Source organism: Micromonospora siamensis, from assembly GCF_900090305.1.
Classification (GTDB): domain Bacteria; phylum Actinomycetota; class Actinomycetes; order Mycobacteriales; family Micromonosporaceae; genus Micromonospora; species Micromonospora siamensis.
Genome location: NZ_LT607751.1, coordinates 6,117,660 through 6,231,446 on the forward strand (window position 1 = coordinate 6,117,660; position 113,787 = coordinate 6,231,446).

General features: G+C 72.9%; 99 protein-coding genes, 4 tRNA genes and 2 pseudogenes (2 of these 105 running past the window's edge). 34 read left to right on the forward strand and 71 right to left on the reverse strand.

The window, feature by feature from the left end:
• The 19 genes from GA0074704_RS28050 to GA0074704_RS28135 all read right to left on the reverse strand — a co-directional run.
• Positions 1-3,643 carry the 5' portion of a DNA-directed RNA polymerase subunit beta' gene (locus GA0074704_RS28050; protein ID WP_088973248.1) on the reverse strand. It extends 245 nt beyond the left edge of the window, so the window shows 3,643 of its 3,888 coding nt (coding positions 1-3,643); its start codon is at positions 3,641-3,643; its stop codon lies off the left edge, out of view.
• A 164-nt stretch (positions 3,644-3,807) separates the two neighbouring features.
• The gene (rpoB, locus tag GA0074704_RS28055; protein ID WP_088973249.1) at positions 3,808-7,239 is read right to left on the reverse strand and encodes a DNA-directed RNA polymerase subunit beta; all 3,432 of its coding nucleotides are present in this window, start codon (positions 7,237-7,239) and stop codon (positions 3,808-3,810) included.
• 575 nt (positions 7,240-7,814) lie between these two features.
• Positions 7,815-8,204, reverse strand: a complete 390-nt coding sequence (gene rplL / locus GA0074704_RS28060) for a 50S ribosomal protein L7/L12 (protein ID WP_088973250.1) — start codon at positions 8,202-8,204, stop codon at positions 7,815-7,817.
• A 54-nt stretch (positions 8,205-8,258) separates the two neighbouring features.
• Complete coding sequence (gene rplJ / locus GA0074704_RS28065) at positions 8,259-8,807, reverse strand: 50S ribosomal protein L10 (protein WP_088973251.1); 549 nt, start codon at positions 8,805-8,807, stop codon at positions 8,259-8,261.
• A 333-nt stretch (positions 8,808-9,140) separates the two neighbouring features.
• Positions 9,141-9,830 carry a hypothetical protein gene (locus GA0074704_RS28070; RefSeq protein ID WP_088973252.1) on the reverse strand — a complete coding sequence of 230 codons (690 nt, stop codon included), beginning with the start codon at positions 9,828-9,830 and terminating at the stop codon, positions 9,141-9,143.
• Positions 9,827-10,606 (reverse strand): ATP-binding cassette domain-containing protein, encoded by a 780-nt coding sequence (locus tag GA0074704_RS28075; RefSeq protein WP_088973253.1) that lies wholly within the window; start codon positions 10,604-10,606, stop codon positions 9,827-9,829. The genes GA0074704_RS28070 and GA0074704_RS28075 overlap by 4 nt, the downstream gene beginning before the upstream one ends.
• Positions 10,607-10,684: 78 nt before the next feature.
• Entirely contained in the window at positions 10,685-11,401 is a 717-nt protein-coding gene (gene rplA, locus GA0074704_RS28080; RefSeq protein WP_088973254.1) for a 50S ribosomal protein L1, read from the reverse strand.
• A gap of 79 nt (positions 11,402-11,480) precedes the next feature.
• A complete protein-coding gene (rplK, locus tag GA0074704_RS28085; protein WP_088973255.1) occupies positions 11,481-11,912 on the reverse strand; it encodes a 50S ribosomal protein L11 in 432 nt (143 codons plus the stop codon).
• Between the two features lie 196 nt (positions 11,913-12,108).
• Entirely contained in the window at positions 12,109-12,828 is a 720-nt protein-coding gene (nusG, locus tag GA0074704_RS28090) for a transcription termination/antitermination protein NusG (RefSeq protein ID WP_088973256.1), read from the reverse strand.
• A gap of 38 nt (positions 12,829-12,866) precedes the next feature.
• The gene (gene secE / locus GA0074704_RS28095; RefSeq protein ID WP_088973257.1) at positions 12,867-13,262 is read right to left on the reverse strand and encodes a preprotein translocase subunit SecE; all 396 of its coding nucleotides are present in this window, start codon (positions 13,260-13,262) and stop codon (positions 12,867-12,869) included.
• Positions 13,263-13,477: 215 nt separating this feature from the next.
• A tRNA-Trp gene (locus GA0074704_RS28100) sits at positions 13,478-13,550 on the reverse strand.
• Positions 13,551-13,678: 128 nt separating this feature from the next.
• Complete coding sequence (locus GA0074704_RS28105) at positions 13,679-14,071, reverse strand: MaoC family dehydratase (RefSeq protein WP_088973258.1); 393 nt, start codon at positions 14,069-14,071, stop codon at positions 13,679-13,681.
• Between the two features lies 1 nt (position 14,072).
• Positions 14,073-14,519 carry a MaoC family dehydratase N-terminal domain-containing protein gene (locus GA0074704_RS28110; protein WP_088973259.1) on the reverse strand — a complete coding sequence of 149 codons (447 nt, stop codon included), beginning with the start codon at positions 14,517-14,519 and terminating at the stop codon, positions 14,073-14,075.
• Positions 14,520-14,645: 126 nt separating this feature from the next.
• On the reverse strand, positions 14,646-14,813 hold the full coding sequence (gene rpmG, locus GA0074704_RS28115) for a 50S ribosomal protein L33 (RefSeq protein ID WP_013288652.1): 168 nt from the start codon (positions 14,811-14,813) through the stop codon (positions 14,646-14,648).
• A 129-nt stretch (positions 14,814-14,942) separates the two neighbouring features.
• Positions 14,943-15,015 (reverse strand) — tRNA-Met (locus tag GA0074704_RS28120).
• Between the two features lie 25 nt (positions 15,016-15,040).
• Positions 15,041-15,113 (reverse strand) — tRNA-Thr (locus GA0074704_RS28125).
• Between the two features lie 96 nt (positions 15,114-15,209).
• Positions 15,210-17,738 (reverse strand): putative bifunctional diguanylate cyclase/phosphodiesterase, encoded by a 2,529-nt coding sequence (locus GA0074704_RS28130; RefSeq protein ID WP_088973260.1) that lies wholly within the window; start codon positions 17,736-17,738, stop codon positions 15,210-15,212.
• A 31-nt stretch (positions 17,739-17,769) separates the two neighbouring features.
• On the reverse strand, positions 17,770-17,946 hold the full coding sequence (locus GA0074704_RS28960; RefSeq protein ID WP_157743807.1) for a hypothetical protein: 177 nt from the start codon (positions 17,944-17,946) through the stop codon (positions 17,770-17,772).
• A 278-nt stretch (positions 17,947-18,224) separates the two neighbouring features.
• The gene (locus GA0074704_RS28135; RefSeq protein WP_088973261.1) at positions 18,225-18,701 is read right to left on the reverse strand and encodes an Rrf2 family transcriptional regulator; all 477 of its coding nucleotides are present in this window, start codon (positions 18,699-18,701) and stop codon (positions 18,225-18,227) included.
• 79 nt (positions 18,702-18,780) lie between these two features.
• Between GA0074704_RS28135 and GA0074704_RS28140 the strand changes: the two genes are divergently transcribed.
• On the forward strand, positions 18,781-19,488 hold the full coding sequence (locus GA0074704_RS28140) for a putative quinol monooxygenase (protein WP_088973262.1): 708 nt from the start codon (positions 18,781-18,783) through the stop codon (positions 19,486-19,488).
• A 64-nt stretch (positions 19,489-19,552) separates the two neighbouring features.
• On the opposite strand, the gene GA0074704_RS28145 is transcribed toward GA0074704_RS28140, so the two are convergent.
• Positions 19,553-19,636: transfer RNA gene (locus GA0074704_RS28145), tRNA-Tyr, on the reverse strand.
• Between the two features lie 148 nt (positions 19,637-19,784).
• On the opposite strand from GA0074704_RS28145, the gene GA0074704_RS28150 reads away from it, so the two are divergent.
• The 3 genes from GA0074704_RS28150 to GA0074704_RS28160 all read left to right on the forward strand — a co-directional run bounded on the left by GA0074704_RS28150 (position 19,785) and on the right by GA0074704_RS28160 (position 21,558).
• The gene (locus tag GA0074704_RS28150) at positions 19,785-20,279 is read left to right on the forward strand and encodes a YajQ family cyclic di-GMP-binding protein (RefSeq protein ID WP_157743808.1); all 495 of its coding nucleotides are present in this window, start codon (positions 19,785-19,787) and stop codon (positions 20,277-20,279) included.
• Positions 20,280-20,510: 231 nt separating this feature from the next.
• A complete protein-coding gene (locus GA0074704_RS28155) occupies positions 20,511-21,020 on the forward strand; it encodes an RNA polymerase sigma factor (protein ID WP_088973264.1) in 510 nt (169 codons plus the stop codon).
• Complete coding sequence (locus GA0074704_RS28160; RefSeq protein ID WP_088973265.1) at positions 21,001-21,558, forward strand: cell division protein FtsX; 558 nt, start codon at positions 21,001-21,003, stop codon at positions 21,556-21,558. The genes GA0074704_RS28155 and GA0074704_RS28160 overlap by 20 nt, the downstream gene beginning before the upstream one ends.
• A gap of 92 nt (positions 21,559-21,650) precedes the next feature.
• Here GA0074704_RS28160 and GA0074704_RS28165 read toward each other — a convergent pair whose 3' ends face one another.
• The 8 genes from GA0074704_RS28165 to GA0074704_RS28200 all read right to left on the reverse strand — a co-directional run bounded on the left by GA0074704_RS28165 (position 21,651) and on the right by GA0074704_RS28200 (position 30,535).
• Positions 21,651-22,907, reverse strand: a complete 1,257-nt coding sequence (locus GA0074704_RS28165) for an MFS transporter (protein WP_088973266.1) — start codon at positions 22,905-22,907, stop codon at positions 21,651-21,653.
• 171 nt (positions 22,908-23,078) lie between these two features.
• Complete coding sequence (gene htpX, locus GA0074704_RS28170; RefSeq protein ID WP_088973267.1) at positions 23,079-23,957, reverse strand: zinc metalloprotease HtpX; 879 nt, start codon at positions 23,955-23,957, stop codon at positions 23,079-23,081.
• Positions 23,958-24,103: 146 nt separating this feature from the next.
• Positions 24,104-25,576, reverse strand: a complete 1,473-nt coding sequence (locus GA0074704_RS28175) for an NADH-quinone oxidoreductase subunit N (RefSeq protein ID WP_088973268.1) — start codon at positions 25,574-25,576, stop codon at positions 24,104-24,106.
• Positions 25,577-25,640: 64 nt separating this feature from the next.
• Positions 25,641-27,146 (reverse strand): complex I subunit 4 family protein, encoded by a 1,506-nt coding sequence (locus GA0074704_RS28180; RefSeq protein ID WP_088973269.1) that lies wholly within the window; start codon positions 27,144-27,146, stop codon positions 25,641-25,643.
• Positions 27,143-29,071 (reverse strand): NADH-quinone oxidoreductase subunit 5 family protein, encoded by a 1,929-nt coding sequence (locus GA0074704_RS28185; protein ID WP_088973270.1) that lies wholly within the window; start codon positions 29,069-29,071, stop codon positions 27,143-27,145. Before GA0074704_RS28185 ends, GA0074704_RS28180 begins: the two co-directional genes overlap by 4 nt.
• Positions 29,068-29,427, reverse strand: a complete 360-nt coding sequence (gene nuoK / locus GA0074704_RS28190; RefSeq protein ID WP_088973271.1) for an NADH-quinone oxidoreductase subunit NuoK — start codon at positions 29,425-29,427, stop codon at positions 29,068-29,070. Before nuoK ends, GA0074704_RS28185 begins: the two co-directional genes overlap by 4 nt.
• Positions 29,424-29,951, reverse strand: coding sequence for an NADH-quinone oxidoreductase subunit J family protein (locus GA0074704_RS28195; protein ID WP_088973272.1), 528 nt, complete (start codon positions 29,949-29,951; stop codon positions 29,424-29,426). Before GA0074704_RS28195 ends, nuoK begins: the two co-directional genes overlap by 4 nt.
• Positions 29,948-30,535, reverse strand: a complete 588-nt coding sequence (locus GA0074704_RS28200) for a NuoI/complex I 23 kDa subunit family protein (RefSeq protein WP_088973273.1) — start codon at positions 30,533-30,535, stop codon at positions 29,948-29,950. The genes GA0074704_RS28195 and GA0074704_RS28200 overlap by 4 nt, the downstream gene beginning before the upstream one ends.
• 184 nt (positions 30,536-30,719) lie before the next feature.
• On the opposite strand from GA0074704_RS28200, the gene GA0074704_RS28205 reads away from it, so the two are divergent.
• Positions 30,720-31,295, forward strand: coding sequence for a Uma2 family endonuclease (locus tag GA0074704_RS28205; RefSeq protein WP_088973274.1), 576 nt, complete (start codon positions 30,720-30,722; stop codon positions 31,293-31,295).
• On the opposite strand, the gene GA0074704_RS28210 is transcribed toward GA0074704_RS28205, so the two are convergent.
• On the reverse strand, positions 31,276-31,698 hold the full coding sequence (locus tag GA0074704_RS28210; RefSeq protein ID WP_088973275.1) for an ester cyclase: 423 nt from the start codon (positions 31,696-31,698) through the stop codon (positions 31,276-31,278). The two genes, GA0074704_RS28205 and GA0074704_RS28210, sit on opposite strands and share 20 nt — an antisense overlap.
• Positions 31,699-31,830: 132 nt before the next feature.
• On the opposite strand from GA0074704_RS28210, the gene GA0074704_RS28215 reads away from it, so the two are divergent.
• Entirely contained in the window at positions 31,831-32,868 is a 1,038-nt protein-coding gene (locus tag GA0074704_RS28215; protein WP_088973276.1) for a glutathione S-transferase family protein, read from the forward strand.
• Between the two features lie 80 nt (positions 32,869-32,948).
• Here the strand turns inward: GA0074704_RS28215 and GA0074704_RS28220 are convergent, their stop codons facing one another.
• On the reverse strand, positions 32,949-33,911 hold the full coding sequence (locus GA0074704_RS28220; RefSeq protein ID WP_088973277.1) for a complex I subunit 1/NuoH family protein: 963 nt from the start codon (positions 33,909-33,911) through the stop codon (positions 32,949-32,951).
• A 461-nt stretch (positions 33,912-34,372) separates the two neighbouring features.
• Positions 34,373-34,969: pseudogene (locus GA0074704_RS29580) on the reverse strand (NADH-quinone oxidoreductase subunit C); the annotation flags it as partial.
• A 107-nt stretch (positions 34,970-35,076) separates the two neighbouring features.
• Here GA0074704_RS29580 and GA0074704_RS28230 point away from each other — a divergent pair.
• Entirely contained in the window at positions 35,077-36,123 is a 1,047-nt protein-coding gene (locus GA0074704_RS28230; protein ID WP_172880828.1) for a glucose 1-dehydrogenase, read from the forward strand.
• A 10-nt stretch (positions 36,124-36,133) separates the two neighbouring features.
• On the opposite strand, the gene GA0074704_RS28235 is transcribed toward GA0074704_RS28230, so the two are convergent.
• Positions 36,134-37,450, reverse strand: a complete 1,317-nt coding sequence (locus GA0074704_RS28235; RefSeq protein ID WP_088973280.1) for a DUF2252 domain-containing protein — start codon at positions 37,448-37,450, stop codon at positions 36,134-36,136.
• A 58-nt stretch (positions 37,451-37,508) separates the two neighbouring features.
• Positions 37,509-38,078, reverse strand: a complete 570-nt coding sequence (locus GA0074704_RS28240) for an NADH-quinone oxidoreductase subunit B (protein WP_088973281.1) — start codon at positions 38,076-38,078, stop codon at positions 37,509-37,511.
• Positions 38,079-38,274: 196 nt separating this feature from the next.
• On the opposite strand from GA0074704_RS28240, the gene GA0074704_RS28245 reads away from it, so the two are divergent.
• Together GA0074704_RS28245 and GA0074704_RS28250 are read left to right on the forward strand one after the other, a co-directional pair.
• Complete coding sequence (locus GA0074704_RS28245) at positions 38,275-38,841, forward strand: RNA polymerase sigma factor (RefSeq protein WP_088973282.1); 567 nt, start codon at positions 38,275-38,277, stop codon at positions 38,839-38,841.
• Entirely contained in the window at positions 38,834-40,090 is a 1,257-nt protein-coding gene (locus GA0074704_RS28250; RefSeq protein ID WP_088973283.1) for a hypothetical protein, read from the forward strand. Before GA0074704_RS28245 ends, GA0074704_RS28250 begins: the two co-directional genes overlap by 8 nt.
• 1 nt (position 40,091) lies before the next feature.
• Here the strand turns inward: GA0074704_RS28250 and GA0074704_RS28255 are convergent, their stop codons facing one another.
• Genes GA0074704_RS28255 through GA0074704_RS28265 form a run of 3 tightly spaced genes read right to left on the reverse strand, consistent with a single transcriptional unit; the run spans position 40,092 to position 43,381 of the window.
• A complete protein-coding gene (locus GA0074704_RS28255) occupies positions 40,092-41,585 on the reverse strand; it encodes a pyridoxal phosphate-dependent decarboxylase family protein (protein WP_088973284.1) in 1,494 nt (497 codons plus the stop codon).
• Entirely contained in the window at positions 41,585-43,009 is a 1,425-nt protein-coding gene (locus GA0074704_RS28260; RefSeq protein ID WP_088973285.1) for an MFS transporter, read from the reverse strand. Before GA0074704_RS28260 ends, GA0074704_RS28255 begins: the two co-directional genes overlap by 1 nt.
• Positions 43,010-43,069: 60 nt before the next feature.
• Positions 43,070-43,381, reverse strand: coding sequence for an MGMT family protein (locus tag GA0074704_RS28265; protein WP_088973286.1), 312 nt, complete (start codon positions 43,379-43,381; stop codon positions 43,070-43,072).
• A 61-nt stretch (positions 43,382-43,442) separates the two neighbouring features.
• Here GA0074704_RS28265 and proB point away from each other — a divergent pair, with 61 nt between their 5' ends.
• Together proB and GA0074704_RS28275 are read left to right on the forward strand one after the other, a co-directional pair.
• Positions 43,443-44,552 (forward strand): glutamate 5-kinase, encoded by a 1,110-nt coding sequence (proB, locus tag GA0074704_RS28270; protein WP_172880832.1) that lies wholly within the window; start codon positions 43,443-43,445, stop codon positions 44,550-44,552.
• Positions 44,553-44,578: 26 nt separating this feature from the next.
• Entirely contained in the window at positions 44,579-45,820 is a 1,242-nt protein-coding gene (locus GA0074704_RS28275) for a glutamate-5-semialdehyde dehydrogenase (protein ID WP_088973288.1), read from the forward strand.
• Positions 45,821-45,863: 43 nt separating this feature from the next.
• On the opposite strand, the gene GA0074704_RS28280 is transcribed toward GA0074704_RS28275, so the two are convergent.
• Genes GA0074704_RS28280 through GA0074704_RS29585 form a run of 6 tightly spaced genes read right to left on the reverse strand, consistent with a single transcriptional unit; the run spans position 45,864 to position 54,180 of the window.
• Positions 45,864-46,760, reverse strand: coding sequence for a prenyltransferase/squalene oxidase repeat-containing protein (locus GA0074704_RS28280; protein ID WP_088973289.1), 897 nt, complete (start codon positions 46,758-46,760; stop codon positions 45,864-45,866).
• Positions 46,761-46,806: 46 nt separating this feature from the next.
• The gene (moeZ, locus tag GA0074704_RS28285) at positions 46,807-48,054 is read right to left on the reverse strand and encodes an adenylyltransferase/sulfurtransferase MoeZ (RefSeq protein ID WP_172881003.1); all 1,248 of its coding nucleotides are present in this window, start codon (positions 48,052-48,054) and stop codon (positions 46,807-46,809) included.
• 41 nt (positions 48,055-48,095) lie between these two features.
• Positions 48,096-48,926 (reverse strand): DUF3152 domain-containing protein, encoded by an 831-nt coding sequence (locus GA0074704_RS28290; RefSeq protein ID WP_088973290.1) that lies wholly within the window; start codon positions 48,924-48,926, stop codon positions 48,096-48,098.
• A 53-nt stretch (positions 48,927-48,979) separates the two neighbouring features.
• Positions 48,980-49,912, reverse strand: a complete 933-nt coding sequence (locus GA0074704_RS28295) for a DUF3152 domain-containing protein (protein WP_088973291.1) — start codon at positions 49,910-49,912, stop codon at positions 48,980-48,982.
• Positions 49,913-49,917: 5 nt separating this feature from the next.
• Positions 49,918-50,892 (reverse strand): alpha/beta fold hydrolase, encoded by a 975-nt coding sequence (locus tag GA0074704_RS28300; RefSeq protein WP_088973292.1) that lies wholly within the window; start codon positions 50,890-50,892, stop codon positions 49,918-49,920.
• A gap of 24 nt (positions 50,893-50,916) precedes the next feature.
• Entirely contained in the window at positions 50,917-54,180 is a 3,264-nt protein-coding gene (locus GA0074704_RS29585) for a hypothetical protein (RefSeq protein ID WP_377472007.1), read from the reverse strand.
• A gap of 147 nt (positions 54,181-54,327) precedes the next feature.
• Between GA0074704_RS29585 and GA0074704_RS28310 the strand changes: the two genes are divergently transcribed.
• Complete coding sequence (locus tag GA0074704_RS28310; RefSeq protein WP_088973293.1) at positions 54,328-54,966, forward strand: TetR/AcrR family transcriptional regulator; 639 nt, start codon at positions 54,328-54,330, stop codon at positions 54,964-54,966.
• 65 nt (positions 54,967-55,031) lie between these two features.
• Positions 55,032-55,259, forward strand: coding sequence for a DUF3107 domain-containing protein (locus tag GA0074704_RS28315; protein ID WP_088973294.1), 228 nt, complete (start codon positions 55,032-55,034; stop codon positions 55,257-55,259).
• Positions 55,260-55,366: 107 nt separating this feature from the next.
• Here the strand turns inward: GA0074704_RS28315 and GA0074704_RS28320 are convergent, their stop codons facing one another.
• Positions 55,367-56,011, reverse strand: a complete 645-nt coding sequence (locus tag GA0074704_RS28320) for a ferritin-like fold-containing protein (RefSeq protein ID WP_231926703.1) — start codon at positions 56,009-56,011, stop codon at positions 55,367-55,369.
• Between the two features lie 303 nt (positions 56,012-56,314).
• On the opposite strand from GA0074704_RS28320, the gene GA0074704_RS28325 reads away from it, so the two are divergent.
• Together GA0074704_RS28325 and GA0074704_RS28330 are read left to right on the forward strand one after the other, a co-directional pair.
• Positions 56,315-58,006 (forward strand): DEAD/DEAH box helicase, encoded by a 1,692-nt coding sequence (locus tag GA0074704_RS28325; RefSeq protein WP_088973296.1) that lies wholly within the window; start codon positions 56,315-56,317, stop codon positions 58,004-58,006.
• 175 nt (positions 58,007-58,181) lie between these two features.
• A complete protein-coding gene (locus GA0074704_RS28330; protein WP_088973297.1) occupies positions 58,182-59,327 on the forward strand; it encodes a class I SAM-dependent methyltransferase in 1,146 nt (381 codons plus the stop codon).
• Positions 59,328-59,353: 26 nt separating this feature from the next.
• Here the strand turns inward: GA0074704_RS28330 and GA0074704_RS28335 are convergent, their stop codons facing one another.
• Entirely contained in the window at positions 59,354-59,785 is a 432-nt protein-coding gene (locus tag GA0074704_RS28335; RefSeq protein ID WP_088973298.1) for a hypothetical protein, read from the reverse strand.
• Between the two features lie 225 nt (positions 59,786-60,010).
• Here GA0074704_RS28335 and GA0074704_RS28340 point away from each other — a divergent pair, with 225 nt between their 5' ends.
• Positions 60,011-60,427, forward strand: coding sequence for a helix-turn-helix domain-containing protein (locus GA0074704_RS28340; protein ID WP_088973299.1), 417 nt, complete (start codon positions 60,011-60,013; stop codon positions 60,425-60,427).
• A 70-nt stretch (positions 60,428-60,497) separates the two neighbouring features.
• Here the strand turns inward: GA0074704_RS28340 and GA0074704_RS28345 are convergent, their stop codons facing one another.
• The 3 genes from GA0074704_RS28345 to GA0074704_RS29720 all read right to left on the reverse strand — a co-directional run bounded on the left by GA0074704_RS28345 (position 60,498) and on the right by GA0074704_RS29720 (position 65,602).
• Positions 60,498-61,565, reverse strand: coding sequence for a hypothetical protein (locus GA0074704_RS28345; protein WP_231926704.1), 1,068 nt, complete (start codon positions 61,563-61,565; stop codon positions 60,498-60,500).
• Between the two features lie 94 nt (positions 61,566-61,659).
• Positions 61,660-63,780, reverse strand: coding sequence for a RecQ family ATP-dependent DNA helicase (locus GA0074704_RS28350; protein WP_088973300.1), 2,121 nt, complete (start codon positions 63,778-63,780; stop codon positions 61,660-61,662).
• A 19-nt stretch (positions 63,781-63,799) separates the two neighbouring features.
• Positions 63,800-65,602, reverse strand: a complete 1,803-nt coding sequence (locus tag GA0074704_RS29720; RefSeq protein ID WP_088973301.1) for a BTAD domain-containing putative transcriptional regulator — start codon at positions 65,600-65,602, stop codon at positions 63,800-63,802.
• Between the two features lie 146 nt (positions 65,603-65,748).
• Between GA0074704_RS29720 and GA0074704_RS28360 the strand changes: the two genes are divergently transcribed.
• Positions 65,749-66,576: a hypothetical protein gene (locus GA0074704_RS28360; RefSeq protein WP_088973302.1), complete on the forward strand. Its 828-nt coding sequence runs from the start codon at positions 65,749-65,751 to the stop codon at positions 66,574-66,576.
• A gap of 129 nt (positions 66,577-66,705) precedes the next feature.
• On the forward strand, positions 66,706-67,554 hold the full coding sequence (locus GA0074704_RS28365; RefSeq protein ID WP_088973303.1) for a hypothetical protein: 849 nt from the start codon (positions 66,706-66,708) through the stop codon (positions 67,552-67,554).
• Positions 67,555-67,611: 57 nt separating this feature from the next.
• Here the strand turns inward: GA0074704_RS28365 and GA0074704_RS28370 are convergent, their stop codons facing one another.
• The 8 genes from GA0074704_RS28370 to GA0074704_RS28405 form a co-directional block, all read right to left on the reverse strand.
• A complete protein-coding gene (locus GA0074704_RS28370) occupies positions 67,612-68,358 on the reverse strand; it encodes an SDR family NAD(P)-dependent oxidoreductase (protein WP_088973304.1) in 747 nt (248 codons plus the stop codon).
• Between the two features lie 73 nt (positions 68,359-68,431).
• Complete coding sequence (locus GA0074704_RS28375) at positions 68,432-69,556, reverse strand: branched-chain amino acid ABC transporter permease (RefSeq protein WP_088973305.1); 1,125 nt, start codon at positions 69,554-69,556, stop codon at positions 68,432-68,434.
• Complete coding sequence (locus tag GA0074704_RS28380; RefSeq protein WP_088973306.1) at positions 69,553-70,443, reverse strand: branched-chain amino acid ABC transporter permease; 891 nt, start codon at positions 70,441-70,443, stop codon at positions 69,553-69,555. The genes GA0074704_RS28375 and GA0074704_RS28380 overlap by 4 nt, the downstream gene beginning before the upstream one ends.
• Complete coding sequence (locus tag GA0074704_RS28385; protein ID WP_088973307.1) at positions 70,443-71,207, reverse strand: ABC transporter ATP-binding protein; 765 nt, start codon at positions 71,205-71,207, stop codon at positions 70,443-70,445. Before GA0074704_RS28385 ends, GA0074704_RS28380 begins: the two co-directional genes overlap by 1 nt.
• Complete coding sequence (locus GA0074704_RS28390) at positions 71,204-71,947, reverse strand: ABC transporter ATP-binding protein (RefSeq protein ID WP_088973308.1); 744 nt, start codon at positions 71,945-71,947, stop codon at positions 71,204-71,206. The genes GA0074704_RS28385 and GA0074704_RS28390 overlap by 4 nt, the downstream gene beginning before the upstream one ends.
• Positions 71,948-71,951: 4 nt before the next feature.
• Positions 71,952-73,154: a substrate-binding domain-containing protein gene (locus tag GA0074704_RS28395; RefSeq protein WP_088973309.1), complete on the reverse strand. Its 1,203-nt coding sequence runs from the start codon at positions 73,152-73,154 to the stop codon at positions 71,952-71,954.
• Between the two features lie 341 nt (positions 73,155-73,495).
• Entirely contained in the window at positions 73,496-76,939 is a 3,444-nt protein-coding gene (locus GA0074704_RS28400) for a VWA domain-containing protein (RefSeq protein ID WP_088973310.1), read from the reverse strand.
• 498 nt (positions 76,940-77,437) lie between these two features.
• Positions 77,438-78,556, reverse strand: coding sequence for a glycerophosphodiester phosphodiesterase (locus tag GA0074704_RS28405; RefSeq protein ID WP_088973311.1), 1,119 nt, complete (start codon positions 78,554-78,556; stop codon positions 77,438-77,440).
• 139 nt (positions 78,557-78,695) lie between these two features.
• Here GA0074704_RS28405 and GA0074704_RS28410 point away from each other — a divergent pair, with 139 nt between their 5' ends.
• Complete coding sequence (locus GA0074704_RS28410; protein WP_088973312.1) at positions 78,696-80,030, forward strand: TrkH family potassium uptake protein; 1,335 nt, start codon at positions 78,696-78,698, stop codon at positions 80,028-80,030.
• On the forward strand, positions 80,020-80,688 hold the full coding sequence (locus GA0074704_RS28415) for a potassium channel family protein (RefSeq protein WP_088973313.1): 669 nt from the start codon (positions 80,020-80,022) through the stop codon (positions 80,686-80,688). Before GA0074704_RS28410 ends, GA0074704_RS28415 begins: the two co-directional genes overlap by 11 nt.
• 5 nt (positions 80,689-80,693) lie before the next feature.
• On the opposite strand, the pseudogene GA0074704_RS28420 reads toward GA0074704_RS28415, so the two are convergent.
• From GA0074704_RS28420 to GA0074704_RS28445, 6 genes and pseudogenes are all read right to left on the reverse strand, one after another.
• Positions 80,694-82,420, reverse strand: a pseudogene (locus GA0074704_RS28420) (protein kinase domain-containing protein).
• Positions 82,421-82,491: 71 nt separating this feature from the next.
• Complete coding sequence (locus tag GA0074704_RS28425; protein WP_088974037.1) at positions 82,492-84,042, reverse strand: fused MFS/spermidine synthase; 1,551 nt, start codon at positions 84,040-84,042, stop codon at positions 82,492-82,494.
• Between the two features lie 136 nt (positions 84,043-84,178).
• Positions 84,179-84,988 carry an inositol monophosphatase family protein gene (locus GA0074704_RS28430; protein ID WP_088973315.1) on the reverse strand — a complete coding sequence of 270 codons (810 nt, stop codon included), beginning with the start codon at positions 84,986-84,988 and terminating at the stop codon, positions 84,179-84,181.
• Positions 84,981-85,433, reverse strand: a complete 453-nt coding sequence (locus tag GA0074704_RS28435; protein WP_088973316.1) for a response regulator — start codon at positions 85,431-85,433, stop codon at positions 84,981-84,983. Before GA0074704_RS28435 ends, GA0074704_RS28430 begins: the two co-directional genes overlap by 8 nt.
• Complete coding sequence (locus GA0074704_RS28440; RefSeq protein WP_231926705.1) at positions 85,430-87,190, reverse strand: sensor histidine kinase; 1,761 nt, start codon at positions 87,188-87,190, stop codon at positions 85,430-85,432. The genes GA0074704_RS28435 and GA0074704_RS28440 overlap by 4 nt, the downstream gene beginning before the upstream one ends.
• 115 nt (positions 87,191-87,305) lie before the next feature.
• Entirely contained in the window at positions 87,306-88,556 is a 1,251-nt protein-coding gene (locus GA0074704_RS28445; RefSeq protein ID WP_377472020.1) for a PP2C family protein-serine/threonine phosphatase, read from the reverse strand.
• A gap of 265 nt (positions 88,557-88,821) precedes the next feature.
• Here GA0074704_RS28445 and GA0074704_RS28450 point away from each other — a divergent pair, with 265 nt between their 5' ends.
• A complete protein-coding gene (locus GA0074704_RS28450; protein WP_088973317.1) occupies positions 88,822-91,200 on the forward strand; it encodes a M28 family peptidase in 2,379 nt (792 codons plus the stop codon).
• 189 nt (positions 91,201-91,389) lie between these two features.
• Here the strand turns inward: GA0074704_RS28450 and GA0074704_RS28455 are convergent, their stop codons facing one another.
• The 4 genes from GA0074704_RS28455 to GA0074704_RS28470 form a co-directional block, all read right to left on the reverse strand.
• Positions 91,390-91,773: a glutaredoxin domain-containing protein gene (locus tag GA0074704_RS28455; protein ID WP_231926707.1), complete on the reverse strand. Its 384-nt coding sequence runs from the start codon at positions 91,771-91,773 to the stop codon at positions 91,390-91,392.
• A gap of 242 nt (positions 91,774-92,015) precedes the next feature.
• Entirely contained in the window at positions 92,016-92,270 is a 255-nt protein-coding gene (locus GA0074704_RS28460) for a Smr/MutS family protein (RefSeq protein WP_088973319.1), read from the reverse strand.
• Positions 92,271-92,363: 93 nt separating this feature from the next.
• Positions 92,364-92,732, reverse strand: coding sequence for a tetratricopeptide repeat protein (locus GA0074704_RS28465; protein WP_088973320.1), 369 nt, complete (start codon positions 92,730-92,732; stop codon positions 92,364-92,366).
• Between the two features lie 80 nt (positions 92,733-92,812).
• Complete coding sequence (locus GA0074704_RS28470; RefSeq protein WP_088973321.1) at positions 92,813-93,583, reverse strand: ROK family protein; 771 nt, start codon at positions 93,581-93,583, stop codon at positions 92,813-92,815.
• Between the two features lie 90 nt (positions 93,584-93,673).
• Between GA0074704_RS28470 and GA0074704_RS28475 the strand changes: the two genes are divergently transcribed.
• The 5 genes from GA0074704_RS28475 (at position 93,674) to GA0074704_RS28495 (ending at position 97,511) form a co-directional block, all read left to right on the forward strand.
• The gene (locus tag GA0074704_RS28475) at positions 93,674-95,311 is read left to right on the forward strand and encodes an ABC-F family ATP-binding cassette domain-containing protein (RefSeq protein WP_088973322.1); all 1,638 of its coding nucleotides are present in this window, start codon (positions 93,674-93,676) and stop codon (positions 95,309-95,311) included.
• A gap of 38 nt (positions 95,312-95,349) precedes the next feature.
• Positions 95,350-95,670 (forward strand): hypothetical protein, encoded by a 321-nt coding sequence (locus GA0074704_RS28480; RefSeq protein WP_088973323.1) that lies wholly within the window; start codon positions 95,350-95,352, stop codon positions 95,668-95,670.
• Positions 95,671-95,673: 3 nt separating this feature from the next.
• Complete coding sequence (locus GA0074704_RS28485; protein WP_197697577.1) at positions 95,674-96,084, forward strand: helix-turn-helix domain-containing protein; 411 nt, start codon at positions 95,674-95,676, stop codon at positions 96,082-96,084.
• Positions 96,085-96,199: 115 nt separating this feature from the next.
• Entirely contained in the window at positions 96,200-96,610 is a 411-nt protein-coding gene (locus tag GA0074704_RS28490; protein ID WP_088973324.1) for a VOC family protein, read from the forward strand.
• 175 nt (positions 96,611-96,785) lie between these two features.
• A complete protein-coding gene (locus GA0074704_RS28495) occupies positions 96,786-97,511 on the forward strand; it encodes a methyltransferase domain-containing protein (RefSeq protein WP_088974041.1) in 726 nt (241 codons plus the stop codon).
• Between the two features lie 67 nt (positions 97,512-97,578).
• On the opposite strand, the gene GA0074704_RS28500 is transcribed toward GA0074704_RS28495, so the two are convergent.
• The 3 genes from GA0074704_RS28500 to GA0074704_RS28510 all read right to left on the reverse strand — a co-directional run bounded on the left by GA0074704_RS28500 (position 97,579) and on the right by GA0074704_RS28510 (position 99,804).
• Positions 97,579-98,238 carry a hypothetical protein gene (locus GA0074704_RS28500; protein WP_088973325.1) on the reverse strand — a complete coding sequence of 220 codons (660 nt, stop codon included), beginning with the start codon at positions 98,236-98,238 and terminating at the stop codon, positions 97,579-97,581.
• Complete coding sequence (locus GA0074704_RS28505; protein ID WP_088973326.1) at positions 98,213-98,611, reverse strand: PadR family transcriptional regulator; 399 nt, start codon at positions 98,609-98,611, stop codon at positions 98,213-98,215. Before GA0074704_RS28505 ends, GA0074704_RS28500 begins: the two co-directional genes overlap by 26 nt.
• 188 nt (positions 98,612-98,799) lie before the next feature.
• Positions 98,800-99,804: a LacI family DNA-binding transcriptional regulator gene (locus GA0074704_RS28510; protein WP_088973327.1), complete on the reverse strand. Its 1,005-nt coding sequence runs from the start codon at positions 99,802-99,804 to the stop codon at positions 98,800-98,802.
• A 141-nt stretch (positions 99,805-99,945) separates the two neighbouring features.
• Between GA0074704_RS28510 and arfA the strand changes: the two genes are divergently transcribed.
• The 5 genes from arfA to GA0074704_RS28535 are packed head-to-tail and all read left to right on the forward strand — an operon-like array spanning position 99,946 to position 105,650.
• A complete protein-coding gene (arfA, locus tag GA0074704_RS28515) occupies positions 99,946-101,457 on the forward strand; it encodes an arabinosylfuranosidase ArfA (RefSeq protein WP_088973328.1) in 1,512 nt (503 codons plus the stop codon).
• A gap of 41 nt (positions 101,458-101,498) precedes the next feature.
• On the forward strand, positions 101,499-102,827 hold the full coding sequence (locus tag GA0074704_RS28520; protein ID WP_088973329.1) for an ABC transporter substrate-binding protein: 1,329 nt from the start codon (positions 101,499-101,501) through the stop codon (positions 102,825-102,827).
• Positions 102,828-102,833: 6 nt separating this feature from the next.
• Positions 102,834-103,796, forward strand: coding sequence for a carbohydrate ABC transporter permease (locus GA0074704_RS28525; protein WP_088973330.1), 963 nt, complete (start codon positions 102,834-102,836; stop codon positions 103,794-103,796).
• Positions 103,797-103,806: 10 nt separating this feature from the next.
• Complete coding sequence (locus GA0074704_RS28530; protein WP_088973331.1) at positions 103,807-104,631, forward strand: carbohydrate ABC transporter permease; 825 nt, start codon at positions 103,807-103,809, stop codon at positions 104,629-104,631.
• The gene (locus GA0074704_RS28535) at positions 104,628-105,650 is read left to right on the forward strand and encodes a glycoside hydrolase family 43 protein (protein WP_088973332.1); all 1,023 of its coding nucleotides are present in this window, start codon (positions 104,628-104,630) and stop codon (positions 105,648-105,650) included. Before GA0074704_RS28530 ends, GA0074704_RS28535 begins: the two co-directional genes overlap by 4 nt.
• 468 nt (positions 105,651-106,118) lie before the next feature.
• On the opposite strand, the gene GA0074704_RS28540 is transcribed toward GA0074704_RS28535, so the two are convergent.
• Complete coding sequence (locus GA0074704_RS28540; RefSeq protein ID WP_088974042.1) at positions 106,119-107,615, reverse strand: amino acid permease; 1,497 nt, start codon at positions 107,613-107,615, stop codon at positions 106,119-106,121.
• A 294-nt stretch (positions 107,616-107,909) separates the two neighbouring features.
• Here GA0074704_RS28540 and GA0074704_RS28545 point away from each other — a divergent pair, with 294 nt between their 5' ends.
• Complete coding sequence (locus tag GA0074704_RS28545; RefSeq protein ID WP_088973333.1) at positions 107,910-109,562, forward strand: glycoside hydrolase family 10 protein; 1,653 nt, start codon at positions 107,910-107,912, stop codon at positions 109,560-109,562.
• Positions 109,563-109,741: 179 nt separating this feature from the next.
• Positions 109,742-110,260, forward strand: coding sequence for a phospholipase (locus GA0074704_RS28550; protein WP_088973334.1), 519 nt, complete (start codon positions 109,742-109,744; stop codon positions 110,258-110,260).
• A gap of 152 nt (positions 110,261-110,412) precedes the next feature.
• Here GA0074704_RS28550 and GA0074704_RS28555 read toward each other — a convergent pair whose 3' ends face one another.
• Together GA0074704_RS28555 and GA0074704_RS28560 are read right to left on the reverse strand one after the other, a co-directional pair.
• Positions 110,413-113,241 carry an ATP-binding protein gene (locus GA0074704_RS28555; protein ID WP_088973335.1) on the reverse strand — a complete coding sequence of 943 codons (2,829 nt, stop codon included), beginning with the start codon at positions 113,239-113,241 and terminating at the stop codon, positions 110,413-110,415.
• Between the two features lie 139 nt (positions 113,242-113,380).
• Complete coding sequence (locus GA0074704_RS28560; RefSeq protein ID WP_088973336.1) at positions 113,381-113,593, reverse strand: FmdB family zinc ribbon protein; 213 nt, start codon at positions 113,591-113,593, stop codon at positions 113,381-113,383.
• A gap of 56 nt (positions 113,594-113,649) precedes the next feature.
• On the opposite strand from GA0074704_RS28560, the gene GA0074704_RS28565 reads away from it, so the two are divergent.
• Positions 113,650-113,787, forward strand: partial view of a lytic transglycosylase domain-containing protein gene (locus tag GA0074704_RS28565; RefSeq protein WP_331716640.1) — the start only. It continues 1,320 nt past the right edge of the window; only the first 138 of its 1,458 coding nucleotides appear in the window; the start codon lies at positions 113,650-113,652; its stop codon lies beyond the right edge, outside the window.

Sequence of the window (113,787 nt, forward strand, 5' to 3'; positions counted from 1 at the left end):
TCAGCACCCGGGTGGTCTCCTGGAAGGAGGCCGCCGAGAGCCAGGAGTCGGTGGCCAGCGAGGCCTTGGTGATACCCATCAGCACCGGGCGACCGGCGGCGGGCTCGCCACCCTCGCCGACGAGCCGGCGGTTCTCCGACTCGAAGAGCGCCCGGTCGACCAGCACGCCCGGCAGGAACTCGGTCGAGCCGGAGTCGATGACCGTCACCCGCTTGAGCATCTGGCGGATGATGATCTCGATGTGCTTGTCGTGGATGAGTACACCCTGCGAGCGGTAGACCTCCTGGACCTCCTGGGTCAGGTGGACCTGGACCGCGCGCGGGCCGAGGATGCGCAGCAGCTCGTGCGGGTCGATGGTGCCCTCGGTGAGCTTCTCGCCGACCTCGACGTGGTCCCCGTCGTGGGTACGCAGCCGCACCCGCTTGGAGATCTTGTCGTAGACGATCTCGTCGCTGCCGTCGTCCGGCACCACGATGATCTTCCGCGACCGCTCGCCGTCCTCGATCCGGATCCGGCCGGGGGTGTCGGCGATGGGCGCCTTGCCCTTCGGGATCCGGGCCTCGAAGATCTCCTGGACACGGGGCAGACCCTGGGTGATGTCCTCACCCGCGACACCACCGGTGTGGAAGGTACGCATCGTCAGCTGCGTACCCGGCTCACCGATCGACTGGGCGGCGATGATGCCGACCGCCTCGCCGACGTCCACGGTCTTGCCTGTCGGCAGCGAGCGGCCGTAGCACGCGCCGCAGACGCCCAGCTTCGACTCGCAGGTGAGCACGCTGCGCACCCGCACCGTCTCCACCCCGGCGGCGACGATCTTGTCGACCCCGATGGAGTTGATGTCCTCGCCCCGGTGGGCGACGACGGTGCCGTCCGGCCCCTTGATGTCGTCGGCCAGGGTCCGGGCGTGCACGCTGGTCTCGGCGTGCTCGTGCACGACCAGCTTGCCGTCGACCCGCTCGCCGATCTGCATCGGGATGGCCCGGTCGGTGCCGCAGTCCTCCTCGCGGATGATGACGTCCTGCGAGACGTCCACCAGACGCCGGGTCAGGTAACCCGAGTCGGCGGTACGCAGGGCGGTGTCCGCGAGACCCTTACGGGCACCGTGCGTGGAGATGAAGTACTCCAGCACGGACAGACCCTCCCGGTACGACGCCTTGATGGGTCGCGGGATGATCTCGCCCTTGGGGTTGGCCACCAGACCACGGATCGCCGCGATCTGCCGGAGCTGGAGCAGGTTACCGCGGGCACCCGAGTTGATCATCTTCCACAGCGGGTTCTCCTGCGGCAGCGCGGTGTCCATCTCCTTGGCGACCTCGTTGGTCGCCTTGGTCCAGATCTCGATGAGCTCGCCGCGACGCTCCTCGGCGGTCATCAGACCACGCTGGTACTGCTTGTCGATCCGGTCGGCTTCCTTCTCGTACCGCTCCAGGATCTCCCGCTTGCGCGGCGGAGCGATGACGTCCTCCATGCCGATGGTGACGCCGGACCAGGTGGCCCAGTGGAAGCCGGCCTCCTTGAGGCCGTCCAGGGTGGCCGCCAGGGCCACCTTCGGGAAGCGCTCGGCGAGGTCGTTGACGATCGCGGAGAGCTGACCCTTGCGGATCTCGTAGTTCACGAAGCGGTAGCCCTGCGGCAGCGTCTCGTTGAACAGCACCCGGCCGAGCGTGGTCTCCACGGTCAGCGGGTCACCCTCGGTCCAGTCCTCCGGCGCGACCCACGGCTCGGCGCCGCGGCCGTTGTCGACCCCGATCACGCCGTGCAGACGGATCTTGACCGGCGTCTGGAGGTGCAGCTCACCGTTGTCGAAGGCCATCCGGGCCTCGGCGTCCGAGCTGAACGCCCGGCCCTCGCCCTTGCCACCCGGGGTCAGGTGGGTCAGGTGGTAGAGACCGATGACCATGTCCTGGGTGGGCATGGTGACCGGCTTGCCGTCGGCCGGCTTGAGGATGTTGTTCGACGACAGCATCAGGATCCGCGCCTCGGCCTGGGCCTCGGCGGACAGCGGCACGTGGACCGCCATCTGGTCACCGTCGAAGTCGGCGTTGAAGGCGGTGCAGACCAGCGGGTGGATCTGGATCGCCTTGCCCTCGACCAGCTGCGGCTCGAAGGCCTGGATGCCGAGGCGGTGCAGGGTCGGCGCGCGGTTGAGCAGCACCGGGTGCTCGCCGATGACCTCTTCCAGCACGTCCCACACGACCGGGCGCTGCCGCTCGACCATCCGCTTGGCGGACTTGATGTTCTGGGCGTGGTTGAGGTCGACCAGCCGCTTCATCACGAACGGCTTGAACAGCTCCAGCGCCATCTGCTTGGGCAGGCCGCACTGGTGCAGCTTCAGCTTCGGGCCGACCACGATGACCGAACGGCCGGAGTAGTCGACGCGCTTGCCGAGCAGGTTCTGCCGGAACCGGCCCTGCTTGCCCTTGAGCATGTCGGAGAGCGACTTCAGCGGGCGGTTACCCGGGCCGGTGACCGGCCGGCCGCGACGGCCGTTGTCGAACAGCGCGTCGACGGCCTCCTGGAGCATCCGCTTCTCGTTGTTGACGATGATCTCGGGCGCGCCGAGGTCGATCAGCCGCTTGAGGCGGTTGTTCCGGTTGATCACGCGGCGGTACAGGTCGTTCAGGTCGGAGGTCGCGAAGCGGCCACCGTCGAGCTGCACCATCGGGCGCAGGTCCGGCGGGATGACCGGGACGCAGTCCAGGACCATGCCGAGCGGCGAGTTGCGGGTGTTCAGGAACGCCGCGACGACCTTCAGCCGCTTGAGCGCGCGAATCTTCCGCTGGCCCTTGCCGGAGCGGATCGTCTCGCGCAGGCTCTCGGCCTCGGCGTCCAGGTCCATGTTCTGGACCAGGGCCTTGATGGCCTCGGCGCCCATGCCGCCGGTGAAGTACTCGCCGAACCGGTCGCGCAGCTCGCGGTAGAGCAGCTCGTCGGTGACCAGCTGCTTCGGCTCCAGCTTGCGGAAGGTGTCGAGCACCTCGTCCAGGCGGTCGATCTCGCGCTGGGCCCGGTCGCGGATCTGGCGCATCTCGCGCTCTCCGCCCTCCTTGACCTTGCGCCGGACGTCCGCCTTGGCACCCTCGGCCTCCAGCTCGGCCAGGTCGGCCTCCAGCTTGGCGGCGCGCTTCTCGATCTCCGAGTCGCGGCTGTTCTCGGACTGCCGCTTCTCGGCGAGGATCTCGTTCTCGATGGTCGAGAGGTCACGGTGACGCGACTCGGCGTCCACGCTCGTCACGACGTACGAGGCGAAGTAGATGATCTTCTCGAGGTCCTTGGGGGCGAGGTCCAGCAGGTAGCCCAGCCGGCTCGGCACGCCCTTGAAGTACCAGATGTGGGTCACCGGAGCGGCCAGCTCGATGTGCCCCATCCGCTCACGACGGACCTTGGAACGGGTCACCTCGACGCCACAGCGCTCGCAGATGATGCCCTTGAAGCGGACCCGCTTGTACTTACCGCAGTAGCACTCCCAGTCCCGCTGCGGACCGAAGATCTTCTCGCAGAAGAGCCCGTCCTTTTCCGGCTTGAGCGTGCGGTAGTTGATCGTCTCGGGCTTCTTGACCTCACCGTGCGACCACTGACGGATGTCGTCGGCGGTGGCGAGGCCGATGCGCAGCTCGTCGAAGAAGTTGACGTCGAGCACTATGTCCCCTATGTCGTCGTCTTTAAAGCTAGTTAACTCGGGGGGTTCGGGGCGGGGTGACCGGCGGAAGGATCAAGCCTGACCTCGCGGGTTCCAGCGCGCTCGCTTCGCATCGCGCCCTGGAACCCGCGCTGGAGCCGGTCACCCCGCCCCGAACCACCACCTCACACCTCTTCGACCGAGCTCGGCTCGCGCCGGGACAGGTCGATGCCCAGCTCCTCCGCGGCCCGGAACACCTCGTCGTCGGTCTCGCGCATCTCCAGGGCCACGCCGTCGCTGGAGAGCACCTCGACGTTGAGGCACAGCGACTGCAGCTCCTTGAGCAGCACCTTGAACGACTCCGGGATGCCCGGCTCGGGAATGTTCTCGCCCTTGACGATGGCCTCGTAGACCTTGACCCGGCCGAGGACGTCGTCGGACTTGATGGTCAGCAGCTCCTGCAGGGCGTAGGCGGCGCCGTACGCCTGCATGGCCCAGCACTCCATCTCACCGAAGCGCTGGCCGCCGAACTGGGCCTTACCGCCCAGCGGCTGCTGCGTGATCATCGAGTACGGACCGGTCGACCGAGCGTGGATCTTGTCGTCGACCAGGTGGTTGAGCTTCAGGATGTAGACGTACCCGACCGCGATCGGGTCCGGCAGCGGCTCACCGGAACGACCGTCGAACAGCTGCGCCTTACCCGTACGCCCGATCAGCTGCTTGCCGTCCCGGTTGGGCAGGGTCGACGCGAGCAGACCGGAGATCTCCTCCTCGCGGGCACCGTCGAAGACCGGGGTGGCCACGTTGGTGTCCGGCTCGGACTCGTGCGCCTCGATCGAGCGGAGCTGACGCTTCCACTCCTCGTCGTCGCCCTCGACCTTCCAACCGGTCTTGGCCACCCAGCCGAGGTGGGTCTCCAGCACCTGCCCGATGTTCATCCGGGAAGGCACACCCAGCGGGTTCAGCACGATGTCGACCGGCGTTCCGTCCTCGAGGAACGGCATGTCCTCGACGGGCAGGATCTTGGAGATGACGCCCTTGTTGCCGTGCCGGCCGGCGAGCTTGTCGCCGTCCTGGATCTTGCGCTTCTGGGCGACGTAGACCCGGACCAGCTCGTTGACGCCCGGCGGCAGCTCGTCGCCGTCCTCGCGGGAGAAGGTACGCACACCGATGACCGTGCCGGTCTCGCCGTGCGGCACCTTCAGCGAGGTGTCCCGGACCTCACGCGCCTTCTCACCGAAGATCGCGCGGAGCAGCCGCTCCTCCGGGGTCAGCTCGGTCTCGCCCTTGGGCGTGACCTTGCCGACCAGGATGTCGCCGGGGACGACCTCGGCGCCGATCCGGATGATGCCCCGCTCGTCCAGGTCCGCCAGCATCTCCTCGGAGACGTTGGGGATGTCGCGGGTGATCTCCTCCGGGCCGAGCTTGGTGTCCCGGGCGTCGACCTCGTGCTCCTCGATGTGGATCGAGGTGAGCACGTCCTGCTGCACGAGGCGCTGCGACAGGATGATCGCGTCCTCGTAGTTGTGGCCCTCCCAGCACATGAACGCCACGAGCAGGTTGCGCCCGAGCGCCATCTCGCCCTCGTCGGTGCACGGACCGTCGGCGATGACCTGACCGGCCTCGACGCGGTCGCCCTCGAAGACGACCGGCTTCTGGTTGACGCAGGAGCCGGCGTTGGAGCGGCGGAACTTGTGCAGCAGGTACGTCCGGCGGTGGCCGTCGTCCTGGTGGATGGTGATGTAGTCCGCGCAGAGGTCCTCGATGAGACCCCCGACCTCGGCCACCACGACGTCACCGGCGTCGACCGCGGCACGGTATTCCATGCCGGTGCCGACCAGCGGCGACTCCGCCTTCACCAGCGGCACGGCCTGCCGCTGCATGTTCGCGCCCATCAGGGCCCGGTTGGCGTCGTCGTGCTCGAGGAACGGGATCATCGCGGTCGCGACCGAGGTCATCTGCCGCGGCGACACGTCCATGTAGTCGACGGCGCTGGGGACGACGTCCTCGGTCTCACCGCCCTTACGACGGCACAGGACCCGGTCCTCGGCGAAGGTGCCGTCCGACTTCAGCGGGGCGTTGGCCTGCGCCTTGACGAACCGGTCCTCCTCGTCCGCGGTCAGGTAGTCGATCTGGTCGGTGACCCGACCGTCGATGACCTTCCGGTACGGCGTCTCGATGAAGCCGAACGGGTTGACCCGGGCGAAGGTGGAGAGCGCGCCGATCAGGCCGATGTTCGGGCCTTCCGGCGTCTCGATCGGGCACATCCGGCCGTAGTGGGACGGGTGCACGTCACGGACCTCGAAGCCGGCCCGCTCCCGGGACAGACCACCCGGGCCGAGCGCGCTCAGCCGGCGCCGGTGGGTCAGGCCCGCCAGCGGGTTGGTCTGGTCCATGAACTGGGACAGCTGCGACGTACCGAAGAACTCCTTGATCGCCGCCACCACCGGGCGGATGTTGATCAGGGTCTGCGGCGTGATCGCCTCGACGTCCTGCGTGGTCATCCGCTCGCGGACGACCCGCTCCATCCGGGAGAGACCGACCCGGACCTGATTCTGGATCAGCTCGCCCACGGTACGCAGGCGCCGGTTGCCGAAGTGGTCGATGTCGTCGGCCTCGTAGCCCTCCTCACCGGCGTGCAGCCGGCAGAGGTATTCCACGGTGGCGACGATGTCGTCCTCGGTCAGCGTGCCGGTGGTGATCGGCACGTCCAGCTCGAGCTTCTTGTTGAACTTGTAACGACCGACCTTGGCGACGTCGTACCGCTTCGGGTTGAAGAAGAGGTTGTCGAGCAGGGTCTGGGCGTTCTCACGGGTCGGCGGCTCGCCAGGGCGGAGCTTCCGGTAGATGTCGAGTAGCGCCTCGTCCTGGCCGGCGATGTGGTCCTTCTCGAGCGTCGTCATCATGAGCTCGGACCAGCCGAACTTCTCACGGATCTGCTCGGCCGACCATCCGATGGCCTTCAGCAGGACCGTGACGGCCTGCCGGCGCTTGCGGTCGATGCGGACGCCGACGGTGTCGCGCTTGTCGATGTCGAACTCCAGCCAGGCACCCCGGCTGGGGATGACCTTGACGCTGGAGAGGTCGCGGTCGGAGGTCTTGTCCGGCTGCTTGTCGAAGTAGACGCCCGGGGACCGGACGAGCTGGCTGACCACGACGCGCTCGGTGCCGTTGATGATGAAGGTGCCCTTGGGCGTCATCATCGGGAAGTCACCCATGAACACCGTCTGGCTCTTGATCTCGCCAGTGGTGTTGTTGGTGAACTCCGCGGTCACGAAGAGCGGCGCGCAGTAGGTCAGGTCCTTCTCCTTGCACTCCTCGATCGAGGCCTTGACCTCGTCGAAGCGCGGAGCGGAGAAGGACAGCGACATGGTGCCGGAGAAGTCCTCAATGGGACTGATCTCGTCGAGGATCTCCGCGAGACCCGATCGTGCGTGCGGGTCGTCCGCCGACCGGCCCTGCCAAGCCTCGTTGCCGACGAGCCAGTCGAAGGACTCGTTCTGGATGGCAAGGAGGTTGGGGACCTCGAGGTGTTCGGTGATCCGACCGAATGAAACTCGGCGGGGAGCGAAAGCACTCGACGTACGACTGGTCTTCGCAGGGCGGGAAGCTGCCAAGATGCGTCCTTCCGAGGACCGGTGCTGCAGAACGGCTGGTACGCGTGCACTCCAATGACCCCACCAGAATTATCCGTAAACGGACATTTCCGAGCAGGGGTCAAGTCGGAAGGCAGCGCAAACTAGCAGTGTAGCCGAGAGGCTAACCGCTGTCCAGCCCACCCCGCAGGACGTTGCGGAACTTGCCTCGGAGCCCCTCAGAACGGGGCCTGCCGGGCCGCTCGGAACGCAACGCTCCTGTCGGGCCGCTCGGGTGTCGAAGCGGCGTGGTGCCGCTGCCATTACCCAAGAGGTAGCCGTTGCAAGCGCGGAAGGTCTTGCTGGTGTCAGCGTGCCTGGCAGCGTGCTCCCGCGTCAAGGGCCGGTTACGGCTCGCCGGGGTCTTTCCCTCCGGCGGGCTACCGCCACGGACGCCCCGGGCCGCTCCAGGTCGACGTCAGCCGCCCTGCTCAGGCCGTTGCTCACCGTGCCGTACCAACCACAGCGGGCGGTGATCCGTTCCCGGATCACCGCCCGCTGCGAACGCGGTGTGCCCCGACTCACGTGAGCCGGACACGCGTCAGGTCAACGCAAGGTCACTTGAGGGTGACCTTGGCACCCTCGCCCTCGAGCTTGGCCTTGGCCTTGTCGGCGGTCTCCTTGTTGGCCTTCTCCAGGACGGCCTTCGGAGCGGCCTCGACCAGGTCCTTGGCCTCCTTGAGGCCCAGGCCGGTCAGCTCACGCACGACCTTGATGACCTGGATCTTCTTGCCACCGTCAGCCTCGAGGATGACGTCGAACTCGTCCTTCTCCTCCTCGGCCGGGGCAGCGGCGGCGCCACCGGCACCACCGGCGGCGGCGACCGCGACCGGAGCGGCGGCGGTGACCTCGAAGGTCTCCTCGAACTGCTTCACGAACTCGGAGAGCTCGATCAGCGTCATCTCCTTGAACGCGTCGAGCAGCTCGTCGGTGCTGAGCTTCGCCATGTCTGGCGTCCTTTCCTGAAACTGTTAGGTAAGAATCTGGTGCGCCGGGCGGCCTCAGGCCGCCTCGGCGCCCTCCTGCTCGCGCTTCTTGTCCGCCAGGGCGGCCGCCGTACGGACGGCCTTGGAGAGCGGAGCCTGGAACAGGGCCGCGGCCTTGCTCAGGTTGCCCTTCATCGCGCCGGCCAGCTTGGCCAGCAGCACCTCGCGGGACTCCAGGTCGGCGAGCTTCGTGACCTCGGCCGCGGAAATGGCCTTGCCCTCGAAGACGCCGCCCTTGATGACGAGCTTCGGGTTGGCCTTCGCGAAGTCGCGAAGGCCCTTCGCCGCCTCGACGACGTCGCCCGAAACGAAAGTCAGCGCGGTAGGACCGGTGAACAGCTCGTCGAGGCCGGAGATACCCGCGTCGCTCGCCGCACGCTTCGCCAGCGTGTTCTTCGCGACGGTGTAGCTGGTCTCCTTGCCGAGCGAGCGCCGCAGCTGGGTGAGCTGGGAAACCGTCAGACCGCGGTACTCGGTCAGCACCGTGGCACCGGAGTTACGGAAGCTCTCGGTCAGCTCAGCGACGGCCGTGGCCTTGTCGGACCGGATCGGCTTGTCCGCCATGTCCCTCCTCTCTCGTTGCTCGAGGCTGGTCCCCGTCGACGAGCGGTGGCTCGCGACGGCGGCGGAGGCGACACGACAACGAGAAAAGCCCCGGCGCAGGGCGCACGGGGCGAGGGCCGGCCGGTCGCGTCGCAGTCGGCGGACCGCGGTTCAACACAGCCGAGTTTCGCTTACCGCCCTGCGCGGGTCGCCCGTCATCGCGGGACCTTCGACCGTGCCGGGGCACGGTGACCAGCGGTCTCTGGGTGGAACTTCGTGCAGAAGGTTACGCGACACGGCGCGTGATCGCCAAATCGCCCCTGGAGTGCGCCCGGTCACTCGACCGGACCGGCGTCAGGGGCGCACCCGGCGCCACCGGAGGTAGCCGGCCAGGACCACCGTCGTCCAGGCCCCCGCCCAGGCCGACAGCAGCCCGCCGGTGGCCGGCGCCACTCCCTGCGCCAGCGCCCGGGCGGTCGCCAGCAGCGGCGGCACCAGCCAGGGCGCCACCGAGCCGGTCAGCCCCAGCGCCAGGGTGCCGACCGCGCCGAGCGCCAGCACCGCGACGCCGTACCCGGCGGAACCGGTCACGGCCCGGCTGGCCAGGGCGCCGAGCGCCACCGCGGGTGGCAGGGCGAGCAGGTGCGCCCAGAGGCCCAGGGCCAGCCCGACCGGCAGCGACTGCTCCCCCGCCCCGGACGGCGCGACCACCCCGCCCACCACCCACGGGAAGACCAGCGCCACGGCCACCGTGCCGGCGCCGGCCAGGGCCGCCGCCAGCAGCCCGGCCGTGCGTTCCCGGGCCGGGCCCACCAGCACCAGGGCCAGCCGGCGCTGCACGTCCGGCTCCACGTCGAGCAGGATCTTGGTTTGCCAGGCCAGCACCGGGAAGAGCACCACGGCCGAGACGCCGTACGCCTCCGCCGGCCGGGCCCGACCGCCGCCGTACAGCACGGCGAGGGCCAACAGGCCGGCCAGGAGCGGGGCGACCGCCCGGCCGGTACGCAGGAAGCCGACCAGCCGCATCCGGACCAGCCCGCTCACGGCGTCGCCTCCGTCGGCGCGGGGGCGTCGGGCGGGGAGGAGTCGGCGCGTACCCGCAGGACGTGGTGGCCGTCGGCGCGCAAGCGGGCGACGGTGCCCGCCGCCCGCGCGGCCGGCACCGAGACCTCGACCACCACGTGCGCCGCCGCTGGCGCGACGGCCGCCGGCCCGGTGGCGACCGTGCCGTCGGCGACCGTCCACCGGGCGGCGCCCGGCAGCCGGACCGTCTCCCCCCGGTGGTCGCTGACCAGCACCGACCCGCCCGCTGCCAGCACCTCGTCGACCAGGCCGGGGACCAGCTCGCGGGCCGCCGCGTCCAGGCCCTCCCACGGCTCGTCGAGCACCAGCAGGCCGGGGCGGCGGAGCATCGCCTGGGCCAGGCCGACCTTCTGCGCCGTCCCCTTGGACAGCTCGGCCAACCGGACGCCCCGGAACCGGGTCAGGCCCAGCCGGTCCGTCCAGCGGTCGACCGCGCCGGCCGTGTCGGTCGCCGGCAGGCCGGCGGCCCGTCCCATGGCGGTCAGGTAGGCGTCCACGGTGAACGGCTGGTCGGCGGGGAAGCGCTCGGGCACCCAGCCCACCCGCCGGGGGCGGTCGAGCACCCTGCCCCGGGTCGGGGTGAGCACGCCGGCGGCGAGTTGCAGCAGGGTGGACTTGCCGGCCCCGTTGCGGCCCAGCACCAGCGCCACCTCGCCCGGGCCGATGGTCACCGTCGCCGCCCGCAGCACCCAGGGGCCGCCGCGCCGGTACCGGAGCCAGACGTCCTCCAGTCGCATGCCGTGAGCGTGCCACAACCGGCAGACGGAAGGGGCCCCGCCACATCCGTGGCGGGGCCCCTTCGCGGGAGGCGACGCTCAGCCCTCGGCGCCGGTCTCCTGGAGGTTCTTGACCACCTTCGGGTCGACCGGGACGCCCGGGCCCATGGTGGTGGTCAGGGTGACCTTCTTCAGGTACGTGCCCTTGGCCGCCGACGGCTTGGCGCGGAGCACCTCGTCGAGGACGGCGGCGTAGTTCTCGATCAGCTGGTTCTCGCCGAACGAGGCCTTGCCGATGATCAGGTGCAGGTTGGAGTGCTTGTCCACCCGGAAGGTGATCTTGCCGCCCTTGATGTCCTGAACGGCCTTGGTGACGTCCATGGTCACCGTGCCCGTCTTCGGGTTCGGCATCAGGCCGCGCGGGCCCAGGATCCGCGCGATCCGGCCGATCTTGGCCATCTGGTCCGGGGTGGCGATCGCCGCGTCGAAGTCCAGCCAACCGCCCTGGATCCGGGCGACCAGCTCGTCGGTGCCCACCTCGTCGGCACCGGCGGCGGCGGCCTCCTCGGCCTTCGCGCCGGCGGCGAACACGATCACGCGGGCGGTCTTACCGGTGCCGTGCGGCAGGTTGACCACGCCGCGGACCATCTGGTCCGCCTTGCGGGGGTCGACGCCGAGGCGCATCGCGACCTCGACCGTGGCGTCGAACTTGACGTTGGTGGTCTCCTTGGCCAGCTTGACGGCCTCGGCGGGGGTGTACAGCTTCGACCGGTCGATGACGTCGGCGGCCTTGCGGTAGCTCTTGCTGCGCTGCATTTCTCGATACTCCTGTGGTTGCTGGCGGGCCGCGGCGACCGCGCGCCCTCCCACGAACTGATCTGGAAGGTGGACGACGTCAGTCGTTGACGACGATGCCCATCGACCGGGCGGTGCCGGCGATGATCTTCGCAGCCTGGTCCACGTCGTTGGCGTTGAGGTCGACCATCTTCTTCTCGGCGATCTCGCGCACCTGGGTCATGGTGACCGAGCCGACCTTGTCCTTCTGCGGGACGCCGGAGCCCTTGTCCACGCCGGCGGCCTTGAGCAGCAGCCGGGCGGCGGGCGGGGTCTTCAGGACGAAGGTGAAGCTCCGGTCCTCGTACACGCTGATCTCGGCGGGGACGATGTCGCCCCGCTGGGACTCGGTCTGCGCGTTGTACGACTTGCAGAACTCCATGATGTTCACGCCGTGCTGACCGAGCGCCGGGCCGACCGGCGGAGCCGGGGTGGCCTGGCCGGCCTTCAGCTGAAGCGTGAACGTCTTGACGAGCTTCTTCTTCGGAGGCATGTCACTTCCTGGGGCTTGGAACTGGGATATGTGCCGGCCGCGGGCGCGCACGGTCAGCGCGATGCGACAGCGGCGACGTTCTAGGGTAGCGCAGCGTCCGGCCACCCCGTCCGTCGAGGCCCGTCGAAGCTCCGGCGGGCCCGGAAAGAGTACGCCGGCGGCAGGCTGGACAGCCCACCGCCGGCGAACCGGAACGTCAGATCTTGGCGACCTGGTTGAAGTTCAGCTCGACCGGCGTCTCCCGGCCGAAGATCGACACCAGCACCTTGAGCTTCTGCTGGTCGGCGTTGATCTCGCTGATCGTCGCCGGCAGCGAGGCGAACGCGCCGTCGGTGACGGTGACCGAGTCGCCGACCTCGAAGTCGAGGACCTTCACCTCGGGCTTGGCCTTCTTCTGCTCGGTCTCGACCGCCGGGGCCAGCCACTTCAGCACCTCGTCGAGGCTCAGCGGCGCCGGACGGTCGGCCCGGTCGGTCGCCCCGACGAAGCCGGTCACGCCCGGGGTGTTCCGGACACAGGAGTAGGACTCCGCGGTCAGCTCCATCCGGACCAGGATGTAGCCCGGGAAGACCTTGGCCTGCACCTGGGAACGCTTGCCGTTCTTGACCTCGACCTCTTCCCGGGTCGGCACCTCGACCTGGTAGATGAAGTCCTCCATGTCGAGGGAGGTGATCCGGGTCTCGAGGTTGGTCTTGACCTTGTTCTCGTAACCGGCGTACGAGTGGACCACGTACCAGTCACCGGGGGCGTAGCGCAGCTTCTGGCGCAGCTCGGCGACCGGGTCGAATTCCTCCTCCACCGGCTCGCTGGTCGGGAACTCAGACTCGCTGGCGGCCTCGACCGACTCGTCACCAGCCGCCGTCGCCACCGCGGACTGCTCGTCCGTGGTCTCGGCGGTCTCGTCGTACTCAGGCACGCTCGCTCACTTCCGTCACTATCGGCACATCAGGCCGGTCAGCTGGGGTTGCCGAAGACCCACAGCACGCCCTTCGCGAACGCGAAGTCGAGCAGTCCGACGATCGTCAGCATCACGGCGACGAAGGTGACCACCACGGCGGTGTAGGTCAGCAGCTCCTTGCGGGTCGGCCAGATGACCTTACGCAGCTCGGCCACGACCTCGCGGAAGAACCGCGCGATGCGGGCGAAGAGCCCGATCCGCTCGGTGTCCTTCCGGGTCTTCCGGCCGTCGGACGACTCGGCCCGGGCACGGGCCCGGGTGGCGGTGCCACCCCGGGAGACCGGCTCGTCGGTGGCGGTGGCCTCGTCGTCGGCCACGTCGTCGACGACCTCGTCGCGCTCGTCGCGCAGCTCGTCGCCGGCGTCCTCGCCGCGCCGCTTGCTCTCGGCCACTTCGCCCTCCGTAGCGGGATCTCGGGTCGCACACCGGTGGGGCGTGCGCGGCGTGTGGTCACGCCGGCCGGACCAACCGTCCCGCGACGGGCCGCGGCCGGCGGATCGACCAGGGCGGACCCGATCGCCTCGGAACCACCCCGCCGATGCCACCACCACGGGCCGGACGCCGCCGGGCGGCGGCGCGACCCACGGGAACGGTCAGGCCTGAGGCGCAGGGGTGACAGGACTTGAACCTGCAGCCTGCGGTTTTGGAGACCGCTGCTCTGCCAATTGAGCTACACCCCTGTGCGGCAACTCTCACCCCACCCGGTCGCGAACGACCGCGCAGGGGTCACTTGCCCCACGGCGGACCAGTGTACGGGTAGTCGTGCGACTTTCCCAACCGGTCCTCCCCCAGCGCGTCGGAACGCCCGTCAGGCCGGGGTGCGGACGGTCGCCCGCGCCTGCGACAGGACCTTCTCGCCCTGGCAGGTCGCGGTGACGTCGAGCCTGGTCAGGCCCTCCTCGGTGACCTCACGGACCACCGCGGAGACCTCGATCTCGGTGCCCTGGTCGTCGTCCGGGACGACCACCGGCCGGGCGAACCGCACGTTGTAGTCGACCACCGCGTCGGGCGCGCCGGCCCAGCCGGTGAGCGCGCGACCCACCAGGGCCATGGTGAACATGCCATGGGCGATGACGCCGGGCAGGCCGACCCCGGTGGCGACCCGGTCGCTCCAGTGGATCGGGTTGAAGTCGCCGGAGGCGCCGGCGTAGCGGACCAGGTCCGCGCGGGTCACCCGGAAGGTCTGGGTGGGCAGCTCCATGTCAGGCCTCCCGGCGTACGACGATCTTGGACCAGACGGTGACCACCGGCTCGCCGGCCACCGTGGCGACCTCCGTGCGGGTGGTCAGGAAGCCGTGCCCGCCGCGGGTGGTGATCTCGTCGATGCTGCTCACGCAGACCAGCTCGTCGCCGGCCACCACCGGACGGGTGTACGCGAAACGCTGGTCGCCGTGCACGACGCGGCTGTAGTCCACGCCCAGCGCGGGATCCTCGACGATCTGGGCGTTCGCGGCCATCGTGAGCACCTGGGGGAAGGTGGGCGGGGCCACCACGTCCGGATGCCCGAGCGCGCGGGCCGCCTCCGGGTCGTGGTACGCCGCGTCGGCCGCGCCGATCGCGGTGGCGAACTCGCGGATCTTTTCTCGGCCCACCTGGTAGGGGGCGGTCGGCGGATAGCTCCGGCCGACGAAGGACGGGTCCAGGGACATGCCGCCGAACCTACACGCAAAAACGATCGCCGATCCGGACGGAGGCCGGCCCATCGGGGCCGTCAGCCGTGCGGATCGGCGATCGGATGCTGCTTCGGGGACCGGGCCGGCGGTGCCGGCCGCAGGTCAGCGGGTCTCGCGGTGGACCGTGTGCTTGCCGTCCCGGGGGCAGAACTTCTTCAGCTCGATGCGGTCCGGGTCGTTACGACGGTTCTTGCGCGTGATGTAGTTGCGCTCCTTGCACTCCACACACGCCAAAGTGATCTTCGGCCGGACATCGGTCGCCTTCGCCACGGCGGAGTGCCTTCCTCGCTAGGAACAACTACGACGCATCAGCCTACGCGGAGGATGCGTGGACATGCAAAGCGGGCGCCTGTGGCGCCCGTCCCACCGACCACCGGGATTGAGCCCGGAGGACGAGAGTAGCGGTGGCCGGACTTGAACCGGCGACACAGCGATTATGAGCCGCTTGCTCTGCCATCTGAGCTACACCGCCGTGGCGGGTCCAGCCGGACCCTTTGAGCCCCCTTACGGAATCGAACCGTAGACCTTCTCCTTACCATGGAGACGCTCTGCCGACTGAGCTAAGGGGGCCTACCCGATCACCCCGGAGGGCGTCGCGCAGGGGATACATTACACGGCCTCATGGCGACCGTGAAATCGGATCCCCCGGTACGGCCTTCGCCCAGCTCAGGGCACGACACGCAGGCGTGGCAGCTCGCCCACCGTGATCGACTCCGGGTCGACCTGGGCGCCGAACCACGCCTCCAACCGCTCGTACGGCAGCGGGCGGCTGAACAGGAAGCCCTGGCCGATCTCGCAGCCGATGTCCTGGAGCAGCTCCAGGGTCAGCTCGCTCTCCACCCCCTCGGCCACCACCGCCAGGCCGAACTGCTGGGACAGGGTCACCACGGCGTTGACGATCGCCAGGTCGCCCGGGTCGGTCGCCATCCCCTGGACGAAGGAACGGTCGACCTTCACCTCGTGCACCGGCAGCCGGCGCAGGTAGGCCAGCGACGAGGAGCCGGTGCCGAAGTCGTCCACCGACAGCCGCACGCCGAGGTCCCGCAGCCGGCGCAGGGTCGGGATCGGCCGGTCGGTGCCGTCCAGGAGCCCGGTCTCGCGGATCTCGAAGGTGAGCCGCTGCGCCGGCACGCCGTACTCGGCCAGCAGGTCCCGGACCCGGTCGGGGAAGTCGCGGTCGGTGAGCGTACGCGCGGAGAGGTTGACCGCGACGGCGAGCGGCTGGGCGGCGTGTGACCAGTCCCGGCTGCGCCGCAGGCCCTCGCGGAGGACCAGCTCGGTGAGCCGGCCCAGCTGCCCGGTGTGCTCGGCCACCGCGACGAAGTCCTCCGGGGCCACCGTGCCGTGCGTCGGGTGCTCCCAGCGGGCCAGGCACTCGACGCCGACCAGCCGGCGCTCCCGGAGCGTCACCTTGGGCTGGAAGTAGACCTCCAGCTCGCCGTCCTCCAGCGCCCGGCGCAGGTCGCCGGCGAGGCCGAGGCGGCGCAGCGACCGCGACTCCAGCGCCGGGTTGAACAGCTGGACGCTGCCCGGCACCGACTTCGCCGCGGTGGCGGCCAGGTCGACCCGTTGCAGCAGGGTCGCCGCGTCGCTGCCGTGCTCCGGGTGTACGGCCACCCCGACGGCGGTGTCCACGTCGAGGGTGAGCGCGTCGAAGGCCATCTCGCCACGGATCCGCTCGCGCAGCTGGCCGGCGAGCTCCAGGGCCGCGTCCGCGCTCTCGCACCGCAACGTCACCAGGAACTCGTCCCCGCCGGCCCGCCCGACCAGGGCCGACGAGGGCGCACAGGTGCGCAGCCGCTCGGCCACCTCGGCGAGGACCCGGTCCCCGGCGGCGTGGCCGAGGGACTCGTTGACCTGCCGCAGCCCGTCGACGTCGAAGAGCAGCAGGGCGACCACCTCGCCGGGCGCCCGGATCTTCACCGCCTCCTCCAGCGCGCCGGTGATCCGGCGCCGGTTGGGCAGCTTGGTGAGCGTGTCGTGGTACGCGTCGTGGCGCAGCCGGTCGACCAGCCGGGAATTCTCCAGGGCGACGGCGGCGTGCGCGGCGACCGTCTCGAAGACGGGAAGGTCGGCCGGGGTGAAGTGACCGACGTCGCTGAGCCGGTTGACCACCTCCAGCGTGCCAATCACCACCGGCCCGGAGCGCAGCGGCACGATGATCAGATCCTTGACGTGCCCCCGGTCCAGGTCCTGGCGGAGCTCCGGCGCGTCACCGAAGGCACGGCCCACCGCGAGCCACCGGCCCCGCTTGCGGACCTGCTCGCGCAACCCGGCCGGGGTGACCGCGACGTCGAGCAGCCCCTTGTCGTCGAGTCGGGCGGTGAGCAGGACCTCCGGGTGCCGGCCCTGGGCGGGCAGCCAGAGCGTCGCGTACTCCGCCTGCATCAGGGCGCGGACCCGGCCGAGCAGGCTGTCGGCCACCAGCCCCTCCTCGCCCCGTTCGGTCATCACCCGCGTCAGGTCGTACATGTCCCCGAGGGTGCGGTGCTGGCGGAGGAACTGGGAGTACGAGCGGTAGATCATCGCCACTGCGGCCGCCAGGACGGCGATGAGCAGTGCCGACCACAGGGTGGACTCGACGGCGATCAGGATCACCAGCCCGACCACCACGTTCACCAGGGAGGCCAGCAGCGGTGCCGGGGCGGTGCGGATGACCTCCAGGGCGGCCTGCCAGCCCTGGATCAGCCCGATGACGCCACAGACCGCGGCCAGCGCCACCAGCGTGTTCGTGCCCACCGCGGCGGCCAGCACCAGCCAGGTGGCCGGTCCGACGCCCTCCGGATCCGGCAACGCCAGGAGCACCAGCCCGGCGAGCGCCGCCGCCGCGGCCGCCTTGACGACGTTGAACCACGCCTTGGGCGCGCTGAGGCGCCGGCGCAACTGGCCCACCATCGCGGCCACCGTGGCGATGACCACCACCGTGAACGGCGTCAGGTAGTGGAAGGCGAGGACCAGCGGGATCTCGGTGAGGATCAGCACGACGCTCTGCCGGCGGATCACGATGTGCAGGACCTGGGTCCCGGTCACCACAGTCGCGACCAGTACGGCCGCCGCCACCAGGAGATTTCCGGGTGGCGGCGGCCGCAGTACGGCGAGCGTGATCGCGGAGAGCGTCGCCAGCAGGGCGAGCGGTGCGGTAATGAGCCAGGCCTGATCCGGAGACCTGCGCGGAGACGGTCTACTGGTGGCCATCCCGCTCCCTCGTGATCGGATGGGGGCGGACCTAGCGGACCGTCAGGGCGCTTTCCGGGGCGAGCAGGTCGACGACGGCGTTGCTGGCGGGGGCGCCCCACTCGAAGTCCATCAAGCTGGCGTCGGCGGTGTTCTCAAGACCCCCGGCGAACGCGGCGAGAGCGATCAGCACGGCGACGCCGAGCCGGGCAAGCGTCCGACCAGACATGGTGTGCTCCTGTCAGAAAAAATGCGGGGGCGGATGTTCCACGATGGTGCCACAACGCGCGAGGCCAACAAAGCCCTCGGCAGCCCGGCTCCACCTCGGCGCCAGCAAGTCCGACCGATCGGCAGGACCGCTTGACTGGCGGGCTGATACCCGCTTTGACACGTCGATCACAGGTGGTTCAGCTGATGATCACTCAGACCTAACGAACTAACGGCCAGATACCACCCAACTACCGCGAAGTAGCCCTGTCCCCTGTGGACGCTACCGGCTGCGGGCGGTCAGGCGTCGCGAGGTGCCGGCACACCGGCCCACGGCATGGGCAACGAGTGTCGTTGGAGCACCGTGTCGAGCACGTCACTGATCGTCTGCCGGGACAGCTCGTCGGAGACGACTCGGGCCACGCGGTCGTATACGCCGTCCAGGACCGGAGCGATCCCGTACCCCACCGGACAGTCCTGTCGCGGCGGGTGCGGGTGCAGCGCGAACACGGGGCCCGGCTCGACGGCGGCGTACACGTCGGCGAGGGTGATGCCGGCGGCCGGCGCCCGTAGCGACCACCCGCCGCCAGGACCGACGCCGGCGCCGACCAGGCCAGCGTCGCGCAGCGGGCCGAGGGCCCGACGGACCGCGGCCGGATTGCTGTCCAGGCTGGCGGCGATCTGGTCGCTGGTCAGCCCGGTGTGGCCGTGCCGTTGCGCCAGAGCGAGCCAGCACAGGGCGTGAACGGCCACGGTGAGGCGACTGTTGCCGGCCATGGCTTCTCCGTCCGGGCGGTTGCGCTTTCGATCACCGTCAGGATAATCCGTAACAATATTTGTTACAGACAGGGTTGATGTGCAGCCTTCCGACTTCGCCAGCTGTCCGGTCGTCGAGATGCGGCGGTACGCGCTGCGCCCCGGACACTTCGACGACCTGCAACGGGTCTTCCAGCCGTGGCTCGTCGCGAGTCAGGAGCAGGCCGGGATGCGGCACGGCGGACAGTTCCGGGACCGGGACGACCCAGACCGCTTCGTGTGGTTCCGCGGCTTCGCCGGCATGGAGCAGCGCCGCGAGGCACTGGAGTCCTTCTACTACGGGCCGGTGTGGCAGGCGCACCGCGACGTGCTCCTGCTCCGCCCGACCGAGCCGGCGCACCGCGCCGGTCCACCGGTGACGCCCGGACAGCCCGGAGCGACCGACTCCCCCACCTGGGTTGTCGCCCACGTGTGCTCGCTGCCGGACGACGTAGACCTGGAGGCGTGGCTGACCACCTCCGGCCAGGCGGTTCTTCAGCGGTCGCTCGGCGTACCGGTGGCCATGTGGCGGAGCGAGCCGGCGGAGAACACCTTCCCGCGCCTGCCGGTACGCGACGGTCGCTTCTTGGTGTCGCTGGCGGTGTTCGAGAACGGAGAGCGGTGGGGCCTCGCCGCAGACCGGCTCGAGAACGACCCGGAGTGGCGTCGGATCACCGATCGGCTCTCCGCTGCCGGGGTGACGAGCGAGGTGAGCCACCTCCAGCCCACCGCCACTTCGAACCACCCGATGCCGGTGAGCGACGCCTGACGAAGGAGGACACGAAAACGGCCCCCGATCAGCATCTCTGCTGGTCGAGGGCCGTTCTCACGCCTGGTGGCGGGTAGAGGATTCGAACCTCTGAAGCTTTCGCGACGGATTTACAGTCCGCTCCCATTGGCCGCTCGGGCAACCCGCCAGGGCATCACCACCACGTTGAACGCGGCAGCGGAAGCAAGGATAGCGGTCGCCCCCGGGCCCGGCGCAACCGGGTACCGTCAGGGGGTCGCACCGCTGGTCAGCGGAGGACAGAAGATGACAGACCGCCGGACAGCAGGAGCATGATCATGGCAGCGAACCCGTCGTTCGACATCGTGAGCAAGGTCGACCGGCAGGAGGTCGACAACGCCCTCCGCCAGGCGGAGAAGGAGCTCGCGCAGCGGTTCGACTTCCGCGGCACGGGCGCCGAGATCTCCTGGTCGGGCGAGGAGGCGATCAGCCTCCAGGCGGAGACCGAGGAGCGGGTCAGCGCGGCGCTGGACGTCTTCAAGGAGAAGCTGGTCAAGCGGAACATCTCGCTGAAGTCGCTGGACGCCGGTGACCCGCGCTCCTCCGGCAAGATCTTCAAGATCGACTGCAAGGTGATCCAGGGCATCGACTCGGACAAGGCCAAGGCGATCAGCAAGAAGATCCGCGACGAGGGCCCGAAGGGCGTACAGGCGCAGATCCAGGGTGACCAGCTGCGGGTGACCGGCAAGAAGAAGGACGACCTCCAGGCGGTCATCGCGCTGCTCAAGGGCGAGGACTTCGGGGTCGCCCTGCAGTTCACCAACTACCGCTGAGTCCCGCCCTCCCGGTCAGCGCGAGAAGATCAACAAAAGCACCACCGTGATGATCGCGCTGACCAGGAGGGAGCCGAGGCACCCTATGCGGTTGGAGAAGAAGAGGAACATGGCAGCCGTCCTACCCCGCTGAAGCGTCCTCAGACCCACCCGTCCCCGCCGCCGGTGTAACCCGCCGGGCGGCTGCGGGGTGTCAGGTGGTGGAGAGAGCGGCGGCAGGAGCGAGGTGGCATGGACCCGGCGGACGACTTCGACGCCTTCTACACGGCGACGGCCCGGCGGGTCGTGCACCACGTGTACGCGTACTGCGGGAACCTGGCCGAGGCGCAGGACGTGGCCCAGGAGGCGTACGCCCGGGCGTGGCAGCGGTGGTCGACCGTCGGTGGCTACGAGGACCCGGAGGGCTGGGTGCGTACGGTCGCCTGGCGGTTGTCGGCGAACCGTCGGCGTGGCCTGCTGCGGTGGTTCGCGGCGCGGGCCCGGCTCGGCCGGGTCACCGACGTGCCCGGGCCGAACCCGGACCGGGTGGCCCTGCTGGACGCGCTGCGCCGGCTGCCCGAGGCGCAGCGCCGGGTCGTCGTCCTGCACCACCTCGAAGACCTGCCGGTGGCGGAGATCGCCCGGCGCACCGGCATGCCGGCCGGGACCGTGAAGGTCTACCTCTCCCGGGCGCGGACCGCGCTCGCCACCCTGTTGGGCGACGACGAGAGGGAGGACGCCGATGTCGTCACGCATCCGTGAGGCGCTGGTGGAGTTGGAGGGGGACGTGTCCGGGCTGCGGCTGGCGCCGCCGTCGGCGGTGCGGGCCCGGGGCCGGGCGCGGACCCGGCGGCGGGTCGGGGCGCTGGCCGGGGCCACCGCCGTGGTGCTCGGTGCGGCGGCGCTGCCGGTGTGGCGGGCGCCGGCGGATCCGCCGACCTTCAGCGTCGGCGACCCCCGCCCCTCCGCTACCTGTGCGCCGGAGCAGCCGCCGCGGCCGGGGGTCCTGATGGTCTTCTTCAAGGAGGAGGTCACCGACGAGCAACGGCGCGCGGTTCTCGTGCGGCTCAAGGAGTTCCACCAGATCGACCGGACGGTGACCGTGAGCCCGGTCGACCGGTGGGAACGCTTCGTCGCCACCTACTGCGGCTCGCCGGAGCTGGCCCGGATCGGCCCGGACCAGTTCCCCGAGTCCGTCGAGGTGCACCTGCGCCGCGACGACCCGGCCGTCCTCGAGCGGATCCGGGAGGCGGTGCGGAGCCTCCCCGGGGTCGACGAGGTACCGCCGCCCGCCCGCTGAGACCGCCGCCCGCCCGCTCAAGCAGACACTCGACCACTCAGCGCCGCCCGACGTTCAAGCCGGCGGGCGACGGCACGGCCTCGTGTCGGTGGTCAGGCCGCAACCGGCCGCTCCGCGCGGACCGCCCCGGCCTCGGCACGGGCGATCGGCCCGGCGGGCAGCGCCGCGACCACCGCACCGACGGCGACCGCGGCGCCGGAGAAGACGAACGCCCACGGCACCCCGCCGGTCTGGTCGACGATCAGGCCGGCGATCGCGCCGCCGGCCGCGCTCGCCCCGACCGACGTGGTGACCACCCAGGTGTACGCCTCGTTCAGCATGCTGCCCGGGGTGATCCGCCCGACCAGGGTGTTCTCCAGGGTGAGCGCGGGCGCGATGGTCGCTCCGCCGACGGTCAGCGCGACGCCCAGCAGCAGCGGGTCGGGGATCAGCGCGAAGACGGCGAGGCTGGTGGCGACCGCCGCGAGCAGCCAGGCGAACTGTCGGGTCATGTTCGGCGCCGGCCGGCGTACGCCGAACCAGAGGCCGCCGATCGCGCTGCCCACGCCCCAGACGGCGAGCAGCACGCCGGCCAGGCTCTCCGGGTCGCCGGTCGGCTGGCCGGCGGCGAAGGCGGGCACGATCACCCCGGCCGCGCCGAAGGCGACGCCCAGCCCGGCGACGCAGACCAGCAGCGCCGGGAAGCCGGCCAGGGCGAGCGGCCCGAGCCCTCGGGTGTGGTGCTCCCGGGGGTGCGGTCGCCAGCCCCGCATGACCCGCCCGAGGGCCACCCCGGCGGTGCCGACCAGGGTGACCACGGCCGCACCGACCAGCGCGGCGGTGGCGTCGGCGACCAGCACGAAACCGGCCACCAGCAGTGGGCCGAGCACGAAGACGATCTCGAACAGGGACGTCTCGGCGGCCAGCGCCGTGTTGCGCAGGTGCCGCCGACCGGTGGCGGGGCCGGTCAGGTCGTTCCAGGCGCCCCGGATGGCGGCGGACATCGGCGGATAGGTGGCGCCGGCGACGGCGGCCGTCAGATAGATCATGGGCAGGCTGCCCGCGGAGCGGCTCGCCCAGAGCAGCCCGGCCAGCGCCAGCGGGTGGGCGACGGCGGTGGCCAGCAGCACCGGCGAGGGACCGATCCGGTCGGCGATCCGCCCGGCGACCGGGCTCAGCGCCGCTCCCGCCAGGGCGTAGAGGCCACCGGCCACGGCGGCCAGCGAGTACCGGCCGGTGACCTGCGCGACGACCAACAGCAGCGCCAGCGGCGTCATGCCGATCCCGAGCCGGCCGACGATGCCGAGGACCAGCAGCATCGGCGCGCCGGGGATCCGCCAGACGGCCGCGTACTGGCGCAGTGCGGCCACCGGTGGACCTCCTGGGGGTAACGGGTCAAAGACCTTTCGACCCTAACGCCGGGGCGGAGCGGCGACGACGGTCGGCTTCCTCACACCGATCACATCCGGGAGTTCTGCCGACCAGCCCGGCACAACGGACAGCCCCGGTCGTGAAGACCGGGGCTGTCCGTTGTGCGAAGGTCAGCGCTGGAACTGCACCGGGCCGCTGTTCGCGGCCAGCTGCTCCAGCCGGGCCACCCGCTGCTCCATCGGCGGGTGGGTGGAGAACATCGCCGCGATGCCGCCGCCCCGCTTGAACGGGTTGTCGATCATCAGGTGGGCGGTGCTGGTCAGCTGGCCCTGGGCGGGCAGCGGACGCGTCTGGGTGCCCACGTGGATCTTCCGCAGGGCACTGGCGAGGGCCAGCGGGTCCCGGGTGAGCTGGGCGCCGGACTGGTCGGCCTGGAACTCCCGGCTGCGGCTGATCGCCAGCTGGATCACCGTGGCGGCGATCGGGCCGAGAATCAGGGTGAGCAGCAGCACCGCCGGGTTCGGGGCGTCCTCGTCGTCGCCCCCGCCCAGCGGGATGAACCAGGCCAGGTTCGCCAGCATGGTGATGATGCCGGCCAGGCCGGCCGCCACACTGGAGATCAGGATGTCCCGGTTGTAGACGTGCGACAGCTCGTGGCCGATCACCCCGCGCAGCTCGCGGTAGTCGAGGATCTCGGTGATCCCCTGTGTCACGCAGACCGCCGCGTTGGCCGGGTTACGACCGGTGGCGAAGGCGTTCGGCTGGGAGGTCGGGCTGACGTAGAGCCGGGGCATCGGCTGCCCCGCCTCGGTGGCCAGCTCCCGCACCATCCGGTACAGCTCGGGGAACTGTGCCTCGCTGACCGGTTGCGCCCGCATCGAGCGCAGCGCGAGCTTGTCGGACCAGAAGTAGGTGACGCCGTTCATCAGCAACGAGAGGACGACGGCGATGACGAGACCGCCACTGCCGCCGAACCAGTAGCCGACCGCGAGGATCAGCGAGGTCAAGAGGCCGAGCAGCGCTGCGGTCTTCAGACGGTTGTGATGCACGATGACTCCTTCGGTGCGCGGGTCGCGCGGGACCCGCTGACCGGTTCAACACACCGGTACCCGTCAACCATCCTGCTCATGGCTGGGAGTTGACTGGATGTCGCTGTGAGCCCGCTGGAGAGACCGGACATCCGGGTCGACTCCGGTCAGCGCGCCGCGAGATCCAGCACGAGCTGCGGGGCGAAGCCGACCAGCACCGCCAGGGCGGTCGCGACGGCCAGCGCCGCGGCCACGGCCCCGGCCGGCCGGGCCGGTGCCGCCGCGCCGTCGGCCGGCGCCGCCCACAGGGTCGCCGCCAGCCGCAGGTAGTAGGCCAGGCCGATCACCGCGTTGACCGCCACCACCAGGGCCAGCCAGCCGGCGCCGCCGTCGAGCAGCGACCGGACCACCGTCACCTTGGCGAAGAGCCCGGCCAGGCCGGGCGGCAGGCCGGCCAGCCCGACCAGGGCCAGCGCGAACGCGGCCCCCACCCACGGGTGACGCCGGGCCGCGCCACGCAGGTCGTCGAGGGTGCCGCCGTCGGCGCCGGCCGGCCGCAACGCCACCACCGCGGCGAAGGCCGCCAGCTCCAGCAGCACGAAGAAGACCGCGTACGCGACGGCGGCGGCGTACGCCGCGGCGCGGGCCTCGCCGGTGCGGCCGGCGGCCAGCGCCAACGCGCCCAGCGGGGCGAGGATGTAACCGGCCTGGGCGACCGAGGACCAGGCCAACAGCCGGACCGTCCGGCGCTGACGCAACGCCACCAGGTTGCCGACGGTCATGGTCAGCACGGCGAGCAGGGCGAGCACCGGGCCGGTGACGGTCGCCGGCAACGCCCGCTGCACCACCGCCAGCAGGGCGACCACCCCACCCAGCTTCGACGCGGTGGAGAGGTACGCGGCCACCGGCAGCGGGGCGCCGTCGTAGGTGGCCGGCGCCCAGGCGTGGAACGGCACCGCGGCCACCTTGAAGGCCAACCCGAGCACCACCAGCGCGACCGCCGCCGTGGTCAGCGGCAGGTCCAGCAGCTCCGGACGCTCGCCGAACAGCGCGCCGAGCCGGCCCAGGTGCACCCCGCCGGTGACCGCGTACAGCAGGGCGGCGCCGAGCAGGGTGAGCGTGGTCGCCACCACGCTCACCACGAAGAAGGTGACCGCCGCCTCGGCGCTGGCCACGCTGCCCCGGCGGAGCCCGACCAGCACGTACAGCGGGAGGGTCAGCGTCTCCAACGCCACGATCAGGGTGATCAGGTCACCGGCGGCGCCCAGCACCACGCCACCGGTCATCGAGCAGGCGAGGAGGAAGCAGTACTCCCCGACCGGCGTCGGCCCGGACCGCAGCAGCGGCCAGGAGATCGCCAACACCCCCAGGGTGAGCAGCGCGAAGACCACCGCGACCAGGGCCGCCCGGTCGTCGGCCACCCAGGAGCAGTCGGCGCCCACGCAGAACGTCCGGCGGGTCTCCCCCGCGCCGGCCAGCGCCGAGCCGGCCGCCGTGGCGACCGCCCCCGCGGCGGCCACCGCCACCGTCGCACCGGCGCGGGCCAGCAGCAGATCCACCAGGAGGACGAGCACGGCGGTGCCGGCGGCGAGGTACGCCGGCAACAGCGCCACGTTGTCCACGCTCTGCACCAGGCTCACGCCGCCACCTCGCTCCGCCGCGCCGCACTCCTCGCGCCCCGGCTGCCCCCCGTTGCCTGCACGCTCACCGGACCACCTCCAGCAGGGCCTCGACCGGGCCGGTGGCGTAGCCGAGCACCAGGGTCGGCACCAGGCCCACCGCCAGCGCCAACAGCACCAGCGGCGCCCACGCGGTCAGCTCGGCGGCGGCCAGGCCCGGACCCACCCGGTCCACGGCCGGGCCGGGCCGGCCGTGGGTGACCCGACGCAGCAGCCGCAGGAAGTACGCGGCGGTCAGCGCCCCGCCGACGGCGGCCAGCACGGCCAGCGTGGTCCAGAGCGGCCCGCCCCGCCGCACGGCGGCGACCACGGCGAACGCCTCGCCCCAGAAGCCGGCCAGCCCGGGCAGCCCCAGCGAGGCCACCGCGGCGAAGCCGAGCAGCCCGGCCAGCCGGGGTGCGGTCTCCCGCAGCCCGGACAGCTCGTCGAGCGCACCGGTGTGGGCGCGGTCCTTGATCGCCCCGGCCAGAAAGAAGAGCAGCCCGGTGATGATCCCGTGGGCGACGTTGCCGATCAGCGCGGCCTGGAGGCCGGTGGCGGTGAGCGTGGCCACCCCGAGCAGCACGAAACCCATGTGCCCGACGCTGGAGTACGCGATCAGCCGCTTCAGCTCGTCCTGCGCCAGGCAGACCAGGGAACCGACGATGATCGCGGCGACCGCGAGCACACCGAGCACCGGCGCCGCCCAGCGCGCCCCCTCCGGCGCCACCCCGACGGCCACCCGGATCAGGCCGTAGGTGCCCATCTTGAGCAGCACCCCGGCGAGGATCACGCTGCCCACCGTCGGCGCCTGGGTGTGCGCGGCCGGCAGCCAGGAGTGCAGCGGCCAGAGCGGGCTCTTCACCGCGAAGGCGACCGCCAGCAGGGTGAACGCGGCGAGCTGGGTGTTGCGGGACAGCCCGGCGCCACCGGTCAGCGCGACGATGTCGGCGGTGCCCGCGGCGGCGACCACGGTGTAGACGCCGACCAGCAGGAGCACCGAGCCGAAGAGCGTGTAGAGGGCGAACTTGCGGGCCGCCCGACGCCGGTCCGCGCCACCCCAGCCGGCGATGATCGCGTACATCGGGAGGAGGACGACCTCGAAGAAGAGGAAGAACAGCACCATGTCGAGGGCGAGGAAGGTGCCCAGGATGCCCACCTCGACCACCAGCAGCAGCGCCACCAGCGCCCGGCCGCTGCCGCCACCGGCAGGCACCCGCCACAGCGTGTAACCGCAGCAGAGCAGCGTGAGCAGCGCGGTCAGCACCACCAGCGGCCAGGAGATCCCGTCCACGCCCAGGTGGAAGCGGAGCTCCAGCCCGGGGACCCAGGACAGGTCGAGCTGGTGCCAGGGCCGCACCCCCGGCGGCGGCCCGTAGCCGAACCAGCTGTGGTCGCCGACCCCCAGCAGCACCGCCGGCACCAGGGCCAGCCCGGCGGCGACGGTGCCGACCAGCCGGGCCGCCCGGTCCCGGGGGACCGCGGCCACCGCCAGCGCGCCCAGCGCCGGCACCGCCAGCACCGCCACCAGCAGGAACTGCCCGTACGTCATGCCCCGACTCCGATCAGCACGGCGGCCAGGCCGATCAGCAGCGCACCGGCGAGCACGGCGACCGCCGCCCGGGGCAGCGCCGCCCGGTGCAGGGCGGCCAGCCCGCCACCGAGCCGGTACGCGCCCCGCCCACTGCCCTCGACCACCCCGTCGACCACCACCTCGTCACCCGTGCGGGTGACCGAGGCGAGCGCCGTCACCGGTCGTACGACAAGGGCGTGCTGGACGTCGTCGAGCCGGAACGCGCGAGCGAACACCGGCCGCAGCGGGCCCAGCGCCCGGGCCGGGTCGGCGGCCGGGTCCCGGCGCCAGCCCGCCCAGGCCAGGCCGGCGCCGAGCAGCAGCAGGACAACCGGCACCAGCATCATCGGCGCGAGGTGCACGAGCAGCGCCTCACCCGGCGGCAGCACCGGCACGGTGGGGAAGAGCAGCCGGTGGGCGAACCCGTGGTCGAAGCCGGCCAGCCCGAGCAGCGCGGCCGGCACCGCCAGCAGCAGCACCGGCCAGCGCATCACCGCCGGCGGGTCGTGCGGATGCGCGAGCGGGATGCGGGTCGAGCCGAAGAAGGTACGCAGCAGCAGGCGGGTGGCGTACCAGGCGGTCACCGCGACGCCGAGCAGCCCGGCCAGCCAGACCAGCCAGCCCACCCAGGCCGCAGCGGGGCCGGTGCCGTCCAGCGCGGCGGACTCGGCGGCGGCGAGCACGCCCTCCTTGCTCCAGAAGCCGGAGAGCGGCGGCACCCCGGCCAGCGCGCCCAGGCCGACCGCCGTGCACCAGAAGGTGACCGGCATGGTGGTGCGCAGGCCGCCCATCCGGGACATCAGCGTGGTGCCCACCCCGTGGATGACCGCGCCGGCGGCGAGGAAGAGCAACGCCTTGAACGCGGCGTGGGTGAGCAGGTGGAACAGGGCGGCGCTCGGCGAGCCGACGGCGAGCGCACCGGTCATGTAGCCGATCTGGGAGACCGTCGACCAGGCCAGCACCCGCTTGATGTCGTCCTGGGCGGTGGCGGCGAACGCGCCGAGCAGCAGGGTGGTCGCGGCCATCACGCCGAGCACCGCCAGGGCCACCGGCGCCTGCACGAAGAGCGGGTAGAGCCGGGTCACCGCGTAGACGCCGGCGGCGACCATGGTCGCGGCGTGGATCAGCGCGGAGATCGGGGTGGGACCGGCCATCGCGTCCGGCAGCCAGGTGTGCAACGGGAACTGGGCGCTCTTGCCGGCCACCCCCGCCAGCAGCAGCAGGCAGGCCGCGGTGAGCACGCCGGCCGAGTGGTCGTGGGCCAGCACGTCGGCGATCCGGAAGCTGCCGGCCGAGACGCCGAGCAGGGCGATGCCGAGCAGGAAGCCGACGTCACCCACCCGGGTGACCAGGAACGCCTTCATCGCCGCGGCCGGCGCCCCGGGCAACCGTCGGTCGTGGGCGATGAGCAGATAGGAACAGAGGCCCATCACCTCCCAGCCGACCAGCAGCAGGATCAGGTCGCCGCTGACCACCACCAGCAGCATGGCCGCGGTGAAGAGGCTGATCTGCGCCGCGTACGGCGGGTAGCGGTGGTCGACGTCCACGTCGTCGTGCGGGCCGCGCCGCAGGTAGCCGATCGAGTAGACCTGCACGGCGAGGGCCACCGCGGTCACCGCCACGGCGACCAGCGCGGCGGCGCCGTCCAGCCGCACCCCCAGGGTGACCGCCAGTCCGCCCAGGTCCACCCAGGTGGTGGACGCCTCGACCGGCCCGTCCAGGGTCACCAGCAGGGCGACCGCGACCAGCAGCGCGACGGCCGCCCCGGCCACGCCCAGGCCGGCCGCCACCCGTCGGGCCGGCTCCCGGCCGGTGCCGCCGTCCGGGGGCAGCAGCAGACCGACCAGCCCGGCGGTCAGCGGTACGACGGGCAGGGCCGCCCCGAGCAGCGTCGTCGTGCTCACCCGATCCCCTTCGCGGCCTCGGTCAGCGGCTCCGCCTCGGTCAGCGGCGCGGCCTCGGTCAGCGGGACCTCGTCCACGGCCACGTCGGCCCGCAGCCGGTAGAGCTGGAGGACGATCGCCAGGCCCACGCCCACCTCGGCGGCGGCCAGCACGATCACGAAGAGCGCGAAGACCTGGCCGGCGTGCGGCAGCTGGGCCCGGACCGTGGTGTCGGCGGTGACCAGGATGAGGGTCACCGCGTTGAGCATCAGCTCGACGGCCATCAGCACCAGCACGGCGTTGCGGCGACGCAGCACGCCGTACGCGCCGAGGCCGAAGAGGAACGCGGCGGTGACGTACGGGATGACCGGCCTCACCGGCGGCCCTCCCGCTCCGTGCCGGCGCGGCGGCCGATCTCCGGCCGGGCCAGCACCACCGCCCCGACCAGGGCGGCCAGCAACAGCACCGAGAGCACCTCGAACGGCAGCACCCAGGAGCGGAAGACCTGCTCGCCGAGGCGCTCCGCGGTGCCCGCCGCCGGCAGTTCCACCCGGGTCCAGCGGAACGCGTCGACCAGCAGCGCGGCCAGCCCGAGACCGGCACCGCCGCCGACCAGCGCGGCGGGCCACCCGGGCCGGTCCAGGTCGTCGGAGGCGCCGATCGGGGCCCGGGTCAGCATCACCGCGAAGAGCAGCAGGACCACCACCGCGCCCACGTAGATCAGCACCTGCACCCAGGCCACCAGCTCGGCGGTGAGGACGAGGTACATGCCGGCCACCGCGCCGAGGCAGACCACCAGGTGCAGGCCGGCCCGGACCAGGTGCCGGGTGGTGACCACCAGCAGCCCCGCACCGACCGCCACCGCGCCCAGGGCGAGCAGCAGCACGTCCGCACCGGTCATCGGGGCGTACCCTCGCCGCCGTCGGCCGGAGCGGCGGGTGACGGGCGTACGGCCGGACGGGCCGCCGGGGCCGCGGCCTTGCGCGCCGCCACGGACTCCTCCTTTGCCGGCTCGCCGTTCGGGTCGTGCGCGGGCGGCGGCGGGACGGTGGCCATCCACTCGCCGAGGTGGTCCTTGTCGTGCAGCAGGTCCTTGATGTCGTACTCGGCGTACTCGAACTCCGGGGACCAGTAGAGCGCGTCGAACGGGCAGACCTCGATGCAGATGCCGCAGTACATGCAGAGCGAGAAGTCGATGTCGAAGCGGTCGAGCACGTTGCGCTGCCGGGGGCGGGCGGCGCCGGGCACCGCCACCTCCTCCTTGTGCGAGTCGATGTAGATGCACCAGTCCGGACACTCCCGGGCGCAGAGCATGCAGACCGTGCAGTTCTCCTCCAACAGCGCGATCACGCCCCGGGACCGGGGCGGCAGCTCGGGAGCCACGTCCGGGTACTGCTGGGTGGTCGAGCGGCGGGTCATCGTCTTCAGCGTGACCGCCAGCCCCTTCACCAGCCCCTCGCCGGGAATGCCGCTGCGCTCGCTCACGCCGTCGCCTCGCTTCGCTCACCGACGCCGTGAGGCTCCACCGCGCAGAGCCGGCTGATTCGCTCGCTGCGCTCGCTCATGCCGCTCATCCTGCCCTGTGGCCCCGGCGCGCGCGACCACCACCCTGCGGATTGGACCGGTATCGTGGGCGCGGGGAGAACGACGCACCGGGAAGGGCCTACCGATGACCGCCGCGTTGGAGAGCGACCACCCGCCGGAGCGCGAGTGGACGACCGACGATCTGGACGCGCTGCCGGAGGACGGTCGCCGCCGTGAACTGCTCGATGGAGTGCTGCTCATGTCCCCCTCCCCCACCCGGATGCACCAGAGCATCGCCATGCTGCTCGGCGCCGCGCTCGATGAGGAGTGCCCCGACGGGTACGACGTGACCCAGGCCGTCGGGGTAAGGATCAACCGCACCCGCTACTTCGTCCCGGACGTGCTGGTCACCACCTCGACCGCCGCCGCCCGCGAGCCGTCCCGGTACGAGCCGCACGAGGTGGTGCTCGCCGTGGAGATCGTCTCGCCCAGCACCCGGTCCATCGACCGCGTCCTCAAGCCGGCGCTCTACGCTCAGGCCGGGATCCCGTTCTACTGGCGGATCGAGATCGAGGACGAGGGCATCGTCGTCCACACCTACAAGATCGATCCGGTGCACGAGATCTACGCGGAGACCGGGCGATGGACCAAGTTCGTCGACACCGGCGAGCCCTTCCCGGTGAACCTGCCGATCAGCCGGATCACGCCCCGCCGGGTGTGAGCGGCGGCAGCATCTCCACGCCCAGCTGCTGAAGGAGCTGGAACAGTTCGTTGACGCTCCACACGTCGGCGATCAGCCCGTCGGCGTCGAACCGCAGGAACGTCGCCCCCGACCAGCTCGCCACCTGACCGGTCGGCGGCACCGGCCCGAACTGCCCGGCCTGGGTGCCGGCGGCCCGCCAGCGCACCGCCACCCGGTCCGCCGAGGCCACCAGGTCCACGATCTTGTAGCGCAGGTCCGGGAAGGCCGCCCGCCGGTCCCGGTGCCAGGCCAGCGTCGCCGCCGGTCCGGTGCCGCCCAGCCCCGGGCAGCCCTCGGCGATCAGCTCGTACGCCGATTCCTCGCGCCCGCCGTTCCACACGTCGGCGACGAACCGCCGGGCCGCCACCTCGAGATCGGTCATCCGCGCAGCCTAGCCACGGACCCGGCGGTCCCGGGGAACGCGGCCGGCGGGAAGCGCCACTCGGCGGGCCGACCGGCGTCGGATCGGCCAAGATGGGTCGAGACGGCGGGGCGCGACGTGGGAGGGGCGGACGTGGACGAGAAGGCAGGCACGACCACCGGCGGCAAGTACGTCGAGCCGGGCGGCGAGTTCACCCGCGACCAGCGCTACATCGCCACCCGGATCACCGCCGACGCCCGGGACGGCTGGCCGGTCGAACCGGGCCGCTACCGGCTCGCGGTCAGCCGGGCCTGCCCCTGGGCAAACCGCCTGATCATCGTCCGGCGCCTGCTCGGACTGGAGGACGCCATCTCGATGGCGGTCGCCGGGCCCACCCACGACGCCCGGAGCTGGACCTTCGACCTGGACCCGGACGGGCGGGACCCGGTGCTCGGCATCGAGCGGCTCCAGGAGGCGTACTTCAGGCGCTTCCCCGGCTACGAGCGCGGCATCACCGTGCCGGCGCTGGTGGACGTGCCGACCGGCCAGGTGGTCACCAACGACTACGCGCGGATGAGCCTGGACCTGTCGACGGAGTGGACGGCGTACCACCGCGAGGGGGCGCCGGACCTCTACCCGGAGCCACTGCGCGACGAGATCGACGAGCTCAACGCGGTGGTCTTCGCCGACGTGAACAACGGCGTCTACCGGTGCGGGTTCGCCGGCAGCCAGGAGGCGTACGACAAGGCGTACCACCGGCTCTTCGACCGGCTGGACTGGCTGACCGAGCGGCTGTCCGGGCAGCGGTACCTGGTCGGCGACACGATCACCGAGGCGGACGTGCGGCTCTTCACCACGCTGGTCCGCTTCGACCCGGTCTACCACGGCCACTTCAAGTGCAACCGGCAGAAGCTGTCCGAGATGCCGGTGCTGTGGGCGTACGCGCGGGACCTGTTCACCACGCCCGGCTTCGGGGACACCATCGACTTCGACCACATCAAGCGGCACTACTACGAGGTGCACCGGGACATCAACCCGACCGGGGTGGTGCCGCTCGGCCCCGACCTGTCGAACTGGCTGACCCCGCACGACCGGGAGGCACTGGGCGGCCGCCCCTTCGGCAACGGCACTCCCCCGCCGCCCCCACCCCCCACGGAGCGGGTGGACCCCGCCCACACCCCCCTGGCCTGAGCCCGACGGGAGGGCGTTACTTCGGGGGAGATGCTGCCTCCGGTGTGCGGGAGGGGACATCTTCCCCGAAGTTTTCGCTGTCAGAGGGCTACGCGGACGGCGGCCGTGAGGACGAGCTGCCCTAGGGAGACGGGGACGAGGATCAGCCAGCAGAGGCGTTGGAGCTGGTCCTCGCGCAGGCGCGGGTAACTCACCCGCAGCCAGATGATCACGAACGACACGGCGAAGACCTTGACCAGGGTCCAGAGCCAGCCGAGCTGCGCGTCGGCGAACGGGCCCTGCCAGCCGCCGAGGAAGAGCACGGTGGTCAGCGCCGCGATCACCACGATGCCGACGTACTCGGCGAGTAGGAAGAACGCGAAGCGCAGACCGGTGTACTCGGTCATGTACCCGAAGACCAGCTCCGAGTCGGCGACCGGCATGTCGAACGGCGGGCGGCGGATCTCGGCCAGCCCGGCCAGGAAGAAGACGATCATCGCGGGCGCCTGCCAGAGCAGCCACCAGGGCCGCCACGCCTCGACGATCCCGGACAGGCTCAGCGTCCCCGCCGCCATCGCCACCGAGGCGGCGGCGAGCACCAGCGGCAACTCGTAGCCGAGCAGCTGGGCCGCCCCACGCAGCCCGCCGAGCAGGCTGTATTTGTTCGCCGACGCCCAGGCCGACATCAGCACCGCCACCACACCCACGCCGACCACGGCGAGCACGAAGAACAGGCCGATGTCGAGCGGCTGGCCGACCAGGTCACCCGGACCGAGCGGGATCACCAGCAGGGCGAGCAGGTAGGGCACCAGCGCCACCACCGGGGCCAACCGGAACACCGCCCGGTCCGCCTCGCGCGGGGTGACGTCCTCCTTCTGCACGAACTTCACCCCGTCGGCGACGAGCTGCGCCCAGCCGTGGAAGCCGCCCGCGTACATCGGGCCGAGCCGGCCCTGCATGTGCGCCATCACCTTGTGCTCGGCCTGGCCGACGATCAGCGGCAGGGTGAGGAAGGCGACCAGCACCCCTCCGACCCGGAGCACCAGCTCCAACCAGAGCGGCATCAGTCCGTCCCTCCGTCGCGGTCGCGGTCCCGGTCGGCCCGCTCGGTGGCCGCCGGTCCCGCCGCGGCCGGTCGGTCGGCCGGCGGGCCGGAGCGCGCCGGACCGTCGCCGGGACCGCCGGTGGCGCCCGGCAACGGCCCGCCTGCCGTTTCGGCCGCGTCCGCAGCCGGGCCGCCCACCGCATCACCCGGGCCGCCGGCCGGGCTGGCCGCCGGACCGCTCGTCGGGGTCACCGCCGCGTCAGCCGGACCGCCGGCCGGGCTGGCCGCCGGACCGCTCGTCGGGGACGCCGACCCGTCAGCCGGACCGTTCGCCGGGGGCGCGGCCGGATCGACCGGCGCCGGGCCGTCGGCCCCGCCGGCGCGCCCGGGCGTACGTCCCGGACGGGCGCCCGGTGCGGGCCGGGCGGGCCGCTCCCGGGCCGGACGGGCGGGGACACCGCCGCGCGGCCCCTCCCCGACGCCGCCGGCACCGGCCGGGGTGGGCGTGGTGCCCCACTCCCCCGGCGCGGGCACCCCCGGCGGGCGGACCGGCCGCCGACCGCCACCGGCCTCCGACTCGCCCGGTTCCTTGGCGCCCGGCCACGGCTTGGCCACCCGGGAGGCGAGCACGAACTCCTTGCGCAGCGGATTTCCCTCGAACTCCGGCGGCAGCAGCAGCGGACGCAGCTCACCGTGCCCGGCGAAGTCGATGCCGAACATCTCGTGCGTCTCGCGCTCGTGCCAGGCCGCCCCGGGGTAGACCGCCACCACCGAGGCGACGGCCGGCGTCGCGCGGGGGATCCGGGTGCGGACCAGGACGCCGTGCCGGTGGGTGGTGGACCAGAGGTGGGCCACCACGTCGAAGCCGTCGGCCAGCTCGTCCACCGCGGAGAGCCAGTCGAAGAAGTCGCAGGCCAGCTCCGCGTCGTCCCGGGCCGCGCGGAGCGCGTCGGCCCAGGCGGCGGCCGGCACGTCGACGGTTGCCCGGGCGTACGCCTGGCCGCCGGAGAGCGACGCGGTGACCTCGACGGGCGCGAGCAGCGTCGCCAGCCGCCGGCCGACCTCTTCCGGAGTCATGCCGCTGATCCTATGGCCACACCCCGACGCCCCACCCGCGTGCCGGCCGCGCCCCTGCTTTCAGCTTTGCCGAGCGGACGGCGCGGTGGCGGGGAAAGATGAGGGCCGTGCGCGCTGTGACTGTGACCCCCGGTGTCCCCAACTCGCTGCGCCTCGCGCACGACCATCCGGAGCCCCCCACCGACGAGGGGGCGATCCTGGTCGAGGCGCTCGCGGTGGGCATCTGCGGCACCGACCACGAGATCATCGCCGGCGACTACGGCGAGGCCCCGCCCGGCACCCGGGAGCTGGTGCTCGGGCACGAGGCGCTGGGGCGGGTGCTGGAGGACCCGACCGGCACCCTCCAGAAGGGCGACCTGGTCGCCGGCATCGTCCGGCACCCCGACCCGGTGCCCTGCCCGAACTGCGCCGTCGGGGAGTGGGACATGTGCCGCAACGGGCGGTACACCGAGCACGGGATCAAGGCGCTGCCCGGTTTCGCCCGGGACCGCTGGCGGGTGCAGCCCAGGTTCGCCATCGGCCTGGACCCGGTCCTCGCCCCGGTCGGCATGCTGCTGGAACCGGCCAGCGTGGTGGCGAAGGCGTGGGACCACATCGAGCGGATCGGCAGCCGGGCCGAGTGGCAGCCGCAGACCGTCCTGGTCACCGGCGCCGGCCCGATCGGCCTACTGGCCGCCCTCCTCGCCGCGCAGCGCGGCCTCTCCGTGCACGTGCTCGACCTGGCCACCAGCGGACCGAAACCGGAGCTGGTCGCCGCGCTGGGCGCCACCTACCACTCGTCCCCGGTGGGGCAGCTGGACTTCGAACCGGACGTGGTGGTCGAGTGCACCGGCGCGCCGTCGGTGGTGCTCGACGCCATGTGCAAGGCCGGCCCGGCCGGCATCGTCTGCCTGACCGGGGTGTCCAGCGGCGGCCGGACCATCGACTTCGACGCCGGGGCGCTCAACCGCGAGCTGGTGCTGGAGAACAATGTCGTCTTCGGCTCGGTGAACGCCAACCGCCGGCACTGGGACCTGGCCGCGGAGGCGCTGGCCCGGGCCGACCAGGACTGGCTCAACTCGCTGATCACCCGGCGGTTGCCGGTGGAGGCGTACGCCGACGCGTACGCCGCCGGGCCGGACGACATCAAGGTGGTGCTGGACTTCCAGCTCTGAGCGGGACCGGTCAGATCCCGGGCAGCCGGCCGTTGCGGAACAGGTCGACGAAGAGCTGGTGGTCGTGCCGGGCCCGCGCCCCGTACGCGTGGGCGAAGTCCACCAGGAAGGTCACGAAGCCCTCCTCGTCGGCGCCGACGGCGGCCACGATCGACTCCTCGGTGGAGTAGTCGACCAGGTCGTGGCTGGACTCGTCGTCGGCCACCGAGTGCATCCGGGCCACCGCCCGGCCCAGGTGCGACAGCACCCCGGCCAGCTCCGCCGGCTCGTCCACGTCCGCCCAGTCCAGGTCGGCCGCGTACGGGGAGACCTCGGCGACGAGCTGCCCCACCCCGTCCAGCTCGGTGAAGCCCAGCCACGGGTCGGCGTACGCCTGGAGGGCCCGCTGCGACTCGGCCGTGCGGTGCCCCTGGTGCCGGAAGTAGCCGCGGACCCGCTCGTCGTCGACGTGCCGCGCGACGGCCGGCACCTGGGCCTGCTTCATGTAGAGGACGACGTCGTTCTCCAGCGCCTGGGTGTGCCCCTCCAGAAGGAGGTTGTACGACGGCAGCCCGGCCGAGCCGATGCCCACTCCCTTGCGCAGCACCACGTCCTTGATCTGGGCCTCCACCGGGCGCAGCTTCCGCGCCGCCTCGGGCCGGGTCTCCAGGTAGTCCTGGTAGGCGGCGCAGACCTTCGCCCGGACGGCGTCGTCGACCTCGAAGACCCCCTCCCGGCGGGAGAACCGGCGGTCGTAGTCGTCGATGGTGGTCTGCGCGGCGAGCAGGTCCACCCGGGTGTTCAGCCGGGCCCGCTGGAGCACCTGGAGCAGCACCCCGTCGGCGGTGTCCAGGGTGATCGAACCGATCGCGTCGTCCCCGCCGGCGGCGATGCCCCGCAGCTCCGCCAGGTACGACCGGGCGAAGGTGCCCACCAGCTCGCTGATCGTGTCGTCGGAGAGCGCCTTGGCGTAGCCGAGCAGGGCCACGCTGGCGGCGAAGCGGCGCAGGTCCCAGGAGAACGGCCCGACGTACGCCTCGTCGAAGTCGTTGACGTTGAACACCAGCTGGCCGGAGGCGTTCATGTAGGTGCCGAAGTTCTCCGCGTGCAGGTCACCGTGGATCCAGACCCGGCTGGTCCGCTCGTCGAGATAGCGGTCGTCGGCGAAGTCGCCGAGCTGGTCGGCGTAGAACAGCGAGGCGCTGCCCCGGTAGAAGGCGAACGGCGACGCCGCCATCTTGCGGAACTTGCGGCGGAACGCCGCCGGGTCGCGCGTCATCGACTCGCCGAACTCGTCGACGAGGACGCGGACGATGTGCTCGGACCGCCGGTCCGCGGAGTCGCTCATGAAGCGCAGGCTAGTTCCCCCCGGCCACCTGCGGGGCTCCTCCGACCGGGCGGCCCGGTCAGGGGGCGGGTGGGCGGACCGGGGGCGCGGTCAGCGACGCCACCGACCGGGCGGCGGGGGCCGGCGGGTCCACCGGCGGGGCCAGCGCGTCCGGGCGGGACACCCCGCCGAGGCCGGACTGCTCGGCGGCGATCTTCTCCTGGAGGCGCAGGATGCCGTGCAGCAGCGCCTCGGGCCGGGGAGGGCAGCCCGGCACGTAGACGTCGACCGGGATGAGCTGGTCGACGCCCTTGGTCACCGAGTACGAGTCCCAGTACGGGCCGCCGCAGTTGGAGCAGGCGCCGAAGGAGATGACGTACTTCGGCTCGGGCATCTGGTCGTAGAGCCGTTTGATCGCCGGGGCCATCTTGTCGGTGACCGTGCCGGAGACCACCATCAGGTCGGCCTGTCGGGGGCCGTGGGCGAACGGGATCACCCCGAGCCGGATGAAGTCGTGCCGGCCCATGCTGGTGGCGATGAACTCGATCGCGCAGCACGCCAGGCCGAAGTTGAACACCCAGAGCGAGTAGCGACGGCCCCAGTTGAGGACGAACTTGATCGGCTCGCCGAGCACTGCCGGCAACTGCACCTCGCGCCCCCTCAGCTCTGCCTGCGACCGACAGTCAACCACAGGGCCACGGCGGCCACCGGCGCAACCGGTGGCCGGAGCCCGGCGACCCGGCACCGTCGGCTTTCCGACCATGATCCGCTGCAACCCCGCGCCACATCGATGCGTGGTACCGGCGTGCCCTGGCGGAGGCCGGGCACGCAACGGGGAGGACGAGGTGACGGTGACCAGGGAACCGGGGCTCGACGAGCCGCCACCAGACACGACGACGGTCGGCTCGGGTGGCGGCGACCGGGACGGGGTGGACTTCGACCAGCTCTACCACGCGCACTTCCGCTCGCTGACCGTCCAGCTCACCGCGTACTGCGGCGACCTCGCGCAGGCGCAGGACCTGGTCCAGGAGGCGTTCTGCCGGGCTTTCGCCCGCTGGTCCAAGGTTTCCCGGTACGACGATCCGGTGGCCTGGGTGCGCCGGGTGGCCTGGAACCTCGCCTCCAGCCGGTGGCGGCGGCTGCGTACCGCCCAGTCCTTCCTGCGCCGGCAGCGCGAGGAGCACGTCCCCGGGCCCGGCCCGGACCGGGTGGCGCTGGACGCGGCCCTGGCCCAACTGCCCCCGAACCACCGCCGCGCGGTGGTGCTGCACTACCTGGCGGATCTCTCGGTCAGCCAGATCGCCGCCCAGGAGGACGTCGCCGAGGGCACGGTCAAGTCCTGGCTGCACCGGGGACGAGCGGCGCTGGCGTCCCAGCTCACCGCGACGAGTGAGGTGAACCACCGTGATTGATCCCGAGGACCTGCTGGTCGGCGCGACGCTCGCCGGCTACCGGGAAGCGGTCGTCCCGGCGGTCCGGCCGGCTGGGCCGGGCGCCGTGCGTACCACCGTCCGCCGGCGTCGCCGCCGCACGGCCGTGGTCACCGCCGCGGCGGTGGTGCTCGCGGTGGCCCTACCCGTCGCCGGGCGGGCGGCGTTGGACCGAGATCCCGCCCCACCGGTGCCCGGCCCGGCCCGGACGGTGGAACCGTCACCGTCGGCCTCCCCGGCGGGTCTTCCGTCGCCGACCGCGTCACCGACTGCGTCGGTCACCGCGACGGGTACGCCCACGCCCACCGCATCGGCGGAGCCGGCCAGCAGCGCGAGCACATCACCGGCCGCGCCGGACGGCCGGTTCAGCAAGGCCCAGCTGCTCGCCACGAAGGTGGACCTGCCGCCCTGGGGGGAACAGTGTGCCGCGAAGGGTCCGGTGCGGCTGTTCGCCTCGGCGCCGGACGATCTCGGCCAGCCGTTCCTCATCTCGCTGAGCCACGGGGACGTGGACGGCGACGGCGCCGAGGAGACGGTGGTCCGGGTCGGCTGCCAGTACGGTGAGGCCGCCGGAAAGCAGGTGGTGGCCCTCGACCGGGACGCCGCCGGCCGGATCGTCACTCTCGGCCAGGTGGTCCGCACGGAGGAGGGGCAGCGCGACCTGCTGGAGCACGAGGTCACCTCCGCCGGCTCGGTCCGGGTCCGGGTGGCCGACATCCAGCCCTGCTGCGACACCCCGACCTACCTGGCGCGGGACCAGTGGCGGACGTACCGGTGGTCGGGCGGGAAGTTCACGCAGACCGGCGGGCCGACCGGGTTCGGGCCGGACGAACGGCTCACCGACCTCACCCTGACCGGCGGGGAGCTAGTGCTGGGCACCCCGGGGCCGGACGGGAAACGGACCGGTTCACTCAGCCTCACGGTCACCAACAAGGGCCCGGTCGACGTGGCGCAGCTAGGCTTCATCAATCTGGAGCTGGTGGGCGAGCGGGCCGGCGGGGACTTCGACCAGTGCCGCTCCCTGCCGGAGGTCGGGCCGTACTGGGCGTCCTGCGTGGTGGCCGGGCTGCGGGCCGGTGAGCGGCGCGACTTCACGTTCACCTTCGTGGTCGACGGTTCGGCTCCGGCGGTGGTGCAGGGGGTCCGGGTCGATCACTACGACGGGCAGAACCGGGGCTGGCCGGACCTCACCCCGGCGGGCAACGCGACCGAGGTCCGGGCCGTCAGTTGAGCTACCAGGTCGGACGTTGGAGCAGTCCGACGAACTCCACCAGCAGCCGCTCGCGCAGCGCGACCGGCGCGGCGTCGAGCAGGGTGTTCACCACCGCCATCCGCGTCGGCACCGGACCGGCCGCCGGGTCGCCGCCGGCCAGGCCGAGCCCGGCGGCCAGCCCGGCGACCAGTTCCGGGGTGAGCGCCGCCGGGGTCAGCGTCCCGACCAGCGCCAGCAGGTCGTCGGGGAGCCGGACCGGGCCGGCCGCCCGGGCCGCGGCCACCGCGTCGGCCAGGTCGGGGCCGAACTCGGCCACCCGGGGGGCCACCGCCGCGGTCACCGTCAGGTGCACGCTGGCCGGCAGGCCGGCGTACGACAGCTGGGGCTGGGTGTGCCAGCCGCGGGCGGCCAGCTCGTCGACCAGTACGAAGAGGTCCAGCCCGGGGTCGTCGTCACCGGTCAGGCAGACCACTGTGGACTCCGGCTCGGCCATCAGCCGCAGCCCGTCGGTGCGCCGGACCGCGTCGGCCAGCCCGGCCACCGCGTCCCGGGTGGCCGCCGCCAGCCGCAGGTAGCCGTCCTCCCCGAGGTGCCGCAGGGTGGCGTACGCGCCGGCGATCGGGCCGCCGGAGCGGGTGGAGGCGATCACCGGGTTGACCATCGTGTAGCCGGGCCAGTCGGCGTACCCGAAGTACTGCGGGGCGCGCAGCGCGGCGTCCCGGTGCAGCAGCACCGACACCCCCTTCGGCGCGTACGCGTACTTGTGCAGGTCCACCGAGATCGAGGTGACCCCGTCGACGGTGAAGTCGAAGGGCGGCACCGGCGCGCCGAGGCGGCGCAGCCAGGGCAGCGCCCAGCCGCCGAAGCAGGCGTCGACGTGGCAGCGCACCCCGGCCGCCGCCGCCACCGCCGCGATCTCCGCGACCGGGTCGACCACGCCGTGCGCGTACGAGGGGGCGGAGCAGGCGACCAGCACGGTCTGCGGCCGGATCGCGGCGGCCACCGCGTCGGCCGAGGGGCGCAGCGTCGCCGGGTCGACCGGCACCTGGTCGAGCGTCACCCGCAGGTAGTGCGCGGCCTTGGCGAAGGCGGCGTGCCCGCTGACCGGGACCAGGATCCGCGGCTCGGTCAGCTCGGGCCGGGCGTCCCGCGCGGCCTTGACGGCGAGGATCAGCGACTCGGTGCCACCGCCGGTGACGCTGCCCACGACGTCCGGCGCGGCGCTGCCCGGGCCGCCGCCGAGCAGCCGGGCTGCCGCCGCCACCAGCGCGTTCTCCATCGCCAGCAGGGATGGGAAGGCGGTCGGGTCGAGGCCGTTGACGTGGGCGCACTCGGCGTACGCGGCCTGGGCCAGCTCGTCCAGGCCGGCGACCCCGGGGTCGTAGACGTAGGCGAAGAGCCGGCCGCCGTGGGTGGGCCGGTCGGCGGCCCGCAGCGCGCGGATCTCGTCGAGCACCCGCGCGGCGGGCAGCCCCTCGGCGGGCAGCGGGCCCGTGGACACCGGATCGGTCATCAGGCTCGGGTCTTCCTCTCGGGACGGTCCGCCGGGCCGGTGGCGGCGGGATCGGCCGGGCCGGCGGCGGCGGGATCGGCCGGGCCGGCGGGCGTCGGATGGGCCGGGGGCAGGCGGTAGCCGCGCAGCAGCAGCACCGGCGCGGCGACCAGCACGGCCGGCAGGACGGTGAAGCCGAGCAGGACGCCGAGCCGGGCGGTCGCCGACTGCGCCGCGGCCTGGCCGGTCGAGGAGGAGACGTAGCCGCTGAGCTGGAGCACCAGCCCGTACAGGCCGGGGCCCAGGGCCAGCCCGAAGGTCTCCCCGGCGGTCCACAGCCCGGTGAGGACGCCGGCCTGCCGCCGGCCGGTGCGCGCGGTGTCGTACGCGATGCAGTCGGGAAGCATGGCCAGCGCGAAGACCTGCTGGCCGGCGTACCCGACGCCGATCAGCGCGACCACCGCATAGGTCGCGGCGGCCGGCAGCGCCGGCGCGGCCACCAGGGCCAGCGCGCCGGCCGCGAAGAGCAGCGACGCGGCGACCAGCGCGGCCCGCTTCCCGGCTCGGGCGCCGACCCGGACCCAGACCGGCATGACCAGCAGCGCCGGGCCGACGAAACAGGCGAAGAGCAGGGTCGGCGCGGTCTCCGGGTCGCGCAGTACCTGGCCGGCGAAGTAGGCCACCCCGGCCAGGACGGTCGCCACCCCGGCGGACTGCACCACGAAGCAGAGCAGCAAAAGCCGGAACGGCCGGTTGCCGGCGGCCACCGCGAGCTGCGCCCGCAGGCTGGGTTCGCTCTCCCCCACCGCGCCGGCCGCCGCCGACCGGGTGCCGAGGAAGGCGCCGACCGTGCCGGCCACGATCAGCGCGGCCACGAAGACGCCCATCCAGCGGTGCCCGACCAGGCCGCCGCCGGCCGCGGTCACCACGGCCGGGGCCACCGCCCCGGAGACCAGGATGGCCAGTGCCAGCACCGCGATCCGCCAGCTCATCATCCGGGTACGCTCCGCCGGGTCGCCGGTCAGCTCGGCGGGCATCGCCACGTACGGCACCTGGAAGAAGGCGAACGCGGTCGCGGTGGCCAGGAACGCCACCGCCACGTACGCCCCGGCGGCCGGCCCGGCGCCGAAGGGCGCGGCGAAGATGGCGGCGAAGAGCACCGCGAGGGCCAGCCCGCCGCCGAGCAGGTACGGCCGGCGCGGCCCCCAGCGGGAGCGGGTCCGGTCGGAGATCCGCCCGGCGACGGGATTGACCAGCACGTCCCACGCCTTCGGCAGGAGCACCAGCAGGGCGGCCGTCCCGGCGGCGACGCCGAGGGTGTCGGTGAGGTACGGCAGCAGCAGCAACCCGGGCACGGTGCCGAACGCCCCGGTGACCAGCGAGCCGGTGGCGTAGCCGACGTGCACCCGCCGGGGCAGCGGCCCGGCCAGCCCCGACGAGTCCATGGTCACGAATGCTACTCATATTGTGCGGCCGGTCACACCCTCCGCCCGGCGGTCACCGGTTCAGCCCGGCTCGGGGCTCCAGCCCGCCCGGGGCATGTCCACCCGGTCGCCCCGCAACGGGCAGCCCTCGGCGAGCAGCCGGGCCCGGGCCTCCCGCTCGTGCCCCGGCGGCAGCCGGCCCGCCGAGTTCACCACCCGGTGCCAGGGCACTCCGCCACCGTGCCGGGCCATGATCGAACCGACCAGCCGGGCGGACGCCCGTCCCGAGCGGTCGGCCAGCGCGTCGGCGATCGCCCCGTACGACATCACCCGGCCCGGTGGGATCCGCTCGACCAGCTCCAGCACCGCCTCGACGTACTCGTCAGGTCTCACGAGCTGCCAGAGTATGGGAACGGCGGCGGGCCCGGTGGGACCGAGCGCGCAGAATGGTCGGGTGCGCGAACCAGTCACCTCGGCCCGGCGGATCGTCGTGAAGATCGGCTCGTCCTCGCTGACCACGGCGCAGGGCGGGCTCGACGACGCGCGGGTGGACGCGCTGGTCGACGCGCTCGGCGGTCTCGCCGCCGACGGCCGGGAGGTGGTACTGGTCTCCTCCGGCGCGATCGCCGCCGGGCTCGCCCCGCTCGGGCTGTCCCGCCGCCCGCGCGACCTGGCCACCCAGCAGGCCGCCGCCAGCGTCGGCCAGGGCCTGCTGATCGGCCGGTACGCCGCCGCCTTCGCCCGGCACGGGCGCACCGTCGGGCAGGTGCTGCTCACCGTCGACGACGTGACCCGACGGGCGCACTACCGCAACGCGTACCGGACCCTGCGCAAGCTGCTCGACCTGCGGGCGGTACCGATCGTCAACGAGAACGACACGGTGGCCACCGAGGAGATCCGGTTCGGTGACAACGACCGGTTGGCCGCGCTGGTCGCCGCCCTCGTCGACGCCGACCTGCTGGTGCTCCTCTCCGACGTGGACGCGCTCTGGACCGGTGACCCGACCCGGCCGGGCAGCACCCGCATCGCCGAGGTGCACGGCGACGGAGACCTGACCGGCGTCGACATCGGCGGCACCGGCCGGGCCGGGGTCGGCACCGGCGGCATGGTCACCAAGGTCGAGGCCGCCCGGATCGCCACCGGCTTCGGCATCCCGGTGGTGCTCACCGCCGCCCCGCTGGCCGGCGACGCCCTGGCCGGCAGGCCGGTCGGCACGTTCTTCCACCCGAGCAGCCGACGGCCGGCGGCCCGGCTCTTCTGGCTGGCGCACGCCACCGCCCCCCGCGGTCGGCTGCACCTCGACCCGGGGGCCGTGCAGGCGGTGGTGGGCCGGCGCAAGTCGCTGCTGCCCGCCGGGATCACCGCCGTGGACGGCGCGTTCACCGCCGGCGACCCGGTCGACCTGGTCGACACCCACGGCGCGCCGGTCGCCCGGGGACTGGTCAACTACGACGCGGTGGAGCTGCCCGGGCTGCTCGGCCGCTCCACCGGAGAACTCGCCGCGGCGCTCGGCCCGGCGTACGAGCGCGAGGTCGTCCACCGCGACGACCTGGTCCTGCTGTGAGCCCGACCGCCGAAGGAGTACCCGAGATGAGCGTGACCGAGCAGGCCCGGGCGGCCCGGGAGGCGGCGAACGAACTGGCCGTCGCCCCGCGTACGGTCAAGGACGCGGCGCTGCACGCGATGGCCGACGCGCTGGTGGCGCGTACCCCGGAGATCCTGACCGCGAACGCCGCGGACCTGGCGGCCGGGCGCAACGCCGGGCTGACCGCGGCCGTGCTGGACCGGCTCGCCCTCGACGCGGGGCGGGTGGCCGGCATCGCCGAGGCGCTGCGCCAGATGGCCGCGCTGCCCGACCCGGTCGGCGAGGTGGTCCGCGGCTCGACCCTGCCCAACGGCCTGGAACTGCGGCAGGTCCGGGTGCCGTTCGGGGTGGTCGGCATCATCTACGAGGCGCGGCCCAACGTGACCGTGGACGCCGCCGGCATCTGCCTGAAGTCCGGTAACGCGGCGCTGCTGCGCGGCTCCTCCTCGGCGGCGCACTCCAACGCCGCCCTGGTCGCGGTGCTCCGCGACGCGGTGGCCTCGGCGGGGCTGCCGGCCGACGCGGTACAGCTGCTCGACGCCACCTCGCGGGATTCGGTCAAGGAGCTGATGCGCGCCCGGGGCCTGGTGGACGTGCTGATTCCCCGCGGGGGCGCGTCGCTGATCCGGACCGTGGTCGAGGAGTCGACGGTGCCGGTGATCGAGACCGGGGTGGGCAACTGCCACGTCTACGTCGACGCCACCGCCGACGTGGCCAAGGCGGTGGCGATCACCCTGAACGCCAAGACCCAGCGCCTGAGCACCTGCAACACCGCCGAGTCGCTGCTGGTCCACGCGGACGTCGCGGACGCCTTTCTGCCGGCGGTGCTGGCCGCGTTCGCCGACGCGGGGGTGACCGTGCACGGCTCCCCCGAGGTGGCGGCGTGGTCCGCCGCGGTGGTCCCGGCCACCGAGGAGGACTTCGCCACCGAATACCTCTCCGCCGACATCTCCGTCGCCGTGGTCGACTCGCTGGACGCGGCGGTCGCCCACATCCGCCGGTACGGCACCGGGCACACCGAGGCCATCGTCACCGACTCCCAGGCGGCGGCCCGGGAGTTCGTCGCCCGGGTCGACGCGGCGGCGGTGATGGTGAACGCCTCCACCCGGTTCACCGACGGCGGCGAGTTCGGCTTCGGCGCCGAGATCGGCATCTCCACCCAGAAGCTGCACGCCCGCGGCCCGATGGGCCTCCCCGAACTGACCAGCACCAAGTACGTCGTAACCGGCGACGCCCACCTCCGCTGACCCGCTCGGTCCGCGCGGGGCGCGGGCGCGGGGCGGCGCGGGGTCAGCGGCGGGGGTGGGGGCGGCAGGCGCGGATCGCCGTGAGGGTGGTGTGCACGTCGAAGCGGTGGCCGTCGTCGCTGTCCCAGCCGCCGTCGCTGCGCTGGGTCTCCGCGAGTCGCCGGCGGGCCGCCGCCAGCACCCACTCCTCGTCGCCGAGGTCGATCCGGCGCAGCGTGGCGGCCAGCCAGGCGACGTTCGACGGGGAGAGCCGCGGGATCCGCTCGGTCAGCACCATCTGGATCCGGGCCGACTCGTAGTACAGCTGCTGGCGGTGCAGCACGGCCGCGCTCAGCCAGCCGGTGGCCAGGAAGGACGGCCAGCTCCCGTCCGGGGCGAGCTGCGCGGCGAGCAGCTGCGCCGCGGTCCGCAGCACCTCGGCGTACGGGCCGGCGGGCTGGTCGTACCGGCCGGCGGGGGTGCCGACGCTGAGCCAGAAGGCGGCGCCGGCGGTCAGGTAGAGGCGGGCCTCCGGGTCGCCCGGTCGGGCCCATTCCGGTGCGGCGTCGGCGAGTCGCTGGTCCTCGTCCCAGCCACCGTCGGGGAGCTGCCGCGCGGCCAGCCAGTCCAGTGCCCGCCGGGCGGCCGGGCGGCCGAGGGCGCCCAGGTCGTCCAGCTCGGCCAGGCGGAAGCAGGTGGCGTCGATCGAGGCGATGCCGGCGTCGACCAGGGCCGGCCAGCCGCCCTCCGCGGCCTGTCCCGCCTCGGCGGACTCCAGCAGTTCCTCCGGTACCGGCGCGCCGGTACGCAGATGGGAGAGCCGGCCGCGTTCCACCGGATCTCCGTGCGCCACGACATAGCCGATGGCGGCGTCCAAGTCGACCACGGCGGACACGCTACCGGCGCAAACGTGATTCCGCCTCGGCGAGTCGGCCGGGTTGCCGCGCTCTGGTGGTGACACGCGGAACGGCCCTCCCGATCCCGGGAGGGCCGTTCCGGTGCGACGGTCAGTACGTTGGCAGCGACGGGTCGATCTGCTTGACCCAGGAGAGCACCCCGCCCTGGACGTGCACGGCGTCGGAGAAGCCGGCCGCCTTCAGCGCGGCCAGCGCCTCGGCGGAGCGTACGCCGGACTTGCAGTGCAGCACGATCTGCTTGTCCTGCGGGAGCTTCGACAGCGCCTCACCGGAGAGGATCTCGCCCTTGGGGATCAGGTGCGAGCCCGGGATCCGGACGATCTCGTACTCGGCCGGCTCGCGGACGTCGACCAGGAAGATGTCCTTGTCGGCGTCCTGCCACTCCTTGAGCTCGGAGGCGGTGATGGTCGAGTCGACCGTCGCCTCCTGGGCCTCGACGGAGACCGCGCCGCAGAAGTCCTCGTAGTCCTCCAGCAGGTCGGTCACGGTCGGGTTCTCGCCGCAGAGCGCGCAGTTCGGGTCCTTACGGACCTTGATCTTGCGGTATTCCATCTCCAGGGCGTCGTAGACCATCAGCCGGCCGACCAGCGGCTCGCCGATCCCGGTGAGCAACTTGATCGCCTCGTTGACCTGGATCGACCCGATCGACGCGCAGAGCACGCCGAGCACGCCGCCCTCGGCGCAGGACGGGACCATGCCGGGCGGCGGGGGCTCCGGGTAGAGGCAGCGGTAGCAGGGCCCGTGCTCGGCCCAGAACACCGACGCCTGGCCGTCGAACCGGTAGATCGACCCCCAGACGTACGGCTTGCCGAGCAGCACCGCGGCGTCGTTGACCATGTACCGGGTGGCGAAGTTGTCGGTGCCGTCGACGATCAGGTCGTACCGGGAGAAGATCTCCCGGACGTTCTCCCGGTCCAGCGCGGTGTTGTGGATCTCCACGTTGACCAGCGGGTTGATCTCGCGGATCGAGGCGGCGGCGGACTCGGCCTTGGACCGGCCGACGTCGGAGACGCCGTGGATGATCTGCCGCTGGAGGTTGGACTCGTCGACGGTGTCGAAGTCGATGATGCCCAGGGTGCCCACGCCGGCGGCGGCGAGGTACATCAGGGCGGGTGAGCCGAGACCACCGGCGCCGACGCAGAGCACCCGGGCGTTCTTCAGCCGCTTCTGCCCCTCGACTCCGACGTCCGGGATGATCAGGTGGCGGGAGTAGCGGCGGATCTCGTCAACGGTCAGCTCGGCGGCGGGTTCGACGAGCGGGGGCAACGACACGGTGGACTCCCCGGGATCGGCGGTGGGACCGCGCCATTGTCGCTCGCTCCGGCGGCCGTTGGCCATGAGGAGGGACACGTCGCCCGACATGCGGGAGCGGGAATAACTCAGACGCCGTCGAGCGGTTCGCCCGCGTACCGCTTCCCGTCGAGGTAGGGCCAGGCGTTGGCCACGCAGCCGTCGAGGCCGTACGTCTGCTGCTGCATCACCGGCGCTGGCCGGCCGGGGCCGGGGCAGCCCTCGTGCAGCTCGCCGAACTGGTGCCCCACCTCGTGGTTGATCACGTACGTCCGGTAGACGGCCAGCGGCGCACCGTAGTCCGGGACGGCGTCCATCCAGCGGGCCAGGTTGAGGATCACCCGTCCGGGCAGCCGGCACGAGGTGTAGCCCTCGGTCCGCAGGCCGCCCTCGGCGCACATCCGCTCGGAGGTGTCCGGGGTGGCCAGGTAGATGGTGAAGTCGGCCGCCTCGGGGTCGGCCACCCGCTGCACCCGCAGCCCGCCGGAGGCGATCCAGCTGCGCGGGTCGCCCAGCACCTCGTCCACCTCGGCGGCGAACGCGTCGGGGTCCTGGCCGACGCCGCGTTCGACGGCCACCCGGTAGCGGCGAAGCGGCCCGTCGGCGCCCTGCACCGGCGAGTCGCCGCCGGCCGCCACGAACTCGCCGGAGCCGGCGCGGGGATAGCCGGCCGGCCGCTGCCGCTCGCCCGCACCCTCGCCGGCCACCACGGGGGCGGGGCCGGCGACCGCGGGCGGGTCGGCGTGGTCGCCGCCGAGGCCGTCCCCGGTCACCCCGGCCACGGCGGCGGCGCCGAGCAGGGTCAGCCCGATCAGCGCGGTACGACGCCGACGGCGGCGCATCCGGACCCGGCGACGCAGGACGTACGGGTTGGGCGGGTCGGGCCGGACGGCCGGGCCCTGAGGGGACACGGGTGGCATGGCATCAGGATGCCAGGCAATTCGGGCAAATATCCCGGTTTACGTCAAATTCCTCAGACCGGTGGTCCGGCGTACCGCCGCCCGGCCCGGTACGGCCACGGATTCGACCGGCAGCCGTCCAGGAAGAGCGTCTGCTGCTGCATCACCGGCGCCGGCCGCCCCGGGCCGGGGCAGCGCTCGTGCCCGTGCCCCAACTGGTGGCCGACCTCGTGGTTCACCACGTACAACCGGTACTCCACCAGCGGCACGCCGGCCGCCACGAAGTGCGGCACCGAGGTCCGCCACCGGTCCAGGTTCAGGATCACCTTTCCCCGGGTCCGGCAGGACGTGTACGGCCGGCCACCCATCCGGATGTCCACCCCGCCGGCGGCGCAGAGCCGCCCCGCCGTACCCGCGGTGGCCAGGTAGATCGTGAAGTCCGCCCGGGAGCCCCGACCCACCCGCTGCAACCGCAGGCCGCCGTCCACCCAGCTCCCCGGCCCGGTCAGCGCGACCTGCACCGCCCCCGCGAACGCGTGCACGTCCTCGCCCGAGCCGGCCTCCACCGCCACCCGGAACCGGCGCAGCGGCCCGGTACGCCCGAGCACCGGACCCGGCCGCTCCTCGTAGCCGAAGACACCGCGCCCCGACGCCGGCACCGGACCGGGCAACCGCAGCACCGGGCCCGACGCGGCCGGGCGTGCCGTCGGGGTGCCCGAGGCGGACGGGATCGGGCTGGTCTCGAACGGCACCGCGACGGCCGGGCCGACCGCCGGGGTCGGCGACCCGGTCGGCGGCAGCGCCGTGGCCGTACCGGCGACCGGCCGGTCCATCGCCACCGCGACACCGCCACCCACCAGGACGGTCAGCGCGACGGCGGCGACGAGCAGGGCCCGCCGCCAGCGGCCGTTCGGGCCGGAGACGGAGAAGCGGCCGACCGGATCACGGTCAGGGGCCGCTGACCGCGGGGCGGTCTCGGCCCCGCGGCGCAGGAGATTCGGGGACATCCCGGTCAGCCTGCCATGTCCGGCCGGATTCCGGCGAACTCCGTTTCGGTGAGCAGACCCAGCACGGCGCGGGCCACCAACCGGGGCACCTCCAGCTGGGCGACGTGCCCCACCCCGTCCAGCATCAACAGTCGACTGTCCGGGATCACCCGGGCCGTCTGCGGCGCCACCCGCACGTCGACCAGCCGGTCGCGCAGGCCCCCCACCACCAGCGTCGGCGCCCGCACCGCCGCCGCGATCCGCCACAGCGACCCCGGCCCTGGCAGGTACGCGCGCAGGAAACTGGAGACGATGCCGCGGAACGTGCGGACGTACGCGGCCGCGTAGTGGGTCGCCTCGTAGCGGATCAGGATCTCCTCCAGCACCTCCTGCCGCCGTTGCTCGCTGACCCGGGTCGCGTCCGCCACGCACGCCTCGATCACCTGCTGGGCCATCACCTCCGGCGCGATCTGCGCCAGCCGCCAGGCGGCCAGCCGCTCGCCCCGGGGCACCGCCAGCAGCGGCAGCATCCGGCCCTGCAACGACCGGCGCGGGTCGAGGAACGGCAGCGCCGGCGAGATCAGGGTGAGCGTCCGCACCAGGTCGGGCCGCAACCCCGCCACGTGCACGGTGACCGCCCCGCCGAGCGAGTTGCCGAACAGGTGCACCGGCCCGCGCCCGGAGTGCTCGATCCAGCGGACCACCCGGTCGGCGAAGGCCGGGATGGTGTAGCGCCGGCCGGGCTCGCTGCGGCCGAACCCGGGCAGGTCGATGGCCTGCCCGTCGAGGCGGTCGGCCAGCAGGCCGGCCAGGTCCGTCCAGTTCTGCGACGAGCCACCCAGGCCGTGCACGTAGAGCGCCGGCTCCGCGCCGGGTCGGGTGGCCGGGGTGTCCCGGACGTACGTCATCGTCCCGTCGAGCTGGACCTCCCGGCCCGGCCACGGTGGCGGGAGGTGATGCGCGGGGAGGAGGTGGTCCGGCTCCAGGGTGGCGCGCTTCATGCCCTCAAGTCTGCCCTGCAACGGTCAGGACAGCAGCGCCTCGAGCCGCCGGTTGACCGCGGCCAGGGTGGCGCGTACCACCGCCTGCCGGGGGTCACCGGCTACCAGCGCCGACCCGGCCAGCTGCTCCACCCAGCCGTCGCAGACCAGCAGCACCACGACGGTGGCCACCTCGCAATTGCCGAACGGCACCACCGCCGCGTGCTCCACGAAGCACCGCCCGCGGCCGGACGGGTGCTCCGCCCCGCGCAGCAGCTCGTCCACCGCCGCTGCGGCGGCCACCGCGCAGAGCCGCAGCACGTACCCGTCCACGGCCGGGCCGGTGGAGTGCCCCTCGGCGGTCTCGTCGCCGGCGATCAGGCGTACCTCCACCGTGGCGTCCAGCCCGAACGTGCTGACCTGCACGTGGTCGATCACCACCCGCGGACCGGGCACGCCGCCGGTGTCCAGCGGCCGGGAGGGCGCCGTCTCCGTCGTGGTCATCTGACCGCCGGAGTACGAGGCGCCCACCGTGACCGGGCTGCCGGTGCTGCCCGCGGAGACCGCGGCGACCGCGTCCTCCACCGTGGCCCGGCCCCGGTGCGGGTTGTTCGGCCGGCGGCGGCGCGGCGGCGCGGAGACCGGCTCGGCGAGCGGTGCGGAGACCGGCGCGACCTCGGCGGGATCGGCCTCCGGCGCGGTCCGGGCACCGGCGGGCGCGGCCGGCTCGGCGGACCGCCCGACCGGCTCGGCCTGATCCTCACCCACCCGCCGGGCGATCGACTCGGCCCGTTCCTCGGCGGAGCGCCACAGCGTCGGTGCGCTCGCCTCGTCGACGGGACGGCCGGCCACCGGGCCGCTCGGGTCCGCCGCCGACCGGCGGGTCGCCCGCTCGGCCGGATCCTCGGTCGGCCGGCGGGTCGACGAGTCGCCCTCCTCCACCGAGCGGCGGGCGGCGGGACGGCCGGCCGGGTCGCCCGGGTCCTCGGCGGCCCGCCGGGCGGCGTACCGCTCGACGCTCTGCGCGCGGGCGCCCGCCCACCGGTCGGCGTTCGACTCGGCGGACCGGGCACGGCCCGCGTCCGCGCGCGGCTCGGCGGACCGGCGGCGGACCGGCGGCGGACCGGCCGGGGCGTCGGGCAGGTTCTGCGGGGCGGCGGCCAGGCCCATCCGCTCCTGGAGCAACCGGGCCACGTGCCGGCTCACCTCGGCCGGGTCGGCGCCGTCGGCCAGGTCCAGCCGCAGGCTGTGCGCCCCGGCCGGGGTACGCCGCAGCGCCGCGTCCCGGACCCCGGCCACCTCGCGTACGGCGTCCAGGATGGCGTTGACGTCGAAGCCCTCGGGACGGTCCCGCAGTGGCGCGGGCTCGTCGTCGCGGCGGAGATGGGTGGCGATACGGGCGAGTTCCGGGGTTTCGGCGGACGGTTCCACGGCTGGCGGCTCCGGCACGACGGGCACGTCCGGTTCCGCGGGTACGCGCTGCGGCAGCACCGCCGTGGTCGGCTCCGGGCTCGACTCGTCCGCCACCGCCTGCGCTGCGGGGACCGGCTCGGGGGCGGACCGGCGGGCGGCGTAGGGCGGCGCGCTCGTCGGGGTGGACGCGGTGGGGGGGTGTTCCGGGCCGGGCGGGCCGCTCGTGGCGGGCGCGGCGGCGGTGGGCGCGGGGCCGGCGGGATCGGGGCCGGCGGGCGGGGCGGTGACGGGTTCGTCGGCGATCGGCCGCAAGCGGAACGGGCGTACCGTCCGGTCCTCGGCAGCGGCACCGGCCTCCGCGGCGACCGGCGGGGCGCTGGCCGGGATCGGCACGGAGCGGGCCCAGGCGGGGCGGTCCACGGCCGCGGCGGCGGGCCGGCCGGCGGGCGCCTCGGTCGGCGGGCGTCCCGGCTCCTCGGCCCGGCGCGCCTCGTACGGTCGGTCCGGCTCGGCCCGCACCGGCTCATAGGACGCCGCCGGCTCGGTCCGCACCGGCTCGTACGGCAGTGCCGGCTCGGCCCGCACGGCCTCGTACGGGCGGTCCGGGCCGGCGCGCAGCGACTCGGGGCCGGTGGCGTCCGGTCCGGCGGACTCCGGACGGCCCAGGCGCGCCGCCCGAGCCTCGTCCTCGCGCGACCATGGCTCCTCACGCGACCACGGTGGCGGGGCCCAGCCCCCAGCCCAGCTCGGGCGGTTCCAGCTCGGGCCCACCCACTCCGGCTCCTCGCGCGGGCGGGCCGGCAGGGAGTCGGGGCGGTTCGACCCGGCGTCGGGACGACCCGCCTCGGGCGGAAAACGGTCGGCCCAGGTGGACGGCTCGGTGGCCGGCTCGACGGGCCGGTCGGCGGAGGAACCGGACGCCCAGGTGGTCGGCTCGGTTTCCGCGTCGGCGGAGGATCCGGACGCCCAGGCGGGCGGCTCGGTGGCCGCCTCGGCGGGGCGCTCGACGGTCGGTGCGTGGAAGCCGGGCGGCACCTCGAAGCCGGAGGCGGTGGTGCCCACCGGTGGCACCTGCACGGCCGGCGGCGCCGAGGACGGCACGATGCCCTCACCCCGACGGGCGGCTCGGGTCACCGGCGGCTCCCCCGAGGAGTGCCGCGCCGCGCCGCCGGACGGGTCGGCCTGCTGTTCCACGGTCGGCGCGGGGCGCTGCGCCGGCACGACCAGCCGGTCGCCGTCACCGTCGCCGGCCCGGTACCCGCCAGGCTCCCGGCCGAGGTCAACCTCCGGGTATCCGCCGGACTCCCGGTGCGGGCCGGGTTCCCGGGAGAAGCCGGAGTCCCCGGCGAAACCGGGCTCCCGGGCAAAGCCGGAGTCTCCGGTGAAGCCGGGCTCGCGGGGCAAACCAGAGTCCCCCGGAAAGCCGGGCCCCCGGGGAAAGCTCGGGTCGCCGGTGAAGCCGGGGTCGCGAGGAAAGTCGGCGTCCCGGGGAAAGCCCGCCTCCCGGTACGGCTCGGCGGCGTCCCGGGGGCCGACTCCCGGGACGGGCGGGGCGCTGACCGGTGCGGGTCGGGTGGTGGGGAGCTCTTCGGCGGTGCCGAAGCCGTTGAGGTGCGGCCGGCCGTTCACCCGGGCGGACGGGCTCTGCTCGGACTGTGCCGGCAGCGGCGCGGGCAGGTCACCGTGGCGCGGTGACGAGGCGGCCCAGCCACCCGCCGGATCGGCCTGCCGCCAGGGCGGCGCCGGCTCCGTCGGCCGGGAGAGGCCACCGCTGCGGGACCAGCCGGCGGTCGGGGGCTCCCACCCGCTGACCGGGCGGGCCAGGTCGTCCTGCCGGCCCGTGCCGTCGCCCTGCTCTCCCGGGGTGGGGGCTCCGGGTTGCCCTGATTCACTCACCGCGCGCTCCTTGGTAGCCCCCGCTGAGGCTACCGTGTGGTGACAGTGGCGATAAGTTACAGCGGCGGGCCAATTCCGCGACGGGTCAACCGACCCGGACCGGTTCGGGTGAAATGCCGGCTCGTACGAAGAAACTCGGAGGTTCCCATGACCGCTGTGGGGAACGGTGCACAGACCGCCGGCCGGCCCACCCGACTGCCCCGCTCGGCACGTCGCAAGCAGCTGCTCGCGGCGGCCCAGGAGGTGTTCGTCGCCCAGGGCTACCACGCCGCGGCGATGGACGACATCGCGGAACGGGCCGGTGTCTCCAAGCCGGTGCTCTACCAGCACTTCCCGGGAAAGATGGACCTCTACCTGGCGCTGCTGGACACGCACTGCGACGCGATCGTGGCCAAGGTGCACGACGCGATGAAGGGCACCAACGACAACAAGGAGCGGGTCGGCGCCTCCGTGCAGGCGTACTTCGACTTCGTCGACCACGAGAGCGAGGCGTTCCGGCTGGTCTTCGAGTCGGACCTGCGCAACGACCCGGCGGTGCGCCAGCGCGTGGAGCGGGTCGAGCAGGGCTGCATCGCGGCGATCACCGACACCATCATCTCGGACACCGGGGTGAGCCGGTCGCACGCCGAGCTGCTCGCCTCCGGCCTGGTGGGTGCGGCGGAGACGGCCGCCCAGTTCTGGCTGGCCGGCGGCCGGCAGGTGCCGAAGGCGGAGGCGGAGGCGCTGGTCGCGGCCCTGTCCTGGCGCGGCATCGCCAGCTTCCCGCTGCAAGGTGAGTCAGCCTGAACATCCCGCCCCGAGATCGGATAGCCTTTCCGACGGCGGCACTTTCGCCCGGATGAGGAGGCACAGTGGAGGTCAAGATCGGCGTCCAGTACGCGCCGCGTGAGCTGGTCCTGGAGAGCGCGCAGTCGCCGGCCGAGATCGAGCAGATCGTGACCGACGCCATGGCCAAGAGCGAGGGGACGCTGTCCCTGACCGACGAGAAGGGCCGACGGGTGATCGTTCCCGTCGCCAAGGTCGCCTACGTCGAGATCGCCGAGGCGTCCCCGCGGTCGGTCGGGTTCACCGTCCGCTGACCCGGTCCGGCTTCCGCGGCGGCACCGCCGTCGCGGGCCGGGCCCCGGGCTCCGGCCCCTGCGCAGCACCGGCTCCGGGCCGCCCGCCCCGAACCGTTCGGGCGGGCTCAGTTGTTCAGGCCGACGGCCGTCATCCGCGCGGTGTGGTCCGCGGTGAGCCGGCGGAAGAGCCCCGGCACGTCCACCCCGTCCCGGGCGATCAGCGCGGTGAGCGCCCCACGGTCCGCGGCGGCGACCCGCCCCGCCTGGGAGAGCGCCTCCCCCACCAGCCGCCGCGCCCACATCGAGAGCCGGTTGGCCACCCTCGGGTCGGCGTCGATGGCGGCCCGGATCTCGGCCGCCGCGAACTCCGCGTAGTGCGAGTCGTGCAGCACCTCCCGGATCAGCTGCCGGTACGGGTCGTCGAGCCGGTCGGCGATCGCCCCCAGGAAGTCGTCGGTGATCGCGTCCCCGACGTACGCCTTGGTCACCGCCTCCAGCCAGTCCCGCGGCTCGGTCGAGTCGTGGTACGCCCGCAGCGCCTCGACGTAGGGCGCCATCGCCTCCTCGGGGCTCGCGCCGAGGGCGGTGAGCCAGTCGGCGAGCCGCCGGTAGTTGCCGATCTCGGCTGCGGCCAGCTCGCTGAGCGTGGCGCGTCGGCGCAGGTCGGGGGCGAGGCGGGCGTCGGCGGCCAGCCGGTCGAAGGCGACCAGCTCGCCGTACGCGACGAGGCCGAGCAGGTCGATGACGGCGTCGTCGGTCGAGGCGGGCACGGGGCGCACGTTACCGCCCATTCCGACCCGGTGCCGTCCCGGCGTGCCGGCAGTGGGTGACGCAGGTCACAGGGAACACACCCGGTGTCGGGCGTGTTGGCGATTGACGAGACCGCTGGACAGCGGCTCAGGTAGTATTGAGCAGTTGCCGTGGGCGCCGATCCGTTCGAAGTCCAGCCCGCGGTGCGCGTGCGGCCCGGTCCGGCTCGGCATTCCGCCGCCGACCGTGTGGCCCGCGCCAAACCGACAGCGCCCTGCTGGACATGCCGGGGCGCACCCACGAGAGGGCACCCCCAAATCCACATGAGCGAGCAGATCTCCGAACTCACCACAGGCCAGGAGCTGGCCCCCACCGCCCCGGTCCGTCCGGAGGCACCGACCTTCGCCGCGCTGGGCGCGCGCCAGGAGACCGTCGAGGCCCTGGCCGCCGCCGGCATCACCCGCGCCTTCGCCATCCAGGAGTACGCGCTGCCGATCGGGCTGCGCGGCGTCGACCTGATCGGTCAGGCGCCCACCGGCACCGGCAAGACCCTCGGCTTCGGCATTCCGCTGCTGGAGCGGGTCTTCGCCCCCGCCGAGGGCGGCGACGGCGTGCCGCAGGCCCTGGTCGTCGTTCCCACCCGTGAGCTGGGCATCCAGGTCGCCAAGGACCTCGCCGCCGCCGGCCGGACCCGGGGCGTCCGGGTGCTGCCGATCTATGGCGGTGTGGCGTACGAGCCGCAGATCGACGCGCTGCGCAAGGGCGTCGAGATCCTGGTGGGCACCCCGGGCCGGCTGATGGACCTGCAGAAGCAGAAGCACCTGCGGTTGGACCGGGTGCGTGCGCTGGTCCTCGACGAGGCCGACCGGATGCTCGACCTGGGCTTCCTCGACGACGTCGAGAAGATCCTGGCGATGCTGCCGGAGGACCGGCAGACGATGCTCTTCTCGGCCACCATGCCGGACCCGATCGTCGCCCTGTCCCGGCGCTTCCTGCGCCGGCCGGTGACGATCCACGCCGGGCACACCGCCGAGACCGGCCCGTCGCCGCAGACCCAGCAGCTGGTCTACCGCACCCACTCGATGAACAAGGTCGAGATCGTGGCCCGGATCCTCCAGGCCGAGGGGCGCGGGCTCACCATGATCTTCACCCGGACCAAGCGGGCCGCCGACCGGGTCGCCGAGGACCTCGACTTCCGCGGTTTCGCGGTGGCCGCCGTCCACGGGGACCTCGGCCAGGGCGCCCGGGAGCGGGCCCTGCGGGCGTTCCGCGCCGGCAAGATCGACATTCTGGTCGCCACCGACGTGGCGGCGCGTGGGCTCGACGTCACCGGCGTCACCCACGTCATCAACTACGACTGCCCGGAGGACCAGGACACCTACACCCACCGGATCGGCCGTACCGGCCGGGCGGGGGCGAGCGGCGTCGCGGTGACCTTCGTCGACTGGGACGACATGCCCCGCTGGCGGATCATCGACAAGACGCTGGGCCTGGACATGCCGGAGCCGCCGGAGACGTACCACACCTCCCCGCACCTCTACACCGACCTGGACATCTCCACCGAGGTGAGCGGCACCCTGCCGACCGCCGAGCGGACCCGCGCCGGGCTCGGCGCCGAGGTCGAGGAGGACCTGGGTGGTCCGTCCCGCCGCGGTGAGGGCGGCCGGGGCGGCCGTCGCGGCGAGAGCCGGGGCCGGGGTCGCGGCGAGGGTCGTGGCCGCGGCGAGGGTTCCGGCCGGGGCGAGGGTCGCGGCCGGGGCGGCGACGCCGCCGAGGCGCCCGCCGAGTCCGCCACCGCGGACGGGGCCACCCGCGCTCCGCGTACCCGCCGACGTCGCCGGCTCTCCGACGACGGGGCCGCGAGCGAGCCGACCGGCGTGGTCACCGCCGACACCGGCGACGCCGAGCCGGCCGCGTCCGCCGAGGGTGGTGCGACCAAGCCGCGCCGCCGCCGACGCCGCCGTGGTGGCGGTTCCGGCGCGGGTACGCCCGCCGAGGCGACCACCGCCGACTGACAACCGCAGCACCCGACATCCCCCGTACCGGCCCGCCCGGTCCGGGGGATGTCCCTTTTTCGCCCGACCGCCGCCGGTCGACGAGGCTCGGTGGAACGTCATGGGGCGTGCGGTGCGGGACACCTCGGGGTGGGCCGCCGGTCGGGAAGCCGGCCCGGAGCAGGATGATGGAACGATGCCGGAACCGCTGGATGACGCCCTGACCGAGGTCCGGGCCCTGCTGCTCGACCCCGCGCTGACCCGGGCGGTGGCCGCCGGGCGCCGCAAGGGTCACCGCCCCTCGGTGGTCCGCGCCGAGCTGCGGCCGGTGACCTTGAAGGCCGGGCCGCGGATCCAGATCTCCACCTCGGACGGCTCCCGGCCGTACACCCGGAACGTCGCGCCCGGCGCGGAGGCCGACGCGGCGGTGGACGCGCTGCTGGCCGAACCCTTCGGCAACTGGCACGTGGAGACGACCGGGGCGACCCTCCAGCTACGGGTGACCAAGTCCGGTGAGGCGCAGGTGCACCGGGCGGCCGCCAGCCGACCGGCGCCGGCCGCCGAGGGGCACGACCGGGCCAAGGAGTGGCTGCTGGACCCGGGCGACCCGCTCTTCACCGAGATCGGCGGCTCGGCCGCCAAGCGTCGGCAGGTCGACGCGTTCCTGCGTGCGCTGGCGGCGAGCCTGCCCGAGGAGCTGACCGGGGCGCTGCGGGTGGTGGACCTGGGGTGCGGCAACGCGTACCTGACCTTCGCCGCCTACCGGTACCTGTCCCAGCGGGGCCTCGACGTCGAGCTGGTCGGGGTGGACGTCCGCGAGGACCAGCGCCGGCGCAACACCGAGCTGGCCGAGCGGCTGGGCTGGGCCGACCGGGTGAGCTTCGTGGCCGGGACCATCGCCGACGCGGTCGTCGAACCCGCCCCGGACCTGGTGCTCGCCCTGCACGCCTGCGACACGGCCACCGACGAGGCGCTGGCCCGGGCGGTGCGGTGGGGGGCCCGGTGGGTGCTCGCCGCGCCGTGCTGTCACCACGACCTGGCCGCCCAGCTGCGCGCGCACCCGGCCCCGGCGCCGTACGAGTTGCTGACCCGGCAGGGCATCCTGCGGGAACGCTTCGCCGACGTGCTCACCGACGCGGTACGCGCCGGGCTGCTCCGGCTGCACGGCTACCGGGCCGAGGTGGTGGAGTTCGTCGACTCCCAGCACACCCCGCGGAACCTGCTGATCCGCGCCCGGCGCACCGGTACGGAGCCGACGCCGGAGCAGCGTTCCGAGTATCGGGCCCTGGTCGACCAGTGGCAGGTCACGCCGCGGTTGGAGACGCTGCTCGCGCAGCACTAAGGCCGCGCCGCGCATCCGACGCCGGGTCAGCGTCGCCGGTCGCCGCTTCGGTCCCCCCGGCCGCGGTCGAACGCCGACACCCGCTCGCCCGGGCCGCGCTCCGACCGGTCGTGGTCGGGCGGCAGGGTCGGGAACGGCACCACCTTGCCGGGCGCCTCGGCGTTCCCGGCGGCGGTGAAGGCGTTCCAGGAGATGTCCACCAGCAGCTTCTTCAGCTCCGCGTGCCGCTCCGCGGCGTTGCGTTGCAGCGCCAGCCGGGCCCCGAGCACCACACTGACCAGGGTGGTGGTGATCGCGCCGGTGGCGGCGAGAACCTCGGCGCCGGTCGCCTGATCCCCGTTCAGGACCAGCACCAGCAGCCAGATCCAGAAGGCGGCGGCGAAGACGGCGGCCTTCGCCACGAAGAAGAGGCTGACCGCACCCGGGCGGTGCGACAGCGGGCGGCTCGAGTCGGCCATGCTGCTCCTCGGCGGTTCGCCGGTCCGGACGTCAGTCGGACACCTCGGGCGGCGGGAACGGATCAGGCATCGAGCTTAGTTGACGCGGGACAACCAACCACCAGCGCGGGGGCACCCGTGGTCCCGTGCATGAGACGATCGGGCAATTGCGCGGGCGGGTCGCCGTACTACTCTCATAGACGCACCGTCCGGTGCGCCGGTCGGAAAGGAAAGACGCTCAAGCAGATGGGCGCCGCTGAGGTATCGCCGCAGATGGCCTTCGCACGCTTCGTGCGTCGGGCCATCGACGACGCACGTGACGAGCGCGGCTGGACCGTCACCGACCTGGCGGCACACACCGGCGTAGGGCGTTCGACGGTCTTCCGTTGGCTGGCCGGCGACTGGCAGGACTACCCCGAGCTGGCCAAGGTGCGCGGCTTCTGCGCCGCCCTCGACCTGCCGGTGGCCGCGGCGTTCCGCGCGCTCGGCCTCCCCGACGCCGGCGCGGCACCCCGCCGCCGCAGCGACGACGCGCCCGTCGAGGCGGACGTCCGGGTGATCATGGAGCGGCTGGCCGACCCGTCGGTGCCGGCCGAGGAGAAGCACCACATCCGGGATCTGCTGCGTTACCTGGCCCGCCGCCCGGCCCGCCGCGCCGGCTGAGGGCCCGCCCTTCCGGCCACGCACCAGGCTGAGACCTCGGCCCGGAGCTGGACCACGCCGGCCGGAGACCTCAGTCGACCGTCAGGGTGAACTCCGCGGTGCGTACCTCGCCGGCCACCTGGAAGTCCAGGTAGAGCCGGTATCGGCCCGGCCCGGGCGCGGTCAGCCAGAACGTGACCGTGTCCCCGGCGGGCGCCGGTTCGGGGTGCACGTGCAGGTAGCCCAGGTCACCCTCGCGGAGCGCGACCAGGTGGCCGTACGCGCCGAGGTAGGGCTCCAGGGCGGCGGGGGCGTCGCCGCTGCGGACCCGGAAGGCCAGCGGCACCGCCGTGCCGACCTTCGGGGTGCCCCGGTAGTCGACGGTGAAGCCGTCCACCGTGGCGGCGGTCGCCGGCGCGGGCAGCGGACGGGGCCGGTAGTCGCCGGGCGCCACCAGGTCCACCCCCAGCGTCGCCGCGGTCTGCCGGCCGTCGTCGGCCAGCGCGGTGAAGTCCGCGTACGCCCGCCAGGTGCCCGGCTCGGCCAGGGTCAGCGGCACCGACCAGGTGCCGTCGGTGGCCATGGTGGGGTGCAGGTGCTGGTAGCCGGTGAGGTCCCGGCGCACCACGACCAGGTGCATCGGCTTGTCGTGCACCACCGCGAACCGGGTCACCGGTCGCCCCGCGGCGTCCCGGATCCGGAAGCGGAACTCACCGGGCCGGCCGGGGGCGAACGCGGTGCCCACCGGCGCGAGGGTGTAGCCGGCGGAGGTGACGGCGAGGCCGCCCGCCTCGGCCGGGTCGGGTTGGCCGGCGACGGCGGATCCGTGCTGGTGGGCGCCGGTGCCGGCGGCGTGGCTGTGCTCCCCGCCGGGCATTGCCGCGCCGGCGGTGGTGGCCGGGCCGCCCGCCGGGGCGCCGGGGCCGGGGTTGGCCCGGCCGAGGCCGAAGCCGAGCAGCACGGCGAGGACCAGCCCGCCCACGGTGAGCGCCAACCGCAGCGTGGCGCGGTCCGGCCCGGTCGGCGGCGGTCCCCCGATCGCGGACAGCCGGTCCGGCCCGGCACCGGAGCGGTCGACGAGGTCGTCCGGGTCGCGGTCGGCGACGGCCGACCGCCCCTCGCCGGTCGGCGGGGGCGGAACGGGGCGCTGGTCGGCCATGCGACCACGGTACCGGCGGGCCGGCCGGTGCCGGGCCGGCGAACCTCGGCCGTGGCAACCGTCGCAATCCGCGACGGCCGGGAACTTTTCCGACTCAGCCGGCCAGCGCGAGGGCCAGCGGCAGCACGTCCGGGGCGCCGGACCGGCGCAGCAGCCGGGCCACCATGGTCATCGTCCAGCCCGAGTCGACCAGGTCGTCGACGAGCAGCACCGGGCCGGCCAGTCCGGCGAGGGCGTCGGCCAGGTCGTCCGGCACGGTGAAGGCGTCGTGCAGGGTGCGTACCCGCTGGGCGCTGTTGCCGCGCGGCCCGCCGGTGCCCGCCGGGCCGACCGGGACCACCCGGCCGAGCAACGGCAGCCGGCCCACCGCGGCGATCCGGGTGGCCAGCGAGTCGACCAGCTCCGGGTGGCTGCGGGAGCCGACGGCGACCACGCCGGCCGGGCGGCGCGGCCACGGGTCGTCGCCGTGCGCCCACGCCTTGAGCACCTCCACCACGGCCGCCGCAACGTCGTCCGGCACCGGGCCGTCGGGGGACTCCGGGCCGACCAGGCCGCGCAGCCGCCCACCCCAGCCCAGGTCCGACAGCCGGCCCACGGCCCGCCCGGGCAGCGCCTGCTCCGCCGGGGCGATCCGGCCCTTCAGGGGTACGCCCACCGCCTCCAACCCGGTCGGCCAGAGCTTCTTCGGCCCGACCTCCACGCCGGGGCGGCCGAGGAACGTCTGCGCGGCGGTCAGCGCGGCGTCGGAGACCTCGGCGGTGAACAGCGCACCGGCGCAGTTGTCGCACCGGCCGCAGTCACCCGCCCCGGCGTCGTCCAGGCATTCCCGCAGGTAGCGCAGTCGGCAGCCGGGCGTCGAGGCGTACTCCCGCATGGCCTGCTGCTCGGCGGTGCGGGCCTGGGCGACGCGGCGCAACCGGGCCTCGTCGTAGACCCAGGGCTCGCCGGTGGCGAGCCAGCCACCGCGCACCCGGCGGACCGCGCCGTCGACGTCGAGCACCTTGAGCATCAGCTCCAGCCGGGCGCGACGCAGGTCCACGATCGGTTCCAGGGCCTGGGTGGACATCGGCCGGTCGGTGGGGAGCGCGGCCAGCACCGCCCGGACCTGCTCCTCGGGCGGGAAGGCCAGCGAGGCGAAGTACCGCCAGATGGCGGCGTCCTCCACGCCCGGCAGCAGCAGCACCTCGGCGTGGTCGACGGCCCGGCCGGCCCGGCCGACCTGCTGGTAGTAGGCGATCGGCGACGGCGGCGCACCCAGGTGCACCACGAAGCCGAGGTCCGGCTTGTCGAAGCCCATGCCGAGCGCGCTGGTGGCCACCAGCGCCTTGATCTTGTTGTCGAGCAGGTCCTGCTCGGCGGCCCGGCGGTCGGCGTCCTCGGCCTGCCCGGTGTACGAGGCGACCGACCAGCCGCGGGCGCGGAGGAACTCGGCGGTCTCGGTGGCCGCCGCGACGGTGAGCGTGTAGATGATCCCCGAGCCGGGCAGCCCGTCCAGGTGGTCGGCGAGCCAGGCCAGCCGGTGTGCCGGGCTGGGCAGGTCGAGCACGCCCAACCGCAGCGACTCCCGGTCCAGGGTGCCCCGCAACACCAACGCGTCGCCCAACTGCTCGGCCACGTCCTGGGTGACCCGGGCGTTGGCGGTGGCCGTGGTGGCGAGCACCGGGGTCCGCTCGGGCAGGTTGGCGAGGAAGGTACGCAGCCGGCGGTAGTCGGGCCGGAAGTCGTGCCCCCAGTCGGAGACGCAGTGTGCCTCGTCCACCACCAGCAGCCCGGTGGTGGCCGCCAGCTTCGGCAGGACGGAGTCCCGGAAGTCCGGGTTGTTGAGCCGTTCCGGGCTGATCAGCAGCACGTCCACCGCGCCGGCCCGGATCTCGTCGGTGATCTCGTCCCACTCGTCGAGGTTCGCCGAGTTGATGGTGCGGGCCCGGATGCCGGCCCGGGCAGCCGACTCGACCTGGTTGCGCATCAGCGCCAGCAGCGGCGAGACGATCACCGTCGGGCCGTGCTCGCCGTGCTCCCGCAGCAGCGCGGTGGCCACGAAGTAGACCGCCGACTTGCCCCAACCGGTGCGCTGCACGCAGAGCACCCGCCGCTGGTCGACCACCAGCGCCTCGATCGCGCGCCACTGGTCCTCGCGGAGCCGGGCGTGGTCGCCGGCCAACCGGCGCAGCACCGCCTCGGCGCGCTGGCGTACCGCCGTCCGATCGTCACCCATCCGGCATTTCTACCAGGTGTCAGGTGGGGCCCTGCCAACTCGGAAGGAAGATCAACACGTCCCGGAGCCGTCCGGTGACGTTGGCTGGCAGCCCACAGCGTGCGCCCAGCTCCTCGACCGACCCGTACGGGCCGTGCTGCCGCCGGTCGGCGACGATCAGGCGGCGCTGCCCGTCGGTCAGCCCGGGCAGCCCGGCCAGCACGTGGTCCGGAACCGCGTTGACGTCCACCAGACCGCCGTCGTCGAAGGTCCGGGGCAGGTCGGGGCGGCCGATGCGCAGGTCCGTCCGCGCCGTCGGATAGCGGTGGAGCAGGTAGCGGGCATGTTCCCGGCGGGCCCGCCGCTCGTCCGCGGCGCGGCGCTGGTCCGCCCCGAAGAGCTTGCCGACCATCGCCGTCAGGGTCGGGTTGAGCAGCACCACATGGGTGGTGCCCACCACCCAGCAGATCCCGATCACCACGACGAAGAAGAGGACCTCACGGTCGGGCGGGTCGCTCTCGGGTGTCGCCGGTGAGGTCAGGGCGACCACGATCAGTCCGACGATCAGCAGGAGGTATCCGCTTCCCGCCAGGGCGAGCCGCCAGCTGCGCCGCCACAACGCGTAGGCGAGCACCACGGCCCAGGTGAGGAAGCCGACGGAGAACAGGCAGGACGCCGTGCCGACGACGGTCGCGACGGCCGGGAGCCAGCGGGGGGTCGGTCGACCGGTCGGCGGGTACGGCGGCGCGGGCACCCCGATCGGCAGATCGACGGGGGCGCCCGCCGGCGGACGACCGGCCGCCGGGTGGGCGGCGGGCGTGGACTGGACGGCTGGGTGGACAGCCGGTGCCGGCAGGACGGCGGGGTCGGTGGCCGGAACGGCCCGGTCGGTGGCTGGCGCGGCCGGAACGGCCCGGTCGGTGGCTGGCGCGAACGGAATGGGTGGAGGGGCCGGTGCCGGCTGGACCGCCGGATCGGTGGCCGGTGCCGGCGGGCCGGCCGGACGGGCCAGCGGCGCCGCCGGGACAGGTGAAGGGCCCGCCGGAGCCGAAGGGCCGGCCGGAACCGCGGCGACCAGCGTCGGGTCCGACCGGAGGATGCGGCCGTGCAGGTCCCGCAGGGCCTCCCCCGGCTCGATGCCGTGCTCCTCACGGAGCAGGCCAGCAAAGTCCCGGTACGCGGCCAGCGCCTCGGCCTGCCGGCCGCCGCGGTAGAGCGCCAGCATCAACTGGTGCCGCAGCCGTTCCCGGACCGGGAACTCGGCGACCGCCTCGACCAGCTCGCCGACCAGCTCCCGGTGCCGTCCGGCCGTCAGTTCCAGCTCGGCCCGGGTCTCCAGCGCGACGGCGCGCAGTTCCACCAGCCGGTGCCGGGCGATCTCGAAGTACGGCCCGGCGTATCCCGCGAACGGCTCCCCCTGCCACAGCTCCAGCGTGGCGGTCAGCCCCGCCAGCGCCTCGTCCGGACGGCCGGCGGCGTGCCGCTGCCGGGCCCGGTGGACGCCGCGCTCGAAACGGATTGCGTCGACCGCCTCCGGGGGGACGTTCAGCCGGTATCCCGCATCGGTCAGGGTCAACACCTGGCCGGGCGTACGCGGGGACCGCTCGGGCTCCAACACCCGGCGCAGCCCGGCGACGTACTTCTGCACCACGTTGGCGCCGTTCGCGGGCGGATCGTCGGGCCAGACCGCTTCGACGATCTGCCCGGTCGGCACCGCGCGCCCCGCCGAAAGCAGCAGAACCGTCAGCACCGCGCGCTGTTTGCCGGGCCCGAGGTCGAGGTGCCGGTCGGCGTACCAGGCCCGCTGCGGTCCGAGCAACTGGAAGCGCAACGCTTCTGACATGCGGTTTTCCGCTCCTGACGCCCCGAGCCGCGCGGTACGGCAGTGCACGGCAGCCGGACGGCAGCATAACGGCAGTCAACCGGCAGGCGGGGCCGGCAGCATCTTGTCGGTAACCAGCTGACCTGTGTGGAAGTGAGTTCAACGAGATGACGTACCGAACCGGCGCCGCCGGCCCGCTCCGGCGGATCGTGACCACCGCGACCGCCGTGCTGACCGTCACCGCCCTGCTCGCGGGTTGCGGCACGGGCGACCGGAGCTCCGACGCGACGGGCTCCTCCGCTCCGACCCCGTCGCCGTCGGCCGATCCGAAGGCCGAGCTGTTGGCCGCCGTGCCGGACGGGCAGGAGCCGAGGTTCCGCTACACCGAGCAGAACGGGCCCGACAAGCTGTCCGGTGTGGTGGACCCGGCGGCGAAGGCGCAGGAGCTGACCGTCACGGAGACCGACCCGGACTTCGCCATGGTCCTCAACCTGCGGGTGATCGACGACCGCACCTGGATGCGGGTGAAGCTGACCGGCGTGGACGGCCTGCACGAGATGATGAAGCTGCCGAAGCGGTGGATGACCCTCGACCCGGCGAAGATGAAGGACTCGGAGCCGCTCGCGTACGAGGGCAGCGACCCGGGCAACACCGGGGTCTTCCTGGAGCACGCCTCGGCGGTGCGGAAGAAGGGCACCGGGACGTACACCGGCTTCCTCGACCTGACCGGCGGCCCGGAGGTCACCGAGGCGCTGAAGAGCCTCGATCTGGTGGCGAGCGGAGCGGCGGCGAAGAAGGTCCCGTTCACCGCGGTCGTCGGCGCGGACGGCAACCTGGCCTCGCTGTCGATGACCGTTCCGGCGGCCGGCAAGCGGAAGGCCCGCAAGGTGGTCGTCCGCTACTTCGACTTCGGCAGTGCGCCGAAGCTCACCGCGCCGGCCGGTGATCAGGTGCAGGCGGCGCCGGCTTCGGCGTACGAGTTGCTCGGCGGCTGATCCGCTTCGGACAGCGCCGAATCGGTGATCGGCGCCCGGCAGCCGCACCTCGGCAAACGGGCAGCCAGCCGGCCGTACCGGATGGCAAGGTGTTCGACGGCAGCAGCCACCGCGAGAGAGAGAAACACGATGACAGAGGCACCGGGCCGCACCCGTACCCTTCGACGGACGGCGGGCACCGTCACGGCCCTGCTGGCCGCGACCGCACTGCTCGAAGGGTGTGGGTCGACGGACGAGCCGGCCGCGGCGCCCACCGGCGGGGCGACGGCCGCGCCGACCGTGACCGCCAGCCCCAGTCCCAGCCCCACCGCGAACCCGAAGGAGACGCTCCTCGCCGCGGTGCCGGACGAGGGGGCCGGCCCGTTCCGGTTCAGCGGCAAGGACGGGTCGATGAGCATGAGCGGCCGGGTGGACCCCGACGCGCTCGGCTACGAGATCAGCACGGTCTTCCCGAAGGACGCGGACGGCATCAGCGGAAAGATGTCCTTTTTGATGATCAAGGAGGACCTCTGGATGAAGCTGAAGCTCACCGGGCACCCGGGCCTGCCGAGGTTCCCGGACAAGTGGATGAAGCTCGACAAGTCCAAGCTGGACGACAAGGAGTCCGTGCCGGCGTACGAGGGCGCGGACCCGGGTCAGACCACGGCGCTGATCGAGGCGGCCACCACCGTCAAGGAGCAGGGGCCGGGCAGCTACACCGGGTTCATCGACCTGACCAAGGGCGAAGCGGCGGACGCCCTGGACGAGGGCGAGGCCAAGGCCCTGGGCAAGGCGGGCCGGCGGGTGCCGTTCACCGCGACGATCACGGACGAGCACCTGACCTCGCTGGTGCTGAACATCCCGGCGGCCGGCGGGAACAAGGCCTACCAGTACGTCGCGAAGTACACCGGCTTCGGCAGCACGCCGGTGATCGTCAGGCCGACCGGCGACCAGGCGACGAAGGCACCGGCCCTGGCGTACGAGATGTTGAACAGCTGATCTGTTCCGGACGACGAGGGGTGGCGGCCACACGGGGGGCCGTCACCCCGCTCGTCGTCAGCGGCCGAGCACCGACCCGCCGTTGACGCCGAGCACCTGCCCGGTGACGTAGCCGGCGGCCGGGCTCGCGAGGTAGCGGACCGCCTCGGCGATGTCGTCGGGCCGACCGGCCCGCTTGACCAGGGTGGCGTCGACCCGCTTCGCGTGCCCTTCGGGGGTCATCCGGTCGCCGAAGAACTCGGTCTCGGCGACGTATCCGGGGCTGACCACGTTGGCGGTGATCCCCTCGGGTCCGAGCTGCGCCGCCAGGTCGTACGCCCAGCCGTGCAGGGCCGCCTTCGCCGCCGAGTACGGCCCGGCCCCGCCGCGCTGGGCGGCGATGGAGCTGACCAGGATCACCCGCCCGCCGGGGCGGCGCAGCGCCGGCCGCAGCGCCTCGGTGAGCAGGACGGCGGTGAGCACGTTGGCGTCCAGGTTGGTCCGCCAGAAGTCGGCCACCCCGGCCAGCGTGGCGGTGTCGCCGCCCAGGTAGCCGCCGGCGTTGTTGACCACCACGTCGACGGCCCGCTCCCCGATCGCCTCGACCACCCCACCGAGCTGTGCCGGATCGGTCAGGTCCGCCGTCACCGCGCTGACCGCCTCCGTGCGCCCACTCTCGACGGAGATCCGCTCCGCGGCCGCGACCAACACGTCCGCCCGCCGCCCCACCACCAGAACGTCGTACCCGTCCAGCGCGAGCCCCCGCGCGCAGGCGGCCCCGATCCCCGTCCCCCCACCACTGACCACAGCCAACCGCTCTCCCACGGCGACCCCCTCTCTGCCTCGATCATGAAGTTAGCGCCTTCCGGCACGGCGTGTCGCGCCGCTAACTTCATGATCAACGCTTTGAGGGGCGGCGGGGGGTACGGAGGGCGCGGGTCAGGGGGGTGAGGCGGGTTTTGAGGCCGGCTAGGCCGCCGGGGAAGAAGTAGACCGCGAGGATGAAGACGGTGCCTAGGACGAAGAGGGGTTGGCTCAGCGGGCGGCTGAGGAACTCCGGGAGGGCGTCGACCGTGTCGCTGCTGCCGAAGGCGGTGAGGCGGTGGTCGAGGTACATGTAGAGGATGCCGCCGAGGACCGGGCCCCACCTGGTGCCGGGGCCGCCGAGGACGACCATGACCAGCAGGGACAGGGTCAGCTCGCTGCTGGTGACGTGCGGGCTGGCGCCGCCGACGATCAGGCAGTAGACCACCCCGGCCGCCGCGGCCAGGCCGCCGGCCAGGGTGAACGCGACCAGCTTGAACCGGTACGGGTCGAGCCCGAGCACCCCGATCCGCCGCTCGTCGTCGCGCAGCCCGGCCAGCACCCGCCCGGTCGGCGAGCCGCTCACCCGGTGCACCACGAAGACCACCACCGCCAGGTACGCCAGCGCCAGCCAGTACAGGTTGACCGTGTTGGTCACCCCGACCAGGGCGGCGGGCAGCCCGGAGACGTCCAGCGGCAGCCCCTCCTCGCCCCCGGTGAGCCCGCCGAAGTCCCGGGCCACCAGGATCGCCCCGACCTGGGCGAACGCCAGGGTCACCATGGCGAAGGCGATCCCGACGGTACGCAGCGCCACCGCACCGAGCAGCGCCGCCAGGACCGTCCCGCCGGTGATCGTGAGCAGGGCGGCCTGCCACAGCGGCAGCCCGGCCCGGGTGACCAGGATGTCGGTGCCGTAGACCCCGGCGGCGAAGTAGAGGGCGTGCCCGAAGGAGAGCATCCCGGTGCGGCCGAAGAGCAGGTCGTAGCCGGCGGCGAGCCCACCGAAGACCAGGCAGACGGCGAGCAGTTGCAGGGTGCCCGGCGAGTTCAGCGGCCCCTCGAAGATCCCCGGCAGGGCCACCGTCGAGTACGGCACGACCGCCGCCACGGCCAGCGCCACCAGCGGCAGGTACGGCCGCAGCCCGTGCCAGCGCGAGCGGCCGGGGGTCAACTCGTCGGGGACGTGGGCCGGGGGCGCCTCCACCATGGATCCGGTCATGCGGTTGCCACCTTTCCGGCGAAGCCCTGCGGGCGCAGCAGCAGCACCACGGCCAGCAGCGCGACCACGCAGACGTCGCCGAGGCCGGACGGGCCGTAGTAGTTGACGAACTGTTGCAGCAGCCCGACGGCGACGGCCGCGTACGCGGAGCCGACCACCGAGCCCATGCCGCCGATCACCACCACGATGAAGGCGAAGATCAGCAGCGAGCCGCCCTGCCCGGGCGAGACGGTGCCGAAGTAGACGCCGCCGAGCGCGCCGGCCAGCGCGGCGGCGGCCCCGCCGATCGCGAAGACCAGGGTGAACGCCTTGCGGACGTCGATGCCGAGGGCGGTGACCATCTCCCGGTTCTCCACCCCGGCCCGGATCACCAGGCCGTAGCGGGTCCAGCGGAGGAAGGCCAGCAGCGCGGCGAGCACCACGGCGGCGGCGACGATCAGCAGCAGCCCGGCGTTCGGCACGTTCGCGCCGAGGATTCCGGTGACCTGGCGGGTCCAGTGCGGGCGCGGGAAGGGTCGGGCGTCGGCGCCCCAGGTGGCCTGGAGCAGCGCCACCCCGGCCAGCGACAGCCCAACGGTGACCAGCACCTGCTCGATGGTGCGCGAGTAGAGCGGCCGGATCAGCACCAGCTCCACCAGCACGGCGACCAGCACCCCGGCGGCCACCCCGAACGCGACGGCCAGCAGGAAGCCGAGGCCGTCGGGCCCGGCGCCGGGCAGGTTCCCCGACGCCCACCAGGTGGCGTACGCGCCGACGCCGAGGAACAGCCCGTGCGCGAAGTTCAGCACGTCGGCCAGGCCGAAGACGAGGGAGAGTCCGGAGGCGACGAGGAAGTACAGCGCGGCCAGGCCCAGCCCGGTCAGCGTCAGCAGGATGACCGTGCCCATCAGCTCTCGTCCTTCCGTACCCCGGCGGGGGTGGGGGTGCCGTGGTGGTCGCCGGATCCGACGCCGAGCAGCGAGCGGGTCAGCTCGGCCTCGGCGAGCAGTTCGGCGGCGGCCCCGGCCCAGGCGACCCGGCCGGCGGCCAGCACCACCGCGTCGCGGGCCAGCCGGCGGACCACGGCCAGGTTCTGCTCGACCAGCAGCACCGGCACCGACTCGGCGACCCGTTCCAGCACCTCGGCAACCTCGGTGACCACCTTGGGCGCGAGCCCCTTGGTGGGCTCGTCGACCAGCAGCAGCCGGTTGTCGTTGAGCAGCACCCGGCCGATGGCGAGCATCTGCTGCTGACCGCCGGAGAGCGAGCCGGCCCGTTGCCGTCCGCGCCGGTCCAGCTCGGGGAAGAGCGCGAAGACCTTGTCGTACGCCGGGGTGGTGCCCCGCCGTTCGGCGAGCCGCAGGTTCTCCGCCACGGTGAGGCCGGCGAAGACGTCCCGGTCCTCCGGGACGTAGCCGAGCCCGGCGCGGACCAGCCGGTGGGTGGGGCGACCGAGCAGGTCGCCGCCGTCCATCCGGATGCTGCCGCTCGCCTCGCCGTTGCGCGGGGTGAGCCCGACGATCGCCCGCAGGGTGGTGGTCTTGCCGACGCCGTTGCGGCCGAGCAGCACGGTCACCCCGGTCGGGGCGACGGTGAACGACACCCCCTGGAGGATGTGCAGCCCGGCGATCCGCACCGACAGGTCCTCGACGCTCAGCACAGGCGCGGTCATAGTTGTTCTCCGAGGTAGGCCTCCTGGACGGTGGCGTTGGCCATCACCGTGTCCGGGGTGTCGCAGGCCAGCAGCGCGCCGTGGTGCATCACCGCGATCCGGTCGGCGAGTCCCAGGATCACGTCCATGTGGTGCTCGACCATCAGCACCGACCGTCCGTTGTCGCCGGTCAGCGACCGGATCACCGCGACGAGTTCCGGCACGTCCTCGGCGCTGACCCCGGCCATCGGCTCGTCCAGCAGCATCACCCGGGGTTCGCCGGCCAGCAGCAGGGCGATCTCCAGCTTCCGTTTCTCGCCGTGGGCGAGGGTGCCGGCCAGGGCCGTACCCCGGTGGTGCAGGCCGACCCGGTCGAGCGCCGCGTCGGCGGCGGCGGCGACCTCCCGGTCGGCCGCCGCCCGCCGCCACAGCTTCATCGAGCCCCCGCGGTGCGCCTGGACGGCGAGCCGGACGTTCTCCCGGACGGTGAGCGACCCGAAGACCGAGGACGCCTGGAAGGTACGTCCCAACCCGAGGCGGGCCCGCCGGTGCGGCGGGAGTGCCGTGATGTCCTCGGAGTCCAGCAGGATCCGGCCGTCGGTCGGCCGGCGCAGGCCGGTGATCAGGTTGAACAGGGAGGTCTTGCCGGCGCCGTTGGGCCCGATGACGCCGAGGAACTCCCCGGGCGCCAGGTCGAACGCGACGTCGTCGACGATGGCGACCTCACCGATCCGCCAGGTCAGACCGCGGGTGGCGAGCAATGGTTCAGCCCTTCATCTGGGTGACCGGCGGGGCGGCCTCGTCGCCGGTCAGGCTCTTCTCGGCGGTGGCGGTGAAGTCGGTGCCGCTGCCGGTCAGCTTCGCCTGGAACATCGGCTGGATCAGGGCGTGGTCGTCGGCGCGTACCGTCATCGGGCCCTTGACGCCGTCGAAGCTCCAGCCCTCCAACGCCTTGATCATCTTGTCCACGTCGTCGCCGCCCTCGGTGACCGCCCGGACCACCATCTGGGCGGCGGCGAAGCCGTCCGGGTGGAACAGGTCCAGCGTGCCGCCGGGGATCTTGGCCTTGGCGGCCTTCGCGGCCTCGGTGTCGCTGGCGCCGTCGAAGTAGTGCGACAGGAACGAGATCTTGCTGCCAGCGGCGCCGAAGGTGGGCCAGGAGGCGCGGATGTCCAGCCCGGTGACGACCGTGGTGGCGGAGAGCACGCCCTGCTGGTCCAGGGTCTGCCACATGGCCGGGGCGGTGGTGCCGGCCCAGGCGACGAAGAGCAGGTCCGGCTTGGCGGCCTTGATCTGGCTGGCGAACGGGGTGAACTCGGTGGCGCTGGCCGGGGCCCGGACGCTGCTGACGGTCGCGCCGGCGCCGCCGATGACCGCCTTGACCGCGGCCTCGTTGGCGTCGCCGAAGGCGCCGTCCTGGGCGAAGACCACGACCTTCTTGCCGGTCGGGTCGCCGATGAACGACTTGGCGGTGACCACGTCCTGGTACGACTGCCGCCCGGAACGGAACGTGTACTTGTTGGCGCCGGTGATGGCGTCGGTGGCCGCCGGTCCGGAGATGAAGAGGACCTTGTTCTGCGCGGCGATCGGGGCGACCTGGAGGGCCACGCCCGAGGCGGTCGAGCCGGCCAGGATCTTCGTGCCCTTGCCGATCAGGTCCTTGGCCGCGGAGACCGCCTTGGCCGGGTCACCGGCGTCGTCGACCTCGGTCAGCTCGATCTTCCGGTCGCCGACCTTGCCGGTGCCCTTGGTGGCGTAGTCGAGCCCGGCCCTGAACCCCTCGATGTACTGCTTGCCGTAGCTGGCCAGCGGGCCCGACTGGGAGTAGACCAGGCCAACCTTGACCGGGGCGGTGCTGTCGCCGCCGCCGGAGGCGGTCTCCTGTGGGCTGCCACAGGCGGTGGCGGCGAGCGCCGCCGCCAGCATGGTGGCGGACAGGATCGCCCGCCGCGTCGTCCGGACCGTCATTGCGACTCCACGTGAGGACTCGGAGGTGGGGAACTCTATGTGTCGGCTCACGCTAGAAGTGACGTCACCCACGGGCTATGTGGTGGAAACACACAAGTCACCGGAGTGGGGTGGCCGGCCGTAACAGCCACCGGCCCGCCGCCGTAACCACACCGACCCGGAATGGGCCGGATCGCCACCGGCCGGGCGCGACCTGTGTCGGCCCACCACCTGCCGCACACGACGGTGGCCCGGCGCGGGCCGGGCCGGCTGGCGCGTCGTCCGCACCCACCGACCCCGGCTCCCCGCCGGGCCACTCCTGCCGTCCGCGCCGGTCACCCGGTCACGGCGGTGTCACCAGGTCAGACCATCGACCTCCGTCGCCGCGCGACGATCAGCAGCACCACGCCCGCCAGCACCGCCAGCGAACCGCCGCCGATGATCCCGGTCAGCTTCAGACCGGTGACCGGCAGGTGCGGCTTCCAGCCGCCCCCGTGCGGCGGGTACGGCTTCGCCGCCCGGTTGGTGAAGGTGCAGATGATGTTCTGCCGCAACCGCGGGGTGACCACGTCGTTCACCACGGGCACCCGCTGGCTGGTGCCGGCGAGCACGCAGCTCAGGTCGACCAGCTCGTAGCCCTTGGGGCCTTCGGACTCGGAGAGTCGGTAGCCCACCCCGGCCTCGACGGTCACGCCGGTGACCTCCGGGCTGCCGGACCGGCCGCTGATCGGGGTCGCGCCGTTGAGCGGAGTGGCCGTCAGCAGCCAGTCGGTGGGGTCGGCCTTGCCGCCCCAGCCGTCCTTGCCGCCCCAGCCGTCCTTGCCGCCGGTCGAGCCGGTCCAGCCGGTCGCGCCGCTCGGAGTACCCTGCGGTGCGCCGTTCGGGGCGCCGGAACCGGTCCAGCCGGTCGGGCCGGTCCAGGGCTTGCCCTCCTCGACCTTCTTCACGAGGGTCAGGTGCGGCCGGCCCGGGTCGAGCTGCCCGTTGCGCCAGGTGCAGGTGTAGCTGCGGTCGGCGGCCGGGGTCAGCACGTTGTTCGGGGTCGGCACGACGTCACCGGTGTCGTTGTAGACGCAGCGGACGTCGTCGATCGGGGCGTACCCGGCCGGACCGCCGCTCTCGGTGAGCGTGTAGCCGATGCCCGCAGTGGCCACCGCGTTCGTCACCGCCGGCTCACCACTGCGACCGGTGATCACCGTGGCGCCCGAACCGGGCGGCGGAGTCGCGGTCAGCGTCCAGTCCTGCGGGGTGGCGGTGCCCCCGTACTTGTTCTCCACCTGCTTGACCAGGGTGAGCCTGGCCTGGCTCGGTGGTGGCTGGGCCAACCGGTTGGTGAACGTGCAGGTGATGTCCTGGTCGAACCCGGGCGTCAGCACGTTGTCCGGGGTGGGCACCACGGTCTGGGTACCGGTCAGCACGCACCGGACCGCCCCGACCTGCTCGTACCCGGCCGGACCGCCACTCTCGGCGAGGTCGTACTGGGTGTTCGGGTACGCCTGGGCGTTGGTGACGGCCGGCTCGCCACTGCGGCCGGTGATCGTCGGGATCAGCACCCGCGACCGTGGGGTCGCCGACAACACCCAGTCCTGCGGTGCCGCGCCGCCGCTCGCCACCTGCTTGACCAGGGTCAACCTGGCCGCTTGTGCGACGTTGGTGGCGGTGCAGATGGCCGTCTGCCCGATCTGGACGGCCACCGTGCCGTCGGCCCCGGTCGGGCCTGGGCCCTTGGGCGGCCCTTCCGGCTGGGCCAGCAGGCAGTTCCAGCTCCCGGTGGCCGGCGGGACGATCACCGCGCCCTGCTCGACGGTCTGCTTGAAGCCGGGCACGCTGGTCTCACCGAGCGAGTAGACGAGGTCCGGCGTGACGGTGTCGATCACTCCGGTGGTCCCGCTGATAACCGGCGTCGGCGACCCCGGCGGGTACGCGTTGAGCGTCCACGCGGTGGGCGGCGGCGTGGTGCCGCCGTACGGGTTGTCGACGGACTTGACCAGCTGCAACCGGGTGATACAGGTGACCGTGTTGGTGATCTGGAAGGTGTTCAGCCCCTCGGCGAGGGTCTGGGGGCCCAGGTCACCGCTGGCGGTGTTGGTGCAGCCCGGCGGCAGCAGCTGGGTGTTGATCGTCTCGTCGATGACGATCTCCTGACCGGCCTGGAAGTCGTGGTACTCCACGCCCCAGGCCGGCTGGACGATCGGCGGCAGGATCAGCGCCGCCTGGAACTCCGGGTCCTGCTCCGGGTCCTGGAACGTCTGCCCGTTGATCACCCAGGTCTTGTTGACCACGACGGTGGCCTGCGGGTCCGCGGCCTGGTTGAGGATCACGCAGCTGACGATGCCGGTGGCAAGGGCGTCCACGCTGAAGGACGTACCGGCGCCGTTGGTGACGGTGGTCGGGTTCCCGTTGGCGGTGCAGGAGGCGTTGAAGTCGCCCTGCGGCACGTGGGTGTAGCCGGGCTGGACGGTCTCGTCGAGGGTGACCGGCCTGCTGGTCTGGCCGCCGAGGTCGACGGCGAAGTTCACCGCGCCCGTCGAGGTGTCGGTGACCCCGCTGACGGGGGTGACCCCGCCGGTGGTGGTCGAGATGGTCCAGCCACCGGCGGGTTGCGCGTCGGCGGGTGTGCCGCCCGGCGGGATGACCTTCTTGACCACGCTGATCGTGCCGGCGCAGTTCTCCAGCGCGAGCTGCCGGAACAGGGCTTCGAGCTGGTCGAAGCCGGTCTGGTAGTAGTCGTCGTTGGCGATCGGGCCGGAGATGGCGACCAGGTTGTCCGGGGCGCCGCTGACACCCGCGCCCACCCCGACCGCGATGATCTTCGTGCCCCGCGCCTTGAGCGCGTTCGCGGAGAAGACGCCCTGCTCCACCTCCTGGAAGCGGGTGAAGCCGCCGGGGCCCTGGGCGGGCGGGGGCCCGTACACCGTGGGGTTGCCGTCGGTGAGCACGATCGCCGCGTCGTAGTCGAACGGTGAGGCGGCGACCTGCCAGATGCCCTGGTCCCAGTTGGTGTTGCCGCCCGCGGTCAGGCCGTTGATCGCGGCCTTCACGGTGTTCGCGCCGTCCTGGTCCGAGACCGGGGTCGGGTTGAGCACCGCCGTGGCGTTGGTGGCGAAGGTGTAGAGCGCGATCTCCGACGGCGTGCCGGTGAGGGCGTCCACGAAGCCGTCCGCGGCGGCCTTCACCGTCGGCAGGGACGAGCTGATCGAGCCGGAGACGTCGATCACCAGCGCGATGTGCAGGCCACAAGCGCCGGACAGCGGCGGGTTGTTCCGCTCGTCGGCCCAGAGCGGGCCGCGCGCGGTCCGGTTGGTGTTGCCGGTGGTCGGCACCGGGAAGGTGTACGTCTGGTTGTTGGCCACCGCGCCGGTGAACACCTGGTTGTAGGGCGTGGACTGGAACGGCGCGCTGCCCCCGTTTCCGGTGACCAGGCTGGGGATGACCCGCCAGCCGGCCGGCGCGCTCTGCTCGATGATCCAGTAGCCCTGGTTGGTGCCGGTGCGGCCGGGCACGTCCACGCTGCACGAGCCGGTGGCGTCCGTGGTGCAGGTGGCGTCCGGCGCTGGCAGCGGGCTCGGCGGGGCGCCGCTGGTGCCCGCGTAGAAGGCGAAGGTCGCCCCGGCCAGCGGGCCGACGGTCTGCTCGCCGGTGCGGTCACCGCCCTTGTTGACGATGAGTGTGGCGGTGGTCGGACTCGCGGCCTGTGCCGGCGTGGCCGCCTGCGGCGTGACCAGTGGCAGCAGCCCGGCGACCAGCGCCAGCGCGGCGGTGGCGGACCACCGTCGCCGCGCTCGTGTGGTGCTGAGAATGGACATTCAGAAACCCCCGTACGCCGTGCGGGACGGCGCGAACCCGTGACCCACCCCTTGTACGTGGGCCATGCCGTGCCAGTATTGGGGTAAATGTCCGAGTTGACTGGGAGTTTCCTGATACGGAGGATCTTTCGCCTACCGATGCCGCGCCGACCCGCACGGCCCCTCGTGGTCGGCCAGTCCGCGACACCGGCGACCACCGTCGAGCGGCCGGTCGCAGAACACCCAGTGTCGTACGCCCTGGGCGTCCTCCGCCGAGACGGTCACCCCGTCGGCGTCCACGCCGGACAAAGGCCGGCGGTCGCAACTCGTCCCGCAGCCTGAGTCGTTCACGCTCTCAAGTCGGTAGGCAGCCGGACCGCTTTCCCGCCCCGCCCGGATCACCGCCCGGCCCGGGCCGACGACCGCCCCGGGCCCGCTGATCACCTAGGGCACCGCCCGCCCGCGCACCGGCCCCGCCACCCCGGGACCGGGAGCGACGGGGCCGGCAGGCGGCGACGGTCAGGCCAGGCCCGCGCGGGCGGCCACGGCGGTGTCCGGCTGGTCGGCGAAGACGCCGTCCAGGCCGAGACCGAGGAAGAGCTCGTACTCGGCGGTGATGTCACCCCGGGCGTTCGGGTCGGCGCCGATCCGGAAGTCGACCGGCAGGAACTGGTTCTCGGCGCGGAACGTCCAGGCGTGCACCAGCAGCTTCTCCCGGTGGGCGTCCGCGATGACCGTGGTCGGGGCGAGCAACCTGCCGGCGGCGTCCCGGGGCACGATCAGGTTCTTGTTCAGACCGACGCCGTCGGCGTACCCGGCGATCCAGGCGAGGCCGGCGGCGGAGGCCAGGTCGACGTAGGTCCGGGCGTCACCGGCGACGGTGAAGTCGTACGGGCGGCCGGTGGCGTCGAGCAGCTGGACCAGCCGTACGTCGATCATGCCGTCCAGCTTGCGCAGGTTGGCGGTCTCGAAGGACTGGATGAAGACCGGGTCGTTGCGGTGGGTCAGCTTGTTGGCCTTCAGCGCCGCCACCAGCGGTTCCTCCAGCGGCAGTCCGATCGAGGCGAAGTAGCTCGGGTGCTTGGTCTCCGGGTAGATCCCGATGGTCCGCTTGCGGGTCCTGGACTCGGTCCGGGCCAGGTCGATGACCTCCTGGAAGGTGGGGATCTCCAGCTTGCCGTCGAAGTCGGTGTTGGTGACCCGCACCTGGGGCAGCCGCTCCTTGGCCCGCAGGGTGCGCAGCTCGGCCAGGGTGAAGTCCTCGGTGAACCAGCCGGTGACCCGCACCCCGTCGATCGTCTTCGTCGCCCGGCGGGCGGCGAACTCGGGGTGGGCGGCCACGTCGGTCGTACCCGAGATCTCGTTCTCGTGCCGGGCGACCAGCACACCGTCCCGGGTCGACACCAGGTCCGGCTCGATGTAGTCGGCACCCATCCGGATCGCCGTCCGGTAGGACTCCAGGGTGTGCTCCGGGCGATAGCCGCTGGCACCGCGGTGGCCGATCACCACCGGCCGCGCGGTGGCCCGGGACCGCTCGGGGCCCGGCTCCGGGTCGGCCGACGCCGCCACCGCCGGCACCACCACGGCCGCCGCCAGCAGCGCCCCGGCCACGCCGAGGACGGAAAGGGTACGTCGCATCGCGCTCTCCTGTCGTCGAGGGATGCGCTCAGCAGACCGGGCGCGGACGTCCGCCAGTTGGTCCACGGCTGACCGACAGGTGAATCTCCGGGATGCGCGTTTCCGCACCCGGCGCCGGGTGGAAAAGGAAGATTGTCTGGTGCGCCGCTTTCTCCGTCACCCGGTGCGGCTGGTGCCGCTCGGGTTCCTGGCGGTGATCCTGCTCGGCACCGGCGTCCTGATGCTGCCCTGGGCGACCAGCCAGCAGCGCTACACCCCGTTCGTCACCGCCCTGTTCACCGCCACCTCCGCCGTCTCAGTCACCGGCATGAACGTGGTCGACACCCCGAACTACTGGAACTGGTTCGGGCTGGTGATGATCACCGTGCTGACCCAGGTCGGCGGCCTCGGCATCCTCACTGGCGCGGCCCTGGTCATCCTCGCCGTCTCCCGACAGCTCGGGCTGCGCAACCGGCTGCTGGTGCAGGCCGAGACCGCCGAGTACGGCATCGCCGACGTACGGTGGCTGCTCGTGCGGATTGCCACCACGGTCCTGGTGACCGAGGCCGTCATGGCCACCGTCCTCACCGGCCGGCTCTGGCTGCGGTACGACTATCCGTTCGGGCGGGCGGTCGGCAACGCCGTGTTCCACTCGGTGGAAGCGTTCAACAACGGCGGCTTCACCCTCTACACCGACGGCCTGATCGGCTTCGCCCGGGACCCCTGGGTGATGTTGCCGCTCTCGATTGGCGCGATCATCGGCGGTCTCGGCTTCCCGGCGCTCTTCGAAGCTGTCCGCGAGCGGCGCAACCCCGCCCACTGGGCGGTCGCGACCAAGCTGACGATCTGGGGCAGCCTGGCGCTGATCGTGTTCTTCGTCGGCTACCTGCTGCTCGCCGAGTGGAACAACCCCTACACCATCGGCACCTACGACGCGGCAGGCAAGATCCTCGCCGGGTTCAGCCAGATCGCACTCAGTCGAACCGGGGGCTTCGACGTGATCGGCATCCGCGGGCTGAGCGAGGAGAGCATCCCGATGTTCATCGCGCTGATGTTCATCGGCGGCGGCAGCGCGAGCACGGCCGGCGGCATCAAGGTCTCCACGTTCTTCCTGCTCGGCTTCGTCATCTGGGCGGAGCTGCGCGGCGAGCCCGACGTGTCGGTCGGCCGCCGCCGGGTCGCCGCGGCCAGCCAGCGACAGGCGCTCACCGTGGCGCTGCTCAGCGTGGCGCTGGTCGGCGCCGGAACGGTCGCGCTGATCATCATCACCACGCAGGTCCGGTTCTACGCCGCCCTGTTCGAGGTGACCTCGGCGTTCAGCACCACCGGCCTCTCCCTCGGGATCGCCCAGCGGTTGCCCGAGGTCGGCCAGTACGTGCTGACCGCCCTGATGTACGTCGGCCGGGTCGGCCCGCTCACCCTCGGGTCGGCGATCGCCCTGAACACCCGGCGCCGGCTGTACCGCTATCCGGAGGAGCAACCCATTGTCGGCTAGCAGAACGGACGACAGCGGTGTCGTGGTGATCGGCCTCGGCCGGTTCGGCTGCCACCTGGCCACGTCGCTGACCCAGCTCGGCCACGAGGTGCTCGCCATCGACCGCTCCGCCGAGCGGGTGCAGCGCTGGTCCCACCAGCTCGACCGGGTGGTGCAGGCGGACTCGACCGAGGAGGGCGCGCTGCGCCAACTGGGTGTCGCCGACTTCCGCCGGGCGGTGGTCGCCATCGGGGCGTCGGTGGAGGCCAGCGTGCTCACCGTGCTGGCCCTGGCCGAGCTGGGCGTACCGCAGATCTGGGCCCGGGCCACCTCGGACAAGCACGCCAAGATCCTGTCCTCGGTCGGCGCGCACCACGTGATCTTTCCCGAGGCGGAGACCGGTGAGCGGGTGGCCCACCTGATCGTCAGCCGGATGCTCGACTTCGTCGAGTTCGACCACGACTTCGCGATCGCCAAGGTCCGCGTACCGCCGTCGCTGGCCGGCCGGTCGCTGCGGGCGCTCGCCCCCGCCGACCGGTACGGGGTGATGGTGGTGGGCGCGAAGGTGCCCGGGGAGCGGTTCCGCTACGCCACCCCGGACACCGTGCTGGTGCCGGAGAGCGTGCTCATCGTGGAGGGGAGCATCGGTCAGGTGCAGCGCTTCGCCGCACTCGGCTGACCTGCTCAGTGCTTCTTGCCCTTACCCTTGCCGCCGCCTCCCCCCTTGCTCTTGCCGGCCTTCATCCTTTTTTTCCCTCACCCTTGCCCTTCTTGCCCTTGGGCTCGGGCTTCGCCTTCGCGGCACCGGACTTTGCACCCGCGGATCCGCCGCCGCCCGACCCGGCCTTCGCCGCGGGCGCCTTGGCAGCGGGCGCCTTGGCCACGGGCGCCTTGGCGGCCGGCGCCTTGGCCACGGGTGCCTTCGGTACCACCACCGGAACCGAACCGGCCACCCCGGCCACCTCCACCCCGCAGGCGGTGTCGCCCAGGCGGAACTCCACCGGCAACGGGTTGCTGCCGGTGTACGAGCCGGTCAGCGTCAACTTGTGGGTGGCGGCCGGCGGCAGGGTGTCCTTCCCGGCCGGCGCGCTGACCTCGACCGTCCGGCCCTCCTGCCGCGCCGGTGTCGGCGTGGCCCGCAGGACCTTCTGCTTGCCCGGGAAGGTGAAGCTCATCGTCCAGCCGCGCAGCTCCCGGTTCCCCGTGTTGGTCAGGGTCAGCTCGGCGGCGAAGTCCTTGCCGGTGTCCCGGCGCAGCACGTAGTCGACCTCGCAGGGGGTCTGCTGGGCGACCCCCATCCCGGCCTCCACCGGCCGGTCCACCCCACCGCTGGCCGGGCTGCGGGAGGTGACCCCCCAGACCCCGGCGGTCACCGCCACCAGACCCGCCGCGGCGACCCCCGCCTCGACCCGCCGCCGCCGGGACACCGCCCGCCGGGCCCGGTTCCGGTCGCGGGCGCCGGAGAACGGCAACGCGTCGGTGTCGGTCGACCACGGCAGGATCGTGGTGCCGGCGCTGGCCAGCAGCGCCGGATCCGTCACCCCCGGCGCCGGGGAGACCGGCACCGGCGCGAGCAGCCCCGCCGCGTCGGCGAGCGTACGGGCCACCTCGGCGGTCGTCGGCCGGTCGGCCGGACGCTTGGCCAGGCAGCGCCGGACCATTCCCGCGATCTCGTCGGGGAGCCCGGCGACCGGCGGCATCGGGTCCGGCTCGTTGTACATGTGCGCCCGGAGCATCTCGGTGGTGGTGCTGGCCTGCCAGGGCAACCGGCCGGTGAGCATCCGGTAGAGCAGCAGGCCGACCGCGTACACGTCGGTGGCCGGGGAGACCTGGCCGTTGTCGAGCCGCTCCGGCGCCAGGTAGGCCGGGGTGCCGAGCAGGTTGCCGTCCGGCCCCTTCTCGCTCTCCCCCACCAGCGCCGAGATGCCGAAGTCGACGACCTTCACCCCCGTCGAGGTGAGCATGACGTTGCCGGGGGTGACGTCCCGGTGCACCACGCCGCGGGCGTGCGCGGTGGCCAGCGCCGAGGCGACCTCCGCCCCGATGGTCACCGCCTCCCGCCAGGGCAGGGGTCCGCCGGAGGCCAACCGCTGGCTCAGCGGGCCGCCGTCGACCAGCTCCATCACCACGTACGGGACGGTCAGCCCGACCTGCTCGGACTCGCCGTAGTCGTACACGTTGGTGATGTTCGGGTGGCAGAGCCGCGCGGCGGCCTGCGCCTCCAACCGGATGCGGTGCCGGAAGGACCGGTCGCTGGCCAGCCGGGAGGCGAGCACCTTGATCGCCACCTGTCGGCCCAGCACCTCGTCGTAACCGCGCCAGACGACGGACATGCCGCCCGCGCCGAGCTGCTCGATCAGCCGGTACCGCTCACCGAGCAGTTGCGCGCCGTTCCGCAGAGCTCCACCCATGGTCCGAGCTTTTGCCCGAGAGCCCCCCGGCTACACCTGGAAGGTCGGAATCGGTCAGAAAAGTCACCCGTTCAGGCGGTGGCGAGCAGTTGGTCCACCGGCGCGTAGTCGTCGGTGAGCACCAGCGCGTCGTCGACGTACTCCGTCAGGGCCGCGCCCTCCAGCAGGCCCGCCGACTCGCGCAACCCGGTGACCCGCCGTTCCAGGGCGTCCACCGGCAGCGGCGCGTCCGAGGCCACGATGACGAAGTTGCTGCCCTGCCGCCCGGCGATCGCGGCCGGCGGGGCGATCAGCGCGACGTGCCGGAACTCGGCGGCTACCGTGGCCAGCTCGCTGCGGATGAACCGGTCCGGCGGATAGTCGATCACGTTCTGCGTGTAGACGCCCCCCGGCCGCAGCACCCGGCGGATCTCGGCGGCCATCTCCCGGGTGGCCAGGTGCCACGGCACCACCAGGTGACCGAACGCGTCCCCGACGATCAGGTCCCGGCTGTCGGTGGCCTCCCCGGCGAGCAGCATCCGGGCGTCGCCCACCACCGCCCGCAGCCCCGGACCGGTCCGCACGCCCAACTCCCGGCGGTCCAGGTCGACCAGGGCGCCGTCGATCTCGAAGACCAGGTTGTCGGTGCCCGGCCGGGTCGCGGTCAGGTAGCGCGGCATGGTGAACCCGCCGCCGCCGAGGTGCAGCGCGTCCAGCCGCCGCCCCTTCGGCGCCGTCTCGTCGGCCACCGCCCCGAACCACTGGGTGTACGCGTACTCCAGGTGGGTCGGGTCGGCCAGGTCGACGTACGAGTGCTGGGCCGAGTTGAGCAGCAGCACCCGCCCCGACGGCCGGTTCGGGTCGGCCTCCACCTTGGCGCAGTGGTACGCCGTCTCGGTGTCGCACGGGTTCGGCGCCACCGCGCTGAGCCCCGCCCCGACCAGACCCAGCACGGCCAGCGTGGCCTTCGTCCGGGCCGGACCGGGCAGTCCCGCCCGCCCCCGCCGCCGCAGGTACGCCCCGAGCGCCAGCCCGGTCACCCCGAGCGCCACCGCCAACGCCAGCACGATCACCGTGCTGGGCAGCGCCGCGACCAGCACGAAACCGGTGACCAGGGTGGCGGTGATGCCGCCGAGGGTGCCGATGCCGGAGAGCCGCCCGACCACCTGGCCGGTGCGGCGCAGGTCGGCGAGCTGCAACTTCACCACCAGCGGGGTGACCGCCGCCAGCAGCGCAGCCGGCACGAACACGGCCAGCGCGGTGAGCAGCAGGATCGCGCTGGCCGCCCCGCCGCGCAGCAGCTCACCGGCGTACCGGACCACGGGCAGGGTGACCGCGGTGGCGATGCCGGCCAGCACCAGGGCGGGCGCCAGCAGGGTGCGCGGGTCCCGCCGGTCGGCCAGCCACCCGCCGGTCCACGCCCCGTACGCGATGGCCGCCAGCGCGATGCCGATCACCGAGCTGGTGACCTGGAGGGTGACCCCGACGTACGGCCCGACCAGGCGCAGCGACACGGTCTCCAGCACCAGCACCGCCCCGCTGGCGAGGAAGACCAGGAAGGCGGCGAGGCCGTCGGGCAGGGCGCGGCCCTCGGCGGGCACGGCCGCGGGCTCGGCCGCGACCTGTGACGATGGGGAGTTCACCGGGGCGATGGTACGCAGCGAACCTGGCCGCTGTGGCCGGTACATCGAAGACGAGCATGGTTTGCGTGTCGCCCGGCGGCCGCACCGCCTGCGGTCGACGGCCGGCGCGGCGGCCGGTCGGCGTCGAGCGCGACGGTCAGTCGGCGACCAGGGCGGCGCGGGCCTCGGCCCAGATCTCCTCGTTGGCGGCCACCAGCAGCCCCCGGCTCTCGTCGGCCGGGTGATAGTCCGTGCCGTCGAACCGGCGGGCCACCCCACCGGCCTCCCGGACCAGCAGGGTGCCCGGCGCGTGGTCCCAGGGCAGGGTGCGCCAGAAGAGCACGAACTGCTGGTCGCCGGTGAGCAGGTCCAGGTATTCCCGGCCGGCGCAGTGCTGGCCGGGGAGCAGCTCGCCGATCCGCTCGCCGCCCGCCTCGGCCGTCGAGCGGGCCGCCGGCGACAGGAACCGGGTCATCGCGGTGCCACGCAGCTCACCGACCGGCGGCACCGCGTCGGTGGTCCGCACCGGCCGCCCGTCCACCACGACGCCCTCACCGGCGCGGGTGGTGGCCAGCGTCCCGGCGAGCGGGTCGAGGATCCAGGCGGCGGCCGGCTCACCCTCGCTCAGCAGCGCCACCATCAGCGCGAACGGCCGCCTACCGGCGGCGAAGTTGGAGGTGCCGTCGATCGGGTCGACCAGCCAGACGTCCCCGCCCCCGCGCAGGTGCCGCAGCAGGCCGGGGTCTTCGGCCACCGCCTCCTCGCCGACCACCACCGAGCCGGGCCGCAGCCGGCGCAGGCCGGCGGAGATCAGCTCCTCGGCCCGCTGGTCGGCCACGGTGACCACCTCGCCGGGGGCCTTCTCGGAGATGTCCGCGTCGTCCAGCTTGCGGAACATCGGCACCACGACGTGGTCGGCGGCCTCGTGCAGCAGGCCGGCGACGTCGTCGAGCAGGGTGTCAGCCACGCGGCGGCAGCTTGACCACGCTGACGAAGAACTCGTCGATCTGCCGCACCACCGAGATGAACCGCTCGAAGTCGACCGGCTTGGTGACGTACGCGTTCGCGTGCAGCTGGTAGCTGCGCAGGATGTCCTCGTCGGCCTGCGAGGTGGTCAGCACCACGACCGGGATCCGGCGCAGCACCTCGTCCTCCTTGATCTCCTCGAGCACCTCACGCCCGTCCCGCCGGGGCAGGTTGAGGTCGAGCAGGATCAGGTCCGGGGTCACCGCGTCCGCGTACGCGCCCTCCTGCCGCAGGTAGGCCAGCGCCTCGGCGCCGTCGGAGACCACGGTCAGCCGGTTGCGGAGCTTGTGCTCCTCGAACGCCTCCTGGGTCATCAACACGTCACCCGGGTCGTCCTCCACGAGCAGGACCTCGATCGGGCTCTTGCCGTCCGCCGGCGCGGTCATCCCACCGTCTCCTTCATGCCACCCGTTGTACCGCCCCGCGGCGTCGGTGCCTGGTCATCTTCGGTCGACACCCCGTCCGGGGCCCCGACCGGCTGTTCCGGCAGGGCCGCCGTCTCGTCATCCCCGGCCGCGGCCGGTCCCGCCGGCGTCTCGTCGGTGGGGGTCTCGTCCTCGGCGGCGGACCGCTCGGCCGCCTCGGCCGCCTCGACGTCCTCCGGCAGCGCCGGGAGGGTGAACCGGATCGCGGTGCCCTCCTCGACGTCGGTGTCCACCCAGACCCGGCCGCCGTGGTACTCCACGATCTTCTTCACGATCGCCAGGCCGATGCCGGTGCCCGGGTACGCGTCCTTGGAGTGCAGCCGCTGGAAGATCACGAAGATCTTGTCGGCGAACTCCGGCTCGATCCCGATGCCGTTGTCCCGGCAGGTGATCTCCCACTCGTCGCCCACCAGCCGCGCCGACACGTGCACCCGGGGCGTGACGTCGGGGCGGCGGAACTTCACCGCGTTGCTGACCAGGTTGGCCAGCAGGTTGGTCAGCAGCGGCTCCTCGCCGCGGATCACCGGCAGCTCGTCCCAGGTCAGCTCGGCGTCGGCGTACTGGCGGGCCGCCTCGGTCTGGCCGGCCACGTCGCCCATCACCTTGTTCAGGTCGACCTCGGTGAAACCCGTGGTGAGCCGGCCGATCCGGGAGAACGCCAGCAGGTCGTTGATCAGCCGCTGCATCCGCTGCGCGCCGTCCACCGCGAAGGCGATGTACTGGTCGGCCCGCTCGTCGAGCTGCCCCGCGTAGCGGCGCTGCAACAGCTGGCAGAAGCTGGCCACCTTGCGCAGCGGCTCCTGGAGGTCGTGCGAGGCGACGTACGCGAACTGCTCCAGGTCACGGTTGGAGCGGGTCAGCTCCTCGGCCTGCTTCTGGAGCTGGCTGTTGACCCACTCGATCCGCTCGCGGGCCTCGCGTACCTCGGCCAGGTCCCGGGCGATCTTCTGCCGCATGGCGTCCACGTCCACCGCGAGCCGGCGGAACTCCGGTGGACCGCTGCCGTCGATGTGGTGCTGGTAGTCGCCCTCGGCCACCTCCCGCACCTGGAGCGCCAGCCCGGTCAACGGCCCGATCACCATCCGTTGCAGTGCCAGGACCAGGGCCACGCCGGTCACCACCACCACCACGGCGGCGATGATCAGCAGCACGACCAGCAGATTGCCGGTCCGCTCGATGTCCCTGGCACCGTTCTCGCGGGCCCGCAGGATCTCCGCCTGGAGATCAGCCACGCTGGCCCGGACCTGGTCGAACTGCTGCCGGGCCTGGTCGGTGATCAGCGCCTGCCCGGCGGCGGTGCCGCTGCGCCCGGTGGTGGTGATCACCGGCTGGGCGACCGACTGCCGCCAGGCGTCCGCCCGCTGCCGGGAGACCCGCAGGTCGGCGACGATACCCGGATATCCGGCGCCCAGCTCCTCGATCTTCGCGACGGTGTCCCGCTCCTTGGCGAGCCCCTTCTGGTACGGGGCCAGGTCGGCCGGACTGCCGCTGACCGCGTACCCGCGGACGCCGGTCTCCTGGTCGAGGAGCGCGTTGAGCAACTCCTGCCCCTGCACCCGCAGCGGCCCCGTCCTGGTCAGCACCGCGTCGGTGTACTGCCGGTTCTTGGCGGCCACCCCCGCCTCGGCCACGGCCAGCCCGAGCAGCAAGGCGCCGACCACGGTCAGCATCGCGAGCACCCGCCGGCGCAGGGTCCACCCCTGGCGGTACGTGTTCACAGCGCCACCTTCGTTCGCGACTGCGGGGCTCGCAAACCCGGCTCACTCCTCGCGCTCACCGGGGCCACCTTCGTTCGCGACTGCGGGGCTCGCAAACCCGGCTCACTCCTCGCGCTCACCGGCCGCCGCCCCTGGTCACCAGCAGCATCGCCACGTCGTCGGCGAGCGGGCCGCCGTTGATCTGCTCGGCCCGGCCGACCAGCCAGGCGGGCAACTCGGGCAGCGGGACCGCACGGTTGGCCGGCTCGGTCAGCAGGCCGGCCAGCCCCGGCACGTCGAGCCGTTCGTCGCCGTCGCCCACCCGCCCCTCGATCAGGCCGTCGGTGTACATCAGCAGGGACCAGTCATCGGTGGCGAACTCCAGGTCGAAGGCGACAGGCCGGCGTGGCCGTACGCCGAGCAGCAGCCCACCCCGCGCGGGCACCGGCGCGACCTTACCCGCGGAGAGCAGCAGCGGTGGCGGGTGGCCCGCCAGCCGGACGGTGGCCCGGTTGGCGGCCAGGTGCAGCCGGGCGGTGGCCACGGTGGCGAAGATCTCCTGCAGCCGGCGCTCGCTCATCAGCACCTGCTCCAGGGCGGGCAGCACCTCGTCGTCCGGCACCCCGGCCAGGATCAGCGCCCGCCAGGCGACCCGCAGCTCGACGCCGAGCGCCGCCTCGTCCACCCCGTGCCCGCAGACGTCGCCGACGATCAGGTCCACCCGGTCCGGCCGGGTCTGCACCACGTCGTAGAAGTCCCCGCCGATCAGCGCGGCGTGCCGGCCGGGGCGGTAGAAGGTGTGCACCGACACCTCGTCGGTGCTCATCAGCGGCTGGGGCAGCAGGCCGCGCTCCAGGCGGGCCGACTCGGCCTGGCGCAGCTCCACCTCGCGCAGCCGGCGGGCGTTCTCGTCGGCCCGCTTGCGCTCCACGGCGTACCGCAGCGCCCGGGTCAGCAGCACCCCGTCGACCTGGCCCTTGACCAGGTAGTCCTGGGCGCCCTCGGCGACCGCGACGATGCCCAGGTGCTCGTCGGAGCGGCCGGTGAGCACGCAGACCGCGGCGCCGCTGGACATCTCCAGCACCTGGCGCAGCCCGTCCAACCCCTGGGCGTCCGGCAGGCCCAGGTCGAGCAGGACGCAGTCCACGCCCATCACCCGCTGCCGGGCCTCGCTGAGGCTGGTGGCGACGAGCAGGTCGATCATCGAGTTGGTCTCGGCGAGCAGCTCGCCGACCAGGAAGGCGTCGCCCTCGTCGTCCTCCACCAGCAGGACCCGCAGCCGCTCGCCGGGCGGCAGCCCGGTGCGGTGCCCGACCTCGCTGCGCGCGACGGCCCGGGGCACGACGGAGGAACCGGTCACACCGGTCCCCCGGTTCGGCCGGGTCACCGCCGCGAGTCGCGGTAGTTCGCTGCTGATGTCGGGCTCCTTCCGAGTGCCCTGCTGATCCTGTATTAGACAACGGTCGCACACAACACGACGGCGTCGGCACGTGCGGTAGGCGACCCGGGTGATCGGGCACAGCCCCCACCCGGTGAGCGTCGCCGCCCGGCCGGTCGTTACGGTTCCGCCCCGATCACCGGCGGGTGCTGCCGCGCCGCCCGTACGGCGGGCAGGATGATCCCCACCCCCGCACCACCCCCGAGGAGTCCCCGTGGGCGCACCCCCCACCCGCGCCGCCGACCGGGCGTTCAGCCGCCCGCGCCGGCGCGCGCTCGCCGCCGTCGCCGCGCTCGCCGCCCTGCTCGCCGTCGGCGCCGCCGTCCTGGTCGACCTGGGCACCCCGACGCCCCGACCGGCGGACGCGCCGGCCGGCGAGTTCAGCGCCGGACGCGCGTACGAGAACGTCAAGGTGATCGCCGCCCGGCCGCACGTGGCCGGCAGCCCGGCGGGCGACCAGGTCCGCGCGCACGTCGAGGGGGTGCTGCGCGGCCTCGGGCTGGAGACCACCGTCCAGGACACGGTGGCCCCGGAGGCCGGGCAGCTCAGCGGCGCGGCCGGCGGCGCCACCCTGGCCCGGGTCCGCAACGTGGTGGCCCGGCTCCCCGGCACCGACCCGACCGGCCGGGTCTTCCTGGTCGCCCACCACGACTCGGTGCAGTCCGGGCCGGGCGGCAACGACGACGCGGCCGGCACCTCGACCATCCTGGAGGTGGCCCGGGCGCTGGCCGCCGGGCCGCGCCCCCGCAACGACGTGGTCTTCGTGCTCACCGACGCCGAGGAGGCGTGCCTCTGCGGCGCGTCCGCGTTCGCCGCCGACGACCCGCTCGCCGACGACGGCGGCGTGGTGCTCAACCTGGAGGCGCGGGGCGCCACCGGCCCGGTGATCATGTTCGAGACGTCGCGGAACAACGCCGCCCTGGTGGACGTCTTCGGCCGGGCCGCGCCGCACCCGGTGGGCACCTCGTTCGCGGTGGAGATCTACCGGGCGCTGCCCAACGACACCGACTTCACCGCGTTCCTCGACCACGGCTTCGTCGGGCTGAACTCCGCCTACATCGACGGCGGCGCGATCTACCACACCCCGCTGGACACCCCCGCCGCGATGGACCGGGGCAGTCTCCAGATGCACGGCGACAACGCGCTCGGACTCGCCCGCGAGTTCGGCCGCACCGACCTCAAGGCGCTGCGCGCCGGGCACGACGCCACCTACTTCCCCGTCCCCGGTGGGCTGGTCCGCTACCCGGGCTGGCTGACCCTGCCGCTGGCCCTGCTCGCGCTGCTCGCCGTGGCGGCGCTCGGCTGGCTCACCGTGCGGCGCGGGCGGGCCACCGGCTGGGGCCTGGCCGCCGGCTTCGGGCTGGCGCTGGCGCCGATCCTGCTCGCCCCGATCGCCGCCCAGCTGCTGTGGGCCGGGATCACCACGATCCGCCCCGGCTACGCCGAGCTGCTCGACCCGTACCGGCCGACCTGGTACAGGCTCGCCGTGGTGGCGCTCGCCGCGACGATCCTGCTCGCCTGGTACGCGCTGGCCCGCCGCCGGTTCGGCCCGGCCGCGCTGGCCTTCGGCGGGCTGGCCTGGCTGGCCGTACTCGGGGTGCTGCTGGCCGTCCTGGTGCCCGGCGGGGCGTACCTGGCCACCCTGCCCGCGCTGGCCGGCACGCTCGCCGGCCTGGTCGCCCTGGCCACCCGGGTCGACGGCCCGTGGCCGGTGGTGGCGGTGACCCTGGCCGGCGCAGTCGGCGTACTCATCCTGCTGCCCACGGTGGTGCTGCTCTTCCCGGCGCTCGGCATGGCGATGGGCGGCGTGGCGGCGCTCTTCGCGGTGCTGCTCGGACTCGCCGCGCTGCCGGTGCTCGACCTGCTGCACCCGGCCGCCGGCGGGCAGCGCGGGATGGTCGCGCTGCGCGCCCGCCGGGCCGGCGCGGTGCCGGCCCTCGCCGCCGGGCTCGCCGCCGTGGTGCTCGCCGGGGTCGGCCTGGCCGTCGACCGATTCGACGCCGCCCACCCGGTGCCCACCCACCTGATGTACGCCCTGGACGCCGGCACCGGCCAGGCCCGCTGGCTCAGCCACGAGGACGACCCACAGCCCTGGACCGACGGGTACGTCGACGGCACGGTCTCCGTCGCCGACGACTTCCCGGGGCTGGGCGACGGCGAGCTGCGCGCCGGAAAGGCGCAGGCGGCGGACCTGCCCGCCCCGAAACTGGAGGTGCTCGCCGACACCAACGCCGGTGACCAGCGGACCCTGCGGCTCCGACTCACCCCGCAACGCCCGGTACGGCTGGCCACCCTGCACGTCGACACCGGCACCGCCACGGTGAGGACGGCGACGGTGGCCGGCCGGGACGTGCCGATCAAGGCGCGCGACGGCAGGTGGGGCTTCGGGATCGTCTTCCACGCCCCGCCGCCGGAGGGCATCGAGGTGACCCTCACCCTGGAACCGAAGGCCGGTCAGGTGACGCTGCGGGCGATGGACGCCAGCGACGGGCTGGCCGGGGTGCCGGGCTTCCGCACCCGGCCGGCCGACGTGGGCGTGGTCGGGTCGCACAGCTCGGAGATGCTGGCGGTGGCGAAGACGTACCAGTTCTGAGGGTCAGCGCACCCAGGGCCGCAGCTTCCCGGGTTGCGGACCGCCCAGATCCGGGTGACCCGGCCGTCGACGACGTCGAACGACGCCGGCCGGGTCACCGCCTCAGCCCCGATACACACCCAAGAATGGAACCCTCATTTTTGAGTGCATCGCGCGGAGCAGGGTCGTGCAGCGCCCGGTCGGCTCATGTCACCCGATCGCACGTAGCCGGGCCTGCAGCCAACCGGGGTCAGGGTTGACGAACGCCTGCCCCCGCACCACGACGGTCGGCACCGTCTCGTTGCCGCCCGCCGCCGCCCGGACCACGGCCGCGCCGGCCGGGTCACTCCAGATGTTCACCCAGGAGAGCAGCCGGGCGTCCCGACCCAGTCGGGCTCGCAGTCGGAGGCAGTAGGGGCATCCGGGCCGCCAGTAGACAACCGGCCGGCCGTCGTCGGCGCCGTCCTCCGCCGCCGCGTCACCCGACGACCGCGGAAAGGGTAGCGGCGACAGCAGCACCGCCAGCACGACGAAGAGCAGGAGTTGGACGGTGCCGGCCGCGGGAGAACCCCCGGCGAACGAAGTGGTCGCCACGGCCACGCCGCATGCCAGCATTACCCCCGCAAGCCCCCAACTTCGCCGCATGCCGCGCACCCTACCCACGCCGACAGCTGGCGGCCCCACCGGCAGCGGCCAGCCTCGGGACGCGGTCAGGTGGTAACGCCGGCGGCGCTGCGGCAACCTCGCGGCGATCGGGTCCGCCACGAACTACTCGCCCTCGTCGGGGACACCCCAGGCGTGGATCTTCGGCATCGCCCGGAACGTCGTTGCGGGTGCTACTTGTGGCGGAAGTGGACGAAGAGGCGGCCGAAGTTCTTCGAATCCTTCTCCACCCGGTGGTAGAGCTGCTTGACGTCCTTCTGGTCGAGGAAGCGCAGCACCTTCTTCTTCAGCGCGCCGGAACCCTTGCCAGGGATGATCTCCACCAGGGTGGCCTTCTTCGCCACCGCCTCGTCCATGATCCCGCGCAGCGCGCGGTCGATGTCGTGGCCCTTGTTGTAGATGTCGTGGAGATCCAGCTTGAGCTTCACCCACCCATCGTAGGCACGCCGGACGGCGGGAGCCGGACACGGCGAAGGGCAGCCCCTCGGGGCCGCCCTTCGCCGTGCCGTGCGGGTGGTTCGTCAGCGACCGAGGCCGACCCGGGTCTCCACCCGACGCAGCGCGGTCGTGTAGTCGTCGTTGGTCGAGTACATCGCCGCGGCGATCCGCAGGTGCCGCAGCGCGTCGGCGTGCCGGTTCATCCGCTCCAGCGTCCGCCCCAGCACGTGGTGCGCGTAGTGGTCGCTCGGGTCCCGGTCGACCAGCTCGCGCAGCTGCTCCTCCGCCCGGTTGAGCTGGGCGGACTGGAAGTACGCCCGGGCCAGCAGCTGCCGTACCGAGGAGTTGCCGGGCTCGGCCTCGACGATCGGCTCGAGCAGCCGGGCCGCTCCGGTCGGGTCACCCGCCTCGAAGAACATGGTCGCCCGCCGGTAGTCCGCCAGAAGATCCATCCGACCCACCCCCTCGTTCCGCGTCGTACTGTTCCGACGCTGGCACAACATCAGCCGTACCGCGAGTGTTCCCGGCGGCGTCAGTGGGTGGGGTCGTACCGGTCGCCGACCAGGTCCCAGGCCCGGACACCACCGACGATCCCGGCCGTGTTCGGTACGACCACCACGTCGTCACCCATCCGGGCCAGCTGCTCCGGCCGGATCAGTCGCGAGTTCCCGCCGCCCAGATAGAGCCGGTCCCAGCGGAACACCGGCCGCAACCCCTCCACCACCTGCCGGATCCGCCGGGACCAGAACGCGTCGCCGAGCCGCCGCCGCTCCGGCTCCCCGACGTACGTGTCGTAGGTGGTGTTCCAGCGCACCGGGGCGTGCGACAGCTCCAGGTGCGGTGCCAGCACCCCGCCGTCGAAGAGCGCGCTGCCCAGCCCGGTGCCGAGGGTCAGCACCAGCTCGCAGCCCGTCCCGGCGACCACCCCGGCGCCGTGCACCTCGGCGTCGTTGAGCACCAGCGCCGGCACCCCGAACGCGTCGGCGAGCGCGCTGCGGGCGTCGTACCCGGACCACTCGGCGGAAAGCTCCGGGTCGACCTTGCTGCGCGGACCGGACCGGGTCACGTAGTGCGGCGTCGCCACCACCACCCCGTGCCGGATCATGCCCGGCATGCCGACCGTCACCCGGTCCGCGGCCGGGAGCCGGCCACCCAGCTCCACCAGCGTCTTCACGAACAACACCGGCGGCAGCGGGTACGGCGTGGGCACCCGCAGCGGCCGGGCACGCATCGTCCCCGCGGCGTCGAGGACGGACGCCTTGATCCCCCCGCCCCCGCAGTCGATCGCCAAAGTCGTCACCACCTGAGTGAGTCTGCCTCGTGTCCCGGCCGTCGGTGCCCCGGAACCGCTGTTGCGAAAGGGGCCCTCCGTCGACCGGATAGGGTCGGCGCGATGAGCGCGACGATGGTGGTCAAGGGGCTGGCGGCGGGGCACGGGGAGCGGGTGCTCTTCGCCGACCTGGATCTGGTCGTGGCGCCCGGGGACGTGGTGGGGCTGGTCGGGGTGAACGGGGCCGGCAAGTCGACGCTGCTGCGTACCCTCGCCGGGCTCCAGCCGGTGGAGCTGGGCGCCGTCTCGCTGAGCCCGCCCACGGCCACCGTCGGCTACCTGCCGCAGGAGCCGGAACGGCGGCCGGGCGAGACCGTCCGCGACTTCCTGGCCCGGCGTACCGGGGTCACCGCGGCGCAGGCCGCGCTGGACGCCGCCACCGAGGCGCTCACCGCCGGTACGCCCGGGGCTGACGACGCGTACGCCGGGGCGCTGGAGCGCTGGCTCGACCTGGGCGGCGCCGACCTGGACGAGCGGGCCGGGCAGGTGGCCGCCGAACTGGGCCTCGGGGTCGACCTGGACCACCCGATGACCGCGCTCTCCGGCGGCCAGGCGGCCCGGGCCGGGCTGGCCTCGCTGCTGCTCAGCCGGTACGACGTCTTCCTGCTCGACGAGCCCACCAACGACCTCGACCTGGCCGGCCTGGAACGGCTGGAACGGTTCGTCACCGGGCTGCGCGCCGGCACCGTGCTGGTCAGCCACGACCGGGAGTTCCTCACCCGCACCGTCACCCGGGTGCTGGAGCTGGACCTGCCGCAGCAGCAGATCCGGCACTACGGCGGTGGTTACGCGGCGTACCTGGAGGAGCGGGAGGTGGCCCGCCGGCACGCCCGCGCCGACTACGAGGAGTACGCCGACACCCGGGCGGCCCTGGAGGCACGGGCCCGCACCCAGCGCGCCTGGATGGAGAAGGGCGTCAAGAACGCCCGCCGCAAGGCCACCGACAACGACAAGATCGGCCGCAAGTTCCGCGCCGAGTCGACCGAGAAGCAGGCCGCCAAGGCCAAGCAGACCGCCCGGCTGATCGAGCGGCTGGAGGAGGTCGAGGAGCCGCGCAAGGAGTGGGAGCTGCGGATGGAGATCGCCGCCGCGCCCCGGGCAGGGGCGGTGGTGGCCTCGCTGCGCGGCGCGGTGGTCCACCGCGGTTCCTTCACCCTCGGCCCGGTGGACCTCCAGATCGACTGGGCCGACCGGGTGGCGATCACCGGGGCGAACGGCTCCGGCAAGTCCACCCTGCTCGCCGCCCTGCTCGGCCGGCTGCCGCTGGACGCCGGGCACGCCGCGCTCGGCCCCGGGGTGGTGGTCGGCGAGGTCGACCAGGCCCGGGGGCTGTTCCTCGGCGACCAGCCGCTGCTCGACGCGTTCGGCGCCGCCGTACCCGACATGTCGCCGGCGGACGTGCGGACGCTGCTGGCCAAGTTCGGCCTCCGCGCCGGCCACGTGCTGCGGCCGGCGGCGACCCTCTCCCCCGGCGAACGGACCCGCGCGGCCCTGGCCCTGTTGCAGGGGCGTGGGGTCAACCTGCTGGTGCTCGACGAGCCCACCAACCACCTGGACCTGCCCGCCATCGAGCAGCTGGAGTCGGCGTTGGCCTCCTACCGGGGCACGCTGCTGCTGGTCACCCACGACCGGCGGATGCTGGACGCGGTGCAGGTGGGCCGGCGGCTGCGGGTCGACGGCGGACGGATCGCCGAACACTGATCCGTGCCGAGCGGGCCACACCGGGTGAGAATGACCCCATGCTCAAGTGGGAGTACGCGTTGCTGGTCCGCCGCCGCCAGGCCGCCACCACCGACATCGGCTGGGAGATCGTCTTCATCTGGTACGGCCCGGACGGCTCGATGGTCGACGTCACGCCCTACGGCGACACCGCGCTGGCCCACCTGAACCGGGCCGGTGACCAGGGCTGGGAGCTGGTGTCGATGAGCGAGGACCCGTCCCTGCCCGGCAACAACGAGCTGCACCGCTACCACCTCAAGCGGCCCAAGGCGCCCGCCCCGCAGCCCCGCCAGCGGATGCGGCCCGGCGGCCGTACCGTCCGGCGGAGCGTCTCCGGCTGAGCCGTGGGCACGTCCGCGCCGCTCGCCCGGCACCTGCTGCGGGTCCGCGACCACATCGACCGGTCGTACGCCGACCCGCTGGACGTACCGGCGCTGGCCCGCCGCGCCCACGTGTCCCGGGCGCACTTCACCCGCAGCTTCGTCGCCGCGTTCGGGGTGACCCCGCACCGCTACCTGCTCACCCGGCGGCTGGAACGGGCCAAGGCCCTGCTGCGCGACGGGGATCTCACGGTCACCGAGGTCTGCCTGGCGGTCGGCTTCACCAGCCTGGGCTCGTTCAGCACCCAGTTCCGCCGCTTCGTCGGCGAGAGCCCGAGCGGGTACCGGGCCGGGGCGGTGGCGCGGCGGGCGGAGCTGGCCCGGCTGCCGGCCTGCCTGGTACGCGCATGGAGCCGGCCGGCGCAGCCGGTCTGAGCGTTCCGGCCGGCCCGGCCTGAGCACTCCTGCCCGGGCCTGAGCGTTTTCGAGAAGCCCACCGGCCGTCGCGCTCCCTAGTCTCCGAGGTGCGACGAGAGTGGAGGGAAAACCGATGATCAAGGGTGTCGGTCTGGTCTGCGTCATGGTCTTCGACCAGGACGTGGCGTACGACTTCTACGTGAACAAGCTGGGCATGAAGGTGGGCTTCGACGCGCCCATGGAGGGCGGCGGCCGGTGGCTGCTGGTGCACGCCCCGGCGCAGCCCGAGGTGCCGATCATGCTGGCGGTGCCCGGCCCGCCGGTGATGGACGAGGAACGGGCGGTCAAGGTCCGCGAGCTGGTCTCGCTGGGCATGATGGGTCCGGGTGCGCTGGCCACCGACGACTGCTGGGCGACGTACCGGGAGCTGTCGGCGAAGGGCGTGGAGTTCACCGAGGAGCCGTCGGAGCGCTTCTACGGCATCGACGCCGGCTTCCGCGACCCGTTCGGCAACCACTGGCGGCTCACCCAGACCAAGGTCTGACCGCCGCCCGGCCGCCGGCCCGCGGGCGGCCCGCGCTCCGGTCGCGCGCCCGCGGGCGGTCCGCGCTCCGGTCGCGGGCCCGCGGGCGGTCCGGGCCCGCTGCCCGGGTACGGCCGGGACGAGCTGGGCATACCGGGAGCGAATGCGGGTAACGGCGGGCCGGGAGGTGGCCCGGATGGTCGCGATGGCACCGAATCCGCCCTCGGCCGAGCGGCTGCGGGCGGTGGACGGTTTCCTCACCGAGGCGTGGACCGAGCAGGCCCGGCACGACGAGCGGCTCCGCGGGCTGTCCGTGGAGGTGCGCTTCGACGGCGGGGTGGCCCACGTCGAGGGCGAGGTCGACGAGCCGGCCCAGGTGCGGCTGGTCCGCGACCTGGTGGGCCGGCTGGCCGGGGTCTACGCGGTCTGGTGCCGGGTCCGGGTGGCCGGCCGGGACCCGGTGGTGGTGGACCTGGGCTGCGGCGGCCAGAAGCAGTGGCCGGGCAACCTTGGCCTGGACATCTTCCCGGCTCCCGGGGTGGACGCCGTCGCCGACCTGTCCGGCTCGCTGCCACTGGCCGACGACTCGGTTGACGTGCTCTTCGCGGTGCACATCCTGGAGCACCTGATCGACTTCCTGCCGCTGGTGGACGAGTGCCACCGGGTGCTGCGGCCGGGCGGCGTCCTGCACGTGATGAGCCCGTGGTGGCGGCACGTCAACGCGGTGGCCGACCCGACCCACGTGCGCTTCCTCGACGTACAGACGTTCAAGGGTGTCTGCGGCCAGCGCCCGCCCGGCACGCCCCGCTGGTACCCGCTGCACGCCGGCTGCGACGGCGCCAGCATCTTCGCCGACCTCACCCCGCTCCCGCCCGACGCCGACCCGCCCACCCGAACCCACCAGGCCCGCTTCTTCGACTAGGGCCCGGCTCAGCCACCCGCTGCCGAGGACCGGGCGGAGGGCTCCCGGGACCGCCGCGTCGGCCGGCTCACCGCGCCGCCGTCACGGACCAGCGACGGGCCAGCGCCGTCGCGGCGAGGAAGGCAGCGAGGACGATCGCCGCCTCGGTCCCGATCACCAGTGGGGTGAGCGGGAAGTCGAGCGCCCAGCCGAACGCGGCAGCGGCGACGATCGCGACGGCGACAGCGGGCGGCAGCAGTAGCGTCATCCGCGCCGCCGTGTGGCGGATGCGGGGCGCATCGCGCAGGGCCACGCGCACGGCGAGAGCGGCGCCGGCGACGACGACCGCCGCGACGCCGGCGTAGAAGACGCCAGCGGCGAGCCACACCGGCACCCGCACGTCCCGCGGCAGGTCGAATGCCGCCACGAACACCTCGTGCAGGCCGACGGCCGCGACGTATCCCACGACGAGGGCGAGGACCCCGCCCGCGCTCGCCACGCCGAGCACCTGGCCGTACCGGGGTGGGGTCCGCTCCACGCCGGCCTCCTCGGCGAGCCGCAGCGCGAACCCGGCGGGGTCGGCGCCGAGGAGCTCCGCGGGATCGAGCCCGTCGACGGCCGCCGCCTCCAGCTCGGTACGCAGGCCGGCGGCGAGGGTCGCCCGGTCGCGGCGGTGGACGCCGAGGGCGCGCCACTGCCGGTCGGCGGCGGCGAGAAGGTGGTCAACGGCCGACGTCGACGTGCTCATGGTCGTCTCCTGGGTTCGATGGACGGACGGCGAGCGTCTCGTTCACGACGCTCACGAACTGGAACCACTGCTCCCGCCAGGCGCGCAGCCGATCATGGCCGGCATCGGTGAGCCGGTGGACCTTGCGGGGTGGGCCGCTGGGGCTGGGCTGAAGCGCGTTGGCGACGAGTCCCAGGCGGTGCAGTCGGGTGATCAACGGATAGACGGTGCCGTAGCTGACCGTTCCGAAACCGGCGGCCTCGAGCCGGCGGACGAGCTCGTAGCCGTGCGCCGGCTCGGCGGCGAGCAGCGCGAGCAGGCACATGTCCAAGGATCCGCGCAGCAACTGGGCCTGCCGCTCGCCCGAGTCGTCCGATCCACCCGCCGCTACCATGCGACACATAATACGCCCACTACCATGCACCACCTAGTACCTCCTCAAGAAAAACCCACCCCAGCCCCCAACCCCGGCCAACGCGAGTTGATCATGAAGTTAGCGGCACGACACGCCGGCGGGAGTGGCGCTAACTTCATGATCAACCGGGTGGAGCGGGTTGGAGCGCGGGGTGGGGTGGGGTGGGGTTAGGGGTGGGTGGATTCTCTGGGGGTCAGGTGGTGGGGGGCGGTCAGTTCCCTGGGGGGAGCTTCGCGGTCGGTGGCGAGGCGGCCGGCGAGGAGTTCGACGGCGAGGCGGGCGATCTGTTCCTTGTCGGGGGAGACGGTGGTGAGGGTGGGGACGCTGAACCGGCCGTCCTCGATGTCGTCGAAGCCGGCGACCGCCACGTCGTCGGGCACCTTCAGGCCGGCCTCGTGCAGGGCCCGTAGCGCGCCGAGGGCCAGGGTGTCGTTGAAGCAGAAGACGGCGTCGGGGCGTACGCCGGAGGCCAGGAGCTGGCGCATCGCGGCGGCGCCGTCCGCGCGGTGCCAGACCGACGCGGGCGCCACCAGCCGCTCGTCGTAGTCGATGCCGGCCTCGGCCAGTGCGGTGGTGTAGCCGGCGAGGCGGAGCCGGGCGCTGGCCCCCTCGGGGGTGCGCTGGGCGCCGATGGCGGCGATCCGGCGGCGGCCGAGCCCGATCAGGTGGGCGGTCATCTCCCGGGCGGCGGTGACGTTGTCGATCGCCACGTGATCGGCCGGGCCGTGGTCGACCCGCTCGCCGAGCAGCACCGTGGGCAGCCCGTCCAGGCCGGCGAGGTCGTCGGCGGTGAGCGCCAGCGGGCTGAAGATCAACCCGTCGATCATGTGGTCGCCGATCCCGGCGGCGGCGACGCGCTCCTGCTCCCGCCGACCGCCGGTCTGGTCGATGAGCACCGTCCAGCCGTGGTCGGCGGCGGCGGCCACGACGTGCCGGGCCAGCTCGGCGAAGTACGGGATGTCCAGTTCCGGCACGGCCAGGGCGATCACCCCGGTACGCCCCTTGCGTAGGTTGCGTGCCGAGAGGTTGGGCCGGTAGTTCAGCTCGGCGATGGCCTCCTCGACCCGCGCGCGGGTGTCCGGCTTCACGTGCAGGTAGCCGTTGACCACGTTGGAGACGGTCTTGACCGAGACTCCGGCCCGTTCGGCCACGTCCTTCAGCCTGTGTCGCACGACCTCGTCCTCCCCTGCGGGTTACCGCTCAGGACTCTATCGTGTAACAGAGCCTTTACAACGTTGCTTACAACGTTGTAGAAAGCCTGGAGTACGGGTGACGGCAGTCACCCGGCACAGGTGAGGAAAGGCGGTACCCCCTTGCACGGCGCGCAGCTGACCATCGACCCGGCCTTCGCGATCGGCCCCGCCGACCGACGGCTCTTCGGTTCCTTCGTCGAGCACATGGGGCGCTGCGTCTACGGCGGGGTCTACGAGCCCGGCCACGCCACCGCCGACCCGCTCGGCCTACGCCGCGACGTCCTCGACCTGGCCCGCGAGCTGGGCGTCTCCGTGGTGCGCTACCCGGGCGGCAACTTCGTCTCCGGTTACCGCTGGGAGGACGGCGTCGGTCCGGTCGGCGACCGGCCCCGCCGGCTCGACCTGGCCTGGAAGACCATCGAGACCAACGCGTTCGGCCTCGACGAGTTCATGACCTGGGCCGACCAGGCCGGCGTCGAGACCATGATGGCCGTCAACCTCGGCACCCGGGGCGTCCAGGAGGCCTGCGACCTGCTGGAATACGCCAACCACCCGGGCGGCACCCAGCTGTCGGACCTGCGCCGCAAGCACGGCGCCGAGGACCCGTACGGCGTGAAGCTCTGGTGCCTCGGCAACGAGCTGGACGGGCCGTGGCAGGTCGGGCACAAGACCGCCGACGAGTACGGCCGGCTCGCCGCCGAGACCGCCCGGGCGATGAAGCTGATCGACCCGTCGATCAGCCTGGTGGCCTGCGGCAGCTCCAACAGCCGGATGCCCACCTTCGCCTCCTGGGAGGCGACCGTCCTGGAACACACCTACGAGCACGTCGACTACATCTCCGCCCACACCTACTACGACCCGTCCGACGGCGACCGGGCCAGCATCCTCGCCTCCGCGATCGACATGGACGGCTTCATCAACGACGTGGTGGCCACCGCCGACCACGTGGCCGCCAGGCTGCGCCAGAAGCGCAAGCTCAAGATCTCCTTCGACGAGTGGAACGTCTGGTACGAGTCACGCCTCAAGGCCGACCTGGACCGGCGTGGCTGGGTGGAGGCGCCCGCCCTGATCGAGGACGACTTCACCGCGGTCGACGCGGTGGTCGTCGGCGACCTGCTGATCACCCTGCTCCGGCACGCCGACCGGGTCGGGGTGGCCTGCCAGGCGCAACTGGCGAACGTGATCGCCCCGATCCGTACCCGCAACGGCGGGCCGGCCTGGCGGCAGAGCATCTTCCACCCGTTCGCCCTCACCGCCCGGTACGCCCGCGGCACCGTGCTGCGTACCGAGCCGGTCTCCCCCCGTTACGAGACCAGGCGGTACGGCGACGTGCCGGTGTTGGACACCGTCGCGCTGCACGACGAGGAGAACGGCGAGTTCGTCGTGTTCGCGGTGAACCGGAGCGAGGACGACCTCCCGCTCGACCTGGACCTGCGCGGGCTGCCCGGCCTGCGCGGCGTGGAACACCTCACCGTCGCCGCCGGGGACGACCCGGAGGCGACCAACACCGAGGCCGAACCCGACCGGGTGACGCCCCGGGCACTGCCCACCCCCACCCCCGACGGCGGTCGCTGCTCCGTACGCCTGCCGGCGGTCTCCTGGAACGTGCTGCGCTTCGGCACCCGGCCCTGACCAGGGAATATCCTTCACCCGTCCCCCAAGGAGACATCCGCATGATCCAGAACGAAATGAGCCGGCGGCGGCTGCTCGGGCTCGGCGTCGGGCTCGGCGCGGCCGCCTCGCTGACCCTGGCCGGCTGCGGCGGCGGCAGCGCCACCAAGTCGGGTGGCAGCGCCGCGGGCAACGGCGGCAAGGACTACACCGGCCCGAAGGTCGACCTGAAGCTGTGGAACGGCTTCACCGGCGGTGACGGCGACATCTTCAAGAAGCTGGTGCAGCAGTTCAACAGCGAGCACGAGAACATCGCGGTGGCGGTCACCACGTACCAGTGGGAGGACTACTACAGCAAGCTGCCCGGCGCGGTCTCCAGCGGTAACGGCCCGGACATCGCGGTCATGCACATGGACCAGCTGGCCACCTTCGCCGCCCGCGGCGTGATCACCGAGCTGGACGACGTCGCCAAGGCGTTGCAGCTCAACGAGGGCGACTTCGCCCCGACCGTCTGGAAGGGCGGCATCTACAACGACAAGCGGTACGGCATCCCGCTGGACATGCACCCGCTGGGCTTCTACTACAACAAGGCCGTCATGCAGAAGGCCGGCATCGACAAGCCCCCGACGAACTCCGACGAGTTCACCGCCGCGCTGGCCGAGCTGAAGAAGGCCGGCGTGCAGGGCTTCTGGGTCAGCCCGTTCCAGTTCACCGGCGGCATGACCTTCTACTCGCTGCTGCACCAGTGGGGTGGCACGCTCTTCGACGACCAGGTCCAGAAGGCCACCTTCAACTCCGACCCGGCGGTCGAGGCCTGCACCTGGCTGGTCGACATGATCAAGCAGGGCTACTCCCCCGCGAACGTCGGCCAGGACGCCGACTACCTGGCGCTGAAGGCCGGCAAGAACGCGTTCAACTTCAACGGCATCTGGCAGATCAACGACATCGCCAAGGACCCGGCCGCGCAGATCGGCGTCGCCGAGGTGCCGCAGATCGGCAGCCAGAAGGCCGTCTGGGCGAACTCGCACAACTTCACCATCGTGAAGCAGCGCGGGGCCGACGACAACAAGATCGCCGGCGCGAAGGTCTTCATCAACTGGCTGAGCGAGCACTCGCTGGACTGGGCGAAGGGCGGCCAGATCCCGGCCCGCAAGGAGGTCCGCGAGAGCGCCGAGTTCAAGGCCATCCCGAACGTCTCCACGCTGGCCCCGGAGCTGGAGTACGCGGCCTTCCCGCCGGCCGCCCCGGGCCTCGGCGAGGTGCTGCTGACCTTCTACAACTCCTTCAACGAGGCGGCGCTGAACAAGAAGTCGCCGAAGCAGGCACTGGACGACGGGGTCGCCAAGGCCAACAAGCAGCTCGAGGACAACCGCAAGAAGTACGGGAACTGATTCCCCATGGCGGATGTGATCGAGGTCGGGGCGGCGCGCAGGGACGCGCCGCCCCCGGCGGGCGGGAAGGGCCGCCGGGGCGTGACGGAGCGGGGCAGCCGCGCGACCCCGTACCTCTTCCTCGCGCCGTACCTGCTGCTCTTCCTCACCTTCGGCCTGCTGCCGATCCTCTTCGGGGTCTGGCTGAGCGTGCACCAGTGGGACCTGCAACTGCCCAACCGGCCCTTCGTCGGGCTGGACAACTACAAGGACCTGTTCGACAGCGAGTCGGCGATCTACGGCGACTGGTGGTCGAGCGTGAAGGCCACCGCGATCTTCACCGTCTTCTCGGTGCCGCTGCTGGTGGCCATCCCGCTCGGGCTGGCGCTGCTGCTCAACAAGTCGTTCCCCGGCCGGACGTTCTTCCGGGCCGTGTACTTCGCCCCGTACGTCCTCGGGGTGGCGGTGATCGGCCTGCTCTGGCGCTTCCTGCTGGATGCCAACCTGGGCTTGGTCAACCGGCTGCTCGGCGCGGTGGGGCTGCCCTCGGACACCCCGTGGGTGACCGACGTGCCGTGGGCCTGGGTGTCGCTGGTCGGGGTGACGGTGTGGTGGACCTCCGGCTTCAACGCGGTGATCTACCTGGCCGGTCTCCAGGACATCTCGCCCGAGCTGTACGAGGCGTCGCGGATGGACGGCGCGAACGCCTGGCAGCGGTTCCGCAACGTCACCATCCCGGGGCTGCGCCCGGTGCTGCTCTTCGTGCTGACCACCACGATCCTCGCCTCGGCGAACGTCTTCGGCCAGTCCTTCCTGATCACGCAGGGTGCGCCCGGCGAGGAGACCAGGACGGTGGTCTGGCGGATCGTCGACGAGGGGCTGCGGGACAACGACGCCGGGCGGGCCGCCGCGATGAGCATCGTCTTCGCGCTGGCGCTCACCGTGATCAGCCTGATCAACTTCCGGTTCTTCCGGTACCGGGAAGACTGAGGGGCCGACGATGACGACTCTCCGCCGTTCCGCGCGCTACGGGCTGCTGGTGCTGCTGGCCCTGATCTTCCTGACCCCGCTGGTCTGGATGGTCATCACCTCGGTGAAGACCTACGGCGAGGCACAGAAGATCCCGCCGACCTTCGTGCCGAAGCCGTTCTCCACCTACGGCTACGAGCAGATCCTCGGCAACACCGCGAACCCGGTGCTGCGCTGGTTCCTCAACAGCATGCTGGCCGCCACGCTGCACGCGCTGCTGGTGCTGGCGACCGCCTCGATGGCCGCGTACGCGCTGGCCCGGCTGCGGTTCCGCGGCCGGGGCGTGGGCTTCGCGCTGATCGTGGGCACGCTGTTCATCCCGCCGACCTCGCTGATCATCCCGAACTTCGTGATCGCCGACCGGCTGAACTGGCTGGACACCCTGACCGTGGTGGTCGTGCCCGGCGCGGCCAGCGCGTTCGGGGTGTTCTTCCTGCGCCAGTTCTTCCTCTCCATCCCCGCCGAGCTGGAGGAGGCGGCGGTGCTGGACGGGGCGAACCACTGGCAGATCTTCTCGAAGGTGCTGCTGCCGCTCTCCAAGCCGGCCCTGGCCACCCTCGCGGTGCTGTCGTTCCTGACCAACTGGAACGACTTCCTCTGGCCGATCTACGTGCTGTTCAGCCCCGAGCGGCTGACCCTGCCGCCGGGCCTGGGCCTGCTCCAGGGCGCCTACGTCACCGACTATCCGGTGATCATGGCGGGCGCGGTGCTGGCCAGCGTGCCGGTGCTGATCCTCTTCGTGGCGGCCCAGCGGCACATCATCCAGGGCGTGTCCCGCAGCGGCCTGAAGGGATGACGGCCGACAGACTCCGGCGACGTGGTGCGGCGGCGGTCCTCGCCGTCGCACTGCTCGTCGCCGGCTGCGGCGAGGACGCCGCCCCCACCCCATCGAGTACGCGGAGCGACCCGAACATGTTCACCAACCCCGTGGTCCGCGCCGACGCCCCCGACCCGTTCGTCACCCGGGCCGGGGACGCCTGGTGGATGTTCCACACCAACGCCGGCGGCCGGAACGTGCCGGTGCGGCGCTCCGCCGACCTGGTCGACTGGTCCGAGCCCGAGGAGGCGCTGCCCGAGCTGCCCGGGTGGGCGGACCCGGGCAAGACCTGGGCGCCGGAGGCGATCCAGCTCGCGCCGGACCGGTTCGTGCTCTACTACACCGTCGCCGGCCGCGACTCCGGCCGGCAGTGCGTGGGCCGGGCGGTGGCGAGCGAGCCGCAGGGCCCGTACCGGGACGATTCGACCGAGCCGTTCATCTGCCAGGCGGAGCTGGGCGGCGCGATCGACGCCAGCCCCTTCCGGGACACCGACGGCACGCTCTGGCTGCTGTGGAAGAACGACGGCAACGCCATCGGGGTGGACACCTGGCTCTGGTCGCAGCGGCTCTCCCCGGACGGGCTGACCCTGGTCGGCGAGCCGACGAAGCTGCTGAAGCAGACCGAGCCGTGGGAGGGCACCCTGATCGAGGGGCCGTTCTTCCACCGGCGGGACGGGAAGTTGTTCCTCTTCTTCGCCGCCAACGCCTACGACAAGGAGACGTACGCCGAGGGCTACGCGGTCTGCGACGGCCCGGAGGGGCCGTGCCGCAAGGCGCCGGAGAACCCGATCCTGCGTACCAACGAGGTGGCCTCCGGACCCGGCCACGCCTCGATGGCGGAGTCCGACGGGCGGACCTGGCTGGTCTACCACGCCTGGCCGCCCGGCCAGGAGGGCGCCACGGACCCGGGCCGCCAGGTCTGGCTGGACGAGGTGGTCTGGACCGACGGCAAGCCGGTGGTCAAGGGCCCCACGGGCGGGCCGCAACCGCGGCCCTGACCCTTCGCCGCGCGCCGGCCACGCAACCCGCCACCCATCGCACCACGGCACCACCGTGCGTGACAGGCAACGACAGCCAGCCCTCCGTGACGTTCCGTGACCGCGGCGATGGGTGACAAGAGTCCATTCCCCGCCTTTGCTCTGCTGCGCTCCACGCAACACCTGGGCTGAGCTGCGTTCTTCCCATCGAGCCTCGACCGGGGATGCCGACGCGGACGTCACCGAAGGTGTCTGTTGCGTGGGGTGCAGCAGAGCAAAGGCGGGGGACTGACCTGTTGGAGGCGGGCGGGCCGGTCGCCCTCCGTGACGATCGGATTGCCAGCCCAGCAGGCACGTGACCTTCGCCGGAGACACGCGGGCAGCCGGGCGGGACGGGCGGGACGGGCGGACGCGGCGTACTCCCAGGTGGGTGGCGGACGCGACGCGACGCCGGGCGATGGTGCCGCCCGGCGTCGCGTGGGTAATTCGTCAGGCCGGGGTTCGCTGGGTGGGCACCTGCTCGCCGTGCTCGCGGCGGGCCAGCCGGTTCTTCCGGTGGCCGTAGCCGAAGTAGATCAGCGCGCCGAGCACCATCCAGACCAGGAACCGGATCCAGGTCTCCACGGAGAGGTTCAGCATCAGGTAGAAGCAGGCCAGGGCGGAGATGATCGGCAGCACCGGGGAGAACGGCACCCGGAACGAGCGCTCCAGGTCGGGGCGCTTGCGCCGCAGGATCGGCACCGCCAGCGAGACCAGCACGAACGCGCAGAGCGCGCCGATGCTGACCAGGTCGGCCAGCGCGGAGAGCGGCAGGAAGCCGGCGAGCAGCGCGACCGCCACGGTCATGATCGCGGAGATCCGGTACGGGGTGCCCCAGCGCGGGTGCACCTTGGCGATCGACGGCGGGATCAGCCCGTCCCGGGCGATGGCGAAGCCGATCCGGCCCATGGCCACCAGGTCGACCAGGATGACGCTGGTCAGGCCGGCGACGGCGGCGATGGAGACCAGGATGGCGGCCCAGCCGGCGCCGGCGGACTTGAAGGCCGAGGCGATCGGGGCGCCCTCGTCGATCTCGGCGTACGGCACCATGCCGACCACGACCAGCGAGACACCGATGTACAGCACGGTCGAGATGAGCAGCGTGCCGAGCAGGCCCAGCGGCAGGTCCCGCTTCGGCTTCTTCGTCTCCTCGCCCATGTTGGCCACCGCCTCGAAGCCGGTGTACGCGAAGAAGACCACCGCGGCTGCGGTGAGTACGCCGGCGAAGCCGAAGACGGAGGGCTCCATCCCGAAGATCGCCTGGGTGACCGGTTGCCGGATGCCGTCCTCGCCGCCCGAGGCCGGCTCGGTGGCCGGGATGAACGGGCTGAGGTTGGCTGCCTTCACGAAGAACAGGCCGGCCACCACGATGAAGACGCAGATGGCCACCTTGACCAGGACCAGCAGGTTGGTGACCCGGGCGGACTCGCGGACGCCGACGATGGCGACCACGCCGAGGATCAGCACGATCGCGATCGCGCCGATGTTGACGATGCTGCCCGCCTCGCCGAACCAGGTGGTGGGCAGGCCGAGGAGTTCCCCGAGGTAGCCGGACCAGCCGCGGGCGACCACGGCCGCACCGAGGGCGAACTCCAGCAGCAGGTCCCAGCCGATGATCCAGGCGACGATCTCGCCCATCGTGGCGTACGCGTAGGTGTAGGCGCTGCCGGCGGTCGGCACGCTGGAGGCCAGCTCGGCGTAGCAGAGCGCGGCGAGCAGGGCGACCACGCCGGCGATCGCGAAGGAGATCACCACGCCCGGACCGGCGTGGTTCTTGGCCTCGATACCGGTCAGCGTGAAGATGCCGGTACCGATCACGATGCCGATGCCGAAGCCGGTCAGGTCCAGCGCGCCGAGGCGACGCTTCAGACCGGGCCCGCCGTCGCTGCCGTCTGCGTTTCCCTGGGCTATCACGTCCTTGATCGGCTTGGTACGCAGCACGGACACCGCGATCACCCCTCCCCGTGGCCGCCCGGACGGCGGCCAGCGCGGGGCGATGCTACCCAGCACGCACCCTCGCCAATCGTTACTTCCCGGCCAATCCGGCCATCACCCGGCGTGTGGAGCGGATCACCTGACGCGATGTGGCCTCGCCCCCAGGATCGATCGGGGCCGAATCCTGGCGGACCCTTGCGCGGAGCACGCCAGGTGTGAAACTTTCCTACCAGCGGTCGATTGTTGGCGGCGAATTGTGCCCGCAGGCCGCACCTCCACCGGCAGCCCGACGAAGGGATCCACCGCATGAAGGCATCTCGGCTCGCCACCGCCGGGCTGGCCGCGGCACTGCTCGGCGCGCTGGTCGCCGTCGCCCCCGCCAGCGCCGCACCCGAGGCGGCGCCGCAGACCGCCACCTGCGTCACCGACCCGGCCACCCCGAAGCGTCAGTTCCGGGCCATGTGGATCTCGTCGGTGGTGAACATCGACTGGCCGACCAAGGCGTCCCAGACCGCGCCCGACCGGATCGCCGCCCAGCAGGCGGAATACCGGGGCTGGCTCGACCTGGCGCAGAAGCTCAACCACAACGCCGTCGTCGTGCAGGTCCGCCCCACCGCCGACGCGTTCTGGCCGTCGGCGTACGAGCCGTGGTCGGAGTACCTGACCGGGGTGCGCGGGCAGGACCCGGGCTGGGACCCGCTGGCCTTCCTGGTCGCCGAGTCGCACAAGCGGAACCTGGAGTTCCACGCCTGGTTCAACCCGTACCGGGTCTCCATGCCGGCCCCGGGCGGCGCCGGCGCGGACATCTCGAAGCTGGCCCCTAACCACCCGGCACGGCAGCACCCGGACTGGGTCTTCGCGTACCCGCCGGCCGGGGTGGCCGGCAGCCGGCTCTACTACAACCCCGGCATCCCCGCCGTCCGCGAGTTCGTCCAGACCGCGATGATGGACGCGGTCAGCCGGTACGACATCGACGGCGTGCACTTCGACGACTACTTCTACCCGTACCCCAGCGGCAGCTGGCAGGTGCCGGACGACGCCACCTTCGCCGAGTTCAACCGCGGCTTCACCAACAAGGCCGACTGGCGGCGGGACAACATCAACCTGCTGGTCCAGGAGATGAACAGCAAGATCAAGTCGGCCAAGCCGTGGGTGAAGTTCGGGGTCAGCCCGTTCGGCATCTGGCGCAACAAGTCGGCCGACCCGAACGGCTCGGACACCACCGGCTCCCAGTCGTACGACATCATCTCCGCCGACACCCGCACCTGGGTCAAGAACGAGTGGATCGACTACGTGGTGCCGCAGCTGTACTGGTACATCGGCCAGTACCCGGCGGCCGACTACGCCCGACTGGTGCCGTGGTGGGCGGAGACGGTGCGCGGCACCCGGGTGCAGCTCTACATCGGCCAGGCCGACTACAAGAGCGGTGAGCCGGCGTACGGGCCGTACTGGATGAACCCGAACGAGCTGTCGAACCACCTGACGCTCAACCGGTCGTACCCGGAGGTGCTCGGCAACGTGCACTTCTCCGCCGTGCAGGTGCGGGCGAACCGACTCGGGGCCACCGACATCTACGCCACCGAGCACTACTCCCGCCCGGCGCTGGTGCCGGCGATGCCGCACCTGCCGTCCGCGCCCCTGCTCGCCCCGGTGATCACCGACGTGCAGCGGCAGGACGACGGGGTACGGCTGAGCTGGCGGCAGCCCGCCGACGGCGCCGGCCCGTTCGGCACCGCCACCTCGTACGCGATCTACCGGCTCGACGGGGCCGGCCGCGCCGACGCCTGCGACCTGGCCGACGCGTCCAACCTGGTGGCCACGGTCCGGGGCACCGCCGGGGACGTGCAGTCCTGGGTGGACACCACGGCCGAGGCCGGAACGGCGTACACGTACCACGTGACGGCGCTGGACCGGGTCTGGAACGAGGGACCGGCCAGCCCGGCGCGCTTCGTGAGGTAAGCAGGTCAGCTCGACCCGACGCCCGGGACTCGGATCCGAGTCCCGGGCGTCGCCGTCTCTCCGAGCAAAGGTCCGTTTCGACGGATGTCACCAATACTTCGCACTCTCCGCAGCTCAGGGTCGATGCGCTGATCGAAACTGGTCAACATCTCGGCCCGCTCCCCCATGCGGAGGTAACCGTGTCCAGACGTCTCGCCACCACCGTCGCCACCACCGCCGTCGCCCTGCTCACCGCGCTGGTGCTCGCCTCCCCCGCCGCCGCCGCGGTCAGCACCGAACAGAAGCTCAGCGTCCTGGCCAGCTGGACCCAGACCAGCGCCAGCAGCTACAACGCCTGGAACGCCGGCCGGCTCGACAAGGCCGCCTGGTCCGCGTACGCCTTCGACTGGTCGACCGACTACTGCTCGTCCAGCCCGGACAACCCGCTCGGCTTCCGGTTCAGCCTCTCCTGCCACCGGCACGACTTCGGCTACCGGAACTACAAGGCGATGGGCCTGTTCTCCGCCAACAAGTCCCGGCTGGACAGCGCCTTCTACGCCGACCTGAAGCGGGTCTGCGCCACGTACAGCTACGTGGTCCGCCCCGCCTGCTACAGCCTGGCCTGGACCTACTACGAGGCGGTCAACGTCTTCGGCTCGACCGCCGCCGTCCGCCAGTCCGACCTCGACCGCGCCGCCCGCCTCCTCCCCACCCCCTGACCGCCCACCCACCTCCCCCGCCGGCAGCGCCCGTTGATCATGGAGTTAGCAGCGAATTCGATCTCTTCTACTGCCGCTAACTCATGATCAACGGCGGAGGCCGCCGGGGTGGGGGTCGCCGGGGTGGGGTGGGCGGGGTGGGGTGGGCGGGGTCAGGCGTGTTCGGCGGGGCGGGGGGTGGGGTGGGGGGTGGGTTGGCGGGGGAAGGGGCGGGTGACCGCGAAGCGGCCGGAGGTGACCGCGAGGTCGGGGTGCTCGACCGCCAGGGCCAGCGCCGCGGCCTCCTCCAGGCCCAGCTCACCGCCCTCGGCGTACGCCGCGTCGAAGGCCGCGTCGCCGAGCATCCGGCGCAGCTCCGCCTGCCGCGCCGACCAGTACGCGCCGTACAGCCCCGGGGTGGAACGCATGCTCGCCCGGACCGCCTGGGCGGCGCCGAAGAGCCGGGCGGCGGTCAGCAGGTCACCGCTCGCCACGCACCGGACCGCGATCGCGTCGACCGTGTCGCAGGCCCGCCCGTGGTAGCCGTGGCTCATCCGCGACCGCAGCGCCACCGCCAGGTGCTCGTGCGCCGCCACCAGGTCACCCCGGGCCAGCGCCACCATGCCGAGCAGCATGTCCACCGAGCGGCGTCCCCGCTCCACCGGGCGGGCCGCCTCCACCGGCCGGGCCGCGCCGAGCAGCTCCGCCGCCTCGTCCAGGGCGCCCCGCCGCCAGAGCAGCTCGGCCAGGTTGAACACGGCGAACAGGGCGTCGGAGTGGACGTCCTGCTCGGCCGCCCAGTCGATGACCTCCCGGCAGACCCGCTCGGCCTCGGCCAGCTGCCCCAGGTCGATCAGGGGGGCGGCCCGGCCGGCCAGCACCCGGGCCAGCAGACCTCTGTCGCCGGCCTGGCGGGCGGCCGCCTCCGCGCGTTGGGAGAAGCGCAGCTCCTCGGCGAACTCCCCGTCGGCCCCGGCGTGCAACGAGTGCATGTGGTACGCCGCCGCCAGCTCGGCCTCCGGGATCTCCTCGCCGTTCTCGGCGATCCGGCCGTAGAGCCGGAACAACCACAGCCGCCCCTCCCGGGCCAGCCCGCGCTCCCGCCACCAGTGGTCCAGCCCGCCGGCCAGCCGCAGCCCGGCCCGGGCGCTGCCCCCGGTCGCGCACCAGCGCAGCGCCGCCCGCAGCTCGTCGGCGAGCGGGTCCAGCGCGTACAGCGACAGCGTCACCGGGCGACCGTCCGGGCCCAGGTGGGCGCGTTCCAGCGCGTGGGTGGACCAGGCGACGTGCCTCTCCCGAGCCGCCTGCTCCTCACCGGCCTCGGCCAGCCGGCGGCCGGCGTACGCCCGGATCGGGTCGAGCATCCGGTAGGTGCTGCCCGAGGCGCGCGGCTCGGCCAGCACCATCGACTTGTCGACCAGGACGGAGAGCGCGTCGAGCGGGTCCTCGCCGAGCAGCCACTCCACGGTGGACAGCTCGACCGGGCCGGCGAAGACCGCCATCCAGCGCAGCAGCCGGGACGCGCGCGGCCCGAGTGTCCGGTACGACCAGGTGACCGTGGCCTGCATGGTGAGGTGCCGTTCGGTGGCCGAACGCTGCACCGCCCGGTGCGCCGGCGTGGGTGGCGTGGTGCCCACCGCGGCGGCGGCCAGGTCGACGGTGTCCTGCTGGTTACCGGTGTACCCGTTCTCCGCCGGCGGCGGCTCCGGCGTGTCCCGGCCGGCGTCCAGGGTGCCGAGCACGTCGTCGAGGCGGGCGGCGAGCTGACCCACCGAGAGCACCCGCAGCCGCGCGGCGGCCAGCTCGATGGCGAGCGGCACCCCGTCCAGCCGGCGTACCACCCGGCGCAGGTCGGCCTGCTCGGCCTGGTCCGGCCGGCGACCACCCCGGGCGGCGGACGTGCGGTCCAGCAGCAGCGCCACCGCGTCGCTCTCCCGGCCACCGGGCCCGGGCTCGACCGCCAGCGGCGGGATCCGCCACACCACCTCACCGGGCAGCCCGAACGACTCCCGGGTGGTGGCGAGCACCCGCACGCCCCGGCCGCCGGCCAGCAGCCGGGAGATCACCTCACCGGAGGCGGCCGGCTGGGCGTCGCAGGTGTCCAGCAGGATCAGCATCCGGCGGGCGGCGGCGTACTCGACCAGGGTGTCCACCATCGGCCGCCCCGGCTCCGGACGCAGCCCGAGCACGGCGGCCACCGCGAACGCCACCAGGCCGGGATCGGTCACCGTGGCGACGTCGACGAACCACACCCCGTCCGGGTACGCCTCGACCACGCTGGAGGCGAGCTCCACGGCGAGCCGGGTCTTCCCGGTGCCGCCCGCGCCGAGCACGGTCACCAGCCGGTGCATCTCGACAAGCGCCCGCAGCTCGACCCGCTCGGTCTGCCGCCCGACGAACGAGGTGACCTGGGTGGGCAGGTTGTGCGCCACCGCGTCGGCCGTACGCGGACGCGGGAACTGCCGCTCCAGGCCGGGCGCGACCAGTTGGAACAGTCGTTCCCGGTCGTCGAAGCCGCGCAGCCGGTGCAGCCCCAGGTCCAGCAGGGACGCCCCGGCGGGCAACGGGTCGGCGTGCCGCGCGGTGGCCGCCGAACAGAGCACCTGGCCACCGTGGGCGGCCGCCGCGACCCGGGCCGCCCGGTGCACCTCGGGACTGGCGTACTCGCCGTCGCGCGGCTCCGCCCAGCCGGTGTGCAGGCCCATCCGCACCCGGGGGGCGGCGTCCGGGGTCGGCCAGTCGTGGTCGGCCAGCGCCCGCTGACCGGTCAGGCAGGCGGTCAGCGCGGCGGAGGCGTCGGGGAAGGCGAGGAAGAAGGAGTCCCCCTCGGTCAGCAGCTCGGCGCCGCCGGTGGCGGCCAGCGTCCGGCGCAGCAGCCGGCGGTGCTCGGCCAGCACCGGCGGGTAGTTCGTGCCGAGCAGCTGGGCCAACCGCGTCGAACCCTCGATGTCGGTGAACACGAAGGTCACCCACCCGCTCGGCAGGTGGATCCGTGGCGACATGCGTGGAACCTCCGCCCCTGACATCGGGTCAATGCTGCCCTATGTGCACGCCGTCACACATCGTGAGAACGGTCGGGTGCGCCCCCGCCCCACGGCCCCACCGGCCCCGACCTGGGCCGGAGCCTCAGCCGGGCCGCGTTCAGCAACCGCAGGCGCCACCGCAGCAACCGCCGCCGGCGGCGGGCGCGGACGGGCCGGAGCCGCCCCGACCGGTGACCGCCACCGCGGAGAGCAGCTTGACCGTGTCGCCGTGCCCCTGCGGGCAGGGCGCCGGGGTGCCGGCCTCGGCCATCGGCCGGTTGACCTCGAAGGTGTCGCCGCAGGCGCGGCAGCGGAACTCGTACCGGGGCATGTGTCCAGGGTACGACCGGTCCTGACGGCGGCGGAGACATGGGTGATACTCGACGGGTGGCGGACGGCGAGGAGCGATCGACGGTACGGCCCCTGCGACCGGCCGCGCCGCCCGACGGGCCGCTCGCCGGCTCCGGCGCGGCACCCGACCCGACGTCCCTGCCCCGACCCCGTCGCCCCTGGTCGAAGCCCCCG

Excerpts from the sequence above, each read along its gene's own strand:
- GA0074704_RS28385 (WP_088973307.1), bottom strand. The coding sequence starts at position 71,207 with ATGACCGCGCCTGTGCTGAGCGTCGAGGACCTGTCGGTGCGGATCGCC.
- GA0074704_RS28295 (WP_088973291.1), bottom strand. The coding sequence starts at position 49,912 with ATGTCCCCGAATCTCCTGCGCCGCGGGGCCGAGACCGCCCCGCGGTCA.
- GA0074704_RS28235 (WP_088973280.1), bottom strand. The coding sequence starts at position 37,450 with ATGAGCGACTCCGCGGACCGGCGGTCCGAGCACATCGTCCGCGTCCTC.
- GA0074704_RS28500 (WP_088973325.1), bottom strand. The coding sequence starts at position 98,238 with ATGAGCACGTCGACGTCGGCCGTTGACCACCTTCTCGCCGCCGCCGAC.
- GA0074704_RS28340 (WP_088973299.1), top strand. The coding sequence starts at position 60,011 with ATGGGCGCCGCTGAGGTATCGCCGCAGATGGCCTTCGCACGCTTCGTG.
- rplL (WP_088973250.1), bottom strand. The coding sequence starts at position 8,204 with ATGGCGAAGCTCAGCACCGACGAGCTGCTCGACGCGTTCAAGGAGATG.
- moeZ (WP_172881003.1), bottom strand. The coding sequence starts at position 48,054 with ATGGCCAACGGCCGCCGGAGCGAGCGACAATGGCGCGGTCCCACCGCC.
- GA0074704_RS28480 (WP_088973323.1), top strand. The coding sequence starts at position 95,350 with ATGCTCAAGTGGGAGTACGCGTTGCTGGTCCGCCGCCGCCAGGCCGCC.
- GA0074704_RS28375 (WP_088973305.1), bottom strand. The coding sequence starts at position 69,556 with ATGACCGGATCCATGGTGGAGGCGCCCCCGGCCCACGTCCCCGACGAG.
- GA0074704_RS28310 (WP_088973293.1), top strand. The coding sequence starts at position 54,328 with ATGACCGCTGTGGGGAACGGTGCACAGACCGCCGGCCGGCCCACCCGA.
- GA0074704_RS28105 (WP_088973258.1), bottom strand. The coding sequence starts at position 14,071 with ATGGAGCTGCCCACCCAGACCTTCCGGGTGACCCGCGCGGACCTGGTC.
- GA0074704_RS28520 (WP_088973329.1), top strand. The coding sequence starts at position 101,499 with ATGATCCAGAACGAAATGAGCCGGCGGCGGCTGCTCGGGCTCGGCGTC.
- GA0074704_RS28545 (WP_088973333.1), top strand. The coding sequence starts at position 107,910 with ATGAAGGCATCTCGGCTCGCCACCGCCGGGCTGGCCGCGGCACTGCTC.
- GA0074704_RS28495 (WP_088974041.1), top strand. The coding sequence starts at position 96,786 with ATGGTCGCGATGGCACCGAATCCGCCCTCGGCCGAGCGGCTGCGGGCG.
- GA0074704_RS28405 (WP_088973311.1), bottom strand. The coding sequence starts at position 78,556 with ATGCGACGTACCCTTTCCGTCCTCGGCGTGGCCGGGGCGCTGCTGGCG.
- GA0074704_RS28150 (WP_157743808.1), top strand. The coding sequence starts at position 19,785 with ATGGCAGCGAACCCGTCGTTCGACATCGTGAGCAAGGTCGACCGGCAG.
- GA0074704_RS28360 (WP_088973302.1), top strand. The coding sequence starts at position 65,749 with ATGACGTACCGAACCGGCGCCGCCGGCCCGCTCCGGCGGATCGTGACC.
- GA0074704_RS28255 (WP_088973284.1), bottom strand. The coding sequence starts at position 41,585 with ATGACCGATCCGGTGTCCACGGGCCCGCTGCCCGCCGAGGGGCTGCCC.
- GA0074704_RS28275 (WP_088973288.1), top strand. The coding sequence starts at position 44,579 with ATGAGCGTGACCGAGCAGGCCCGGGCGGCCCGGGAGGCGGCGAACGAA.
- GA0074704_RS28195 (WP_088973272.1), bottom strand. The coding sequence starts at position 29,951 with ATGACCGGTGCGGACGTGCTGCTGCTCGCCCTGGGCGCGGTGGCGGTC.
- GA0074704_RS28960 (WP_157743807.1), bottom strand. The coding sequence starts at position 17,946 with ATGTCTGGTCGGACGCTTGCCCGGCTCGGCGTCGCCGTGCTGATCGCT.
- GA0074704_RS28135 (WP_088973261.1), bottom strand. The coding sequence starts at position 18,701 with ATGGCCGGCAACAGTCGCCTCACCGTGGCCGTTCACGCCCTGTGCTGG.
- GA0074704_RS28400 (WP_088973310.1), bottom strand. The coding sequence starts at position 76,939 with ATGTCCATTCTCAGCACCACACGAGCGCGGCGACGGTGGTCCGCCACC.
- GA0074704_RS28555 (WP_088973335.1), bottom strand. The coding sequence starts at position 113,241 with ATGTCGCCACGGATCCACCTGCCGAGCGGGTGGGTGACCTTCGTGTTC.
- GA0074704_RS28075 (WP_088973253.1), bottom strand. The coding sequence starts at position 10,606 with ATGCGACTGGAGGACGTCTGGCTCCGGTACCGGCGCGGCGGCCCCTGG.
- GA0074704_RS28205 (WP_088973274.1), top strand. The coding sequence starts at position 30,720 with ATGACCGCCGCGTTGGAGAGCGACCACCCGCCGGAGCGCGAGTGGACG.
- GA0074704_RS28220 (WP_088973277.1), bottom strand. The coding sequence starts at position 33,911 with ATGCCGCTCTGGTTGGAGCTGGTGCTCCGGGTCGGAGGGGTGCTGGTC.
- GA0074704_RS28365 (WP_088973303.1), top strand. The coding sequence starts at position 66,706 with ATGACAGAGGCACCGGGCCGCACCCGTACCCTTCGACGGACGGCGGGC.
- GA0074704_RS28435 (WP_088973316.1), bottom strand. The coding sequence starts at position 85,433 with ATGACCGCGCCGGCGGACGGCAAGAGCCCGATCGAGGTCCTGCTCGTG.
- GA0074704_RS28525 (WP_088973330.1), top strand. The coding sequence starts at position 102,834 with ATGGCGGATGTGATCGAGGTCGGGGCGGCGCGCAGGGACGCGCCGCCC.
- GA0074704_RS28530 (WP_088973331.1), top strand. The coding sequence starts at position 103,807 with ATGACGACTCTCCGCCGTTCCGCGCGCTACGGGCTGCTGGTGCTGCTG.
- GA0074704_RS28335 (WP_088973298.1), bottom strand. The coding sequence starts at position 59,785 with ATGGCCGACTCGAGCCGCCCGCTGTCGCACCGCCCGGGTGCGGTCAGC.
- GA0074704_RS28505 (WP_088973326.1), bottom strand. The coding sequence starts at position 98,611 with ATGGTAGCGGCGGGTGGATCGGACGACTCGGGCGAGCGGCAGGCCCAG.
- GA0074704_RS28490 (WP_088973324.1), top strand. The coding sequence starts at position 96,200 with ATGATCAAGGGTGTCGGTCTGGTCTGCGTCATGGTCTTCGACCAGGAC.
- rplJ (WP_088973251.1), bottom strand. The coding sequence starts at position 8,807 with ATGGCGGACAAGCCGATCCGGTCCGACAAGGCCACGGCCGTCGCTGAG.
- rplK (WP_088973255.1), bottom strand. The coding sequence starts at position 11,912 with ATGCCTCCGAAGAAGAAGCTCGTCAAGACGTTCACGCTTCAGCTGAAG.
- GA0074704_RS28155 (WP_088973264.1), top strand. The coding sequence starts at position 20,511 with ATGGACCCGGCGGACGACTTCGACGCCTTCTACACGGCGACGGCCCGG.
- GA0074704_RS28560 (WP_088973336.1), bottom strand. The coding sequence starts at position 113,593 with ATGCCCCGGTACGAGTTCCGCTGCCGCGCCTGCGGCGACACCTTCGAG.
- GA0074704_RS28475 (WP_088973322.1), top strand. The coding sequence starts at position 93,674 with ATGAGCGCGACGATGGTGGTCAAGGGGCTGGCGGCGGGGCACGGGGAG.
- GA0074704_RS28110 (WP_088973259.1), bottom strand. The coding sequence starts at position 14,519 with ATGTCCCTGGACCCGTCCTTCGTCGGCCGGAGCTATCCGCCGACCGCC.
- GA0074704_RS28130 (WP_088973260.1), bottom strand. The coding sequence starts at position 17,738 with ATGGCCACCAGTAGACCGTCTCCGCGCAGGTCTCCGGATCAGGCCTGG.
- GA0074704_RS28300 (WP_088973292.1), bottom strand. The coding sequence starts at position 50,892 with ATGAAGCGCGCCACCCTGGAGCCGGACCACCTCCTCCCCGCGCATCAC.
- GA0074704_RS28210 (WP_088973275.1), bottom strand. The coding sequence starts at position 31,698 with ATGACCGATCTCGAGGTGGCGGCCCGGCGGTTCGTCGCCGACGTGTGG.
- GA0074704_RS28290 (WP_088973290.1), bottom strand. The coding sequence starts at position 48,926 with ATGCCACCCGTGTCCCCTCAGGGCCCGGCCGTCCGGCCCGACCCGCCC.
- GA0074704_RS28465 (WP_088973320.1), bottom strand. The coding sequence starts at position 92,732 with ATGGATCTTCTGGCGGACTACCGGCGGGCGACCATGTTCTTCGAGGCG.
- GA0074704_RS28350 (WP_088973300.1), bottom strand. The coding sequence starts at position 63,780 with ATGGGTGACGATCGGACGGCGGTACGCCAGCGCGCCGAGGCGGTGCTG.
- GA0074704_RS28260 (WP_088973285.1), bottom strand. The coding sequence starts at position 43,009 with ATGGACTCGTCGGGGCTGGCCGGGCCGCTGCCCCGGCGGGTGCACGTC.
- GA0074704_RS29720 (WP_088973301.1), bottom strand. The coding sequence starts at position 65,602 with ATGTCAGAAGCGTTGCGCTTCCAGTTGCTCGGACCGCAGCGGGCCTGG.
- GA0074704_RS28180 (WP_088973269.1), bottom strand. The coding sequence starts at position 27,146 with ATGACGTACGGGCAGTTCCTGCTGGTGGCGGTGCTGGCGGTGCCGGCG.
- GA0074704_RS28345 (WP_231926704.1), bottom strand. The coding sequence starts at position 61,565 with ATGGCCGACCAGCGCCCCGTTCCGCCCCCGCCGACCGGCGAGGGGCGG.
- GA0074704_RS28535 (WP_088973332.1), top strand. The coding sequence starts at position 104,628 with ATGACGGCCGACAGACTCCGGCGACGTGGTGCGGCGGCGGTCCTCGCC.
- GA0074704_RS28160 (WP_088973265.1), top strand. The coding sequence starts at position 21,001 with ATGTCGTCACGCATCCGTGAGGCGCTGGTGGAGTTGGAGGGGGACGTG.
- GA0074704_RS28325 (WP_088973296.1), top strand. The coding sequence starts at position 56,315 with ATGAGCGAGCAGATCTCCGAACTCACCACAGGCCAGGAGCTGGCCCCC.
- GA0074704_RS28395 (WP_088973309.1), bottom strand. The coding sequence starts at position 73,154 with ATGACGGTCCGGACGACGCGGCGGGCGATCCTGTCCGCCACCATGCTG.
- GA0074704_RS28330 (WP_088973297.1), top strand. The coding sequence starts at position 58,182 with ATGCCGGAACCGCTGGATGACGCCCTGACCGAGGTCCGGGCCCTGCTG.
- rplA (WP_088973254.1), bottom strand. The coding sequence starts at position 11,401 with ATGCAGCGCAGCAAGAGCTACCGCAAGGCCGCCGACGTCATCGACCGG.
- GA0074704_RS28380 (WP_088973306.1), bottom strand. The coding sequence starts at position 70,443 with ATGGGCACGGTCATCCTGCTGACGCTGACCGGGCTGGGCCTGGCCGCG.